Below are 111,646 nucleotides of genomic sequence, written 5' to 3'. Positions count from 1 at the left end.
TGGTCGTGCTCGTAGAGGACGACTACGGTTCCGCTGAGACTCCCGGAGAGCCCCGTCTGCTGATTGAACTCCGTGACGAACGCGCGAAGCGCGTCTCTGGTCGCCTCCGAGCGACTGTCGTACTCCCCGGCGGCGACCACGTCGTCGAGCTCGGAGAGCAGACTCGGCGGGAGCGTGACACTCATCCGGTCGACGTCCTGGCTCATAATCTCGACTTTTCCCAGCAGCCGTTTAGTCGTTGGCAGTAACGCTTTCGAATCGACACCATATCGGCCAGTAATACGATTTGGAAGAAAAGTATTATTGCTTGACCGAATCAGACGTGTGATACGAATGCACATTCCGGACGGCTTCCTCGACCCCTGGGTGGCGGGTCTCTTCTGGCTCGGCTCCGGCATCGTAATCGGTATCGCAGTCAGACGCGCCCGCGGCGAACTCGGTGACGAACGGACGCCGCTTCTCGGCGTCGTTGCAGCAGGTATCTTCGCCGCGCAGATGCTGAACTGGCCGATTCCGGGCGGGACGAGCGCTCACTTCGTCGGCGGGGCGTTCGCGGGTATCCTCCTCGGACCGTATCTCGGCGTCCTCGCGATGAGTGCCGTCGTGACGATACAGGCGCTCGTGTTCGGTGACGGCGGCATCATCGCGCTCGGTGCGAACCTCTTTGCGATGGCCGTCGTCGACGTCCTCGTCGGGTACGCCCTCTTCCGGGCGCTCCGAGGGGTTCACGAAACCGGCGCTGCGTTCGCCGCCGGGTGGGGAGCGATTACCGTCTCGGCGTTGGTCGTCGGCGTCGGCATCGGCCTCTCGTCGGCGTTCGCTTACGAGCTGAGCGTGACCGTGCTGATAATGGTCGTCGGCCACGCGCTTTTGGGGCTCGTCGAGGGCGCGATTACGGCCGCGGTCTACGGCTACGTCGCGGACGCTCGGCCGGACCTCGTGCTCGGGGGACTCGACGACGACTCGCTGTCCCCGGAGGTGGGCCTGTGAACGCGCTCGTGTCTGACTCGTGGGGTCGGCGGGCGCTCGTCGGGCTGCTCGTGCTCGTCGTCTTGGCTCCCGTGTTCGGCTGGGCGTCCGGCGCAGTCGGGTACGCCGAACCGCTCGAAAACGCCGCCGAAGAGACTGGGGCGGCCGACGCGGCCGACCCCGTCAGCCCCGGACTGCTACCGGACTACTCCGTCCCGGGGCTCAGTTCGCCGCTCGGAACGCTCGTCTCGGCGGTCGTCGGGACGGGGCTCACGCTGGCGGTCGGAGTCGGAGTCGGTCGCCTCCTCGAACAGTGACCGGCGTCGTCGGCCGCTCGGTCGAATCCATCACGGGAGCGCTTCGGTCCGTGTTCACGGCCGAGCAGGTGGCCTCGTCCGACGGGTTCCTCCAGCGACGGGACCCTCGCGTCTCCCTGTGTTCGGTCGCCGGCCTCGCGCTGGCGGTGATGATTACGCGAACCGTCGCGGTCACCCTCTGTTTCGGCGTCGTGACCGTCCTCTTGGCGCGGCTGTCGGCGGTTCCGCTCCGACAGCTGCTCGCACGCTCGGCGGTCGTGCCGCTCGTCTCCGCCGGTATCGTCGTTCCCCAAGCCGTACTGCTCCCCGGGGACGCGCTCGTGCGGGCGTTCGGGTTCGCCGTCACTGACGCCGGCGTCGCGTACGTCGTGCTGTTCACGCTCCGCGTCGGCGTCGGCGTCGCGCTGCTGTCGCTCATCGTGATGACGACGCCGTTCTCGTCGGTGGTCGCGGCCATGCGGGAACTGCGCGTCCCGGTCGCGCTCGTGTGGGTCGTCGCCGTCACCTATCGCTACCTGTTCCTGTTTTTCGACGAGTTACAGCGACTCGTTCTCGCACGGAACAGTCGCACGACCGGGCGGTCAACCCTCCGCGACGGGTGGCGCGATGCGAAACGGCTCGTCGGGACGTTCCTGTTGCGGACGCTCGACCGCGGCGAACGGGTCGGCCGCGGGATGCGGGCCCGCGGCGGGTCCCGACCGCCGTCACCGTACAGCCGGTCGCGGGCCGTCGACAAGGGCGACTACGCGCTGGTCGCGCTCGCCGTCGTGGCCGTCGCCGGCTCGGGGGTGATTCGATGGGGCCTGTAATCGAAGCCCGGGGACTGACACACGAGTACCCGGACGGAACGACGGCGCTCCGAGACGTGACGGTCACAATCGAGGCGGGAGAGCGAGTTGCCGTCATCGGTGCGAACGGGTCGGGAAAGAGCACGCTGCAACTCGTGCTCGGCGGCCTCGTCGAGCCGACGGCCGGAACGGTCGAGTACTTCGGTGAGACGGCGGATGCCGAAGCCGTCAGGGACCGCCTCGGCGTGCTCCTGCAAGACCCCGACGACTACCTGTTCAATACGACCGTCCGCGAGGACATCGAATACGGGCCGGCCCAGCTCGGGATGTCACGGCAGGCGGCGACACAGCGAGTCGCGCACCTCGCGGCCGAACTCGGGTTAGAGAGCCTGTTGGACCGCCCCCCGTTCCGTCTGTCGGGGGGCGAGAAACAGCGGGCGGCGGTCGCGAGCGTCCTCGCGTTCGAGCCGGAGGTGCTCCTGCTTGACGAGCCGTTCGGCGCTGTCGACGCCGGCTACCGAGAACGCATTTCGAAACTGGTGACCGGCCACGAGGGGACCGTGGTGTTGTTCACGCCGTCCGTGGACGCCGTGCCCGAGATTGCCGACCGAGTACTCGTCGTCGGGAAAGAGGGCTCGATAGCGGCGGACGGCCCCGTTCGAGACGTTTTGACAGACACCTCCCTGCTGAGAGACAACGGTCTCCGGCCGCCGACGACGGTGCAGTTGTTCGAGGGGATACTCGACGCTGACGACGTTCCGCTGACCGTCTCGGACGCACGAGCCCATCTGCTGGACCAAACGCGGTAGCGAACTGTCCCTCGACGCACGCGCAGCGCATCGAATTCGATATCGCAATAATCGGTTTATCACGTCAACCGCGCCCCCGGTCAGTGTCGCGTTCGGACGGCAGATTTCGCCATGTTGACTGTCGGGGTGGTGCGTGATGTCTCAGACTATCGTCGCGTTCGGACGGCAGATTTCGCCATGTGGTTGCGGATTCGTGGTGTTTTACCCCGCTTCGCCCCTCGCATTCATGCAAGATACTGAACAGACCGAGCGAACAGATACCAAAGCATTACTTATCGCAGTTCGCAGGGGCGTGTATGGGCCTTCGCAAGCCGCCGTTGTACGACGTCCACGCGGACGCCGGGGCGACGTTCACCGAGTTCGGCGGATGGGACATGCCTGTGGAGTACGACTCCATCAAGGCCGAACACGCGGCCGTCCGCGAGTCGGTCGGCATCTTCGACGTTTCGCACATGAGCGAAATCGAGGTGTCCGGCCCGGACGCGACCGCGCTGATGCAACGCCTGACGACGAACGACGTGACGGCCCTCGAACCGGGTGACTCGCAGTACTCGGCCATCGTGAACGACGAGGGCGTCATCCTCGACGACACCGTCGTCTACCGACTCCCCGACCGCGACGAGCGGGTCTATCTCTTCGTCCCGAACGCCGGCCACGACGAGGAGATGTACGACCGATGGACCTCGTTCCGCGACGACTGGGGCCTCGACGCCACCGTCGAGGACGTGACCGAGGACTGGGCGATGTTCGCGGTACAGGGCCCCGACGCCCTCGATTCTGTCACCGACGCCGCGCCCGGCGCGACCCTCGGGGACCTCTCGAAGTTTCAGGCGACGTTCGTCGACGTGGCGGGTGTCGAGTGCTGGGTGGCCCGGACGGGCTACACCGGCGAGGACGGCTTCGAACTCCTCTGTCCGTGGGCCGACGCCGAGACCGTCTGGGCGGCGCTCGAGGCGACCCCCTGCGGGCTCGGCTCCCGCGACACGCTCCGACTGGAGATGGGCTACCTGCTTTCGGGACAGGACTTCGACCCCGAGACGGAGCCCCGGACCCCCTACGAGGCCGGCATCGGCTTCGTCGTCGACCTCGACACCGAGTTCGTGGGGCGCGACGCCCTCGAACGACAGCGCGAGGCCGGCGTCGAAGAGACCTTCGTCGGCTTCGCCCTCCTCGACCGCGGCGTGCCCCGGCACGGCTACGACATCGCCGGTGCGGACGGCGAGGTCATCGGCGTCGTGACGAGCGGGACGATGAGCCCGACGCTGTCGGAGCCCATCGGTCTCGGTTACGTCCCCGTCGAGTACGCCGACGACGAGACCGAGGTTTCGGTGCTCGTCCGCGGTCGCGAGAAGCGCGCAGTAATCGTGACACCCCCCTTCATCAACTGACAATGTTCGAAATCCCTGACGACCGGAAGTATCTGGAATCGCACGAATGGACCACCACCGAGGGCGACGCCGTCAAAATCGGCATTTCCGACTTCGCGCAGGACGAACTGGGCGACGTCGTCTTCGTCGAACTCCCCGCCGAGGGCGACGAACTCGCCGCCGGCGAGGAGTTCGGCGTGGTCGAGAGCATCAAGGCCGTCTCGGACCTCTACGCCCCCGTCTCGGGCACGGTCACGGCCGTCAACGAGGAGCTGTTCGACGCCCCGGAACTCCTCAACGACGACCCCTACGGCGACGGCTGGATGCTCGAAGTCACCCCGGCCGACGAAAGCGAGTTCGACGACCTCCTCGCCCCCGAGGAGTACCGCGAGCAGACGGAGTGAGATGACGGCTGGAAACGGACGGCGGGCCGGAAGCCCGTACGCCCCACACACCGACGCCGACGAGGAAGCGATGCTGAACGCCGTCGGCGTCGACAGCGTCGAAGCGCTCTTCGACATCCCCGAAGAGGTCCGATTCGACGGCGAGTTCGGCGTCTCCGGCACCGACGAACAGGAGCTCAGGAACGCCATGGCCGACCTGTTTTCGCGCAACGAGGAGTTGACGGAGTTCCTCGGCCGCGGCCACCACGCTCACTACGTGCCGGCGCTGGTCGACGACCTCTCGCGGCGCTCTGAGTTCCTCACCTCGTACACGCAGTACCAGCCCGAAATCGCGCAGGGCTTCCTGCAGGTGCTGTTCGAGTACCAGTCGATGCTGGTCGAGCTGACCGGCCTCCCGATCGCCAACTGCTCGATGTACGACGCCGCGACGGCGCTCGCCGAGGCCGCGCTCCTCGCGAACCGCCTCCGCCGCGGCGCGAGCGGCCACCGCGTGCTCGTCCCCGAGCACCTCCACGAGGGTCGCCTCGGCGTGTTGGAGAACTACCTCGACGGCGCTGAGATGGAAATCGGCCAGTACCCGATGGCCGACGGCGCGGTCGACGTGGAAGCCCTCGCGGACCTCGTCGACGACGAGACCGTGATGGTCTACGCCGAGACCCCGACGGTCCGGGGCGTCATCGAGGAGCGACTCACCGACATCGGTGACCTCGCCCACGACAACGACGCGCTGTTCTGTCTCGGCAGCGACCTCGTGGCGCTCGCGCTGCTCGAAGAGCCCGCGAGCGTCGGCGCTGACGTGGTCGTCGGCGAGGCCGGCGCGCTCGGCCTCGGCACGGCCTACGGCATGGGTCTCGGCATCTTCGCCACCCGCGAGGAGTACCTCCGGCAGGTCCCCGGTCGCCTCGTCGGCGCCTCCGAGGACAGCGCGGATATGCGGGCGTTCACGCTGACGCTCCAGACCCGCGAACAGCACATCCGCAAGGAGCGAGCGACCTCGAACATCTGTACGAATCAGGCGTGGGTCGCGCTCCGAACCGCCATGCACATGGCGTGGCTCGGCCCCGACCGCCTCGTCGACCTCGCGACGCAGGCCGTCACCGACGCGCGCGACCTCGCCGCCCGGCTGGACGACCTCTCGGGCGTCAAAGCGCCGCTGTACGACCGCCACCACTTCCGGGAGTTCGTCGTCCGGACGGACCAGCCCGCGCCCGCCATCACGAACGACCTCGCGGGCCGCGGCTTCGCGGTCCACGCCCTCGACGACCACCACTTGCAGGTCTGTATCACCGACGCGAACGCCGACGCCGCGGACGGACTGGTCGCGGCCTTCGAGGAGGTCATCTGATGAACTTCGACCAAGCCCGATTCAGCCGCGACAACGAGTACGAACCGCTCCTGTCCGAAAAGGACAGCACCACCGTCGAGGTCGATTCCGAGGGCGTCCTCCCCGACGACCTGACCCGCGACGAACTGACGCTCCCGGCGCTGTCGGAGCCGCAACTGGCGCGGCACTACACGCGCCTGTCGCAGATGAACTACAGCGTCGAACTCGGGCCGTACCCGCTCGGGTCGTGTACGATGAAGTACAACCCTTCGTTCACTGAGGACGTGGCCGCGGACCCCAACGCCGGGGTCCACCCCGACCGCTCCGACCGGACGATTCAGGGGACGCTCGGCCTCCTGCACGGTCTGCAGGAGTATCTCGCGGATATCGGCGGGATGGACGCCGTGACGCTCCAGCCCCCGGCGGGTGCCGCGGGCGAGTTCACGGGCATCCTCGTCGCCAAGGCGTACCACGAGTCGCGCGGCGACGACCGCTCGGAGATTATCATCCCCTCGTCGGCCCACGGGACGAACTTCGCGTCGGCCGCGATGGCCGGCTACGACGTGGTCGAACTCCCCTCCGACGACGACGGCCGCGTGGACATGGAGGCGCTCGACGCCGCCATCTCCGAGGAGACGGCCGCGCTCATGCTTACCAACCCCAACACGCTGGGGCTGTTCGAGCGCGACATCGTCGATATCGCTGAGCTGGTCCACGACGCCGGCGGCCTGCTGTACTACGACGGCGCGAACCTCAACGCGCTGCTCGGCCGCGCCCGCCCCGGCGACATGGGCTTCGACATCATGCACTACAACGTCCACAAGACGTTCGCCACGCCGCACGGCGGCGGCGGCCCCGGTGCCGGCCCGGTCGGCGTGGTCGAAGAGCTCGCGGAGTTCCTCCCCAGCCCGATGGTCCGCGAGACGGCCGCCGGCTACGAACAGTACGAACCCGAGTCCTCTATCGGCAAGGTCCACGGCTTCGCCGGCAACTGGCTCGTGCTCGTGAAGGCGTACGCCTACATCGCCCGCCTCGGCGACGCGGGCCTCGCGGACGCCAGCGCGAAGGCCGTCCTCAACGCCAACTACCTCGCTTCGCAGATAGACCTCGAAGTCCCGTACGGGCCGTTCCACCACGAGTTCGCGGCGACCTCGGGCGACCGCGACGCCGCCGACGTGGCGAAGCGCATGCTCGACTACGGCGTCCACCCGCCGACGACGAAGTGGCCCGAACTCGTCTCGCAGGCGATGCTCACGGAGCCGACGGAGGTCGAGGACAAGGCGTCGCTCGACGACCTCGCGAACGCCTTCAACGCGGCGTACGCCGACTCCGACGAGGCGCTCGAAACCGCGCCCTCGAAGACCAGCGCCCGCCGCATCGACCAGGTGTCGGCCGCGCGGAACCCGCGGCTCTCGTGGCGGGCGCTCGGCGACGACGAATAACGAGAAAACCTCTTTTCGCGGTTACGCTTCCGCTTTCGCGTACGTCTCGATGTCGTCCGTGATGTGGATGTAGCCGTAGTCGCACTCCGTGCAGTGCCACTTCGTCTTCGTGCCGAGGTGAATCTCCATGCTGGCGGCGAGGTAGAACGTGTCGTTGCCGCAGGCCGGGCACTCGCGTTCGATTTCGAGGTCGCTCATGGGGTCGAATCCGTGGTAGTCGTTGTTGAAGATATTGGTTCGCGGACGCTGTGGAAGAGGAAATAAACCAAATATCGCGATAGCAAATCGGGGTTGCGGTCGAATTCCACGTCAGTCCGCGTGCGGCGACCGCCTACCGAGCGCAGACAGGAGAGAGTGCAGTCGAGTCCCGCGGCTACGCCTCGCGGGAGTCGATGCTCCCCAGTTCGGGGGTCGCGTCGTCGCCGGCGCGCGCCTGTACCTTGCCGATGGCGACGGCGACGACGTAGATGCCGACCGCGACGAGGACGATGACGCCGCCGGCAGTCGCCTCGCCGTAATAGGACGCGCCGATGCCGAGGAGCACGGCGAGTTCGGCCAGCACGACGGAGACGAGAAGCGACTCGGAGAAGCTTCGGGAGACCTGCGCCGCGCCCGCGACGGGGACGACGAGCATGGCGGCGACGAGGATGACGCCCATGATTTGCATCGCGCCGACGACGACCAGCGCGGTCAGCATGACCATCACGCGGTTGTACCACGTCACCGAGATACCCGAGACGGCGGCGGCCGTCTCGTCGAACGTCACGTAGAGCAGTTGGTTGCGCGTGAGCGCGACGGTGCCGACGATGACGGCGAACAGCACGAGCAGGATGGCCGCGTTCTCCGCCGAGACGGTCGAGAGGTTGCCGAAGAGGTACTGGTTGATGCCGACCGCGAGGCCGCCCGCGTTGAGGCTGATGAGGACCGTCCCCAGCGCGAACCCCGTCGAGAGCACGATAGCCATCGACACGTCGTTGTAGGCGTCAGTCGCCTCCGAGATGAGTTCGATGAGGAGCGCCGCGATGACCGCGACGACGACGGCGGTCAGGTACGGCGAGACGCCGAGGCTGAACACGCCGTTGAGAAAGAGGCCGACGGCGACCCCGGCGAAGGCGGTGTGGGCGAGCGCGTCGCCGATGAGCGCGAGCTGTCTGTGGACGAGAAACGTCCCGATGAGGGGGGCCATCACGCCGATACAGAGGCCGACGAGGATGGCGCGGTGCATGAACCGGTAGTCGAGGAAGCCGAGACCGGTCGCGTCGCCGACGGCGAAAAGCAGGTCTGACCACAGCGCGAGAACCCAGTAGAGCGGCGCGAGGACGGCGTCTAACGGCCCCGCCTGCAACGCGGCGACCAGTTCGACGGGTATCACGGGCGACCACCGCCCGAACCGCCCGCGAAGGAGGCCGCGGTCCCGAACGCCCGCGCGAGCGCGTCGCTGTCGACGAACTCGTCGGTCGGGCCGTCGAAGTAGACCTCGCGGTTGAGACAGACGACGCGCCGGGCGTGATCCGTGACTGCGCCGAGGTCGTGTTCGATGAGGAGAATCGTGATTCCCCCCTCGTTGAGCGATTCGAGCAGGTCGTAGAAGGCGTCGACCGACTCGGCGTCGACGCCGACGGTCGGCTCGTCCAAGACGAGCAGGTCGGCCTCGCCGGCGAGCGCGCGGGCGATGAAGGCGCGCTGGCGCTGGCCGCCCGAGAGCTTCGTCACCCGGCGGTCCGCGAAGTCGGACATCCCGACCGTGGCGAGCGCCTCGTCGACGATGCGGTGGTCTTCGGCCGAGAGCCGGCCGAAGCCGACGTGGGGGAACCGACCCATCTCCACGACCTCGCGGACCGTGATGGGCATCTCCTTGGAGGCGCTGGCGTGCTGGGCGACGTAGCCGATTCGCGCGCCGTCGTCGAAGGCGTGGGCGGGCTCGCCGAACAGCCGTGCGGTCCCCTCGTCGGGCCGGAGCAGACCGAGGATGAGCTTCATCAGCGTCGATTTCCCCGACCCGTTCGGCCCGACGATGGCGACGTACTCGCCGGGGTCGATGCGGAGCGAGATGTCCTCCACGACGGGCGTCGCGGTGTAGCCGAACTCGACGTCTGCGAGTTCGACGAGGGGGTCGGACGAGCCGCCGGCGTCTCGGCTCGCGTCGTCGGAGACGCCGGCGTCGGTGGGCTCGGCAGGCTCGGCGGATTCGCCGTTCCGAAGGGCGCTCATTCGAAGTTCCTCCACTCGTCCGCCCAGCCGTCGGGACCGACCTCCTCGGGCGACTTGTTGCCGAGGACGACCTCAAAGGTGGGCATATTGATGTTGTACGCGATTTCCTCGTAGCCCCAGTCGTTTGCGACCCAGTCCTCGCGGACGCCCGCGTACGGAGTGACGGGGAAGTACGCCTCGACGGGCGTCTCGGCGATGAGCTGTTTCGCGGGGCGGCGCGTCTCGAAGACGCCCGCGCCGATATACCGGATGTCGTTGTCCTCGATGACGCGCTTGGCCTCGGTGATGTCCGAGGGCTTCACGTCGCCGCTGGCGGCGAGGTTGACGACGAGCGGGCGCATCTCGACGCCGTAGCGGACGCCGATGTACTGGAAGGCGTTGTGGGCCGCCAACTGGACGACCTTGCGCGACGCCCGGTCGAAGATGTCCCGGTAGTCGCGGTCGATGCGGTCGAGCACGTCGGCCTTGTACGCGTCGGCGTTGTCGCGGAACGTCTCTTCGTACTCGGGGGCGAGTTCGACCAGCCCCTCGGCGATGTTGTCGACGGCGGTCTTGGCGCGCCGCGGGTCGAGCCAGAAGTGGGGGTCCCTCCCGCGACCCTCACCGACGCCCTCCTCGTCACGGTCGAGACTCGCCGCGAGTTCCACGAGTTCGACGCCCTCGCGGACGTTGATGAGCTGGGTGTCCACGCCGTCGTCTTTCAGCGTCTGGATGGCGCGGTCGGCCCACGGCTGGAAGTCCTTCCCGACGTGGACGAACGCGTCGGCCTCGATGATGTCGCGCGTGACGCTCGCGTCCGGTTCCCAGCCGTGGCCGTGGAGTCCCGTCGGGATGAGGTTCTTCAGCGTCACCGGGGTGTCGGCCGCGACCTTGCGCGCGAAGTCGTAGAAGCTGAAGAACGAGGCGACCACGACAGGGCCGTCTTCGGACTCGGACCCGCCGGAGGCGTCGTTCGAGTCGGTGTTCGAGCCGTCGCTTCCGCTTCCCGCGCCGCCACCGCCGCCGAGACAGCCCGCGAGACCGGCCGTCAACAGACCGGAACCGGCCGCGACGACCGACCGCCGAGAGAGTTTGGGGGCGGACGAATCTGCGTTCGTGTTCATCACTATGTGAAATAGATACAAGCTACCATATAGATTTGTTGCTCTAAGTTTGAATTTTGATGTATCTAAAACTGGCGGGTGACGAGCCGCGACAGCGCACGGGGCACCGACGGCACGACGGTCGAGGCGCGGCGGTCGGGCCGACCGGCGTGCAAATCTCTTTGGGTCGGCGCGTCCAACGACGGGACATGGGAATCGAACTCTACGCGCTCGACGGCTGTCCGTACTGCGAGAAAGTCCACGACGCGCTCTCGGAGGCGGGCGTCGACTACGAGACGCAGTGGGTCGACGCGCTGCACTCGGACCGCAACGAAGTCAAGCGCGTGAGCGGTCAGCGCGGCGTCCCGGTCCTCGTCGACGGCGACCGCGGCGTGACGATGTCCGAGAGCGAGAACATCCTCCGGTACGTCGACCAGACGCTGGCATGAAGATATACACCGGCCGCGGCGACGAGGGGATGACCGACCTGCGGGACATGACCCGCGTGTCGAAGACGAGCCACCGAATCGAGGCCTACGGGACGGTCGACGAGGTGAACGCCCTCATCGGGACGGTCCGTCCGACCGGCCACGACGACGTGGACGACGTACTCGAAGCCGTCCAGAACCACCTCCACATCGTGCAGGCCGACCTCGCGAACCCCGACCCCGACGAGGGCGACCCGCAGATAGCCGCCGACCACGTGGACGAACTCGAAGCGTGGATAGACGAGGCCGACGAGGAACTCGACCCGCTCACGTCGTTTATCCTTCCCGGCGGGAGCGAGACGGGGGCCAAACTCCACCACGCCCGCGCGGTGTCGCGGCGGGCCGAGCGCCGCGCCGTCTCGCTCGCGGCCGAAGAACCCGTCAACGAGGAAGTCGTCGCGTACCTCAACCGCCTCTCCGACGCGCTGTTCGTCTTCGCGCGACTGGTCAACAAGCGCGACGGGGTACCCGAGGAGTCACCGACGTACTGAGTCCGAGCGGCCGACGCACCGGCCGGTGTCGGCGCGGTCGCTCGCGAGGATAATGGGACCAGGACGGACGAATCGTGCCCACGGTATCGCCGTCCCGGAAGGGGCCAGACGCTAACTGGGATCGACCACGAAGCGTGGCCTGCGTTCCCAGTTTTAGGTATGCCTAAGAATTACTAAAGTGTATCGCTCTTTCTCAGACATATGAGATTCGGTACCGCGCGACATAACCGTTTTCTCGTCCGCGGGACTATCCGGAGGTATGAACCGACATTTCACCGACGCGCGGTACTACTTCCGACGGGGGTTCGAGCACCTGTACGCCGGACTCGACGAGGAGACGACACCGCTCCGTCGTCGCCTCATAGCGGCGCTCGGGCGCGAAGTCGAAGACGAGAAACAACCTGCGCCGCAGACGCGGCGGGAACGCGTCGAGTACGGGGCGCGCCGGGCGGCGACGCGGAGTCGGCGGGTCGCCGGGCGGGTTCGGCGTCGCGTGCGGCGACCCGAGTAGGTGTGTCTGCGCCCCGAATCGGGGCACAACGTAAGTCTTAATTGGCGGCGCGGGAAAGCGGAATCGTAGCCGGGTTGGTGGTCTAGCCAGGTTATGACGGCTCCTTCACACGGAGCAGGCCGGCGGTTCGAATCCGCCCCAACCCATTTTCTGATTCCTCGCAACGACGAGCGACAGCGAGGCGTCCGTGGAATCGAAAATTGTCACGGCGGATTCGAAGCAGGGAGCGAACGAAGCGAGCGACCGAGGTTCGAATCCGCTCCGACCATCACGCACTGTGTTCGTACCGAGTAGTTAACCCCCAGCGGCAGTATCGTGGTTGAAGTCGGCATTAACACCGTTCTCTTGTAATCCTGAACAGACTGCCGCGTCCCATTTACCGTCCCACAGAACAGACGAGATATACAATACTATCACATATTTCTATTCATTCAGCTACTGATTCAACCTCCATGCCCTCAAGATTCAATTGGAGCTGAGTCATCCGGGCAGAATACCGAAGCCCGTCATCTTCATCATACGTTTTCTCAAGAAGGTTTGCCGATACTAACGTCTCTAACGATTTGTATATCGACTCACGCCGGTACGTCTCAAACTTCTGTTGATATATTTCGTGCGCCTGCTTACTACTCATCGGCCCCCTTGCAATTACTACTGACATAAGCCGTCGTCGGGTTGGGTTGGAGAGAGCAGAACAAACGTCCTCGATGTTCACAACCGGGTGGTTGCGTTTAACGGAAAAATATGTTCGTTGCCCATATGAGAAACTAGTTTCCAAAGTTAGAAACACACCCGTTTCAACCAAGAGTGGGAACGAACAAAGGAATGTACGACCGAGATGAGCTTGGCAGTATTCTTGAGGGTATAAAAGCTGACTTTGAGTCTGCTATCGAAGATCCGGACGAGAATCCGAGCTATTCTTTGATACGGAGTGAAAAGCTTATTGGACGCATTCACTCGTACATAATTGACCAGCTGGTGGATAACGGAGTGAATCCACAATATATCCACGAAGACTCCCATCCTAGCGACACATCTGCCACGGTATATGGATTTCCGAAGACAAAAAGTCAGGATATACTAGTTCATAGCTACGAGGAGGATGGCCCTGTTCTTGGTCCGCGAATGGCAATTAACGTTCGTAGCCAACTGAGCTCAATTGGCAAAAATTTTGACACTATTTTTGAGCGAATCTATGCCGAGTCACTTAATCTCCATAACCGATTCCCTTATCTCCCCCTCGGGTACTTTTTCCTACTCCCAAAAAGGGGGTACGACTCATCAGCAAAGCAGAAAAATATTGTCGAGCGTTCAGAGAATTTTGATATTCAAAAATTCATAAGCAGTTACTCGTCTCTTAGCGGTCGTGAAACTCCAGAGGATGAAAAGTGGAAATACGAAGCTATGTGCCTACTTATTGTTGACTTCGAGCAATCTCCTCCCCGCATCATGGACGATATTGATGAGTTTGTTGAACAGGGACTTGTCACGCCGGAATTTGCTGAAATATATGGTTCTAATGTAATCTCTGTCGAGAATTTCTTCGAGAAGCTACTAAGCGATTATAAAAGACGGTACTCGCAAATTCACGACTTTGACAAGAAAGCCGATACAGACGACTCGGAATCTTCAATTACTGACTTCTAAACTCAGACCATATTTTTTGATAAGGTACTGATCAATTTCCTTTTGGTCCGATAGGGATCTCAGTTCATCTTTCTCCGATGAGGAGAATTCGGGAACAGAAAATTTCCTAATGAAATTCTTTTGATAACATTGAAAATCGCCTTGAATCTCTTTGCTCGTGTTGCGGATATAGTAATCCATCACTTTCGAATTCAGAATTCGCTCAAGTATCTCAATATCAACCGTTTTTGGGAAAACAGCATAGCCATTCGCGAACAACGAATACTCCGTCTCATGATGGAGGAATTTCGGTCCACTGCTATATGTTGGTGTATAAAGCCTCTCACCGATATACTCTAACCCCTGTTCCCGGCCATACTTATACCACGGCTCGTAATCGACACCATCGCCTTTCTCACGAGTTGCGAGTTCGTCGCGGGCTGCCTCAAGATACTCGTACGTCCCCGGAAATTCCTCTTTTAATTCATCTTCAGGGATTATAGTTGTCTCCACCTGCTTGCCGTCCCCAGTGAGTGTCCGTTGAATCTGCTTTTTATAGGGGACGATAATCCGTTTTGCGTTGTTTTTCAAGTCAGAGGAAGCCTCAATTGCAGAGATCTTCACAAGTTCTTCTGTAATCTCTTTCTCGATTCTATATGTTTCTCCTTCGTATGTTATCGTGAAATACTCATTATCGAGGTCGACCGCATCTACGATGTACACGCTATCTTTGAGCGTTGCAATTCCCGTATGGATTCCAGAGACTTCATCCAGAGGCTGGAAGGACTCTATCTTCCGAATATTGCTAAACTCATCTTCATCTAGCAACCTCCATTTTTCCGAATCAATAGAGGAATATTTTATATCGATGAAATCTCGGTCGGGGAGATTGTTGAGGTCATCAACGGAGTCAACCTTGATATAATCAAAGCTACTTTTGCTGCTTTTGGAGAATATGGAAATCGCAGTGTATGTTAATGCGTCGTCAAACAACAAGGTGTCCCCGAAATCGACTATTTCGGACACATACTTGCCATCTTGTAAATACTCTCGGAGGTCTTCTCCCGTCAGTGTTGTAAAGTAATTCAGTGGAAGTATATATCCGACTTTTCCTCCTTCATTAATCAGCTCAATGCCTAACTCGATGAAGGGAATATATGTGTTGAAATTCCCTGATTGAACTGTGTCATATTGGTCTAAAACATGTTCCTTTAGTTCTTCATCCATCGTTTGGATATTAACGTATGGTGGGTTTCCAACGATAACATCAAATCCGCCATCATTAGCAATCTCAGGGAAGGCATCATTCCAATCCTGTCGGAGCGCATCGGCTTGGATAATATTGAAGTCATTATTATCCACAAGTTCCCCGTTTTCTGCTGCTAAGAGTGATAACGCAATTTTAGTTTCTCGAACGTTATTCTCCAGAATATCGGAGCCATACACGTTCTCACGGATGATGGTTTTAATCGACTTATCGGTTATCTGGCGAAGATGAGTGGTAGCCTGAACCAAGAATGCACCTGCACCACAGGCACAATCACAGACTGTATCGTCGCCATGAATTGTTTGCTCAAGGATATAGTTTATAACCTTCTCAGGTGTGTAATACACGCCGTTAATCTCGCGTTCTTCCTCCTCAACAGCTAGTTCGAATACTCTCAATACCGAATTGAGCGAAATACTCTCGGGCGTCCTACCGAATAGAGTCTGAACGATATTGGAAATATCTTGGTCAGTAGCCAAAGATGTGACATTATTGAGGAAGTCTGAGCGGGAATAATCCACTCCAACAGTATCAAGATAAAACGTCACCAAATTTGCCTCCAGTTCCTCAAGCGCATACTGCTCCAAAACCCTCAACACAGCATCCTCATCCATCGAATTCACATTTTGAGCTTCTGCCGACATAGACAAAGGTTCCTTGGCTATGGTTTACGAAGTAATCGTATTAACCCTCTGGTCGAAAGCGGTCAGCAGACGCCAAACGCCCAGACTCGTTAGTTTCCGTTCTTTGAGTACTGTTCGACGGCGCGTTCGGGTTTCATTTGTCGGCTCATCGATTGCCTCTGAAGCGGACTCACGTCAGGAGGTGCTGCCGAGGATGGTCACGCTTCACCACTTCGTGCCGCACCGTCCTACGACCCATTGTGGGCTATAATCGCTGGACTGCGCGGGCGGGTGTATGTTCGAATCGGCCCACTGACCGTCTCACATCTCGCACGCTTAGCGAGCGAGACATCCGTGGAACTGAACGAGGTAGTCAACCTCAAAAACAAAAGAACCCGCCCGCCGACGCCTACGCGATTTCGTCGAGCGAGACGGCGCTGCCGCGGTCGACCGTAATCCACGACGTGGTCAACTCCTCGGATTTCGGGGAGAACACGGTCAGTTCGCTCGGGTTCTCCGGGTCGTCATAGATGCATTCGAGGTCGAACACGGGCGCATCCGCCAATTCGTCGGAACTGTGTGGTGCGGCCGTGCTCATCAGATGGAAACGTCCGCCTTGCAGCTCGCACACAGCGCGTCGCCGACCGCCTCCTTCGGGACCGAGGTCCCGCATCGAGGGCACCGCGAACGGGTGCGCGAGTACTCCGTGTACGGTGCAATCCGCGAATTCTCGGTGGATTCGCTCATACACAGCCCAATACGGCACAGGTACAAGAAGTTTTGGATATGGTGTGCTATTCCTCGAATGCGTACTCGAATGTAACGACAATACCGATATTAGGCCACACTACTCAACGTAACGAGTCAATAAACATCCGGTTCGGAAGTCGAACATTTCGTCTCCGGGGGATGCGGAGACAGCCAGCGATTCGACACCGTCCCGGTTTCGAAACGCTCAGTCGGCCGCGTCACTCAAACTGTCAGGACGTTCGAATAAACGAGAAGCTACCCCGTTAGCATTGGCGACAAACTCGATTTTCTGACAGTTAACGCGTAGCGTCTCGCGTGAAACATCGTGTTTGGTGAACTGTTGCAGAAAAATCGGTCGAGAGGCCACCAGTATCGGAATCAGAGACGGACTAACCGTCTACACCGTCAGGTAAGTTGACAGCCAACGCGCGAAACTATTGAAACTATCTCGTCAGCTTTTGCCGGCGGCGTCGGTAGATTGTCATCGCAGACACATGAGCACACGAACACGTATCGCCGGCGTCCTCGTCGTCGTCGCCCTCGTCGCGGCGGCGTCGGGGACCGGTCTGGCGGCGGTCGATACACAGCAGGCACAGGTACAAGAACAGACGCAGACACAGACGCAGACACAGTACTGCACGTATCCGAGCAACGGAACTTACGAGTCGTTCGGAGTGAGCAATCTCTCCGCGCCGTCCGGCGTCGAAGCCGGTGAGCCGGTGACGGTGTCGGCCGATATCACCAATCCGAACGACGTGCCGATGATTCAGTGCGTCGAGTTCCGGCTCGAAGGCGACGTGGTCGAACGGACCGGCTGGGCGCTGAACCCGAACGAGACCGAGACCATCGAGTTCGACGTCAACACGACGGACCTCGAAGACGGGACGTACATCCACGGGGTCGAGACGCGCGACTTCGGCGAGCTGGCGACGCTCACCGTGGGCGAACAGCCCGAGCCCGAACCCGAGGAGCCGACCGCGACGCTCCAGTTCGACGACCAGGAGTCCGACGGCACGAACGTGACCGTCGCGAACGCGAACCTCTCCGACGGCGGCTACATCGCCATNAGTTCGACGACCAGGAGTCCGACGGCACGAACGTGACCGTCGCGAACGCGAACCTCTCCGACGGCGGCTACATCGCCATCCTCGATGAGGACGGTTCCGTGGTCGGCGCGACCGACTACCTCGACTCCGGCCCGCAGGAGAACGTCACCGTGCCCCTCCTCGAACCGCTGAACGAGAGTGCCAACCTGACCGCGCAGGCACACCTCGACACCGACGACGACCAGACGCTCGACTTCCTCACCTCCAACGGGACCGAGGACGGTCCGTACACCATGAACGGCACGCCCGTCACCGACGACGCAGTCGTGACCGTCAGCGAGGAGCCGACGAACGGAACCGACGAGCCGACCGCGACGCTCCAGTTCGACGACCAGGAGTCCGACGGCACGAACGTGACCGTCGCGAACGCGAACCTCTCCGACGGCGGCTACATCGCCATNAGTTCGACGACCAGGAGTCCGACGGCACGAACGTGACCGTCGCGAACGCGAACCTCTCCGACGGCGGCTACATCGCCATCCTCGATGAGAACGGCTCGGTCGTCGGCGCGACCGACTACCTCGACTCCGGCCCACAGGAGAACGTCACCGTGCCGCTCCTCGAACCGCTGAGCGAGAACGAGAGCGTGAACCTCACGGCGCAGGCGCACCTCGACACCAACGACAACCAGACGCTCGACTTCCTCACCTCCAACGGAACTGAAGACGGCCCGTACACGGTCAACGGCACGCCCGTCACCGACGACGCAGTCGTGACCGTCGGTGAGGAACCGACGACGGAGGAACCAACGACCACTGACGAACCGGAGACGACGACCACTGACGAACCGGAGACGACGACCGCTGACGACGAAACGACAACCACTGACGAACCGGAGACAACAACCACTGACAACGAAACGACGACCACTGACGAACCGGAGACAACAACCACTGACGACGAAACCACGACCGCTGACGACGAAACGACAACCACTGACGACGACACGGAAACAGCACCGCCGACCGAGACACCCGTGCATAACGAAACGGAGAGCTGAACCGCCGACTACCGGCCGACTCGGACCCACCACCGGGTCGGCTCGGAGCTATCTTTTCGCGGCGAGCGCCGGCCCGACCGGCCCGACCGAAGTCAGCGACCGAGCGCCGCGAGCAGGCCGTCGGGAACGCTGAGGAACCCGAACCAGACCAACAGCACCACGAGCACGGTGTAGCCGACCGAGATGGCGAAATCTTTGGTGAACCGTCGGGCGGTGTACGGATGTGACTCGGCCGAGACTGCGTCGACCGCGCCCTTGTGAAGCAGGACGAACCCGATGACGTTCGTCAGCCAGTAGCCCGCGACGACGCCCGGAAGGAACCAGCTTCTGGAGATGAGGCTCACCGCGACGCCGAACGCGTAGGCCAGGGGGAGGTTGACCACGAGGTCGTTCCACCACGAAAGCGGAGATAGAACGAACCCGATAGCGGCCAGAATCCCGCCTTTCACGCGCCGCCGTTCCATCCGGATAGATGTGCGGCCAGCGGTAATAGTATTGTGAGCATATGCCACGCGCCGTCTCGGGCGCGGCGGGAGCCGCGAGCGTCAGTCCGCCGCGCTCGGGCCGCCGCCGGCGAGCGCCTCGACGAGCGTCGTGAGGTCGGGAACGGTGATGTCTGGCTCGGGGCCGAACGGTTCCCACGGCGACGCTTTCCGGTCGACCCAGACGCCCTGCATTCCGGCGTGTTGCGCCCCCATCACGTCGAACCAGCCGGCGGTCGCGTGGGCGATTTCGTCGATGGGCGTCCCGGTCCGGGCGGCCGCGTGGCGGTAGAGCTCCGCGTCGGGTTTGAACACTGCGACCTCGTCGGCGCTGACGACGCCGTCGAGGAGGTCGCGGATGTCGGCGTGGTCGACCATCGAATCGAGCATCTCGGGGTTCCCGTTGGAGACGACGTAGCAGTCGTAGCCGGCGTCGCGGAGGCGACCGACCGCGTCGCGCACGTCATCGAACACGTCGAGTTCGTGGTACACCGAGAGAATCTCGTCGCGCTCGCTCGCGGAGACCGACACGCCGTGGGCGTCCAGCGCGTACTGGAGCGCCGCGCGGTTGACTTCGTAGAAGGGTTCGTACTCGTCGACGTGGTTGCCGACGAACGTGTATTCGAGCGACCGCGACCGCCACAGCTTCGAGACGGGTTCGGGGTCCTCGACGCGCTCGGCGAGCGCTTTCTCGGCGGCGTCGACGTCCACGAGCGTGCTGTACGAGTCGAACGTGACCGTAGAGACGCGGTCGGGGTCGAACGACATACGCGACCCTACGGCGACACTGATGTTAACGATACGGCGGTCGCGCGGACGCGACGGAAAAAAGACCGAAGAATGGGTCGGCGCTCCTGACGAGCGCGACGGGCGGGTGGCGGCCGGCTCAGTCGCCTCCCTCCCCGTCCTCCCAGAGGGTCACGAGGATGACCACGTCCTGCATATCGAACGCGGGACTGTGCGTGTCGGTCGTTCCGAGTTCGAACAGGAAGATGGCCTGGTTGCTGTCGAGCTCCATCGTCTTCCCGTCGTCGCTGATGTAGGGTGCGACGAACTCGGCGGCGTCGTCCTGTCCGTTGTAGCCCCGTATCTTCGGGACCCGGTCGCCGTCGCGGAGGACCGCGACCTGTCGGTGGTCGACCGACGAGTCGGCGGTGACGTAGCCGTCGGTGGCGGCGATGATGGCGAGCGAGTCACCGGCGTCGCCGGCCACGCTGAACGAGTGCGACCGGCGGTCGTTCACGTTGTCCCAGTCCGCGGAGTGGTGCTGCTCGCCGTCGACGACGAAGGTGACGGAGACGGGCACGTCGTGCCACCCATCCGTGATAGCGCTGCCGAGCAGTTCGAACTCGCCCGTGAAGTCGTCCGACGGGACGACCTCGCCGTCGTCGATGTCGAAGTCGTCTTCGGGCTCCGGCGTCGGCGCGGTGGTGTTTCGGACCTCGTAGCTCTCGCCCGTCCCGCGGACTTCCAGCGGGAAGGTGACCGTCGCGCCGGGGCCGGACGCCCCGTCGAGGGTGACGGTGACGGTGTCGCCTTCGATTTCGGTCACGTCGTCGGGCGCGGTGTACGTGAAGCTCGCGCGGCCGGACTCGTCGGTGACGGCGGTCGCCCCGGCGGACGGGGCGACGGTGCCGCCGAGCGGGGTCGACGGGCTGACGGTCAGCGTCGCGCCCGCGGCGGGCGCGCCGTAGCGGTCGAACGCGCGGACAGTGAGCGTCTCGCGGCCGCCCGAGGGGACCGCGGCGTCCTCGCCTTCGACCGCGACCGCGTAGGCGGCGGGGTCGGGTTCGACGGCCTCGCCGACGCCGAGACGGGCGACGCGGAAGTCGTAGCGGACGCCCGCGTCGAGTTCGATAGTGACGACCGCGTGGTCGCCGCTGTCGGCGTAGGAGACGACCCGCGCGTGGGGTTCCTCGGCCATGAGCTCGACCCACGCGTCCTCCGAGAGGTAGGTCGGCACCGAGATGCGCACCGGGTCGGTGGCGCTGTACACCGGCAGCGACTCGGAGCGCACGGAGACGGGCGCGAGCGCCACGGTGTCGCCGGCGGTCGTGTGACCGTCGAGGTCGCCCTCGAAGAACACGAGCGTGACGGTCGTGCCGCGGACGAGCGACTGGCGGTGAACGACGGGGGTCCCGTCGGTTTCGAGGTACGAGACGCCGCTTTCGAGCACCATCCGCGCCTCGTCGCGCTCGGCGTAGTCGGCCTCGTAGACGATGGCTCCGGTCTCGTAGGTGCGGGTCGTGCCGTCCCAGAACACCGCTTCGGGACCGACCGCGGAGACGCCCGTGACCGTCACGGTGTCCGCGCCGTCGACCCGGAACGTCCCGACGCTGTCGGGCGGCGAGACCACGAGATACCGCTCGGGGTACGACACGTCCGAGTCGACCGCGACGCGGCTGCCGGCCTCGACGCCGGAGGCGCGGAACACCTGCGAGTCGAGCGACGCGAGGTCCGTCGAGACGCTGGCGCTGTGGTCGGCTTCGTCGCCGGCGGTCCAGACGGGGGTGCCCGCGAGTTGGACCACCGCGATGACCGACACGACCAGCCCGAACGCGAAGACCAGCCCGAGGATTTCCGAGACGCCGCGGGAGTCGAGAGAGAGGCGAGACACGGCTCAGACCTCCACTTCGGGCGCGTTCAGTTCTGGCGTGTCCTCGTCTTCGATGGAGGAGTCGGGCAGGTAGATGCGGACCGCCGCGGTGATGACCACGTCGTCCTCGGCGGAGATGGCGGCCTCGCGGCCGCTGACCATCCCGCCGTCGGAGGTTATCACCACGTCCGTCTTGGTCGAGGCGATGTTCGCGCCGACGACGAAGACGTTGCCCTCGGCGTCGACGGCGATGTCGCCGTCGCCGAGCATGACCACGCCGTTGAGATTGACCCCGCCGCGCGCGGAGGCGACGTCGAGCGCGCCGTTGTCCTTGACCCCCGAGAGGCCGGCCCCGGCGAGGTCGACGCCGTCCGCGCCGTCGATTCGGATGTCGCCCTTCCCGCTGATGTCGGCGCTCCGGGCGCTGACGAAGCCGTTCGTCGAGACGATGCGGAGGCTGTTGCTGTCCTGTGCGACCGTCACCCCGGCGTTGTCGAGGTCGATGTCGCCGCCGGCCTCGATGGAGAGGCTGGCTTTGCTTCCCTGCGTGACCGACGCGCCCGAGAGGTCGATTTCGTCGCCCGCGGTCACGGTGATGTCCTGGCCCGACACCGAGGTGACGCTCACGCCGACCGCGGCCAGCGAGCCGCTTCCGGCGTCGATGTCGACCCGGCTGTTCGAGCCGGTGGCGACGACGTCGACGTGGAGCGAGACGCCGTCGCCCGCGAGGGTGATGTCGCGGTCGGAGACGATGGTTCCGGTGCTCGGCGGGACGACGAGCCGGTCGGTTCCGGCGTCGTATTTCACGTCGCCGCCCGTGCCGGTGTCGTTGACGCGGTAGTCCGCGCCGTCGAACTCGCCGTTGCCGTCGACGTCGGCGTAGACGAAGCCGGGGTCGTCGACGGCGGCCACGAGCCCACGGAGCGGGTCGGTGACGCCGCCCTCCCGGAGCTGTACGTCGAAGGTCACGCGGTCGACGGTCGCGCCCGAGGCGTCCTCGACGACCACGTCGAACGCGTCGTTGACGACGCCGTCGACGCTTCCGGTCGCGGTGTAGACGAACGTCGCGCGGCCGTCCGAATCGGTGACGGTCGAGACGGTGCCGGTGTCACGTGCGACGATGCGCCCGCTCTCGGCGGTCAGGCCGGGGCTGGCCGTGACGACCGCGTTGGGGACGGGGTTGTTCTGCGCGTCGCGGACCTCGACGACGGCCCGGTGGCTCGCACCCGGCGGGACGACGGCGTCGTCGCCCTCGATGTCGACGATGTAGGCGGGTGCTTGGAGCGCGCCGGGGGTGTCGATGCCGACCCGCGAGAGCCGCAGGTCGTACGTCTTGCCGGGTTCGAGTTCGACCGTCAGCGTGTTGGAGTCGGGTCCGGTCGCGTACGAGATGGAACGGACGTTCGGCTCGTCCGCAAGCAGGTCGCGCCACGCGTCTTCGGAGAGCCGAGTGGGGACCGAGATGGTGATTGGCGCGCCCGCGTCGGTGACGGTGATGTAGTCGGTGCCGGCGCTCAGGGGGACGACGCCGAAGGTGGTCGCCTCGCTCGTCGCGGTGTCGATGTCGCCTTCGAGGAAGACGAGCGACACCTTGGTGCCGTCGACGAGCGACTGGGTCGCGCCGACCTCGCTGCCCGCGTAGGCGGTGTACTGTGCGGTCCCCTCGTGGACGAGCGACGGTTCGCTCTGGAGGTACCGGTAGTCGGGGCGGTAGACGAACTGCCGGGTGTCGAACGCGTGTTCGGAGCCGTCCCAGTAGGTTCCGGTCTCGCCGGTCGCGACCGCGCCGGAGATGCGGGCCGTCGCGGGGTCGGTCGTCCGGAGACTGCCGGAGCCGGCGGCGGGCGAGACGAACAGCGCGCGGGTCGGGTAGTCGACGCCGGCGTCGAGGGTCGCGCGGGTCTGCCGGCCGTCGACCGCCTTCGAGACGCTCTCGTCGAAGGCGGCGAAGTCGGTTTCGGCGGCCGTGAGGTGTTCGAACTCGGTCTGTTGGTTCCACGCGGGGACCGCGGAAACCTGCACCATCGCGACGAGCGAGACGACGAGCGCGAACGCGAGCATCGTGCCGAGGATGGCCGAGGCTCCGCGGCGGTCACCGCGGAGGTGCGAGCCGCGGCGGGCCGCGCCCGCGACGAACCCGCGCAGTGCGTGCCTGCGGGGCGATTCCGTGTGTTTGGGGGAAGTGTTGTGAGTCATGGCCTTACACCAGTGCGAAGGCGACGAGCGCCAGCGCGGACAGTCCGAGGGCGTACTTCAGCCCGCTGAGGGCGCTGTTGTCGGCCAGTTTGCCGGCGAGGAGCCCGCTGCCGACCGCCTGAATCAGCGCGGAGTGGAAGAACACCACGTGGAAGTTCGCCAGCGGCACCGACGAGATGCCGATGGGGAGCGACTGTCCGTTCGACGCCGTCGTGGGCACGGACATCTCGGCGAGGGGGCCGAGGTAGCTCGCGCCGAGCATCAGGATGACGAACAGGTAGACGAAGTACCCGATGACGACGATGGCGATGTACGAGCCCATCGCGCGACGGCGGGACTTCTCCAGTTTGTAGCGGTTGCGGGTGTCCTCCGCGGCGACGCTGAGGACGCGCGAGAGGTCGCCGCTGGTGCGGCCGCCGCTGGCGATGAGTCGGATGACCCGCGAGAGCTGCGGGACGTTGAGCCGGGTGGCGAACGCCATGAGCGCCGCGTGGGCGTCGTGGTTCCAGCGGATGTCGTTGCGGAGCGCGCGGAGTTCGTCCGCGAGCGCGCCGGTCGACCAGCGGGAGACGAGCGCGAGCGACTCGACCAGCGAGATACCCATCTGGTTGGCGCTCGACAGCAGGTTCAGCGTGTCGGGGAAGCGCCGTTCGAGCGTGCGCTCGCGGCGGGTCCGCAGCTCGTGGAACACCGTCAGCGGGACCGCCACGATGGCGAACGGGAGGACGACGTACCAGACCGTCGTGTTGTACGGGTTCGCGAGCATGGCGTCGAGGGTCGGCGTCGCGAGGCCGAGCGCGTAGACGGCGACGACCGACAGGAGCGCGAGGGGAACCGTGGCGACCGCCGAGAGGTACGGCTGGCGGCGCATGATGTCCAGCGGGTCGCCGATGAGCGTCCGAAGCTCGTACACCGCGTTTTCGAGGCGGTAGTCGTCGAGTCGCTCGTCGACGAAGCCGCCGTCGGAGGCGATGTCGTCGCTCCCCCAGCGGGCTTCGCGGGCGCGCTGGATTTCGCGGCGCATCGCGCCGAGGAAGTCGACCGCGACCGTCCGAATCTCTTCGAGGACGGTCACGTCGTGTTTCGTCCGGACCGTGTCCTGCGTGTACGGCGAGGAGAGCACGTCCACGAGGAGCAGGAACAGCCCCATCCCCAGCGGGAAGATGAGGTAGTTCAGCGCGTACAGTTGGACGAGCGTGTCGCCGCCGAGGAAGCTGATGACCATCAGGGTGACGATGAGTAGCAGCGGCGCGGCGACGAACGCGGCGACGAACACCTCGGAGAGCATCGACAGCGTCTCGATGAAGTCCTCCTGTTCGTCGCGGGCCTCTTCGAGGTACGTCGCGGACTCGCGGTCGAGGAAGGCGGTCACGTCGCCGCCGGAGTCGAGGACCGAAAGCAGGTCGTCGAGGAACTGCTCGAAGTTAATCGAGGGCGTCAGGTTCCGCGAGTTGCGGAGCGCCGTGAACAGGTCGTTACCGAACAGGTCCATGTCGCGGGCGATCATCTCGAACTCGCGGGACACCTCGCCGTAGTCGGGCGCGTCGGCGACGGAGCGGATGACTTCGAGGAAGCTCATCCCGCCGTGGCTGAGCGCGTACATGTAGACGATGGCGTGCGGGAGCAGGATGTCGATGCTGCGGCCGCGCATCTCGGCGCGGCTCTTGGGGAGGTAGTACCGGGCGTAGTAGGTCCCGGCGGCCGCTACCCCGCCGACGAGGGCGACCAGGGCCGCGCCGAGGATGGGCACCTTGTAGGGGGCAAGCGGGGCGACGTACCCCGCCGCGACGCCGAGGCTCACGGGGCTCGACGCGTTCGCCAGCACGCCCGTGCGCGCGAGGACGAACGTGAGCGCGAGGCCGACGAGCGAGCCGAACGCCGCGGTGACGAGCGCCAGCTTCATCGACTGGGTGAGATACAGGTCGTAGGTCGTGCCCACGCGGGTCTGGTTCAGCCAGCGCTGGAGGTCGCGGTGGCCCGCCGGGTGGCGCTTGAAGTACGTGCGGACGTAGCCGTAGCGCTGGCGGAGTCGCTCGACCTCCTCGGGCGACTCGTCGAAGTGTTCGCGCGGGAAGTACTGCTCGACCTCGTAGTCGGGCAGGGGAACCGACGCCGACGAGTCAGCGGCCATCGGTGGCCTCCCGGTCGTCGTCGGTCGCGGTCTCGTCGTCTGCGCCGGCGTCGTCGGGCGACGCGTCCGAGGCGTCCGAAGCATCCGATGCGTCCGAAGCGTCATCGGCCGGCGCGGGGCCGGCTGCCGCGATTTCGTCGAACTCGACGGCGTCCGCGACGACAGCGGAATCGGCTTCCGCGTCGTCTGCGCCGGCGTCGGCGTCGTCACCGACGACTTCCCAGTCGGTCCCGACATCGTCGGGGTCATCGGATTCGTCGGCGGCGTCAGCCACCTCATCGTCGTCGGCATCGTCGTCCGCGCCGTCGTCCAACTCGATATCGAACAGGTCCGCGAGCAGGCGTTCGGTCTCGGGCGAGACCTCGATTTCGTCGTCGAAGTCGTCGGCCGCGGCGTCGTTTCCGTCGGCTGCGGCCGCGTCATCGGCGTCGCTCTCGTCGGCCTCGTCGACGGAGACCAGCGAGGTCTCGGCGTAGACGTGCGCGAGGAGGCCTTCGCGGTCGCGCTCGAAGCGGCGAATCACCGCCGAGACGGTCCGGTAGTCGTCGACGCCCGAGGCGGCGATGTACCGGAGCACGTCGGCGCGAACGTCGAGTTCGTGTCTGAGATCGGCCTTCGTCCAGCCGCGCTCGGCGGCGATTTCGTCGAGGACGACCGAGTCGCCGACGCGCTCGTGAGCGTCGTTCTCGGGGTTGCGCTTGAACACGTCGCGGAGTTCGACCTCGCCGTCGTCGTCGACGCCGGCGATTTCGGTGACGGCGATGTTCCGGCGGGTCCGGTCGCCGTCGAGGTGAATCTGCTTTTGGACCGAGATGATGTCGAGGTCAGAGAGCATCTGGGCGGGCACGCCGAGGGGCTCGTTGCGCATGCGGTGGACCACGCCCTCCGAGGAGTCGGCGTGGAACGTCGTGTACGCGGTGTGGCCCGTGGCGATGGAGTGGAAGAACGTCAGTGCGACGCGTTCTTCCGTGCGAATCTCACCGACCAGCAGGTACTCGGGGCGCTGTCGGAGCGCGGCCTGGAGGAGCGCGTACATCGACACCTCGCCGCGGCCGTCGGCCGTGAACGTGTCGCGGGTGACGGACTGAATCCAGTTGTCGTGCGGGAGGGTGATTTCGCGCGTGTCCTCGATGGAGACGACCTTCGCGTGGCCGGGGACGAAGAAGGACACCGCGTTCATCGAGGTGGTCTTCCCGGAGCCCGTGCCGCCCGCGAAGATGAGCGAGCGGTTGTTCTCGATGGCGAGCCAGAAGTACGCCATCTGCTCGACGCTGAAGGTGTTCCAGCGCACGAGGTCGACCGGCGACAGCGGCACGTCCGAGAACTTCCGGATGGTGAAGTTCGACCCGCGGGTGGCCACGTCGGAGCCGAGGGTCAACTGGACGCGGGAGCCGTCCGGGAGGCTCGCGTCCACGAGCGGGTCGGAGACGGTCACTTGCTTGCCCGCACGTTGCGCGAGGCGGATTGTGAACGACGAGAGGTCGCCGTCGTCGAAGACGACGTTCGTCGGCACGTCCCGGTAGACGCTGTGGAAGACGTAGACGGGCACGTCGTCGCCGTCACAGGAGATGTCTTCGATGCCGGGGTCGCGCATCACGGGGTCGATGCGGCCGAAGTGGATGAAGTCGCGCAGCAGGAAGTAAAACAGCTTCCAGAGCGACCCGTCTTCGACCGTCGCGGCGTGTTCGGAGATGATGTCGCGGGCCTCGTCGTCGAACACGTCCTCGCGGTCGCCGTCGGCGTCGAGGTCGCGGTACAAGAGGCTGTTGCGCAGAATCTTCGTCAGGTCGTCGCGCACGAAGTCCTCGAAGTCGTCGAGGCGCGGCTCGCTCACGTGGTACCGGTGTTCGCGCTTCTCGTGGTCGTACAGGATGGAGACGAACGCGAAGGGCTTGTTCACCCAGTAGTGTTCGACGGTCTCGACGCCGTCGAGGAACGAGAAGTCGAAGAACTGGTCTTCGATGAACGCATCGGAGGGAGCCGGCGCGAACGCCGTCTCGTCGTCGACTTCAGCGAAGAACGCCTTCACTTCGCGGAGGACGGCCTCCCGGAGCGTCTCCGGGCGGTCGTCGTCCGCGCCGTCGTCGGCGACGGGGTCGGCGGGGCCGTATTCGATGCGGTCCGACGCGGGGACCGGGAGTTCACTCGCGCGGGCGGCCATCGCCTCCGGCCCGGTCGTGGGGACCAGTTCGGCGGTGCCGGCACCGTCTGCTCGGAACGATTCTTCGCCATCGAGGCGGTCAGTTTGGGAGTTCTTGTCAGGAGACGCCATTCTCTGGAAATACTGAACGGTAGGAACGGCTGTAAGTATGGAGCGACTAGATATCCGAATTCGGCCGGTTAGGCCGGGGCTACCGCTGAATTCGGGGAACTAACTGGTTCGCTTTCGGCGGGGGCGAGACCGGCTGTCGCCCCCGAGATGACCCGACAACGGCTGGCAATCGAATGACAGTACTGCCCCTCGCGGCCGACAGCACCGGCCGACGCGTCGGCAAGAAACGGTGATATCATCGAAATAGGAGTGTTACCAATGGTCATAGGCCGTCTGCCGTCGGAATTCGCTCCTTCAGCCCCGTCGTGGCCTTGCGATTTCGGTCCTTCCTAGCGGATGGAAACGGGACGAACCTTCAAGAGACGAGGCGTTGTATGTAAGGATGTATTATGGATATTGCTGATATCGCCACTCCTGATTTCATCGAGGTCGACGTTAACGAGCGATTAGGCAAAGTCCGCTCCATCTTCGAGCGGGAAAACCCTAAGGGAATCATCGTTCAGGACGACGGCGAGTACGCGGGCGTCATCGGTGAGAAGCAGCTCATCAACTCGCACGTCGAAGACAACACCAAAGCGGCCGCGCTGACGAAGGCCGTCCCCAAGATAGACCGCCACGAGAACGTGCGCGAGGTCGCGCGGATGCTCGTCGAGGGCGACACGAAGGTCGCACCGGTCTACGAGGGCGAAAAACAGTACGGCATCATCACGCAGGACGCCATCCTCGAAGCCGTCCTCGACAATCTCGACGCGCTGACCGTCGAGCAGATTTACACCGACGACGTGGTCACCGTCGGCGAGCGCGACCACCTCGGGCAGGCCATCAACCGTCTCCGCGAACACGGCGTCTCGCGGCTGCCGGTCGTCAACGACGAGGGCCGCCTCGAAGGTATTCTGACCACCTACGACCTCGTCGAGTTCATGGTGCGCGACGAGGGTCGGCAGGGCAAGCAGGACCGCCGCGGCGACACCGACCGGATGCTCGACCTCCCGGTCTACGACCTGATGACCAGTCCGGCGCGCACGGCGACGCCCGAAGAGAGCGTCCGCGACGCGGTCGCGCGCATGCTGGAACACGACATCGCCGGGCTGGTCGTCACGCCCGCCGACGACGACGGCGCGGTGCTCGGCGTCGTGACCAAGACCGACGTGCTCCGCGCGCTCACCTACACCGAAGAAGAGCAGATGGACGTGCAGGTCACGAACATCGGCCTCATCGAGACGCTGAGCCGCGCCGACATCAACTCGGCTATCACCGAGGTCGCGGACAAGTACCAGCGGATGAGCGTGCTCCACGCCCACGTCCGCTTCCACGAGCACAAAGAGAAGCTCCGCGGCACGCCGCTCATCCAGTGCCAGATTCGGCTCCGCACGAGCCACGGCCAACTGGCGGGCAGCGGCGAGGGCTACGGCGCGGAACACGCGTTCCACGTCGCGCTCGACAAGCTCGAACGCAACGTGCTCGAAGTCAAGGGCTTCGAGGCCGACGAGCGCTACCGCGGCCAGCTGCTCCGCAAGCTCAACGAGCTGTAAGTCGCAGCCTCGCCGGCGCTCACCGGGGCGCCCGAACGGGAACGGAAACGAGAACGGGAACGGAAATCGGAGACAGGAGCGGGAGTCGGCCGGGTCATCTCCCCGGCCGCGTCGACCCCTTTTCTACACGTCAGTCGCGGAGAGCCCGCGGTCGGTTATCTTGAACGTCGCCGTCTCGCCGGCGGGTTTCGCGCGGTGCTTTTCGAGCGTCGCCCGGCGGTTGCCGCCGCGGAAGCGGTCGAGGCGGACGACGGTCCCGGTCCAGTGTTCGAGGGTGTGGCCGCCGAGCGCGCGCGTCCGGTCGGAGTCGGGGTCGGCGTACACCTGGTTCGTCAGGACGACCGCGAGGTCGTGTTTGCGCGCGAGCGACAGCAGGTGGGTGACCTGCCGGGCGACCCGGCGCAGCGCCTCGCCGCCGTCGCCCTCGGCGGTCCGTTCGAGCCGGTAGAAGCCGGTCGCGGAGTCGAGGACGATGAGGTCGGCGCTGGCGGCGAACTCCTCGGCGTCGCGGACGGCCTGCGCTTGGTCCTCGAAGTCGTACGCCTCGCTTATCATCAGCCGCGAGGTCACAGACTCCACGTCCTCGGGGGCGACCGCCTCCGCGAGCTGTTGGAAGCGGTCGACCGACAGACCCTCGGTGTCGATGTAGACGACGGTGCCGCCCGCGGCGGCGACCCGGACCGCCGCCGAGAGCGCGACGTTGGTCTTGCCGGCCGCGGAGGGACCGTACACCTGCGTGACGGTGCCGCGTTCGAACCCGCCGTCGAGGAGGTCGTCGAGCGCGTCACAGCCGGTGGAGACTGACTCTGTCACGTCAGGAGGTGAGTGCCACCGGCCGAAAAAGACCCCGGTCCACCCCGGTCGTCGCCGGGCCGCCGCCGGCGCGCTCCGGCATCGCGCGGTCACCGAGCCGACGCCGGCTCCCGACCGCCGCGAGCGCCTCGCGCACAACGCTTTATTCGTCGCCGTCGCCAAGAGGCTCCCGTGATAGTCGTCGCCACCGCGGACTTCGACCTCTACCACGAGGCCGTGTCCGAACTCCGGAGCCGAGGTGTCACGTTTACGACCGTCGAGCCGGGCGACTCGCTTCCCGAGCGGGCGCGCGTCCTCCTCACCGGCCCGGACGACGACCTCGACGGCACGGGCTCCGACGGAACCGTGACTCGCGTGACCGCCACGGGCGACGACGTGCGTCGGGCCGTCGACGAGGCGCTCGCGAGCCTTCGCGGCGACGGCGGACAGACCGTCGTCGGCGTCGACCCCGGAACGAGGCCGGGAATCGCGGTCCTCTCGGGCGAGACGGTCGTCGCCGCGTTCCACGTCCCGCTTGCGGACGCCGTCGAGGTCATCCGAGAGGAGACCGACGACGCGGTCGACCCCGTGGTTCGCATCGGCGACGGCGCGCGCTTACAGGGCGCGAAGCTCATCAACGAACTCGACGGCGTCGCGGTCGAACTCGTCGACGAGACCGGGACGACGCCGTACCTCGGCAGCGGCGCGCGCGGCATGGGCGACGTGCTCGCCGCGGTGAACATCGCCCGCCGGGACGGCGAGCGCATCGAGTCCCGCGAGATAGAGCCGACCGAGGGCGAACTGACGCGCATCAAGGCGCGCTCCCGGGAGGCATCCGAAGACAACCGCACCATCGACGAGGACCTCGCGCGGCGCGTCGCCGGCGGCGAACTGAGCATCGACGAGGCGCTGGACGAACACCGCTCGCGCGAGGAGTGAGGCGGTTAGGAACCGAATAATCGGTCCCAGTTCCGTGTCCGTGGCTCACTCGCCGGCGTCTGACGCCACCGCGTCGACGGCGCGGCGCATGATTTCACGGACGGGAACCCCGGTCTCGTTCGCCACCGCGAGCGCGTCGTCGTACTCGGCGCTTCGGTCGTAGACGACGCCGTCGGCGTCGCTGGCGACCTTCACGCTCACTTCGTAGTCGTCGCCGTCGATGTCGAGCGTCGCCGTCTCGAACTCGCGGCGGGCGGTCCAGCGGTGGCCCGCGCCGTGCTCGCGGATGCCGAGCGTGCCGGTCTCGACCGCGAGGCGGTAAGCGACGCGCTCGGCGTCTTCCGGCTTGACGACGACCTTGACGAGGTGGCCGGGGCGGGACTTCTTCATCGTCGTCGGGACGACGGTCACGTCGCGCGCGCCGGCGTCTTTCAGGGTCGCTTGGAGGCTGCCGAGGACTTCGGGCGGCGCGTCGTCGAGGTTCGTTTCGAGGACGGTAATCTCGTCGCGGACGAGCCGCGAGCCGCCGTCGCCGACGACCGCCCGCAGGACGTTCGGGTGGTCGGGGAACTCCCAACCGCCGGCCCCGTAGCCGGACGACTCGACCGACATCGACGGGAGCGTCTCGACGCCCTCGGCGAGGTGCGCGAGGATGGCCGCGCCCGTGGGAGTGAGCAGTTCGGCCTCGACGGGGCCGCCGCGGACCGACCAGTCAGCCGCCGCGGTGATGTTGAGCACGGCGGGCGCGGGGACCGGGTAGGTTCCGTGGCTCATCTCGGCCTCGCCGCCGCCGACGGCGACCGGGCCGGTGACGACGCGGTCCACGTCGAGGTCGTCGAGGAGGAGACAGACCCCGACCACGTCGGCGATGGCGTCGTCCGCGCCGACCTCGTGGAAGTGCGTCGCGTCGAGGTCCGTGCCGTGGACCTCGGCCTCGGCCTCGCCGAGCACGCGGAAAATGGCCGTCGCGTCCGCGACGACGCCCGACGGGAGGCTCATCGACTCGACGAGGTCGACGACCTCGGGGTAGGTCCGGTGCGGACCGTGACCCTCGGCGTGGGTGTGGTCGTCGTGGGAGTGCGAGTGACCGTGGTCGTGGCCGTGCGAATGTTCGTGGCTGTCGTCGCCGTCGTGGTGAATCTGCTCCTCGTCGTGAGCGTGGTCGTGGTGGTGGTACTGGTGCTGATGGCTGTGTTCGGCGTCGTCGGAGTCTGCTCCGTCGTCGCCGTCGGCGCGCAGGCGACGGTGGTCGTCGCCGTGACCCTCGCCGCGGGGGTCGCCGCCGTCGGCCTCCGCGAGGAGCACGTCCACCTTGGTCGCGAGGATGCCGTTTTTGTCGACCTCGTGGACGCGGTAGGTCACGTCGAGGGCGTCTTCGACGGGCGAGAGGACCGACGGGTCAGCGCCGGCGGCGACGAGCGCGCCGAGGAGCATATCGCCGCTGGCACCCATCCGGCCGTCGAACGCGAGGAGTCGCATGCGTAAACCGTGGTGTTCGAGCGTAAAAACGCCAGCCATCGACGCGCCGTTCCCTGTCCAGTCGGCAGGGATTAGTAGCCGCCCGCCCTACGGTGTGCTAGGCTGTAACCACGAGAGGACGGTGCCTCGGGCCGACCGGGGAAGGACTTATCCGATGGCCTCTCACAGGTATCAGCATCCCCGCGAGGTAATCATGAACGAAGTCCAACTCGAAGTGGCGAAAGCGTACCCGAACGACTCGGGGCGCGGTATCGCCCGTCTTGATCCGGACACCTTGCTCCATCTCAAGCTCTCGCCGGGAGACATCATCGAGATCGAGGGAGGAAAAACGACCGCCGCGAAGGTGTGGCGGGCAGACCGGCAGGACTGGAACACGGATACGGTCCGAATCGACGGGTTCACGCGGCAGAACGCCGACGTGGGCATCGGAGAGCGGGTCACCATCCGCAAAGCAGAGGCCACGAAGGCCGACAAACTCGTGCTTGCGCCGCCGGAGGAGGCGAGCGTGCAGTTCGGGTCCGACGCGGCCGGCATGGTCAAACGGCAGATTCTCAAACGGCCCGTGGTCGAACGCGACATCGTCCCGGTGATGTCGAGTACGAACCATCCGTTTATGCGGTCGCCCGGACAGGCGATTCCGCTCATCGCCGTCGAGACGAAGCCCGAGGGCGTCGTCCTCGTCACCGAGGACACCGACGTGGAACTCCGCGAGGAGCCAATCTCGGGCTTCGAAAAGGCCGGCGGCGGCATCACCTACGAGGACATCGGCGGCCTGACCAACGAGATTCAGCGCGTCCGCGAGATGGTCGAACTGCCGATGAAGCACCCCCAGATATTCAAGAAGCTGGGCATCGAGCCCCCGCAGGGGGTGTTGCTCCACGGGCCGCCGGGCACCGGGAAGACGCTGCTCGCCCGCGCGGTCGCCAACGAGACCTCGGCGAGTTTCTTCTCTATCGCAGGGCCGGAAATCATCTCGAAGTACTACGGCGAGTCCGAACAACAGCTCCGCGAGATATTCGAGGACGCCAAAGAGGAGTCCCCGAGCATCATCTTCATCGACGAACTCGACTCCATCGCGCCCAAGCGCGAGGACGTGACCGGCGAGGTCGAACGCCGGGTCGTCGCCCAGCTCTTGACGATGATGGACGGGCTGGAAGCCCGCGGTCAGGTCATCGTCATCGCGGCGACGAACCGCGTCGATTCGGTGGACCCCGCGCTCCGCCGGCCCGGTCGGTTCGACCGCGAAATCGAAATCGGCGTGCCGGACGAGGAGGGCCGCAAGGAAATCCTCCAGATTCACACCCGCGGGATGCCGCTTTCGGACGACGTGGACCTCGACGACCTCGCTGACGACACCCACGGCTTCGTCGGCGCGGACATCGAGGCGCTGACCAAGGAGGCCGCGATGAAGGCGCTGCGGCGCTACCTCCCCGAAATCGACCTCGACAGGGAGGACATCCCGCCGAGCCTCATCGACCGCATGGTCGTCAAGAACGACGACTTCGGCGGCGCGCTCGGCGAGGTCGAACCCTCGGCGATGCGCGAGGTGCTCGTCGAGATTCCGAAGGTGACGTGGAACGACGTGGGCGGGCTCGAAGGGCCCAAACAGAAGGTCCAAGAGAGCGTCGAGTGGCCGCTGACGACCCCCGAGAAGTTCCAGCGGATGGGCATCGAGGCTCCGAAGGGCGTGCTCCTCTACGGGCCGCCCGGGACGGGGAAGACGCTCATTGCGAAGGCCGTCGCCAACGAGACGAACGCGAACTTCATCTCGGTGCGCGGCCCGCAGCTGCTGTCGAAGTGGGTCGGTGAGTCGGAGAAGGCGATTCGGCAGACGTTCCGCAAGGCGCGGCAGGTCTCCCCGACCATCATCTTCTTCGACGAGTTGGACGCGCTCGCCCCCGCCCGCGGCAACGACATGGGCAACAACGTCTCCGAGCGCGTCGTCAACCAGCTCCTGACGGAGTTAGACGGCCTCGAAGACGCGGGCAACGTCATGGTCATCGCGGCGACCAACCGCCCGGACATGATAGACCCCGCGCTCATCCGCTCGGGCCGGTTCGACCGCCTCGTACTCATCGGCCAGCCCGAAGAGGAGGGCCGCGAGCAGATTCTCGACATCCACACGCAGCAGAGCCCGCTCGCGCCGGACGTGAGCCTCCGCGAAATCGCGGAGATAACCGACGGCTACGTCGGCTCCGACCTCGAATCCATCTGCCGCGAGGCGGCCATCGAGGCGCTCCGCGAGGACTCCGACGCCGAAGAGATAGAGATGCGCCACTTCCGCAAGGCGATGGAGTCGGTCCGCCCGACCATCACCGAGGAACTGATGCGCTACTACGAGGACATCCAAGACCAGTTCAAAGGCGGCTCCCGCGAGGGGCTGTCGCCCGACACCCGCGACGGCGGCCGAATCGGCTTCCAGTAAGTCGGGCGGCGGTCGACGGGGCCGTTTTTTCTTTGTTTCCAGTCCGCAAAAACAGGGAGCGACGCGTCGGCGTGAGACGCCCGCTCAGAACAGCAGCGAGTCGTCGTTGTCTATCATGTAGAGCGTCCGCGCGGCGACGTTGACGGCGTGGTCGCCGATGCGTTCGAGGTCGCGCACGGTGAGCAGGAGCCGGCGCACGTCGACGAGGGCGCTTTCGGGGTCGAGGTCGCCGTCGCCCTCGAAGTCGTCGCCGCTCATGAGGTCGCGGACGATGCTCTGGGAGGCGGTGTCGCACATCGCGTCGAGGTCGTCGTCGCGCTCCGCCACGGACTGACAGAGGTCGGTGTCCTCGGTCTCGTAGGCGTCCATCGCCTGGTCGACCATGTCGAGGGCGGCGTCACCGATGCGGCGGATGTCGACTTCCGCGTACACGTCGTTTTCGGCGTCGATGGCGTACTGCGCGAGGTTGGTCGCGAGGTCCCCGATGCGTTCGAGGTCGGTGATGATTTTGAACGACGCCGCGATGAACCGCAGGTCGCCCGCGACGGGCTGTTGGAGCGCGAGCAGGTCGATGCAGTCCTGTTCCAAGTCGAGGTAGATGCGGTTGATTTCGTGGTCGCCCTCGATGACTTCCTGTGCCTTCCGCTCGTCTTTGTCTTCGAGCGCGTCGAGGGCGTACCGGACCCGTTCGGCGGCGAGTTCGCTGAGGTACAACACGTCCTCTTCGAGCTGATTGAGGCGAGATTGGTACGTGTTTCTGGCCATACGTGACGTTCCGACAGGCGAAGTGAAATTCCTTGTGATGGTTTCGGTGGCCGCGCCGCCGATACCACCCGAACGACCGTGTCGGATGCGCGACGGCGGGACGCGGCCGTCGCTCCGCGGGTGCGAATCGAACGTCGCACGGAAGCGACCCGAGGGTCGGGCGAGCGCCGGTGAGCGCGGGCGGCGGAGTTATCCGAACTTGCCGGTGATGTAGTCTTCGACGCGCTGGCTCTCGGGGTTCTCGAAGATTTTCTGGGTGTCGTCGAACTCGACGAGTTCGCCGCCGGTGAGGAAGACGGCGGTCTTGTCGGAGATGCGCGCCGCCTGCTGCATGTTGTGGGTGACGATGACGACCGTGTAGTCCTCGGCGAGCTCCTCCACGAGGTCTTCGATTTGCGAGGTCGCCACGGGGTCGAGCGCCGACGCGGGCTCGTCCATGAGCAGCACCTCGGGGTCGGTCGCGATGGCGCGGGCGATACAGAGGCGCTGTTGTTGGCCGCCGGAGAGGTCGAGCCCGGACTCGTGGAGGCGGTCTTTCACCTCGTCCCAGAGGGCGGCGCGCTTGAGCGACTCCTCGACGACCGCGTCGTAGTCGGCGTCGATGCCCTGAATCTTCAGGCCGTAGACGACGTTCTCGTAGATGCTCTTGGGGAACGGGTTCGGCGTCTGGAACACCATGCCGACGCGGCGGCGGAGGGCGACGGGGTCGACGTCGTCGTCGTAGACGTTCTTCCCGCGGAGCGTGAGTCGGCCCTCGACGCGGGCGACGTCGATGAGGTCGTTCATGCGGTTGATACAGCGGAGGAACGTGGACTTCCCGCAGCCGGAGGGCCCGATCATGGCGGTCACGCTGTTTTCGGGGATGTCCATCGTGATGTCGGTGAGCGCGTGGTCGTCGCCGTACCAGACGTTGATGTCCTCGGAGCTGATGACCGTCTCGACCCCTTGGCTCACCGAGTTCCCCGACGCAGAGAGCCCGTCGCTCACGTCGGTTTCGACGAGCATCTCGTCGTTCGTCGGGTCCTCTGTTCCGTTCATGGCTTGCTGTTCTCCCTCGGGTGCTTTGTCTCTTTGGCTCATTGGTGATGTTCAGGATTCACTTTCGAACTTGTTGCGCAGGACGATGGCGATGGAGTTCATGGCGAGGAGGACCGCCAGGAGGACCACGACGCCCGCCGGGACGGCTTTCGTGTAGAAGTCCTCGCTGGCGAACAGGCTGGACCACGCGTACACCTGCAGGGGCATCGCGCTCACCTTCGAGGTGAGCTCCGTCGGCAGGTTGAAAAGCACGTTCGGCGCGCCGATCATGATGAGCGGCGCGGTCTCGCCGATGGCTCGGCCGAGCGCGAGGATGGTCCCGGTCAGGATGCCGGGGAACGCCTCCGGGAGGACGACGTTCTTCACGGTCTGCCAGCGCGTCGCGCCCATGCCGTAGGACGCCTGCCGCATATCGCTGGGGACCGCGCGAATCGCCTCGCGCGAGGAGATGATGACGATGGGCAGGATGAGGAGCGCGAGCGTCGCGCCGCCGATGAGGACCGTCCCCGTCGGCTGGCCGAGGTAGGTGACGAACACGCCGAGCCCGAGCAGGCCGTAGACGACCGAGGGGACGCCGGCGAGGTTCGAGATGTTCACGTCGATGAATCGGGTGAAGGCGTTGTCGGGGGCGTACTCTTCGAGGTACACCGCCGCGCCGACGCCGAGCGGGAACGAGAGGGCGGCGACCGTCGCCATCAACAGGATGGAGCCGCCGATGGCCGGGTAGAGACCGGCGTTCTCGGCGGTTCCGCTGTGGGCGCTCGTGAGGAACTGCCAGTCGACCCACGACTGCGGGCCGGCGAAGCCGAGCACGTCGACCGCGACCGCGCCGACGAGCGAGCCGCCGATGACGACGGCCGCGAGCAGGAGGCCGATTCGCTCCCGTTCTCGGGTGACCGCCGCGCCGCCGGCGTACGCCAGCGTGGGAACGAACGCGACCGACGTGACGACGGCGGCGGCGTTGGCGTCGACGCCGAGCGTCGGGCCGACGACGGCCGCGAGGCCGGTCAAGAGGAGCGCGGACGCGCCCGCGGCGAGGCCCGCGGTGGTGTCCTCACGGATGCGGGCGACGTACTGGCCGACGGCGACCGCGGCCACGCCGCCGAGGACGAGCGTCAGAATCACCCAGTCGGCGGGGACCACGGGAAGTTGGCGGACGATTTCGGGAATACTGTGGAAGTAGCCCGGCACGCCGACGAGCGAGAGGACGAACGCGGCCCCGGTCGCGGCGACGCGGAGGGTGAAGGAAATCCGCTGTTCGTACTTCGTCAGGACGACGACGAGCGCCGCCGGGACGAGGAGGCCGACGACGTACGAGAGGCCGGTCAGCGGCGGAACGATGTCGACGAAGACGATGGCGACGCCCCCGCTGAACAGCAGGAACACCGCGAGCATCCCGACGACCATGCCGCCGAGTTTGAGCGCCGGCACGTTCCGGCGCGCGAGATAGCCGCCGACGACCGCGGCGGGGACGACGAGCGTCAGGAAGAAGGTGAGATGCCAGCCGGGGTCGGCGGTGAGCGGGCGAATCGCGTCGTTGGCGACGTAGACGAGGAGGACCGCGAGCGTGACGATGCCGAACATCGTCGCGGCCAACAGCAGATACCGGAAGACGGTCCCGGTGGTTCGGCTAACCTGTCCGAAGCCGTCGATGTAGCCGGAGTCGGTGTCGGTCGCCATCTCAGTACGCCTCCCGGTAGCGCCGCGAGACGTAGTCGCTGATGACGTTCATGACGAGCGTGATGACGAACAGCACGAGGCCGATGGCGAACAGGCTGCGGTAGGCCAGCCCGCCGCCGGTGATGTCACCGGTGAGAAGCTGGACCATGGCGGCGGTCATCGGCAGCGCGCCTTCGAGGTACGACGCGGGGTTGAGCGGGTTGAGGAACTTCGCCTGCGCGCCCGCGGCGACGGTGACGGCCATCGTCTCGCCGATGGCGCGAGAGAGCGCGAGGATGAACGAGGAGAAGATGCCGGACAGCGCGGCGGGGACGACGATGCCGGTGGACACGTCGAACTTCGTCGCGCCCATGCCGTAGCCCGCCTGCCGGAGTTCGTCGGGGACGGCGGACATCGCGTCCTCGCTGATAGAGGCGACCATCGGGATAATCATGATGCCGACGACGATGCTCGCAGACAGCATGTTGAACGTCCCGATGCTGGGGAAGACGACTTCCAGCGCCGGGGTGATGTAGATGAGCGCGAAGAAGCCGTAGACGACGGTCGGGACGCCGGCGAGGATTTCCAGCGCGGGCTTGAGAACCGACCGAGCCTGCGCGCTCGCGTACTCGCTGAGGTAGATGGCGGTGGCGACGCCGAGCGGGAGCGCGATGATGGCCGACCCGATAGTGACCATCAGCGTCGAAGACACGAGCGCCAGCACGCCGAACTCTTGGCTGTGTATCTGCCACGTGGTTCCGGTGAGGAAGTCGACGATAGAGGCCGTCTCCCCCGCGACACCCATCAGCGGGGCCGTCAGCGTGAAGAACTTGGCCGCCTCCGTGATGAGGAGTCCGACGATACTGAGGGTCGTCACGACGGACAACGCCGCGCACAGGAAGAAGAACGACCGCGTCAGTAGCTCACGCGGCGCGTTCTCCGTGTTCCGCGTGAGGTCGGTTTCGAGGTCATCTGTGCTCATTGGTTGGATTGAATCGTGGTGTATGAAAAAGCGCTTCGTTAGCTGATTCTGTCGAGAAAGCGGTTAGTTGGCTTCCTCGATGGCCGCGTTGAGGGTGTCGAGCATCTCCTGTTGCTCGTCTTCGCCCAGCGGGACGTAGCCGACCTCGTCGGCGACGATTTCGCGGCTGGTGGAGTTCTCCATCCAGTAGCGGGCGAACGCCGCGACGTGGTCCTCCGCGAGCGACTCGCGGGCGGGGTAGGTAAACAGCGGGCGGGAAAGCGGGTTGTACTCGCCGGACAGCGCGGTGTCGAGCGACGGTTCGACGAACTCGCCGGCGTCGTTCTCGATGGCGACCGCCTGCACGGCGTCGGTGTTCTCGCTGTAATACGCGAAGCCGAGGTAGCCAATCGCGTATTCGGAGCCTTCGACGCCCTGGATGATAGTGCGGTCCTGCTCGGTCGCGGAGTAGTCCTGACGGTGGCCCGGGCCCTCCTCCCCGATGATGGCCTCGATGAAGTAGTCGTAGGTACCGGAGGCGTCGGTGGGACCGTAAATATCGATTTCCTCGTCGGGCCACTCGGAGTTGACGTCCGACCACGTCGTCGGAGTCGACTCGGCCGAGAAGATGGTCCGGAGCTGTTCGACGGTGAGCCCCTCGCCGATAAAGTCGTTGTCGTTGTTGACGATGACGGTCAGCGCGTCGGTTGCGACCTTGAGTTCGACGGGCGTCACGTCGTTGTCCTCGCACTGCGTCTCTTCTTCGCCCTTGATGGGGCGCGAGGCGTTGTTGAAGTCGGTCTGCCCCGTACAGAAGTAGTTCGCGAAGCCGCCACCGGAGCCGGTGGACTGGAGGTTGATGTTGACCTCCGAATGCTCACTCTGGAAGCGCTCGCCCACCGCGGTTGCGAGCGGGAACACCGTCGAGGAACCGGCGATGTCGATGGTTCCCGAAAGCTCGTTGCTCCCGTCGCCCGACGAGTCCGTTCCCTCGGAGTCGCCGCCGGAGCTCCCGCCCTCGCCGCCGGTGTTGTTCTCGGTACACCCGGCGAGTCCCGCGAGACCGGTCGCGCCCGAGGCAATCAGGAACTTACGCCGCGAAAGAACGCTGTCCGAGTTACGCGTCATCGATTTTGAGGAGCCGATTTTTCCGTAAATACTCTGCTATGACGACTATATAGTGATACATTCCGGTATGTCCCCAAGGGATGCTAGCGTGTAACAAGAGCGGAGTAAAATCGACGAAAACAGCCGATTACCCCATTCATGGCCGTCTAGTGCGCGAACTTTCTCCGACGTGTCAGAAAACGCGGGGCGCTCGGGGCGACGGACGCGGCGCAAAATGACTACTGAGTGGGCGGCAGTTCGCGCTCGAATCGGCACGAGTCACGTTCGGTCGCGCTTATCACATAAAAACGAACCCCAATATATAGACATAGACAGTTTTATTGTGGATTGAGAACCACCCACGGACATGGTCGAAACCCGAAAGGTGCAGGTGACGGGCGGTTCCACCTACACCGTCTCGATTCCCAAAGACTGGGCGACGGACAACGGCGTCTCGGCGGGGAGCGAAGTCGAGTTCTATCCGGAGGGCGACTCGCTGTTCTTGACGCCCCGTTCCGAGGAGGAACGCACCGAGGGCACCCTCGACATCGCGACCCTCGAAGGCGACGAACTCACGCGCGCCGTCATGACGATGTACGTGAGCGGGTTCGACATCATCGCGCTGGAGAGTTCGCGCATCACGACCGACCAGCGCCGGACCATCCGCGAGGCGACCCAGAGTCTCGTCGGTCTCGAAGTGCTCGAAGAGACGCGCGACCGGGTCGTCATCCGCGACCTGCTCGACTCCTCCGAGCTCTCCATCCACAACGCGGTCACTCGGATGCGACTCATCGCGCTTTCGATGCTCGAAGACGCCATCGCGGCCATCGCCGAGCAGGACGACGACATGGCCCGCGATGTCATCCAGCGCGACGACGACGTCGACCGCCTCTGGATGGTCGTCTCCCGCATCTTCCGGGCGACGCTCCGGACCCCGAAGGCCGCAGAAGAGCTCGGCCTCCCCCGCGAAATCTGCTTCGACTACCAGTCCGCCGCCCGGCAATTGGAGCGCATCGGCGACCACGCGACCAAGATTGCCCACCTCTCGTTGAACTTCGAGGAGCCCGTCGACGGCGAAATCGTCGAGGCGATTCAGGAGCTGTTCAAGGAAACCGAAAGCGTCGTCAACGGCGGGATGGACGCGCTGTTCGCCGAGGAAAGCGACGAGGCGAGCCGCCTCGCCAACGAGTCTCGCGAGGCCGTTCAGGCCATCGACGCCAGCGCCCGCGGCATCGACGAACTCCTCCGGGACCTCGACCCGGCGCGCGCGCAACTGCTCGGTCTCATCGTCGACTCCGTCTCGCGGAGCGCCGACTACGGCGGCAACATCGCCGAAACGGCGCTCCAGAAGGCCGCGCCGACGCCCTGACCGGCCGACCCGCCGCGTCGGGTCGCACGATTCGATTCAGCACCGTCCAGTTCCGTTTTCGACTTCGACCAATCGCGCCCGTGAGCGACGGCCGCGCGGCTCGCGGGAGTAAAACAGTCGAGCCGCGCCGAAACGACGACGCGGGGAGAGAGAGTTACTCGTCGTCGACGACGACGGCGTTGACCTGTCCGTCCTGACCGGGGCGGGAGGTGACGCGGGCGCGACCGGCGCTCGTGTCGATGATGGAGCCCTTCGTGATGATGTTCCGGCGGGCGTAGTTGACGTTCGACGGGTTGTCGACGACGCCTTCGATGTCGGCCTGCGTCACGTCGGCACCGTCTGCGACCTGCGCGACGTTCGTCGAGAGGGCGCGGAGCTTCTCGTTGTTGCCGCGGGAGTCGATAATCTGGAACCGGGGCTCGCCGACCGTCGTGGCGGCGGGTTCGCGGCCCAGCTGGTATCGCTTCTTGTTTCGGGACGGCTTGCGCCGACCGCCGGTCCGCTTCCGCTTGGAGCGTCCTTGGTCCTTCATACGGGGTAAAAACCTCGGTGACTACTTGAATCGCTCGAATCGGTGCTCGGCGGAGACGGGTGCCACCACGTCGCTCGGAGGCGGAGGCAACACAAACCGTTTAGTTCGCCCGCGCCCGCCGTCGAAGCGATGAGTCTCGACGTCACCGTCGCCGTCCCCTTCCGGCAACACGGCTCGACCCGCCTCGGCGAGGGCGAGTTCGTCGTCGCCCTGTCGCTCGACCGCGACTGGTTCTCCCCGGACCAGGCCAAGCGCCTCATCGACCTCGCGGCGGGTCGCGGCCTCGTCGAGCGCGACGACGGCGAGGTCGTCGCGACGTTCGACCCCGCCGACGTACAGATTCCCGAGGAGTTCGAACCCGACGCCGCCGTCCTCCGCGAGCAGTCGGCGTTCGAGCGGGTTCTCGACGCCTGCGTCGCCGCCGGCGTCGAAAAGCAGGCCGCCGTCGCCGGCATCAACGAGCGACAGTCGCGCCTCGGCGTCACCGCCGAGGCCGCCGCGGTGCTGTTCGCGCGCGCGAACGACGTGAACGTGGACGACGCGGCCGAGAAAGCAAAGCGGTCGCTGGCCGAGTAGCGCCGGCCAGTCGTTCCCTTCTCTCCGCCCGCCGCGAAGCGATACCCCGAAACCGTCCGGGCGCGAACGACCGGCATGGTCGTCGATTCGCTCTCCGACGGGACACGCATCGCCCAACTGCTCGCCTCGGAGGCCACGGGCCACGAGGACGCCTTTTCGGTTCTCTCCGTCGTCGATTCCGACCCCGACGTGGAACCGACCGACGACGGCGCGCTCGCCTACGCGGTGGCCGCCGAGGGCGAACGCGTCGCCGAGGTGTACGTCCAACCGGACCGCGCCCGCGTCGAGTTCCTCGCCCATCCCGACGTGACCGCCGAGGCCGCCTCCGAGGCGGGGCTTCGCGTTCGCCCGAAGGCGGTCCGCCCGCCGCGGACGCTCGTGTTCGTCGAGGACGGCGCGCAGGTGAAGTGGGCGCTCCCGGCGTTCCGTGCGCTGGTCACGGCGCTCGGAGCCGAGGAGCGAGAGGAAGACCGAGAATAGACGCTCTCGCGCGACCGGTTCAGAGGTCCGCGAGGAGCTTCGGAAGCTCGGCCGGCAAGTCGTCGTGGTGGATATGTGCGATTGCTCGCGGGTCGGGGTCGTCACAGCCGTCGCCGAGCACCTGCACCGGAAGCAGCCCGGCGTCGTGCGCGCCGGCGATGTCGTGGTGGACGCTGTCACCGACGTAGACGGTCTCTTCGGGGGCGGTTCCGAGGTCGTCGAGCAGGGCGTCGAACGCCCGCCCGTCCGGCTTGCCGGCGGGGAGCGCGCCCGTCACGAGGGCCGTATCGAAGTGGTCGCGCCACCCGAGTTTGTCGATTTTCGCCTCCTGTGCCACGACCGGGCCGTTGGTGAGGAGACCGACGCGGTAGGTCGTCCGCAGGCCGGCGAGCATCGCCTCGACGCCCTCGACGGGGACGACCGCGTCGGTGATTCGCTCTCGGTACGCCGTCGCGACTCGTTCCGGGTCGACTGGAGAGCCGTGCTCGTCGAGGAGCGCCTCGAAGATGGGCTCGCGCGTCTCGCGCGTGAGGTTCTCCTGGTGTGCCCGGAGGTACGCCTCTCGGGTCAGCGGGGGCGCGCCGGCCGCCGCCGCCGCCTCCGAGAGGATCGTCTCGCGGTCCCGCGTCGGAACCGCGAGTGTGTAGTCGAGGTCGAACCCGACCGCGCTGACAGACATCGTCGGTGAAGCGTTGGCAACGGAGCGGTATGAGCGTGCCGGGACCTGTCGAGGGGGCGACCCGTCGCACGCCGGTTCTCCCGGTCCCGTCGGGGTGACTCCCGCCGCCGACGACAACCACTATACTCGTCGGCGACGACGCCGAGATATGACCCTCGACCCCGTCCATGTGGACGACATCGCGTCCATGGCGAGCTCCATCGCTGACTCGGTCGACGACGCCGACTACGACGACCTCGCGCGGACGGTCTGGGAATCGTGGCTCGACCCTCTCGAATCGCCCGACGGAGGACTCCCAATCGTCGAGCCGCTCGGCGAAAAACGGCTCCACGCCGCGGATATCGACGACGTGGCGCTCACGGAGTCGCCGTTTCCGACCGTCCACGGCCTCGACTCGGGAACCATCAACCCGACGACGTTCAAAAACGGACTCGTCCTCGACGTGGCCCACGCCGCGATGGCCGCCGAGCCGTCGGACCTCGACCTCCACCGCCACCGCTCTATCGTCATGGCGGCGCACACCCACGACCCGGTCCAGTTTTTCGACACCGACGAGTGGCTCCACTCCGACGAGGGCTACGGCCGACGGCGCGTGCTGAGCGTCCCGCGGGTCAACCGCTACGCCGAGGGCGTCGTCCACGCGCTCGCGCTCTACCTCGCCGAGAGCGCCCACGCGCTCGAACACGCCGACGCCGTCTCCGACCTGCTCATCCTCGACGGGCCGGTGTATCCGAAGGAACTCCTGAACTGGCGCGACCGCGACGCCGAACTGAAGGACCTCGCGCGCGACGCGAAGCCGAAGGCCGTCGTAGAGAACTACGTCCGACTCGTCGAGCGCTTCGTCGAGCGGGACGTGCCCCTCGCCGGCTTCGTGAAGAACCCCGGCGCGAAACACGTCGTCCGCACGGTCAGAACACAGCTCGACGGAAGCGACGCCGGCAGGCGGCCGTGGGTGGACGACGCCGCCTTCTTTGTCAGCCTGCTCGAACGCCGCGAGGGAGCCGACGGCGACGAGCGTCGCACCGACGAACTCACGTTCACGAGCTGGTTCGTCTCGCGCGGCGGGTCGGACCGCCAACTGAGCGCCGAGGGCGAGGCGTTCGGCATCGAGCGGAAGCTCGACCCCGAGGCGTACACGGTGACGTTCTTCGTGCTGTACGACCCCCGAACCGACGTGTGCTACCGAGTCGAAGCGCCCTACGCGTTCACGAAGGACCCCGACCGCCGCGCCGACCTGATGCACCACGTCGTCCGCGACGTGGCCGCCACGCGCGGGCCGCCGCTGGCGGTCGAGAAGGCCGACGAACTCGCGCGGGTGAGCGTCGGTGAGAAGGCGGCGCTCAGGCGCAAACTCTCCGATAAGCTCGATTCGGACCAGATGAAAAGCTACGACAACATCCGCTGGGTCGACGCCGACGAGTGAGGCCGTCCCGCTGGAGGGCGCAAAGCGAGCCGACTACCCGCCTCAGAGCGACGTGTCTCCCTCGGGAGAGCCCTCGTCGGCGGAGCGGCCCGCCGCGTCGGGCTGTTCGTCCTCCGGCGTTCCCTCCTCTTCGGGCCTGACGACCTCGACCCGCACGTCGTCGGCGGGGACGCCGACTCGGGCGAACTGCGTCTTGACGTGTTCTTTCGCCGCCGACAGCGCCTGCTCGCGGGTGTCGAAGCCGCGGGGGAGCGGCGTGTCGAAGGCGACGCGAATCGTCCGCCCGTCGATTTCGGTCTCCGAGCCGCCGCTTTCGACCTCGTAGAACTCGTCGCAGACCCAGACGTAGGGGGCGTCCTCGTCCGGCGCGCCGCGGTAGGTCGGCGCTTGCTCCCCCCGCTCGAATATCGTGCCGGTGAGTGCCGTGCCGCCGCCGTGACCGCGGACCAATAACATAGCCGGGCTAGGTGCGCGACACGGAAAAGTCGTACGCGACGCCCCGAGACCGCGGGATACGGGACCATCAGACACGGGACTGAGAGCCGCCGCCGACGCGTGGCTTTTTACTCGCCGCCCGCAAGCGTTTGAACATGACCGACCTGGGGGATTTTAGCGACTTCGCCGGCGACGACCCCGACGACACGTCCGACCCGAGTCAAGCGGACCGAGGAGCGGAAGCCGCCGGAAACGGGCGCTCCGAACCCGCCTCGGAGGGCGGGAACGCGGCCGACGGGGACGGCGTCGGTGGCGACGGCGTCGAAACCGACCCCGGCCACCGCGACGACGACGGCTCGACAGGCGCGACCGCTTCGGCAGGCGCGACCGACGACGCGGACGACCTGCGGTTCGACGACTACGACGCCGACCCCGTCGGCGACGAGCGGGGCGTCGGCGCGATTGCGGTCTCGCAGGGCCTGCGCGTGTCGGAGGACCCCGAGCGGACGGCGCTCCGGGCGTTCGTGACCGCGGGCAACCGCGAGCGCGTCCGCCTCGGGAAGTACCTCGTCGTCCCCTACCCCGACGACGAACTGCTGTTCTGCCGCATCGTCGGCCTGGAGTACGCCCAGGAGTTCCAGGCCGACGACGCGACGGAGATTCACGCCCGCCGGGCGATGCGCCGCCCCGCCGACGAGTTCGAGGAGCGCGATTTCAAGTTCATGGCCGAACTCGAACCCATCGCCGTCCTGTTTTCCGACGGCGGCGACCTCAAGCGCCGGATGGTCGACCGCGTGCCGAAACCGCAGGCGACGGTCGGTGAGGCCACCGACGCGACCCAGATTAAGACCGGCCTGAAGATTCCCGAGGCGGGCGTCTTCCTCGGCCACCTCTCGGTCGGCGGCGAGAAGGTCCGGACCGCGGCCCGGCCGCCGACTATCGACTACCGGCTGAACGACGACTACACCGACGGCGACCCGCTCGTGTTCCGCCACACGCTCGTCGCCGGCGGCACCGGGTCGGGAAAGACCCACGCCTCGAAGAACATCCTGCGGCAGTACCTCTCGGAGGAACGGAGCTACGAGATGGACGACGGCCGCGAGGTCCAGACCGCGGTCGTCCAGTTCGACCCGCAGGACGAGTACGCCCAGATGCACGACGACAACCCCGACATGGACGCCGAGACGGCCCGGCGCTACGAGCGCGAGGGCGTCGCTCACGGCGGCCACGAGGATACGGTCGCGCTCGTCCCCAAGATGGCCGGGTCGTCGTACCCCGGCGAGAACCACCGCGCCGAGCAGTTGGAGTTCACCATCCCCTTCTCGATGGCTCGGGACCTCCCGTGGCTCGTCGCCGGCAGCAGCCTCAACGACAACCAGTATCCGGCGCTCACCGAACTCCTGAACCGCTTCTTCCGGAACTACGGCGATTCGGGGACGTACAAGGAGTTCCTGACGTTCCTCGACGACCCGGCGCTGAAAGAGGAGCTTCACGAGTCGGGGCGGGTCCACGAGGCCACCTTCGACGCGGTGAAACGCCGAGTTCGCGGCGTGCCGAGCGGCGTCTTCGACCAAGATGCCCGGCCGATAACCGACCTCGACCACCAGCTCGTCCGCCCCGGCGGGCTGACGGTCGTGCCGACCTACCACCTCTCGTCGAGTCGGGCGAAGGAGCTGTTCGTCCTCGCGGTGTCGGCGCTGCTCATCGACGACAAGCTCTCGAACGACCCGTCGAGCGACCGCATCAAGGAGACGCCGGTCGTCCTCGGGATGGACGAGGCGCACAACTTCCTCACCGACGCCGACTCGGTGCAGGCGCGGAAGGTCATCCAGAAGTTCACCGAGGCGGCCAAGCAGGGCCGCAAGGAGCGACTCGGGCTGTTCCTCATCACGCAGGACCCGCAGGACATCGCCGACCCGGTGTTCAAGCAGGTGAACACGAAAATCGTGCTCAACCTCGGCGACGAGGACGCCATCAAGAGCGTCAACATCCCGCCGAACCTCGAAGACAAGGTGCCGTACATGGAGAAAGGCCAGATGGTCGTCTACTCGCCCGACAACTCCGAACCCGTCGAACTGACGGGGCTTTCGACCTGCGTGACGCGACACGGCGACTGAGCGCCCCAACGCGGCGCGGCGGGCGGATTTTTAGCCCGCGACCGAGTAGGCCGCGACATGGCCGAACACGTGCTCGTCCCAATCGACGGGTCGCCGCAGTCAGTCGCCGCGGTCCGCTTTGCCGCCTCGGAGTGGCCCGACGCCGAACTCACGCTGTTGAACGTCATCAACCCCGCCGACGCCGATTACAAAGAGCGGGCGCTCAGCGGCTCCGAGGAGTGGTTCCAAGCGGAGAAACGAAAGGCGAGAGAGACGTTCGCCGAGGTGAAAGCCGAAGTGGGACTCGTCGACGCCGACAGGCCGGTCACCGACCGCATCGAGGTCGGCAGCCCCCAGAAGCTCATCGTCGAGGTGCTCGACGACGACGCCGGCTACGACCACGTCGTGATGGGCAGCCACGGTCGGACGGGGGTCTCGCGCATCCTGCTCGGCAGCGTCGCCGAGGAGGTCCTCCGGCGGTCGCCGGTGCCCGTGACTATCGTGCGGTGAGTCCGAACGGGACCGCGTATCCGACCCCTCGGTAACACCGGCGTCACCTAGTGAGGCGATGATATGAGTCCTGCGAGCACACCGGAATCGGCCGGTTCGACCGGATTGCAACGCCCTATTTCCGTGCCGTCCCTGGGCGGCAACCGATGGAATTCACAGAGGTCGTGACGACCCGCCGCTCTATCCACGAGTACGCCGACGAGTCGCTCGATGACGAGACGCTCCGGACGATATTCGAAAACGCCGTGCAGGCCCCGTCGAGCTACAACCTCCAGCCGTGGGAGTTCGTCGTGCTGCGCGAAGACGAGACACAGCAGCTGCTCCGCGAGGCGGCCTACGACCAAGACCACGTCACCGGTGCCGCCGCGTCGGTCATCGTGCTCGGCAACAAGGACCCCGAAGCGCACGCCGAGACCGTCACCGACGACATGCTGGAGAAAGGCTATCTGCCGAGCGAGGAGGTCCGCGACGGCATCCTCGACAACATCGCCGGCATGGCCGACCTCCCCGAACAGGAGCGCCGCGTCTGGACCGTCCGCTCGACGTCGCTCGTCGCGATGTCGCTCATGTACGCCGCGTGGGACGAGGGCGTCGCCTCCTGTCCCGTCGGCGGCTTCGACGCCGACGCCGTCCTCGACGCGTTCGACATCGACGGCGAGCGGTACGAACCCGTGATGCTCCTGACGATGGGGTACCCCGCCGAGGACGCCGACGAACTGCAAGCGGAACGCAAGTACCGCCGCCCGGTCGACGAGGTCGTCCACTTCGAGAGCTTCGAGTCCGAACAGTCGGCTGACCCTGCGACCGCCGACGACTGAGGTCTCGACGCCGCCGCTCCCGGCGACGCTTTTGTGCCGCGGAGCGCGCTTCCGAGGCCGACGCCGCCGAAACGTAGATGAAACACGAAACGCGGAACGCCGACCGCGGACCTAGAAAATATTTGCCTGCTGGTAGACGCTGATGCCCTCGTTCGTGAGTTCGTAGGGCTTGGTCTCCCGGGAGTGGTTGGCGTCGCGTATCTTCTGAATCTCGATTGCGAGTCGTGTCTCCCGGAAGTCGTCGCCGCGGACGTACTGGAGGACGAACACGGCGTCCGAGAGGTACTCGACGATACCGTGGCGGGAGACGTACGGCGTCGATTGGTCCGCCTCGGAGGTGAGCATCGTCGTCACGCCGGCGTCCTTCAGCGACCGCGTGAAGTTGAACACCTCGCTGCGGCGCTTCGAGGGGTGGTCGTACATCATCTCCAGAAGCGAGACGGAGTCGAGGACGAGTCGGTCTGCGCCGAACTCCTCGACCAGCCGCGGGAGGTCGTTGCGGATGCTCGACAGGCTGTTGGCCATCTCCACGGGGTCGAGGTCGACGACGGCCAGTCGGCCGTCGCCCTCGTACGTCGAGAACTCCCAGCCCTTCTCGTCGGCCGTATCGAGGATGCGCTCGCGGCTCTCTTCGAGCGTGATGTAGACGCCGCTACCGCCGTCTTCGAGGGCTTTCCGGAGGAATTGTAGCCCGAACGTCGTCTTGCCGGTCCCGGCGCTCCCGATGGCCACCATCAGCGACCGTTTGGGGACGCCGCCGAGAATCATGTCGTCGAGCCCCTCGATGCCGATATCGATGCGGTCGATGTCGGAGTCGAGCTCCTCGTCGTCGAACGTCGGGGAGTCAGACCCCTCGGGACCGGAGCCGGGAACGGGACCGAATCCGAAATCGTCGTCGGACGAGTCGCCGCCGAACCCGCCGCCGGCGTCGGGCATCGGCGCGTTGTTGAACGCCGTGGCGAAGTCGGTCGAAAACGGGTCGTCGTCGCCGTCGAGTGGGTCGTCGTCGCGTGAGTCGTCGCCCGTACTGTCCCCGAACGGGCCGTCACCGGACGACAGCGGCTCGTCGCGCTCGTCGGCGGCGTCGACCCCTTCGCTTTCGGTCCCGAACTCGGCTCCCCCCGTCACCGACGAGTCCGGCGCGTCCGACTCCGCGGCCGAACCGCTGTCCGCGTCGCCTGCGTCGGTCTCGCCGTCGTCGGGTTTGCCGTCGTCACGCTGCTCGCTTTCCTCGGGGTCCGCGTCGTCTGCGTCGGTCTCGCCGTCGTCGGTCTCGCGGAGTGCCCGTTCGAACCAGTCGTCGTCGTCACTCACGGGAGCCACCACCGAACGACAGCGCGGCCGGCGTCCGTGCCTGCCATCACCACATGGTGTGTCGGCGTCGTGATGAACGTTTCCCGTGCGCGGAGCTACCACGCAGCGTCACCGGGGGCGGCGAGCCGAGAGGCGTCGGGACGAACCGAGCGAGCCGAGACCGGACGACGTGACGGTGGGCTTTTGCCCGGGGGCGTCAAACCGCGGGGCATGAAGGTCGGCATCGTCGCACAGAAGGGCAACAGCCGGGCCGCGTACCTCGCCGCGGAGACGAGCGAGGCGCTCGCCGAGGTCGACGCCGAGGCCGTCGTCGACGCGGCGACCGCCGAGGAGTTGGGCGTCGAGGGCACGCCCGTCGAGTCGTTCGACGACTGCGACCTCGTGGTGAGCATCGGCGGCGACGGAACGTTTCTCTACGCCGCCCGCGGTGCCGACGGCGTTCCCATTCTCGGCGTCAACCTCGGCGAGGTCGGCTTCCTGAACGCCGTCTCGCCCGCCGACGCCATCGACGAGGTGCTGGCCGAAGTCGCCGCGTTCCGTGAGGGGGGCCAGTCGGTTCGAGAGGTCCCTCGCATCGTCGCCAGCGGCGACGGCTGGGAGATGGACCCGTCGATGAACGAGGTCGTCGTCCACGGCCCTCGGCGGGGTCACGGCGGCGGCGCGGACCTGGAAGTCCGCGTGGACGGCTCGCTGTACTCCGGGAGCCACGCCGACGGCGTGCTCGTCACGACGCCCGCGGGGAGTTCCGCCTACAACCTCAGCGAGGGCGGCCCGCTCGTCCACCCCGGCGTCGAGGGACTCGTCGTCACCGAGATGGCGGCCGACGAGGGGATGCCGCCGCTGGTCGTCCCTCAGGGAGCCGCCGTGAGCGTCACCGTCACCGGCGCGGCGTCGGCGGTCGTCGTCGGCGACGGGCGGACCCGGCGGACGGTATCGCCGCCGACGGAGGTTCGCATCGAGCGGTCCGACTCGCCGGTTCGACTCGCCGGGCCGACCTCCGACTTCTTCGAAGCGCTCGGCAAGCTCGACTGACTGCGCCGCCGCCGACTACTCCGCGAGTTCTCGCTCCCGCTCTCGTTCTCGTTCGCTCTCGTCGCCCGCCGCCTCGGCCCGGGGCAGCGGCGTCCAATCGATATCGACCACGTTGTCGGCCCGCTTGCGGAGTCCGGGGCGGGAGACGACCTCGAACGTCCGGTTTTCCGTCTCGCGGGTGAAAAGCGAGTGCGCGAGGACGTTCGCCACGTCGGCGCGGGGGATGCTCCCGCGGACGGAGTCGCCGCCCTCCCCGACGACCACGTCGCCGGTCGCGGGGCCGTCGGTGAGCGCGCCGGGCCTGACAATCGTGTGGTCGAGCGGCGCGTCTCGGAGCCGGTTCTCGCTTCGTTCCTTCGCCGAGAGGACGCCCGCCGCCGTGAGAAGCGCGCGGAGCGACAGCGGGAGGCCGCCCTTCGAGTCGCCGACGCCGATGGAGGACGTGAGAACGAAGCGCTGTGCGCCGGAGGCGGTCGCGGCGTCCACGAGGTTCACCACGCCCGCGCCGTCGACGAGGTCGCCGCGGATGGTTTCGAGCCCCGCCGAGACGCCGACCGCGGAGACGACGGCGTCGGCGTCGAGGACCGCCTGACGGGCGTCGTCGGGGTCGAGCAGGTCTCCGACGACGACTTCGTCCGCGCCGCGCGCTCTGAGCTCCGACTCGGCGTCGGCGTCGCGGGTCAGCGCCCTGACGACGAGGGGCGTCTCGGCCAGCGCGTCGAGGACGTGTCGGCCCGTCCGACCCGTCGCACCGGCGAGGAGGACGCGACCGCGATTGCGTGCCATACCCGCGCATGGTGGCGCGGCTCAATAACCTTCGGGAACGCGTCAAAAGTCCGGGTCGGCGGTGAATCGAAACGTCGCGTCGGAGGGTTCGCGCGCCCTGTCGGCTCCTTACTGGCCCCAGTTGGCGACGACGCGCGGGCGCTCACCGACCGGGAGCACGTCGATGTCCTCGTCGGCCGCGCCGCGCGCTTCGAGGGCCGCCTTCGCGGAGGCGTACGTCGAGAAGTAGCTGACCTCCTCTTCGACGCAGTCGATGAGCGTGTCGCGGTCGCGGGAGACGACGAAGTCGAAGTCGCCCTCGCGGAGCATCGTCAGGAAGTCGTCGACGTCCCCGGGCGTGAGCACCTCGTAGTACTCGTCGAAGGCGTCGAGCAGTTCCTGTCCGGCCTCGCTGTCGGCGTCGGGGAACTCGGGGTCAGCGAGGTCGACGTAGACGGTGCCGTCGGACGGAATCGGGTCGTTAGCCGCCGACTGGGCCTTCTCGTAGGCCTTACCGAACGAGGTGGCGGTGCCCATGACCTCGCCCGTGGACTTCATCTCCGGGCCGAGACGCGGGTCCGAACCCGGCAGGCGGTCGAACGGGAGGACGACCTCCTTAACCGACACCTGCTCGGGAATCTGCTCGCTCACGTCGAGGTCGGCAATCGAGTTGCCGGCCATGACCTTCGCCGCGAGCTTTGCAATCGGGACGCCCGTCGCCTTCGAGACGAACGGGACGGTGCGCGAGGAACGGGGGTTGGCTTCGAGGACGTACACGTCGTTCGAGCCGTCCTCGTTCTGCTTGACCGCGAGTTGGACGTTCATCAGGCCGACCGTGTCGAGCGCGCTGGCGATGTCTTCGGTGACCTCGCGGACGCGGGCCATCGTCTCGTCGTCGAGCGAGCGCGGCGGAATCATACACGCGGAGTCGCCGGAGTGGACGCCGGCGGCCTCGACGTGTTCCATCACGCCGCCGATGAGGACGTCTTCGCCGTCGGAGACGGCGTCCACGTCGAGTTCGACGCCGTCGGCGAGGAACTCGTCGATGAGGATGGGCTTGTCGGGGGAGACGCGAACGGCCTCCTCGATGTACTCCTTGAGGTCCGCGTCGGAGTGGACGATTTCCATCGCGCGGCCGCCGAGGACGTACGACGGGCGAACGAGCACGGGGTAGCCGAGGTCGTTGGCGAGGTCGAGCGCCTCCTCCTCGCTGGTCGCGGAGCCGCCTTCGGGCTGGAGGATGCCGAGGTCGTCCATCAGGCGGTTGAAGCGGTCGCGGTCCTCGGCGAGGTCCATCGCGTCGATGGTCGTGCCGAGAATCTCGCAGTCGACGCCGCGGCGGTCGAGTTCGGATTCGAGCGGGTGGCCGATGTTGACCGAGGTCTGCCCGCCGAACTGGAGCATGACGCCGTCGGCGTCGATGGCCTCGATGACGTCGGCGACCTCCTCGGCCGTGATGGGCTCGAAGAACAGCCCGTCGGAGGTGTCGTAGTCCGTCGACACCGTCTCGGGGTTGTTGTTGACGACGTGCGCGTCGATGCCCATGTCGCGGAGCGCCTGCACCGCGTGGACCGAACAGTAGTCGAACTCGACGCCCTGCCCGATGCGGATGGGGCCGCCGCCGACGACGACGACGCTCTCCATGTCGCGGTCGACGCGGAGTTCGTTGCCCGCCGAGTCGCCCTCGAAGGGCCCGCGGAAGAACTCGGGCTTGCGCGCGGAGTAGTAGTACGGCGTCTGCGCGGCGAACTCGCCGGCGCAGGTGTCGACCTGCTTGTAGGTGCGGCCGGGGACGTTCTGTTCGACCTCTCCGACGCTCGTGCCGGTCGCCGCGGCGATGCTGGCGTTGGTGTGGCCGGCGGAGGCGGCGGCGGCGAAGTCGCCCTCGGCGGCGGCCTCGACCGCCTCGACGACGCGGCCGAAGCGCTCGACGTACCACTCGTGGATGTCGGTCAGTTCGACCACGTCTTCGGTGGTGTAGCCGCGCTCGAACGCCTCGAAGATGGCGTACGGGCGGTCGGGCGTCGGCGTTTCGAGGTAGTCGGCTTCGAGTTCCTCGTCGGACACCTCGTCCCAGTCGGCGGCGGGGTCGTACTCGGACGACCGCAGCGCCTTCAAAAGCGACTCCTCGAAGGTGCGCCCGATGGACATCGCCTCGCCGGTGGACTTCATGGCCGTCGAGAGCTCGAAGTCCACGTCGGTGAACTTGTCCTTGGGCCACCGGGGGACCTTCGTGACCACGTAGTCGATTGCGGGCTCGAAGGCGGCGGTGGTCTCGCCGGTGATTTCGTTGGTAATCTCGTGGAGGCGCTTGCCGAGGGCGACCTTCGCCGTGACGCGGGCGATGGGGTAGCCGGTCGCCTTCGAGGCGAGCGCGGAGGAGCGCGAGACGCGCGGGTTCACCTCGACGACGCGGTACTCGCCGCCGGGGGTGCCGTCGTCGTGCCACGCGAACTGGATGTTACAGCCGCCCTGAATCCCGAGTTCGCGGATGACGCCGAGCGCGGCGTCGCGCATCTCCTGGTGGCCCTCGTCGGGGATGACCTGCGAGGGCGTGACGACGGTGGACTCGCCGGTGTGAATCCCCATCGGGTCGATGTTCTCCATGTTGCAGATGATGATACACGAGTCGTCGGCGTCGCGCATCACCTCGTATTCGAGTTCGACCCACCCGGAGATGGACTCCGTGATGAGGACTTCGCTGTTGCGCGAGAGGCGGAGGCCCTTGCGGACCCGGGAGACGAGTTCGTCCATCTCGTGGACGACGCCCGACCCGGAGCCGCCGAGCGTGTAGGTCGTCCGCGAGATGACCGGGAGGCCGCCGACGGCATCGACGGAGGCTTCGACGCGCTCTTCGAGGGCTTCCTCGGTGATGTTCTCGACCGCCTCGTCTTCCTCCAGCGAGATGGTCGTCGACTTCGGGACGGGCTGGCCGATTTTCTCCATGCGCTGGCGGAACAGGTCGCGGTCCTCCGTCGCGTAGATGGTGTCGAGCGGCGTGCCCATGATGTCCACGTCGAACTCCTCTAAGACGCCTTCCTCCGCGAGTTCGGCCGTGACGTTGAGTCCGGTCTGCCCGCCGAGTCCGGCGATGACGCCGTCGGGGCGCTCGCGTTCGATAATCTCGGAGATGGCCTCGGTCGTGATGGGTTCGATGTAGACCTTGTCGGCCATCTCGGGGTCGGTCATGATGGTCGCGGGGTTCGAGTTGACGAGGACAACTCGCGCGCCTTCCTCTCGGAGCGCGCGGCAGGCCTGCGCGCCGGAGTAGTCGAATTCCGCCGCCTGTCCGATCTGGATTGGGCCGCTTCCGATGAGCAAAATCGTCCGGTCCTCCGTGCCTTCCTGAGGGCCGGTCGAGGTGTCCTCGTCAGTCATCGTCGGAATCCAATCCGCACATCGTAATAAGTCCGGCGAAAAATTACGAGGTCCGAAACTCGATTGCGAATTTCGAAAAGCTCGTCGAACGACCGTATCGCGGCCGGGGAAGGCTTTTGAGGGGAATCCGAGTAGCGGCTACGCATGCCCGCGGTATTCACGACGCCGCCGCCGCTCGACGCCGGAGACCGGGTCGCGGTCGTCGCGCCGTCGCGCCCCATCGACGAGTCACAGCTGGACCGTGCGTGCGCGCGACTCCGCGACGTGTTCTCGCTCGACCCCGTCGTCTTCGAGTCGGCCCGACGCGACTGGGAGTGGCTCCGGGACAACCCGGCGGGGCGCGCAGAGGACGTGATGGCGGCCTTCGAGGACCCGTCGATACGCGGCGTCATCGCGGTCACCGGCGGCGACGACCAGCTTCGAATCCTCCCGCATCTCGACCCGAGCAGACTGACCGCGTCGCCGACGCGGTTTTTCGGCTTCAGCGACAACGACAATCTCCGGCTGTTCCTCTGGACCCACGGCGTCGTGAGCTACGGCGCGACGCTCCACCCGACGCTCACCGTGGACCCCGAGCTACACCCATACGTCGAACGCTACCTGCGGCGCGCGTTCTTCGAGCGCTCCATCGGCGTCGTCGAGCCCGCCCCGGAGTGGACCGACGACTGGTTCGACTTCGACACCGAAGAACCGCGGGAGTGGCGCGACAACCCGGGTCGGACGTGGCGGGGCGACGAACGCGTGACCGGTCGGCTCTGGGGCGGGAACTTCAGCGTCCTGAAGTGGCATCTCCAGACCGACCGCTACCTCCCGGACCCCGACGAACTCGACGGGGCGGTGCTCGCGCTCGAAACCTCGGAGGACGTGCCGCTCCCCCGCGAGGTCCGGTACACGTTGCGGTCGATGGGCGAACGCGGCTTGTTAGAACGATTCGACGGCGTCGTGGTCGGTCGGCCGCGGACGTACTCGCCCGAACTGGAGTGGGAGCCGCCGGCCGACTACGGCGCGCAACTCCGCGCGGAGCTGCTGTCGGTCCTCGACGCGTACAACCCCGACGCCACGGCGGTGTTCGACGTGGAGTTCGGCCACGCCGACCCGACGGTGCCGCTCCCGCTCGGCGCGAAGGCGACGCTGGACCCGGCGGTCGAGCGGCTTCGAATCGACTGAAAAGCGGGGCGTCCCCGCCCGAGCGCTACACGTACGGCTCGGGGTCGAGGTCGCGCTGGGCGCGGTACTGGTCGACGAACTCGCCCACGTCGAACTGGAGCATCTTCGACTCGAACTCCGAGACGACCTCGTCGTCGTCGGCGTGGCTGACGGCGTGTTCCATCAGTTCCACGACGAGTTCGACGATGATCTCGTGGAGCCTTCGAGAATCGAAATCGGTTACCCAGACGATGCCCGCGCCGAGTTCGCCGTCCTCGGACACGTCCTCGGAGACGACGGCCTCGGGGAACTCCTCTAAGACGATACCCATGAGGTGGGCCGTCCCGAACTCGGGCATGTCGTCGCTCGTGGTCTCGATGGTCTCCTGGAGGATGTCGACGAGGAACTCCGGGAGGAAGCGGTCGGGCGGGTGGACGTCCATGACGACGGCGTGGCTGTCGCCGCACGGACAGTCGAACTCCCGTTTGCCCAAGTCGAGTTCCCGGACGCGCTTCGTCTCGCCGCAGGGGAGGTCCAAGACGGCCCCGCGGCCGCCGGGAACGCTCGGTTCAGACATACCCGTGGGTTGCGGTTCTCGCCGTTTAAACGTCGCGTTCTTCGGAATCGGCGCGAGCGAAAAACGAGTCGCGGACCGTCGGTTGCGGTCGGTCGGTCCGTCGGACTGTCGCGAAAAACGGCGGTGAGTCGGGCGAAACCGCCCGTCGGCATCCCCTCAGCGACGGCCCGAGACGTAGACGATGGGGCCGACGACGAGGAGCGTGATGCCGAGGAACATGTAGTGGGGCTTGGCCAGCGTCACCGGGGTCAGAAGGAAGATGAGCCCGAACAGCGTGGCGTTGATGCCGAGGACGTGCCGGGACTTCAGCGGCAGCGTTCCGACCGTCGACAGGACGAACACGAGCAACAGCGCCTGCCCGATGTTGTAGTCGAGCAGGAAGGTGTCTACGAGCTGAAGGGGAAGCATTCTTGTTTTCTCGGTCGGTTCGAATCGACTATCAAAGTTCCGTTATTCTCGTTGGAAACCGGCGGTCGAACCCCCGATATTGGGGCGACCGGGCGGTCGGTGCGGCCCCGGGAGTCGGTGAACGCCGCTGTCGGTGCGGGTGACGCCCGACGGACGGGGGCGCGCTACTCGGCCGGACCGGTGATGTCGAGCGGGCGAATCCACCCGTACCAGACGATAACGACCATGCCCGCGTAGCCGAGCGTGAACACGACCATCCCGAGGTCGTTGTAGCCGGCCTCGCCGAGGAGGCGTCGCGCCACGCCCGGGAGGACGATGCCGAGCGTCACGACCGCCGCGAGGAGGAGGTTCCCCCGCGACAGAAACGACTGCTTCATCTCGCTCATGAGCGGGACTCGGGACCGAGGCGACGTGAATCGCACGGTTCCGAGAGCGACCCCGAACCCCCGTCCCGACGCGTCCGAATCGCTCGACTGCGCGCCCACGGCACCGAAAACCTATATCGTCCCCCGACGCACCGCGGGTATGCACCTCCGTCCCCTCCCCGAGGAGCACCGCGAGACGTACCGCGAGTTCCTCAACTACGCCTTCCGGCCCGAGAACGGCCCCGACTGGTCGGACGAGCGACTGCCCGACCCGGAGAGCTACCGCCCGCGGGGGTTCTACGACGCCTCGCCCGACGCGCCCGTCGAGGACCTCGACGCGGCCGACCTGCGGACGGTGTGCGCCTTCTACGACTTCACGGCCCGCGTCCGCGGCGAGTGGCACCCGCTCCCCGGTATCTCGGCGGTCGCGTCACCCCCGGAGGCGCGCCGACGGGGCCACGTCGCCGCGATGCTCGACGCCCTCCTCGCGGAGTTCCGCGACACCGACCGATATCTCTCGGCGCTCTGGCCGTTCGAGTACGCCTTCTACCGTCGGTTCGGCTGGGCGACGGCGAACAACTACGCGAAGACGACGGTGCCGCCCGACGAGCTCGGGGCGGTCGCCGCCGACCCGGTCGGGAAGTTCGTCCGACTCGACGCCGACGACTGGGAGCGAGTCAAAGCCGTGTCCGCGGCCGCGGCGACCGAAGACCTCGCGGTGGACCGAAGCGAGGGCTGGATTCGCCACCGGCTGTTCCGCGGGTGGGGCGACGACCCGTTCGTCTACGGCTGGGAGCGAGACGGCGACCTCCGCGGCTACGTCGTCTACGACGTGACCGGCGACTGGGAGTCGCGGACGCTGTCCGTGGACGAACTCGTCGCCGCCGACGCCGAGGCCCGCGCGCAGCTGTTTCGGTTCCTCCGGGACCACGACTCACAGGTCGACGAGGTCGTCCTCTCGTCGGAACACGAATCGACCCGGCTCATCGACGACCTGACCGACCCGCGGGCGGCGACGGTCGAACTCAAGCCCGGCCCGATGGTCCGCATCGTGGACGTGCCGGCCGCCCTCGAAGCCGTCTCGTTCCCCGCCGACGCCGCCTGCGACCTCGTCCTCGCGGTCGAAGACGGCCGGTGCGACTGGAACGACGGCTCGTTCAGCCTCATCGTCGCCGACGGCGCGGCGAGCGTCGAATCGGTTGGCCGCGACGCCGACCCCGACGCGACCGTCGAAATCGGGGCGCTCTCGCAACTCCTCGTCGGCGCGCGGGCCGTCGAGGCGCTCGCTCGCACCGACCGCCTCTCGGTCGCTGATGCGGAGGCGGTCGACGCCCTCGCCTCGGTGTTCACAGAGCGGGACCGCTACCTGCGCGAGGGGTTCTGAGCGAGCGGAGCGTCGAATCCGACACCCGGCCGGGTCGGGTTTTTTCTCACCGGCCGCCGAAGTCCGGGCGTGGCATCAGTTCCGATTCTCGTCGGGTTCACAGTCGTCGGGGCGATTCTCGCGTGGAAGGGTGGCGACATGCTCGTGCAGGCCTCGGACCGGTTGGGCGCGTACTACGGACTCCCCGCCATCGTGCAGGGAGCTATCATCGCCGCCGTGGGGTCGAGCTTTCCCGAGCTATCGAGTATCGTCATCGCCACGCTCCGGTACCAGTCGTTCGACATCGGGGTCGGTGCGGTCGTCGGGTCGGCCGTCTACAACATCCTCATCATTCCGGCCGTGTCGGCGCTGGTCGGTGAGGGCCAGCGGCTCGCCTCGAACCGCGACTTAGTCTACAAGGAAGCGCAGTTCTACCTGCTTTCTATCGCCGTCCTCGTGCTCACGTTCTCGCTTGCGGTCATCTACCGCCCCGCCGCCGACACCGCGGGCCTCGACGGGTTCGTCACGCGCCCGCTGGCGTGCATCCCGCTCGGGCTGTACGGGCTGTATCTGTTCATGCAGTACCACGACACGCTGGAGCACCGCGCCGGGCTCACCGCCGTCGTCAACGGCGTGAACCCGAAACGCGAGTGGCTCGCGCTCGGCGGGTCGCTCGCGGTCATCCTCGTCGGAGCCGAACTGCTCGTCCGCGCGGCGGTCGGCCTCGGCGACGCCTTCGGCACGTCGCCGTTCCTCTGGGGGCTGACGGTCGTCGCCGCCGGCACGAGCCTGCCGGACACCTTCGTCAGCGTCGGAGCCGCTCGGCAGGGCAACGCGCCGATGAGCCTCGCCAACGTCTTCGGGAGCAACGTCTTCGCGCTCCTCGTCGCCCTCCCCGTCGGTATCCTCGTCGCCGGGGGCGCGGTCATCGCGTTCGAGGAGGTCGTTCCGATGATGAGCTTCCTCACGGGCGCGTCGGTCGTCTTCTTCGCCGTCCTCCGGACCGAGATGGCGCTGACGCGCGGCGAGGCGTACGTCCTCCTCGGAACCTACGCGCTGTTCGTCGCGTGGCTGGTCGCAGAGAGCCTCGGCGTGACGGGCGTTCTCGGCTGAGGCGACGCTCGGGAGTACTCACTCAGAAAACGGAAAACGGACTCGCCGCGGGAAGGGCAGTCGCGGCGAGCGAGGTTGATGATGACTGCACGCGCAGTCGGGGGTCGAGGGTCGGTCCGAATCCTGTTAGTCGCCGGGCGTGTTACCGCGCTGGTACCGGCCGACCATCTTCCACATCGCCGCGTCGAGGTCCTCGCCGTCGGCGGCGGACTCAATCTGGCGGTACAGGTGTTCGGAGACGTCGATGGTTGGCATCACCAACACGTATGGCGTGTACGGATTTAATACTACTGGGATACAGAACTGAGTAAATTTGCTCGGGAGGGACGGATGCGTAGCCACGGAACCGGGCGACAGCGCCGCCGCTCGGAGGTGTGAAACGGTTGGTGCCGAGCGAAACTCGGAGTGGAAGACGTGACAGAAGTCAGAGTGTTCGCTACTGCCGCGCCTGCCGGAGCGACGCACCGTCGAAGCGCTTCAACGCGAGTTCGCCCGCTTCGAGCGGGTCGACGGGCGTGTCGTGTTCGTCGTCCATGTGTTCCATCGCGAGAACACCGACGCTCTCGCGGGAGTCGGCCGTGGAGGTGTGGCCGCACCCGTACAGACAGGTGAGTTCGTATTCCATGTTATTCAGTACCACAATCTATTGCGTCATATAGCTTTCTCTGTATTCGTCCGTTCGACCAACTATGTGCCGGTGAATGCGGACAGACCTGTGTCAATAGACGCCTATTTGTGCGAAATAATTGAATAGTTGCGTCAGACATTTGTGATTCTATGTATTTGAATGGTCGTCGTTCGGGGGAGCCGAGGCTTCGTCGCTGATTCGTCCCGACGGCACGAACGACGGACCGAGCGTTCTCTCGGTCGGTGATATTCGCAGAAGTTGGGTGGCCGGGGAGTTTCAGCCCCTGACTCGCATCGGCAACGAAACGTTATCGATGGGAGTGGGCCAACGCGGATTTGAACCGCGGGCCTCCCGGTTATCAGCCGAGCGCTCAACCTGACTGAGCTATTGGCCCAGGTAAGCGCATTCACTCGTTGTGCGCTGTTGATTTTAAGACTTTCTTTTCGGAGGCGCGTTGGTGCGTGTTAGTGAATGTCGTCGCCGTCGGTCGATTGCGGGACTCGAAACGCGAGCCAATCGCGTGGCTACGCGCATGCGACCCGCAGACGAGAACGGATACGAGAGGAGAGCCGACCGTTACGTGGAGTCGTTGCCGTCGCGGTCGAACCGGTAGGAGTCGGGGTCGGCGTCGTAGACGCCGTCACCGCCGCTACTGCCGCTTCCGTCGGAACCGTTCCCCCCGCTCGGGCCGGGCGAGCCACCGGGGGCCCCGGGTCCGCCGGGGCCGAAGTCGCCCTGCGGGAAGCCGGTCGTCCAGACGTTGCCGGTGACGAAGCCGTCGGCGCGCTTGTCGAGGTAGGGCTTGACGACGAAGCGCTTGAGCACCTCGCGGATGGGGTACCGGGTCACCGGGATGGCGAGCAGGAAGCCGATGGTGTCGGTGACGAGCCCCGGCGTGAGGAGGAACGCGCCCGCGGCGATGAGCAGGCCGCCGTCCATGACCTCGTTCGTCGGGAGGTCGCCGCCGGCGAACTTCGACTGGAGGCTTCTGAGGGTGTGTCGCCCCTCGGCGCGGACGATGAGCATCCCGACGAGCCCGGTCAGGACGACGAGCGCGACGGTCGGCACGAGGTCGATGTACTGCGCGACGACCACGAGCAGCAACGCGTCGGAGAGGGGGATGAGGAGCAAGAGCGCCATCAGCGTGCGCGTTCGCATGGGCGACACTACCGGGTCGCGGCCCATAGCCCTTTTGTCCCGCCCGCGACGCGCCGGGTTCTCGAATCCGTCCGCGACGGTCGTCGAGGGGTTCGCGCGACCCGCGGACGGCGACCGGTCGTGCCACGAGGCCTCGAAGCGCTTACCCGCGTCCATCGCGGATGGGAGGACATGACCGACGAGACGCGCGTCGAATGGCGAGAGTGGGGTCCCGACGCGTTCGCCGAGGCGCGAGCGGCGGACAAGCCGATCTTGCTTTCGCTGTCGGCGACGTGGTGCGAGGACTGTCACGAGATGGACGCCGAGACGTACGCCGAACCGCGCATCGCGGCGAACCTCAACGACGGCTTCGTCCCGATTCGGGTGAACGTGGACCGTCAGCCGCGAATCCGCGAGCGGTACAACATGGGCGGCTTCCCCTCGACCGTCTTCCTCGCGCCCGACGGCCACCCCATCACGGGCGCGACGTTCATCGGCCCCGACGGCATGCGGCAGGTCATCGACCGCGTGCGCGAGGTGTGGGACAAGAAGGGCGCAGAGGCCGGGCGGCTCCCGCGGGCGCTGAGGGGCGACCTCCCGCCCGCGGGCGAGGTCTCGCCGCAAATCGAATCGCACCTCGCCGGACAGTTGGAAGTCGCCTTCGACGAGGCCCACGGCGGCTGGGGCGACGCCGCGAAGTTCCCGCTCCCGCGGACCGTCGAGTTCGCGCTGAAGCGCGACCGAAGCCGGGCGCTCCGGTCGCTCGACGCGATTCGAGACGGCCTGTACGACCCCGTCGAGGGCGGCTTCTTCCGCTACGCCGACGACGCCGCGTGGTCGAAGCCGAACCGCGAGAAGACGCTCGAATCGAACGCCGCGCTCCTGCGGGCGTTCGCCAACGGCTACCGCTACACCGGCGAGGACGCCTACCTCGACCCCGCTTCGGGGACCGCCGACTTCCTCGTCGACTCGCTGTGGACGGGCACCGGCTTCGCGGGGAGCATGGGCCCCGCCGCGGGGACGGACTACTACCTTCTCGGGGAGGAGGGCCGCGACAACGCCCCCGGCCCGCGGACAGACCTCACGGTGTACGCCGGCGGCAACGCCCTCGCCGCGGACGCGCTGTTGGTGCTGGCGGGGCTCACCGACGACGAGCGGGCCCGCGAGTTCGGCTCGCGCGCGCTCTCGCGGGTCGCAGGGGACCTCGTCGGCGACGGCGTCGTGACGCACTTCCGGTCCGGCGGCGACGCGGGCGAGGACCTCCTGCTCGAAGACCAAGCGCGGGTGGTCGCCGCGGCCTGCCGCGCCCGGCAGGTGCTCGGCGACGAAACGGTGGCGGGCGAACCGTTCCTCGACTTCGCCGCCGAGGTTGCCGACGCCGCCATCGACGAACTGTTCGACGAGGGGTCGTTCCTCGACGGCCCCGCGAGCGGCGAGGCGCTCCTGTCGTCGCCGCTGCGCCCGCTCGACGGGAACGTGGAGATGGCGAACGCGCTCGTCGACCTCGCGGCGCTCACGGACGACGAGCGCTACCGCGAGGTGGCACAGGAGACCATCGCCGCGTTCGCGGGCGCGTGGGACCGCATCGGCGTGCAGGTCGCCGCCTACGGAACCGCGGCGGCGCGGCTGCTCCGCGACCCGCTCGTGGTCGAACTCAACGACGGCGTCGGCTCCGACCTCCACCGGGCGGCGCTCCGCGTCGCGGACCACGAGGCGCTCGTGGTCCCGGATGCCGGTGCCGACGGTCTCTCGGCGGGGACCGCGCGCGTCAGCGCCGGCGAGACGGCGGTGGAGGCAACCACTCCCGAGGAGTTGATGGAGGCGGTCTCCACGGTGACGCCCGACGCCTGACCGCGACCCGCGGCAACCGCAGACGGGTGTAAACATCCGGTTTGTTTATCAAGGAGAAACGTGACGGACGGTGCATGACCAGTCTGCGAGACCTCGGGCTGTCCGAGTACGAGGCCCGAGCCTATCGCGCCCTCCTGCGGACGGGCGCGACGACGGCCAAGGAGTTATCCCGCGCCAGCGACGTGCCGATGGGCCGCGTCTACGACGTGCTGAACAGCCTCGAACAGTACCACCTCATCCGGAGTCAGGCGGCCAGCCGGCCGAAGAAGTACGTCGCCGTCGAACCCGACACGGCGCTCGACCGCCTGCTCGAATCGAAGCGCCAAGAGCTGGCCGAGAAGGCCGAGCAGTACGAGAACGTCGTCGCCGAGCTGACCGACGAACTCGACGCCGCCGAGCCGGTTCACGACCAGTTCTGGACGGCCGCGGTCGGTGCGGACGAGACAATCGACCTGCTCGTGGAGCGACTCGCGGCGGCCGACGACTCGCTCGTGATGGTCGCCGGGACGCCCTCGCCGCAGTTCGACCTCGACGCCGTCGGCGACCTCGTCGTGGACGAACTGGAGGCCGCGCTCGACCGCGGGGTCGACGTGTCGATGCTCATGTCGCCGGGGCTCGTCGACAGCCTGCCCGAGAGCGTCGGCCAGAGCTACATGGACCGGCTGTCGAGCAGGTCGAACTTCCGCGCGCGCACCGCGGAGAACGTCACGGGCGTGTTCAACCTCATCGACGACGTGGAGGTCTGTATCGAGGTGCCGAATCCCCTCAACCCCGGACAGGCGTTCGCGATGATAGACCTGAAAGACCCCGAGTTCGCCGCCGACCTCCGAGCGACGTTCGACCCGCGCTGGGAGGAAGCGGCACCGCTCCCGTTGTAGCGGCTCGCGGCGGTACAGAATCGAGGCTCGAAAAGCGGGCGTCTCGGGCGTCGAGGGCGTTCAGGCGTCGAGTTCGTCGCGGAGCTGTCCCAGCGTCACCTCGCGCTCGGCGTGGGCGTTGTGCTGGTGAATCGACTCGTCGTTCGACTGTTTCATGTGGACCACCGCGTCGTCCCCGAGGTGGTCGAGCGCGTCGATGGACAGCTCGGCCATCGAGCGGACGCAGTCCTCGACGAACTTCGCGTTGGCGTGGGCGTGGTAGGTCATGTGGTCCTCGTCGGGGCGCTTTGCGAGGTTGTAGATACGCGCCGACATCGAGTCGCGGGCGATGTCGATGAGGTCCATGAGGTCGACCTCCGGCGAGCCCTCGGTCTCGACGGTGAGCGTGGCGTGGCCGCGCTGGGAGTGACCCGGCTGGGGGACCTTGTCGAGGAACTCCTCGATGGTGTCGTCGTCGACGGCGAGGTCCTGCAACACGTCGCGGGCGCGGGAGGCGGACATGCCCTGCGAGCAGGGACAGACGGTCATGCCGACCACTTCCGCGCCGATTTCCTCGCGGGTTCCCTCGTCGGTCGCGGTGGCGCTGGCGATAATCTGTGCGGTGCTCTGGGTGGAGAGGCCGCTGGCGGGGGTGTCCTCGCGGACGACGAGTTCGGCGGTCATGCTGACCTCGGCGGTCGTCGTGTACTCGTGTTTGGCGAGGAGGCGCTCGGCGGCGTCGCCGCACATGTCCTCGACGCGGTAGGCCGGCTCGGAGACGGCGGCTTCGAGGACCTCGTCGATGACCTGCATATTTCGGCTCATGTCGATGCCCTTGCGGCCGCCGGGGAGGTCGACGAACACTTCGAACTCCGCCATCAAGACGAGGGGTCGCTTCCCGTCGCGGGCGATCTTGACGAGCTTCTCGACGCCCGTGACGCCGACCTGGCTCAGCCCGACGGTCACGTCCGGCTGGGAGGCCTGTACGTCAGGCAACTGGTGACTCATCGAGGAGTAAAAAGTGCCGTTGCTGATTAGTGCTTTCGATAGGGGAACGGAATCGCGGCCGAACGCGCCGCTGTGTTCCGACTAGGGCCAGTCGTCGCGCCCCTCGGCCTCGAAGGGGTCGGCGGGGGCGTCGTCGTCGCCGGCGAGCACCCACTCGGCGGCCTCGGCGGCGTCCTCGACCGGGAGGTACTCCCAGCCGGTTTCTTCGGCCACCGCGCGGTCCTCGTCGGACGTGCCGATGAAGACGTGCCGGTCGGTGTCGAACTGGCGCATCACGTTTTCGAGGCTCTCTTCGACGCCGCGCGGTCCGGAGAAGAAGTCCTGCCGGATGCGCTCTTTCCGGGTGAAGTTCGTCACGACGTAGGTCGGCTTCTCGCTCACCACGCCGATGTACTTCGTCCACGTTCGCGCGTCCGAAAACGCCGCGTTCGGGTCGCCGAGCTGTTTGAGCGCGGAGAGTTCGAACGCGAGCGTCATCGTTCCTTGGCCGCCACCTGTTGCCATACCCGGCGATAGGCGGCGACGCGTGGAAAACGACTTCGGTCCCGGCCGTCCGCGAGCGGGGGACCGCCGGCTCGGCGGCGACCGGGACGGGGGGCGAACGCGAGCAACGGGGCGGCGCAGAGAACTTACTTGACGCGAACGTAGTCGGTGAACACCACGATGTCGCCCCGCGAGAGCCGCGAGGTGGTCGTGTCGATGTCGAGCGTGCCGGCGGGGGTCGCGGTCGCGAGCGCGCGCTGGGTCCGCTCGCTCAGCTCGTCGAAGTGATGGACGCGCACGCCGGGCGGTACGTCAGAGACGGGTGCGACGGTCGGCGGTGCGGTGGCGTCTGGAGAAGACGGCGGCTGTCCGTCTTTAGATGACATATGGTAACACACATCATACGCGGAGATAAATGTTTGGCCGTTGGGGCGTCGGACGACGAGGGACGGGACGAGACGGGACAAGACGAGACAAGACGAGACGAACTGGCGGCGGTGAGTGCGCCGGACGAAAGAGAGCCAAAGCGGGAGCGAGCGAACCGCGAGCCGCGGGCGGCGCGCGAGCCCGGACCGGCGGGACACGCGCAGACGCGGCTGGCCGGGTGAAAACAGCGGGAGCGATGTCCCGGGTTACTGTTCGGCCGCCGCGCCTTCGAGGTCGTCGAGCTGGAACTCCTGTTTCACGAGGATTTCCTTTTGGCCGCTCACGTCGACCTGTTCGCGCATGAGCTTCTTGTACTTCGTCTGCGGCGAGAGGTCGCCGATGAGGACGCCGCCGACGATTTTGCCGTCCTTGATGGCGAGCCGCCGCCACTCGGTGTCGGAGTACTTGGCCTCGACGTGGTCGTCGCCGAGCGTCGGGTGGCCGAAGGAGAGGAACGGGAAGTCGAAGTGGGTGATGGAGTACGACGAGACCCAGCGGAACTCCTCGGAGCCGTAGTCGACCATGTTCTTGGCCGCGATGGTGCCCTGCTCTTTGGCGGAGCCCCACGCACCGTTCTGGGCGCGGTCACCGAGGATGAGGTCGTGGAACTCGGTGATGTCACCGGCCGCGAAGATGTCCTCGTCGTTCGTCCGCATGAACTCGTCCGTGTAGATGCCGTTGTCGTACTCGATGTCGGTGCCGCCGAGAATCTCCGTGTTGAAGTTCAGGCCGATGGCGATGCCGACGAAGTCGGCGTCGTAGCGGTCGCCGTTGGGGTCGACGGCGGTCGTGACGCGGTCGTTCTCGTCGACCTCGAAGTGGTCGACGCCGGAGTCGAAGACGGGTTCGACGTTGCGCTCGCGGAGCGCCTCGTGGATGATTTCCGCGCCCTCCTCGGAGAGCGCGTAGCGCCACCACGCCTTGCCGCGCATGAGGTACTTGCCCTCGACCTCCTGGGCGGCCGTGATGGCCGCGAGGTCGATGCCGAGCAGGCCCGCGCCGATGACGACGGAGTTGTCCGCGCCCTCGATGTGCTCTTTGATGTCCCGGGCGTCCTGGAACGTCCAGAAGTGGTGGATGCCCTCGGCGTCGGAGTTCTCGACGGGCAGTTGGGTCGGGGTGCCGCCGACGGCGAGGAGGAGTTTGTCGTAGTCGTACTCGGTGCCGTCGTGGGCGGTGACGGTGTGGCCCTCGGGGTCGATGTCCGTGACGAGCGTGTCGAGTTCGAGGTCCACGTCGCGGTCGTCGTACCACGACTCGTCGTGGATGGAGATGGGGGCCTCGGGCAGTTTGCCCTTGGCGAATTCCTTGATGAGAATGCGGTTGTACAGCGGTTCGCCCTCGTCCGTGATGATGGTGATGTCGGCGTCGGGTTCCTCTTCGCGGAGTGTCTCAGCCGCTGAGGCCCCGGCGATACCGTCGCCGACGATCACGTACGATTGGCTCATGACCCGACGTTTGTATTCGGGGTTAATGTGGATTGCTATCTCCCTCATGATTGTTTTGCAGGCGGAACTCGGGGCGAGATGGCGAGACGGGAGCCGAATCGCGGGCGTTGCTTCGACTCACCGAGTCACTCGGTGAAGCCGCCGTCGGCGGCAGCGGGGCACTCCGACGGTCCCGACGCCGCGTCCTCTGATAGTCCCGACGCCGCGTCGTCGTCGCCACGAGCGAGTGCGTCGCGGGCGAGGCCGCGAACGCCGCTGGCAGCGACGACGCCGACGGCCCCGCGAACGACGGCGATGCCGACTGCGAAGCCGAGCGGCCAGCCCAAGAACAGCGCCACGAGACCGAGACCGGGCGCGAGCGGGGCGACGAGCGTCGCGACTGCGGTGGCCGCGACGACGCCGAGGACCGCCGCGACCGCGACGAGCGCCGTCTCTGAGAGCGTTCTGAGCCGGCTCGAGACCGTCTCTCGTACGTCGCCGCGGCCGAGATGAGTATCGTCGAACACGGTCGTTCTCCTCGTGTGGAGAGACGACCGTCGACACCAGAATAGTAATCTTAATTACAGTTCTGTAAGCGGGTTTACCGTAGCGCACTTATGAAATTCGCTCGACAGGTTCGACCGCGGAGTCGACGACCGACAGGTCGCCGTCGAGCTCGACGACGAGCGCCTCGTCGTCCGCGTCGATGCGGACGCGGATGCGCCACGGCTCCTCGGAGACGACGGTGAGCGCCTCGTCTCCGACGACCCACGGGAACCGCCAGAACGGCGTCCCGCACACGTCTCTGCCCCGCGAGGAGAGGAAGCCGAGGACCGCCGATTCGTCGAGTAGGACCAGTCCCACGGGCGAGACGGCCTCGTAGCCGCACTGGGCGCAGCGGTGAGTGACGACCACCTCGAGGTCGAACGGGTCGGCGTCGCGGGACAGCGCGGTGCTCGTCGTTCCGCCGCACTCCGGACAGACGCCGTCGGCGGCGAGACAGTGGAGGTGTCGCACGCGCTGGTCGAACGCCGACAGGAGCGCCTCCGACGAGCGGCCTTCGAGACCGCCGGGCGGGAACTCCTCGTGAGCGTGGACCCGAGCGCAGTCGGCACAGGAGATGGTGAGTTTCTCGTCGCCGTAGTCGGCTTCGAGCGAGCCGCCGCAGGCGACACAGGAGCCGGGGGCCGGAAAGGCGGGGAGGACGGGGTCCTCGTTGAACGTCCCCGCGAGCACGGCGCGGACGACCTTCTCGCCGGCGTGCCGGAAGTCGTAGCCGTCGTCGGTCTTGCGGACGAACTGGCCCCGGAGCTTTCCGAGGTGGTAGTTGAAGCGCGCGCTGTCGTCGACGCCGACCCGTCGGCGGAGCTCGGAGAAGGTGATGGGGCGGTCGGGTGACTCCCAGAGCGCTTCGAGGATGGTGAGTCGAGTCTCGTCGGCGACGATGCCGAACGCTTCGGCCGGCGAGATGCAGTCGTCGCAGTCGAGGACCGAGTCCTCGCGGGCGGATACGGAGTCGCTCATACCACCCTCATTCGGGCGAGTCGCATTAAATCACCTCGTCAAATCTCGTTCGGGAGCTTCGCGGGCCGCGACGGGGTCGGTCCGTCTCGCTCGGGGCGAACGCGCCGTCGTCCCCGGAGACGTGGTCTTTACGTGTATTCGACCCGAAGCGAACGACGAAATGAAGATTCGCCAGAACATCCGCCACTTCGCGACGAAAAAGGCGCTCACCATGCCGGTCATCGGCGACATCGCCACCGAGAAGATGGTGGACCTCCACGTTCGCATCTTCAGCGAGCGCGCGGACCCCGACCGCCGAGACGAGCGCGAGGACCACATGGCGGCGTTCTTCGAGTGCACCTTCGACACCTACCTCGCGGCGCTCGACGCCGGCTTCCCCGAGGCCGAGGCCCGCGAGATAACCCACGTCCAGGCCAACTTCGACTTCTACAACCACGGCTGGACCGAGATGATGGAGATTCCGGTCGACGAAATCGAGGCACACTACGAGCGCTACGAGGAGTTCTTCGAGCGCCACGGCATCGACATCGCAGAGCCGCTCGGCGAGTTCCGCACCATCGATATCCCCGACGCGCCCGCGACGCTGGACAAACTCGACGACCCGGACCACCCCCACGCGGAGGGCGGCTTCGCCGACGACGTGTACGTCGAAGACGACTCCGGCGAGGTTGGCGTCGGCGGGGCCGACGAACCAGAGGACGTGGACGTGTCGGCCGCGCCGGGGATGCAGGACGTCGACCGCACGGACGAGAAGACCGCCTAACAGAGGCCGCGCGAAGTCGGGTCCGGCTCAGTCGTCGGTCGGCACGGCGGGGCCGACATCGACGACGCTGTTTTTCCACGTCCCGCGGGTGAACCACGCGAAGGCGAGCAGCGCCACCCCGACGTTCGAGAAGGCGATGCCGTACCAGATGCCGGTCGGGCCCATCGAGAAGAACTCCACGAGCACGAACGCCGCGGGGATGCGAAGCACCCACAGCGAGATGAGCGAGAACACCATCGCCGTCCGGGTCGAGCCGCTGCCGCGGAACCCGCCGTTGACGACGTTGAACGCCCCGAGGAACAGGAACGTCGGGCCGATGATGCGGAGGTAGTCGACGCCGATGGCGATGACCGCCGGCTCGCCGGGGATGAACACCGCGACGATGGGTTCGGCGAACAGGTAGGCGGCGGCGGAGACGAACACCAGCGCGGTGACGATGATGCCGACGCCCCAGAACACGGCGTGTTCGGCGCGCTCGGCCTGGTCAGCGCCGAGGTTCTGGCCGACGACCGTCGAGGTCCCCTGCGCGAGGCCGATGGCCGGCAGGAACACCAGCGAGTTGAGGCGGTTGCCGATACCGAACGCGGCGACCGCGGTCTCGGTGCTGGCTCCGCCGGCGTTGACGGCGGCGTAGGCGACGAGCGCCGTGAGGGCGGTCACGCCGAGCGCGCGGGTCGATTGCTCGATGCTCGACGGCGCGCCGATGCGGACGATGCGCTCGACCATCTCGCGCTCCGGAATCAGGTCGCGCGGCGAGAGGCTGATGCCGACCCGGCCCGACAGCAGGAGCCAGAAGCCGACGAGCGCGCCGACGCCGCGGGAGAACACCGTGGCGATGGCCGCGCCCTGCACGCCGAAGCCCGTGAATCCGGTGGCGGCGAACAGCGACTGGCCGAGGCCTTCGAGGCCGAGGAGGCCGAATATCGGGTTCGCGTTGAACCCGAGGATGAGGAACGGGTCGAGAAAGACGTTGATGACGACGCCGAGCCCCATCAGGTACATCGGCGTCTTGGTGTCGCCCCACCCGCGGAGCAGCGCCTGGAAGATGAAGAAGCCGAACATGAACGCGACGCCGAGGAAGATGGTGCGCGTGTACTCGACCGCCAACTGGTGGACTTCGGTGCCGGGCGTCGTCCCGATGAGCGGGAGCAGTATCGGCGTCAACAGATAGCCGATGACCGCGAACCCGGCCGAGAGCAGGATGACGAACCCGAGGGTCTGGCCGGCGGCGTGGTCGACTTCGTCGTGGTTGCCCGCGCCCTTGTTCTGGGCGACGAGGACCGTCCCCGCGACGGTGAACCCGCCGCCGAACGAAATCATGAGGAAGACGAGCGGCCACGAAAACGACAGCGCCGAGACGGCCTCGGAGCCGACGCGCCCGACCCAGAAGGTGTCGGCGAGGTTGTACGCGACCTGCATAATCTGCGAGAAGACGAGCGGGAGCGACAGCACCAACATCGGCTTGACGAGGTCGCCGTCGACGAGGTTGACGTCCTTGGCCTTCGCGCTCATTCGTCACCCCCCTCGCGAACGAGGTTCTCGACGACGAACTCGTCGAGCGCGGCGCGGACCTCGGTCGGCGCATCGAAGGCGGACTGACTCGCCGTCTCGGTTCCCGAGGGGTCGGTCACGGCGACGCGCTGGAGGCGCGCACCGTCGAGCGCGGCGAAGAGAAGCGACGCGGTTCGGTCGGCGTCGACCTCGCGGAAATCCCCCTTCTCGACGCCCTCGCGGATGATGTCGGCGAGGCGGCGGCGGATGACCGCCTCGTTGCGGGCGACCCGCTCGCGGTAGGGCTCGACGTAGGGGGCCTGCGTCCGCAGTTCGTTGAGGGCCAGTCCGAAGCGGTCGTAGTCGCCGTCGTAGTCGCCGTCCGGGACCATCTTATCGAGGAGGACCCGGAGCCGCGTCTCGGGGGCGTCGCCCTCCGTCGCGGCGACCCGCGCCTCGAAGCGGTCGAACAGGTAGTCGAGAAAGGCGACGAGCAGTTCCTGTTTCGTCCCGTAGTGGTAGTGGAGGAGGGACTTGCTTTTTCCGGCCTCGTCTGCGATTCGTTGCATCGTCAGGTCCGCGTAGCCGTGGGCGCACAGCGCCCGGTAGGTCGCGGCCATCAGTTCCTCGTGGACCTCGTCGGGGACCGACTGGTCCGGCGTTTCGTCTGCACTCACTAACTGACTAGTCAGTCAGCGGCTTAAAAAGCAGTTGCGAACGGGAAACGGATTGCCGGTAAGCGTGCGACTAAGCGGCACGAGATACCGTCGCACGTCACGGCGACAAACCGCGCTGAAACGGCTTCGAAAACGGCGCTGTGACGGCTACTGGCTGCGGTCGATTCGGTCCGCGACCTCGTAGCCGGCGACGATACCGCCGTTCAGCGACCGCTCGGGGTACTGTGCCTCCGACGCCATCCCCGCGTAGTAGACGCCCTCGGCCACGTCGCCGCCGAGGTCGTACGGGACCACGAGGTCGAGATAGCCGCGTTCGTACACCGGGCCGGCGCGGGGGTTACGAGCGATTTTGAACTCCTCGACCGCCGACCGGTCGAAGTCGGGGAACATCTCCTCGATTTCGTCGAACCACGCGTCTTCGACCTCCTCGTCGCTCATCTGCCAGAGCTCTTCGTGCGGTCCCTGTACGTAGCTCGCGACGTACAGCAGGTGGTCGCCGCCGTAGCGCTCTTTCGGCACGAAGTTCGTGTGCTCGATGAGCGACCCGAACGGCGCGTCGTGGGCGATGTTGAGCCAGTAGGTGTCCATCAGCGACTCCGACATGGTCGCCAGCCCGCAGACCGCCCCTTGGAAGTCGATATCACAGGGGAAGCCCGTGAGCTCTTCGAGCACGTTCGGCATCGTCGCCACGACGACCGACTCGACCTCGTGGGTCTCGGTCCCGTCGTCCGTCTCGACGGTCAGCGTCGAGACCGCCTCGCCGTCGGTGTCGAGTTCCGTCACGCGCGCGCCGGTCTCGATGTGCTCGCGGCCGACCGCCTCGACCAGCGCGTCGATGAAGGGCGAAAAGCCGCCGTCGAAGTAGCCGAGTTTCTCGCCGCGCAGTAGGTCGCGCTCGCCGCGGAAGCGCACGCGCCCGAGGAACCACGACGCCGACACGTCGTGTTTGCGCTCACCGAACTTGCCGTCCAAAAGCGGGTCGACGAAGTTGTCGTAGACGCCGCGGGTCGTGTGCTCGACGACGAACTCCTCGATTGGGGTGTGCTCGTACTCCGCGAGCTCCTCGTAGGCGTCGAAGTCGGGGATACCCCCGCGCACGTCGACGCCGAGGGTGAGCATGCCGAGGCGGAACTTGTCGTAGAGGCTCATGTGGGGGTACGCGGCGATTTGCCACGCGGTGTCCAGCGGGTGGACGACGCCGTCGACGTAGTAGGCGTTCTTGCCGATGCGCCACTCCAAGTCGTCTTCGAGGCCGAGTTCCGCGGCGAGTTCGACGATGGTTTCTTCGGACTTCGAGAGGTGGTGGTAGAACTTCTCGATGTCGTCGCCGTTCGTCTCGTAGGTCGCTGCGAGGCCGCCGAGGGAGTCGGCCGCCTCGAAGACTCGAACGTCGTGACCCCGATTCTGGAGTCGGTACGCCGCGGCGAGGCCCGCGATGCCGCCGCCGACGATGCCTATCATGCCCCGAGGTTCGGCGTGGGGTGGAAAGTCCTTTCTGATTGGCCGGTTCCGGGGCCGACGGTGGGAGTTTTAACCCCTGTCGATAGAAAGCGGGGCATGCACGGCGCTCCGTACTGGCAAACGACGCCGTACACGATTCCCATCGGAATCGGTGCGCTCCTCTTTGTCGTTCTCGCCGCCTACCTCTTCCGCCGCCGGACGGAGCGCCGCCTCGTTCCCGGCGCGACCCTCGGCGCGCTCCTGTTGGTCGCGTCCGGGCTCTGGATGGGGACGTACGCGCTCGAACTCTCCGTGACCGACTTCTCGACGAAGGTGCTGTTGAACCAGCTCGGCTACGTCGGCATCGCGCCGCTGCCCCTCCTGTGGTTCGCGTACGTGACGCGCCACGCCGGCGTGGACCTGCGCTCGCGGGTCGCGTGGGCCGCACTCGGGTCCGTGCCGGTCGCCGTCGTCGCGCTCGTGCTGACGAACCCGTGGCACGGGCTCATCTGGACCGACCTCTGGGTCGACGCCGACCACGGCTACGCCGTCCTCGTCAACGAACACGGCGTCGCGTTCGACGGCTTCATCGCCTACGCCTACGCGCTCATCCTGCTCGGGTGCGGCGTCCTCGGCCGAACGCTCCTGCGGGCCGACGGCATCTACCGGAAGCAGACGCTCGCGCTCCTCGGCGGCGGTCTGGTCCCGGCCGTCGGCGGCGTCGTCTGCGTCGCCGGACTGAGTCCGGCCCCCGGTCTCGACCTCACCGTGTTGGCCTTCTCCGTCACTTCGGCCGCCGTCGCGTGGAGCGTCTTCCACCACCGGCTGTTCACACTCGTCCCCGTCGCGTGGGAATCGGCCGTCGAGTCGATGCACGACGCCGCGCTCGTCCTCGACGGCGCGGGGCGCGTCATCGACGTCAACCCCGCGGGCGAGCGGTTCCTCTCGCTCCCCCTCTCGGACGCCTACGGGCAGTCCGTCGCGCGCGTCCTCCCCACGGAACTGGTCGACGCGTTGGGCGGCGTTCCGACCGCTGGGTCGGAGGCGGAGGCGACCCTCACGACGGAGGACGGCGAGCGCACCCTCCTCGTCGAGACGACGCCGCTGGGCGACGAGTCCGACATGTCGGGGTCGCTCGTGCTCGTCCGCGACGTGACCGAACGGGTCGAACGCGAGCGACGGCTCGAACGCCAGAACGAGCGGCTCGACGAGTTCGCGTCGGTCGTCTCCCACGACCTGCGGAACCCGCTTACCGTCGCCCGCGGCTATCTCGAACTGGCGGCCGAGACCGGCGACGCGGAGTACTTCGAGCGAATCGAAAACGCCCACGACCGGATGGAGACCATCATCGAGGACCTCCTCACGCTGGCGCGGCAGGGCGAGACGCTCACGAACGTGACGCCGGTCGCCCTCCGAACGGTCGCACAGGAGGCGTGGGACGGCACGGTCGTCGGCGACGCGACCCTCGACGTTCGGGTCGACCGGACTATCGCGGCCGACCGCGGCCGCCTCCGACAACTGCTCGAAAACCTGTTTCGGAACGCTGTCGAACACGGTTCTCCGGGCAACCAGACTGCGTCTGGTGACGCTGTCGAACACGGTTCCACAGGCAGTCGGGATACTCCCGACGACGCCGTCGAACACGCCTCCGACGGCGGCTCGCTCACTGTCGTCGTCGCGGGAGTCGACGACGGCTTCACCGTCGAAGACGACGGCTCCGGCATCCCCGAGGCGGAGCGCGCCGACGTGTTCGAGCGGGGGTACACGACCCACGAAAACGGGACGGGCTTCGGCCTGCCCATCGTCAAGACGGTCGCGGACGCCCACGGCTGGTCGGTCGAACTCACCGAGTCCGACGCCGGCGGGGCGCGGTTCGAGTTCACCGGCGTCGAGACCGAACCCGAGCCCGCGAACGCGGAACAGTCGACAAACGACTGAGGGGTCGGTTGCGACGTTCGCCACATTTTTATCTGCGATAAGGCAACAGCGGGGCATGGTTACGGTCCGCGCACCCGCCACGAGCGCCAACCTCGGAAGTGGGTTCGATGTCTTCGGCGTGGCTCTCGACCGCCCCGCCGACATCGTGCACGTCGAACGGGCGGACCGGACAACAATCGAAGTGACCGGCGTCGGCAGCCAGTACATCCCGACCGACCCCGACCGGAACGTCGTCGGCGCGGTCGCGGAGGCGCTCGACGCCCCCGCGCACATCCGCATCGACAAGGGCGTCCGCCCGTCGTCCGGCCTCGGGTCGTCGGCGGCGAGCTCGGCCGCCGCCGCGGTCGCGCTGAACGAACTGTACGACCGCGGCCTCTCCCGGGAGGAACTCGTCCCCGTCGCCGCCGAGGGCGAGGCCGTCGTCTCCGGCGAGGCCCACGCCGACAACGTCGCGCCCGCGCTCCTCGGCGGCTTCACCGTCGCGACCGACGAGGGCGTCACGACCGTCGACGCCGACATCCCGCTCGTCGCCTGCCTCCCCGAAATCGCCGTCTCGACCCGCGACGCCCGCCGCGTCGTCCCGAGCGACGCCAGCATCGAGGACATGGTCCACACGGTCGGCCGGGCGGCGACCCTCGCGGTCGGGATGTGCCGCCGCGACGCCGACCTCGTCGGCGCGGGGATGGACGACCGCGTCGTCACGCCCGCGCGGGCGGAACTCATCAACGGCTACCACGAAGTCCGCGAGGCCGCCCTCGACGCGGGCGCGTCCGGCGTCACCGTCTCCGGTGCCGGCCCGTCGGTCCTCGGCGTCTGCCAAGCCGCCGACCGCACCCGCGTCGCCGGCGCGATGCTCGAAGCGTTCGACGAGGCCGACGTGGCCGCCCGCGCCTACAAGACGCGGGTCGGTCGCGGGGCCGAAGTATTCGAATACTGAGTGGTACAGAGAGAACCACTCGCACACTCGTATCTCGCCTTTTCTCGCGTCTGAGTCACTGTAACGCGTTGTCGCGGCCGGTGGTAACACGATTCCGAGAAGACTTTTCTCACTATCGCGATATATTTGAATATGGACCGAGCACTCGTCGTCGTCTCCCCCGAAGAACGGTCGCAGCGAATCCTCCGCGAGGCAGGCGAACTCGCCGCCGGCAGCGGCGCTGAACTCGTCGTCCTCACGGTTCTCCCGGACGAGGAGTTCGAGCGGACCCGCTCGGCGCTCGCCAGCGTCGGCTCCTCGGACGTGGTGTACGGCATCGACCAGGCTATCGAATCGGCCACCCGCCGCGCCAAGGGCGTCGCCCGCGAGGCGTTCGAGGGGCTGGACCTCGACTACCGCATCGTCGCGGACATCGGCCCCGAGGCCGACACCATCTTAGAGACGGCCCGCTGGGAAGGCTGTGACCACCTCTTTATCGCCGGTCGCCGCCGCTCGCCCGCCGGAAAGCTCATCTCCCGGGACATGACGCAGTCGGTCATGCTCAACTTCGACGGCCCGGTCACCGTCCTCCTCGGCGAGGCGTCGTCCGACGACGCGAAGGGGAACGAAAAGGGGAAGTCGAGACTCCTCGCCTGAAGCAGGCGGCGTACCGAGACAAAAGTCGAATCGAAAACCGAGGCGGTGAGTCAGTCGGCGGCCGCCGGATATCGCCGCGTTAGACGCCGCGGCCCTGAAGTTTGTCCTCGTCGGCCATGCCGACGTTCGCCTCGCCCTTCATGCCCTTGCCGATGCCGGCGGCGATGTCGGCGAGCGTGTCCGGGTCGTCCCAGTTGTTGACGGCCTCGACGATGGCCTCGCCCATCTGTTCGGGGTCCTCCGCGCCGAAGATGCCGGAGCCGACGAAGATGCCGTCGCACTCGTGGTACATCATGAGCGCGGCGTCGGCGGGCGTGGCGATGCCGCCGGCCGCGAAGTTGACGACCGGCAGGCGACCCATCTCCGCCGTCTCGTGGACGAGTTCGGCGGGCGCTTCGTGCTCGCGGGCCCACTTCTCGCGCTCGTCGAAGTTGAGGCCGGTCAGCGACCGAATCTGGTGTTTGATGGTGCGCTGGTGGGTGACGGCCTGGTTCACGTCGCCCGTGCCGGCCTCGCCCTTGGTGCGAATCATCGCCGCGCCCTCGTTGATGCGACGGAGCGCCTCGGGGAGGTTACGCGCGCCGCAGACGAACGGCGAGGTGAACTCGCGCTTGTCGATGTGGTAGTCGTTGTCCGCGGGGGTGAGAACCTCGCTTTCGTCTATCATGTCGACGCCGATGGACTCGAGAATCTGCGCCTCGGTGTAGTGGCCGATGCGGGCCTTGCCCATCACCGGGATGGAGACGGCGTCGATAATCTCCGTGACCGTCTCGGGGTCGGCCATCCGGGAGACCCCGCCGCGCTTGCGGATGTCCGCCGGGACGGCTTCGAGCGCCATGACGGCGACCGCGCCGGCCTCTTCCGCGATTTTCGCTTGCTCTGCGTTTACGACGTCCATGATGACGCCGCCCTTCTGCATCTGGGCGAACCCGCGCTTGACGAGTTCGGTCCCGCGCCGAAGCTCCTCCAGGTCGGTCTCCTCTGGCATATCGGTCGCTTGCGACTGGGTTCACTTAAGCGGTCGCTTCCGCCCGCCAACCGTTCGCATTCCGCACAGGTCGTGTTTCGCGGTGGGCGGGTCGGGGTGTCGTGATTCTGTTGAACTACTCAGCTTTTGACAGATGTTGCGTGCAACACTCAGAGGGGTGAATTTATCAGCATGTTTTTGTCAACTGGGTTTAAAGAGTGAGAGAATGAACTCTGAAGATTTTCTGAACACCGTTTCTGAGACTGGGTCGATGGCGGTGATTATCTATACTATTGCGTTCCTGTTGGCTGTTACTGCGAGCATTGTTGGTGTCAGCATAAACCCAGTCCTACTCATCGTGGGTGCGCTGATGCTCGTCTTTGTTGGAATTGCGTACCAATCATATCGAGGATCTTCTGAGTGATGCGCGCCCTGTATTCAGCACGGACTCAACCAACTATCAGCGACTGAGGACTTCAACAGCGCCGCGGGCGTAATCCCCGCCCGCCGACACCGGCCGCAGTCACCGAGACCGGCATCACTTTTGCATCCCCCCGCTTCGGCGTGGGTATGGACGCGGTGACCCGACTGCGCCGACTGTTCGACGACGACGGCCTCCCGACGGGGACCGACCTGCCGCGGTGGCTCGCACCCCTGCCGGAGTGGCTGGAGAACTTCGGTCTCAACGTCGCGTGGCTCGTGGTCGTCATCAACCTCGTCGGGACCGCCTTCGGCTTCTGGTACTACGGCTACCAGTTCAGCATCGAACCGGTCGTGATGTGGCCGCTCGTCCCCGACAGCCCCGTCGCCACGCTGTTCATCGCGCTGTCGCTCGCGCTCTGGAAACTCGGGCGCTCGAACGAGTACGTCAACGCCCTCGCCTTCTTCGGTTGTCTCAAACTCGGCCTGTGGACGCCGTACGTCCTCCTCGCCTTCAAAAGCGACTTCTCGTACCTCCACTGGCCGATGTACAACTTCCTCTTTTGGAGTCACCTCGCCATGGTCGTCGAGGCCTTCCTCATCCAGCGGTACGCCGAGTTCCCGTCTCTCGCCGTCCTCGTCGCGGTCGGCTGGTACGCCCTCAACGACCTCGTGGACTACTTCGTTCCCATCGTGGGCACGCCGCACCACACGCTCATCCCGGCCGAGCCGGTCGTCGACGGCGTCGTCCAGCACGTCTCGCCCGCCCACGAGTACGCCGCGGCGGGCGCGGTCCTCCTAACCGTCGCGGCGACGTTCCTCGCGCTCGCGACGCGTGTCGCAAAGCTCGAACGGGGCGGCATCGACTGACCGGGAACCGACGCGCTACCGACTGACTCGGACGTAGCCTTTTGTCCCGCCGCCCCTAACCGACGAGCTATGCGCCTCTTCGACCGCGTGGCCGACCTGCCGGTGACCGTCGAGTCCGTCTCCCGCGACCGCTTCGAGAGCGACACGTCGAGCGGCTTTCTCCGCAAGACGACGGTGTTCTCGCTCGCCGGCGACGGCGCGGTCGGCCGCGGCGAGGACGTGACCTACGACACGGAAGACCACGACGCTCTCGCGGACGCCCCCGAAGACGCTTTCGACCTCGTCGGGAGCTACGATTCCTTCGCCGCCTTCTCCGCGGCGCTCGACGGCGTGGACCTGTTTCCGACGAAAGCCCCCGAGCGCGAGACGGCCGAACACTACCGGCGCTGGGCGCTCGAATCCGCCGGCCTCGACCTCGCGCTCCGGCAGGCCGACACCGACCTCGCGTCCGCCGTCGACCGCGAGCGCGACCCGGTTCGGTTCGTGGCGAGCACCCGCCTCGGCAACCCGCCGTCGGCCGACCGCGTCGAACTGCTCCTCGACCGCGACCCCGACTGCGAGTTCAAACTCGACCCGACAACTGACTGGGACGATGAGCTCGTGGCATCGCTCGCCGCCCACGACCGCGTCCGCATCCTCGACCTCAAAGGCTTCTACGAGGGGACCGACGTGGACCAAGCCCCAGACCCGGAACTGTACGAGCGCATCCTGTCGGGGTTCCCCGATGCGGTCGTCGAGGACCCGGCGTTCACCGACGAGACGCGCCCGCTGTTCGACGGCCACGAGGGTCGCGTCTCGTGGGACGCCCCGATTACCGGCGTCGAATCCGTCGAGCGCCTCCCGTTCGAGCCGTCGTGGCTGAACGTCAAGCCCTCGCGGTTCGGCACGGTCGAGTCGCTGTTCGACACCATCGAGTACGCCGACGAGCGCGGGATGTCGCTGTACGGCGGCGGCCAGTTCGAACTCGACGCGGGCCGCGACCACATCCAACTGCTCGCATCGGTGTTCTATCCCGACGGCCCGAACGACGTGGCCCCCCGCGAGTACAACCTCCCCGACCCGCCGGCGGACCTGCCGACGAGTCCGCTCGTACCGTCGGCTGACCCGTCCGGGCTGGAGTTCTGACACCGCGACTCGGCCGGAGAAAAAACGACGACCGCCCGCCGCCTACTCGTCGCTGTCGGCGTGGGCGCGGACCCACAGTTCACCGATGCGGGAGAGGCGCGTCCGGTAGGACTTCCCGCGTTCTTCCTGTTCGATGTAGCCCTTGCCGCCGGGGCCGAGGCGGTCGACGTTGTAGATGACCTTCGACCGGAAGGAGTCGGTGTACTCCTCGTTCATCTCGCGGGCGAGCGCCTCCGCGAGTTCGGAGACCGAGCCGAACTCGCCGTGTTCACCGAGTTTGAACAGGATGACCTCCTCGAACGGCTTGACGTTGGAGAAGGAGGCCACCGGGAGTTCGACGATGTGGCGGCCGTCTATCTGCTTCGCGCCGATGGTCGTCCCGCGCTCGTCGAACTCCGACAGCAGGTCGGAGGTGGCGTCGAGGCGCTCGCGGATGCGGTCGGCGTCGATTTCGCCCGATTCGAGGAGGTCCTGGAGAAGGGCGCGCTCGGTCCGCAGCTCCTCTGCGAGTTCGGTTTCGAGGTACTTCTCGGGGGCCGTGTAGTACGTGTGGATGCGCTCGCGATCGGCCTGTCGCTCGACCATGATGGAGTGGGCGGCGGTGGCGAAGGCAAAGGAGACCGGCCGGGGCATCGCGCTCACGTTGACCCACACCTCGCCGGGTTCGTCGTCGTCGCCGCGGAGTTCGTCGTCGGCGTCGAGTTCGGCGTTGATGAGGTCGTACGCCTGCTCGAACGCCGCGTCGTAGTCGTACACGTCGTCGACGATGACGCGTTCGGTCTCCGCGCCGAGGAGGTTCTCGAAGTCCTGTTCGAGCTTTCCCGAGAGGTTCCGCGAGTACTCGACGTTCGCCTCGCTCCCGACGGCCCCTTCGAGGAGGATGACGCGGTCCACGTCCAACTGATCGCGGATGAGCGGCGCGATGAGTCGGTCGTAGTCGAAGCCGACGGGAACGATGTGGGTCTGCATACGTGGTACGTGTGCGGGGTTGGTTATGAATCCGACCAACTGACCCGACCGTCACGCACCGTCCCACACCGCGCGACCCCACCGCTCCCACGCCAGCCACGCGACCACGCCGCCGACGAACGCGACGCCGAGGTTCACCGCGACGCCGACGACGCCGATGGCGACCACGAGGGGGTAGCCGTCCGCGCGGGAGAGACTGGTCAGACTCGTCCGCGCCAGTTGCAGGCCGATAATCGCGAGGATGACGCCGAGCATGGCGACCGGGTAGGCGGCGACCACGTCCGCGGCGAACAGGGCGACGACGACGTAGCCGACGCCGAGAATCACGTTCGCGCCGGCGGTCCGCGCGCCGAAGGCGTACTTGCCGGCGACGCCGCCGCTGCCGTGGCACATCGGAAACCCGCCGAGAGGGACCGCAAGAAGGTTCATCGCGCCCATGCTGGTGGCGAGTTCGTCGGCCGAAACGTCGCGGTCGAAGTAGTCCGCGAGCAGGACCGACGTGGCGAGCGCGGCGTTGCCGACGGTCATCGCCAACTGGGCGACCGCGGCCTCAGCGACGGCAAACGAGAGGTTGTCGAGCGAGAACAAACCGGCGTCGCGGACCGACGGGACGGCGAGCGACAGCTGGCCCACGTCGGAAAAAGCGACCGCGCCGCCGACCGCGAGGACGGCGAGGGCGCTCACGTTCGAGCGTCTGGTGAGGAGGGCGACGACGGCGACGGCGACCGCGAGGCCGGCGAGCGGGAGGTCGCCCGCGCCGAGTTCGAGGCCGGTCGAGAGGAGGACGAGCGCGACGCCGAACTGGACGCCGCGGACGACCGGTGCGCCGATGTAGCGACTCACGCGCCCGAGCGAGCGGGTGCGACCGATGGCGAGGAGAACGACGCCGAGGCCGAACCCGGCGAGGAGCGCTTCGCCGGTCGTGACCGTCTCCGCGAGGACGAGCGCGGCCAGCGCCTTCATCGGTTCGACCGACAGCGGGGCCGCGTAGTACAGTCCCCAGACGACCTGAAACACGCCGAACCAGACGAGCACGACGGCCAGCGAGAGGTCGGTCAGGTGGGCGACGGCGACGACGATGGGGAGGACCGTAACCGAATCTCCGACCGCGCCGGTGAACTCGTGCCACTCGAAGTCCACCGCGAGTTCGTCGCCGTACGGGAAGGAAACGCCCATCGAGATGGGGATTCCGCGTCGACGGGGAAATGCATTTGCGTAATCGCCAGCCCAAACTGTCGTCGGTGGAAGAAACCGAATTAGGTTACGCACATCCGCGGCCGAATCCTGCGCTCACTCGAACGTCGAGAGGTCGAAGTGGACGCCGCCGCGGAGGTAATCGACGCCCATGAACAGCATCACGGGGGCGAGCAAGAGTGCGGACACTCCACCGAAGAGGGCGTCGCCGCGGGCGTCGAGGACGGACGAGAGGCCGTTCACGAGTATTGCCAACCCGAAGCAGACGTAACCCGCGCCCGCGACGACGTGCCATCCGAGGGTCGTCGACCCAAGAGCGACCGATTCGCGGAGTCCCGAGACGACCAATAGCACGCCGGCGGCCGCGAACAGCGCGACCCGGGCGAACGAAAGCGGGTGCGCGAGCACGCCGAGAAGCGCGAGGCCGCCCGCGATGAGTAGGTCGAACACCCCGACGACGGCGAGGAATCGGCGGTCCATGTGCGCCGGTCTCGGCGCGGAGATGTAAAACTAGCCACAGCTCTGCGGCCGACCGGCGGCAAGCCCGCCGGAGCCGCCAGCCGCTCACCGCGTCGTCGACAGGTCGGTCGAATCGACGACTGTCGCGAACTCCCGGTTCAGGTGCGCCAGCGCGGTGCGGTGCATCTCGTCGGCCGAAAAGCGCTCGCCGTCGTGGCCCTCGCGGTCGAACGTCGCGGTCGCGTCCGCGAGGAGGTACACGTCGAAGCCGAGGTTCTCGGCCATCCGGGTCGTCGTCGAGACGCAGTGGTCGGTCGTGAGACCGCAGACGACGAGCGTCGAGTGGTCGCGCTCGCGGAGCCACGCTTCGAGGTCGGTCCCGATGAAGCCGCTGTTGACGCGCTTCGTGAACGCCGGTTCGCCGTCGGCGGGTTCGGCCTCGGGCTTCCACGCGAACCCCTCGCCGTCGCTCCGGAGCGGCGAGTCGGGTTCGGCGGAGTCGTGGCGGACGTGGACGACAGGGCGGTCGGCCGTGCGCCACGACGCCAGCAGGTCGGCGACGCGCGCCTCCATCTCGGGGTTGTTGCGGTCGCCCCAGGCGGGGTCGTCGAAGCCGACCTGCATGTCGATGCAGACGAGGACGGCGTCGTCGGGGAGGTCGGAAGCGGTCATCGGCCGGCCCTCGGAGCGGTCCCCGCCATCAGTCGTCCGCCGGGGCCGTCGGCACCTTCGGGTGCTCGCGGGTGATGCGAATCGGGCACTCGTCGGGGGCTTGCGACTCGTCGGCGGAGAACATGTACTGCGGCCACTCGCGGTCGCCCTCGACGCCCCAGTCGCCGAGGTCGGCGTGGGGGCAGACGCCGTCGTACTCCTCGATGCGGTTCTGGATGACCGCGCGGGCCTGCTGGCCGGCCTCGGTGTCGGCGGTGATGCCGTCGAACAGCGCGCGGGGCTGGAAGGTGATTTCGAGGCCCCACGGGCAGTAGCGACTGATTCGCTCGTCGTAGAACGGCGCGCGGGTGGTCGGGAACATCGGCTCGCCGCCGAAGGAGAACTCCCACGTCGGGTCGTCGGGGTCGGTCGGGATGTCCGCGGGCCACGGCTCCGGGTCGTTGACGTGGAGGAACTGGAGGACGTGCCAGAGGCGCTCGTGGTAGTCGGCCTCGGTGAGGTCCGCCGCCGGCGGCTTGAAGAACGTGACGAGCGAGCACGCCTCGGAGTAGTCCGGGTACACGTCGAGGTATTCGAGGAGCGTGTCGCGGAGCGCCAACAGCGCGTCCTTGTCGGTCATCGAATCCACGAAGGTGTAGAGGGCGTCGCCGTTTCGCTCCGACTCGATGCCGAAGTAACACGGGAACGGCGCGCCGTCGCGGTCGCCGAGCATCGTCTCGCGGAACGTCTCGTAGTGCTTTCTCGCCCAGTCGGGGAGGTCGCCGTCGTCGAGGCGGCGGCGGAGCACGTCCTGCTCCATGAGCACTTGGTGACCCGACTCGTTCATGCGCGCTAATTGGATTCGGCGGCTTTGAGGGTTCGGGTTCGCGGGGCGAACACGACCCTCGGAGCGGCGGGTGACGACCCGCCGCTCCGCTCGCGGCGCGGCCGTCAGTCCCGCCCTCACAGCGTGCGGTCGAGTTTCAGGTACCGCGTCTCGTACCCCATCGACTCGTAACACGACCGGGCGGCGTCGTTGTCGGCGTGGACGCTCAGCGCGGCCCGCTCGCACCCGCGGTCGCGGCCCCACTCGTGGGCCCGTTCGAGGAGTTCCGTGCCGACGCCCTCGCCCCGCGCCGGGGGCGCGACGTAGAGGTCTTTCACCTTGGCGACCGACCCGCGGGCGAACACCGGCGGCGACTCGGACGCGGTGACGGTGACGTAGCCACGGAGGTCGTCGATGGCGTCGGCCTTCGCACCCGCGTCCGCGACGGCGACGAACGTCTGAACGCCCTCGTCATCCACCTGCTCGGCCCGGTAGTCGAGCGCCTCGGCGCGGGCGTCAACGTCCTCGGCCAGCGCGTCGTAGTCGTCGACCTCGCCCATCTCCGCGGCGAACGGGAGCCACAGGTCGTCCACCAGCGCGTCCACCTCGTCGGCCTGAAGCGGTCGAATTCCCATGGGTCACCGACGACTCGCGGCGGTGTCAAAAGAGTAACTATATTTGGCGGTTGCCGGGGGCGGGTGTCGACCGCCTCACTCGATTTCGAGGCCGCCCACGTCGGCGTCGTCGCTCGCGCCCTCGTCCCACTCCAGTTCGAACTCGATGCTCAGTTCGTAGGGGCCGCCGGCGGGGCCCTCGCGTTCGGCTTTCACCTCGAACGTCGGTGACGCGGGCGGTTCCATCGTGACCGTCTGGTCGCCGGCTTTCAGCGTAATCGGCTCGCCCGCGTCGAGTTTGTCGGCGACGGTGCGGAGGTACGACGCGATTTCGGCGCGGGCCTGTCGGTTCTCGGACTCGAACAGCACTTCTTCGGGCATGGAGTGGAGGTTACTCGCGCAGGAAGATAAGGTTCGTTGCGGAGCAGCGCGGACCGGCGCGACCCGGCGTCAGTCGGCCCGGAGGCCGTCGGTGAATCGGGACTGGTTCTCCTCGGGCGCGGCGGCGGTCATCGCGGAGACGCCGACGGTCAGAAGCGCCGACAGCGCCATCCCCCAGAGGGCGTAGTCCCACGTCAGGTAGGTCGCGCCGAACAGCGTCACGGAGCCGACTTCGACCGCGGGGACGAACACGTGCGCGAGGTAGAACGCCTGCGAGCCGAGGATGCCGGCGAACATGCCCGTCCGGGTCGTCTTCGCCCAGTAGAGCGCGACGATGACTGGCAGGGCCATCTGGGCGAACCCGCCGAAGGCGGTGTCACCGACGGAGACGAGCGTGCCGGGCCGGAACAGGCTGGCGACGAAGGTGAGCGTAGCGAACAGGGCGACGCCGATGCGGGCCAGCCACGCCTCGCGGGCGTCGCTCGCGTCGGGGTTGACGAACGGCCGGTAGAGGTCGCGGGTGAAGTACGACGACCCCGAGAGGAGCATCGAGTCCGACGACGACATCATCGCGGCCATCGCGCCGGCGACGACGAGCGCGGCGAACCACACCGGCGTGTACTCGTTGAGGAGCACCGGGAGGACGTTCGCGCCCTCGGGGACGGCGACGCCGAGGCCGGCGGCCCACGTACCGAGGATGAACGCGGGCACGAACAGCAGGACGACGAGGACGGGCCATAGGGCGAACGAGCGCTTGAGGACCGCGCCCGACTTGGCGACGAAGAAGCGCTGGTTTATCTGCGGGAACATCGCCACGCCGAAGGCGATGGTGACGGCCGACGAGACGATGTACTGCGGCGAGTAGAGGCCGCCACCGAGGGCGAGGAACTCGGGTTTGTTGGTCGCGAGGGCGTTCGACAGCGCCGTGGGGCCGCCGGCCGCGGCGGCGACCCAGCCGACCGCAATCCAGACGACGCCGAGCATGAACAGCCCTTGGAGGGTGTCGGTCCACGCGACCCCGCGGAGGCCCGCGATGACGACGTAGGCAATCATGAACACGGTGATACCGGCCGCGCCGGCCCAGTAGGGAACCATCCCGTTCGTCAGGCCGACGATGGCCTCGCCCGCGCCCATCTGCTGGAGCATCACGTACGGGAACAGCCAAAACAGGCTGATGCCGGCGACGACGGCGCGCAGGCGGGTCGAGCCGAAGCGGTCACCGAGCATCTCGCCGAGGGTGACGTAGCCGTGGGCGCGGCCGACGAGCCACTGCTTGTAGCCGATGACGTACCAGAGGATGGCGAACAGCACGCCGTCCATAGCACCCATCACGAGAATCCATTCGGGGCCGGCGCGGTAGGCGAGGTCGGGGCCGCCGAAGAACGTGAAGGCCGAGAGCAGCGTCGCAAACGTCGTAAACAGGAGGACGACGGTCCCGATGGAGCGACCGGCGAGGTAGTAGTCCTCCGCGTCGCGGCTGGTCAGGCGGTAGGCGAGGAGGCCGACCGCGAGCGCGACCACGAGGTACGCGCCGACGACGCCGAGTTGGATACCGAGCGCCGAGACCATCAGCGACCCTCCCCGACGATGCCGCGGTCCCACGCCGTCCGGGTGAACAGGTGGAAGACGACGGCGGTCAGCCCCATCCAGCCGATGTGCCACCAGAGCCACAGCGGCAGACCGGCAAAGACCCGGCTGTCGCCCCAGAGGAACCACGGAACGGCGAACGTCACGAGGATTGCGAAGACGGCAACCCAGCGGTAGTCGATACGCACTCGCGTCATTCGTAGGAACGATAATCGATAATGATGCGTAAATCTTACTCTATCGACCTACGTTGCCCCTGATTGAAGAACTATTTTCTTCAACGCCGGGTGTCGAACGACAGTGTTCTCTCCGTGTCGCGGTCGCGTCGCGGGTGGCGGAGCGGCGGTCCCGGCGGTCGGCCACGACGGACCGAGCGCCGAAACAGTTTCCAGCGGCGCGGACGAGCGAACGCACATGAACTTCGGCATCCAGCTCTACTCGCTTCGAGACCTCGACGAGTCGACCGCGGCGCTCGTGCGCCGGGCCGCGGACGCCGGCTTCGACGGCGTGGAGTTCGCGGGCGTCGACGACGCGGCGGCGGTCCGCGCGGCCCTCGACGACACCGGGGTCGGCGCACCCGCCGCCCACGTCCCCATCGAAGACCTCGAAACCGACCTCGACGCCGTCTGCGAGCGCTACGGCGCGCTCGGCGTCGAGACGCTCGTGGTGCCGTACCTGCCGCCCGAGGCGTTCGCCGACGCCGACGCGGTCGACGAGACCGCACACCGGCTGGACGACCTGACCGCGAAGTGCGACGACCGAGGCGTCAGACTGCTCTACCACAACCACGACCACGAACTCGTCACGGTCGAGGGCGAACCCGCGCTCGACCGGCTCGCCGAGGAGTCGGGAATCGGCTTCGAACTCGACCTCGCGTGGATTCTCGCCGCCGGCTACGACCCCGTCGCGTACATCGACCGCTACGCCGACCGAACCCCGGTCGTCCACCTGAAAGACGTGGTACTCGACGCCGACGCGAAACGCGGCGGGCGACCCGTATCGCTCGGCGAGGGCGAACTGGACATCGACCGCTGTCTCGCGGCCGCCGGCGACACCCCCGTCGAGTGGGCCGTCGTCGAACACGACTTCCCCGACGAGCCCGCGGCGTTCTGCCGGGACGCCGGCGAGTTCGTCGCGGCGCGCCGAACCGACGAGGAGGCGTAACGAATCGGGCGGTCGGCGGCGGCGGACGGAACGCGGGGATTCGCCGGCGAGAGAGCGGATTTCGGGGACGAGACGAACGACTAACTGACGTTCGAACCGTCGGCCACGATAGATATTTCCCTCGGGCGCAACTTATATAATGACGTTCGTGGGTTCCGCCCATGACGCCATCACAATCATCACAGCACCACCCCCAGCGGGGTGACTTCACCAATGGACGACACTTCAAAATATCTCATTCACGCTTCCATCTCCGCCGACGGGGTCGTCGAACGGAGCGACGTCGTCGGGGCCGTCTTCGGGCAGACCGAGGGCCTCCTCGGCGACGAACTCGACCTCCGCGACCTCCAACAGTCCTCCAAGGTCGGTCGGATAGACGTACAGATAGACTCGGAAAACGGCCACTCGTTCGGCCAGATGACCATCGCCAGCAGCCTCGACAAGGCCGAGACGGCCATCCTCGCGGCCTCGCTGGAGACGCTGACCCGCGTCGGTCCCTGCCAGGCCGTCATCGAGGTCACGAACATCGAGGACGTGCGCGAGGCCAAGCGCCGGATGGTCGTCGAGCGCGCCAAGGAACTGCTCGCGGAGTCGTTCGACGACACCGTGATGTCTTCGACGGAAATCCTCGAAGCGGTCAAAGAGAGCGTCCGCGTCGAGGATATCACCGAGTACCAGGGCCTCCCGGCGGGCCCCCGCGTCGACGATTCCGACGCCATCATCGTCGTCGAGGGGCGCGCCGACGTGCTCACCCTCCTCCGCTACGGCATCAAAAACGCCGTCGCCGTCGAGGGGACGAACGTCCCCGACGCGGTCGCCGGCCTCACCCAAGAGCGGACCGTCACGGCGTTCCTCGACGGCGACCGCGGCGGCGAACTCATCCTGCGGGAACTCTCGCAGGTCGGCGACGTTGATTACGTCGCGTTCGCGCCCGACGGCCGGTCGGTCGAGGACCTCGACCGCGCGTCGGTCGTCCGCGCCCTCCGGAACAAGGTCGCGCTCTCGTCGCTTCCGGACGACGGCGACGGGGACTTCCGGGCCGCCGTCGCCGCCGCCAACGGGACGGGGGCGGGGGAGGCCCCGACGGACCCTCACACGGAGTCGCCGACGACTGAGGCGTCGTCGACTCCACCCGCAGACGGCCCCATCAACGGGTCGGCCGACGCAGTCACCGACCCCACCGCCGAGGGCGGTAACGGTGGCGCTGTCGCGGTCGAGCGGCCCGCGGACGCCGCGAGCGAGAACGCGGCGGCCGACGGCGACGCCGCCGACTCGGAGACGCACACCGGCTCCGAGGTCGAAGCCGTCGCCGAGGCGGTCGGCCCCGCCGACGAGCGACCCTCGCTCACCGACCACGTACAGGCGGTCATCGCCGACGAGAGCGGCATGGCACGCCTCCTGAACGACGGCCTCGACATCGACGACGAGGTCGCGGTCGAGAAGGTCTACGACGCCGTCGAGTACGCCGACCCCGCCCCGGCAATCGTCGTCGTCGACGGCGAGGCGAGTCAGAAACTCGTCGACATCGCAGCCCAGCGCGGCATCGGGCACGTCGTGGCGCGCTCGGCCGGCGAGTACGTCAAAAAGCCCGTCAGCGTCCGCGTCAGAACCGCGGACCAGCTCCTCGACTGAGGACGGAACGCGGCCCGACGCCGCCCGAGACGGCCGACCCCGGTCAATCGAGGACGAGCCGAAGCCCGTCGTCGCCGTCGAACGCGTCGGGAATCCGGGCGTCCCGCCGGAACCCGAGTGCTTCGTAGCAGGCGCGCGCGCCGTCGTTCTCCGGATGGACCAGCAACGTGAGCGGCGCGTCAGCCGCGTCAGCGCCCGAGCGGTGCGCGTCGCGGAAGGCTTCCACGAGCGCGGTGGCGCGGCCTTCGCGCCGGTGGTCCGGCGAGACGGCGAGTTCGGTCAGATGCGCGCCGACGCCGAGCAGGTAGCCGACCGGCCGGTCGTCGGCGTCGACGGCGACGAGCAGCGTGCCGACGGCGGGCCATGCGTCCAAGAGGTCGGGCGACGGATGGGAGACGAGTCGCTGGAGCGACTCGACGGCCGGCAGGTCGGTGTCGCGGGCGGGTCGAACGCCCGTCACGTCGGCGCCGCCCCCGTCACGGCCGAGTCCCCCGTCACAGCGGAATCCAGACGATGACCGCGCCCAGCGCGCCGGCGAACGTGGCGAGGAAGTTGACCGCCTGATTGCCGAGGCCGGCCCCTTCGACCGTCGCGCCGAGGAGGCTATCGACGGTCATGCCGACGAGGCCGCCGGCGAGAATCGCGATGGCGGCCGTCTGAGCCGGGATGGGGAGCACCAGCACACTCACGCCGGCCACGAAGGCAGCGCCCACCGCGCCGGCGACCTCGCCCTGCCACGTCACCGCGCCGTCGGTCCCCGCCGGGACGGGCTTGAGCGAGGTGATGAGCCGCGGCTGGTCGAACAGCCCGCCGATTTCGCTGGAGAGGGTATCGCTCATCGCGGCGGCGGCCGACCCGGCGAACGCGAGGACGAGCAGGTCGCTGACGAAGGGGTAGCCGAGGGTTTGCGCCGCGGCGTAGCCGACGACGGAGACGAGCGAGACGCCCGAGTTGCCGAGGACGTTGCCGGTGCCGCGAGCGCCGTCGTTGCCCTCGGCGACGCCGCGTTCGGCCTTGCTGTCGTACCGGAACTTGGTGGCGAGCGCGCCGACGCCGAAGAAGGAGACGAGCACGAGCGCCCAGCCGAAACCGCCGAAGACGACCGCGAAGAGGAGGAGGAGCACGCCGGTTATCATGCCGGCGACGGAGGCCGTCCCGAGGGCGTAGGCCGCGTAGCCGAGCGCGACCGTGAGGCCGAGCGCGACCGCGGTCTGCGTCGGTGACACCGGCCCCGCGAGCACCTCGACGCCCCAGAGGACGAGGCCGATAGAGAGCATGACGAGCGGGTCGTCGCGCTCGTAGAGGACCGTCCGGAGCACCGCGCCGACGAGGCCGCCGACGGCCGCGAGCAGGATGAATCGGGCGAAGAGCACCGCGTCCCCCGTCAGCGACGCGATGGCCGCCTGTCCCGCCGTGCCGGCGAGGACCGCGGCCGCGACGAAGCCCGCCGCGCGAAGCGACTCGTCGGACGTTCTCGAATCCACCAGTCGCGCGCCGAGGTTGCCGTAGGCGAGTAGCAACACCGCGGCGGCGAACACCGAAAGCGGCATCGTGACGCGCGGGACCGTCGCCAAGAGGGCGAGGCCGGTCGCGGCCAGCGCGAACCCGGCGAGCCCGTTGAGCCGGCCGTCCTGCCGGTCGCCGGGGCGCGCGAACAGCTCGAACAGCGGGCCGTCGTCGACGACGAACGCCGCCAAGAGCGCGACTGCGGCGAAGGGCGCGAACGCGGCCGCGCCGAGACCGGGGGCCGCGAGGGCCAACGTCCCGACAACCGCGAACCCGCCCGCTCGCCGTACCGTGGAAGTCACACCATTCGGTATCCCCGACGCGCACTTAACCCTCCCGACATCACCGACGACCGCCCAACCGCGGGTCTGCGAGCCGGCGTCGGCCGGGTCGAATCTCGGGTCGACACCGAACCCGAAGCGTTAGGAGAATCCCCGCGAGAACGACTCCCGTGGGACTGTACGACTCCTATCTCGCCCTCCGGTTCCGCCTCGACGACGCCGACGCCCCCGAGCACGTCGCGCTCGTCATCACCGAGCGCGACCTGCTGGAACAGGGCGCGTACGAGACGCTCGAAGCGTTCGTCGGCTGGGCGTTCGAGTTCGGCAGCGACCGCGTCACCATCTCCGTGAGCGTCCTCGACGAGGCGGTCGTCCCGACGCTCGCCCGCGAACTCCGCGACCTCGACGTTCCGCACCGGGTCGAGCTCCGCGAACCGGGCGACACCGAGCGCGCCGACGCCCCCGTGCAGGTCAGTATCGGCCTCGGCGGGAAACGCGAGTTCGCGTCGGTCGTCCGGTCGCTGGCCGGGGAGGTCGACGAGGGCGCGCTCGACCCCGACGACATCGACGCCGCGGACATCGAACGGCGACTCGTGTTCCCCGACGAACCCGACTTCGTGGTCAAGACGGGCGCGGAGCGCCTGTCGGACTTCATGATTTGGCAGTCCGTCTACGCCGAACTCTACTTCACCGACGTGAACTGGCGGGACTTCAGGAAGCGGGACTACCTGCGGGCGCTGCGGGACTATCAGGACCGCCAGCGGAGGTTTGGCCGGTAGGCCAAACGCTGTCGTGCTCGAAGAGTACGACAGAAGTTCGGCCGGTAGGCCGAATCCCGTGGCGGCGGTGCCGACCGCTCTGGCACGCAGCCACATCGCCGACACACCCTCCTCAACCGCACAGATATAGTGACTGAATATCAACACGAACCCAATGCCCTCCACCTCACCTGAGCGAACCGACCTCCTCCCGCCGCCACCGCCGCCCAGCGAGTGGCTCGAAGACGGGCACGTCCTCTTCGCGCTCTCGCTGTTGCTCATTCTCTGGCTCAATCGACCCGCCCCGCCGGACTGGGCGTGGGCGCTCGTCGGCGTCGCTATGGTTCCGCCGTGGCTGTTCCTCGAATCGCGCTACGACGACTGGCGCTCGTGGGTTCCGACCGTCGCCTACATCGGGATGATGCTGGTGTTGTGGCCCCGGCAGGAAGCCGAGTTCGTCGCCATCGTGCTCGGGCAGAGCGCCACGCTACTGGCGTGGTTCTGCTGGCGGACGTTCCGACGGCGGGTTCGACCGCCGGCGTGACCCCTGCGGTCTCTCAAACCGCTGTTTGTGCTTACAGAAGACATATTGTTAGACCGCTGAACCTTCCGGCATGAACCGCCGCGAGGTGCTGGCGTTGTCGGGCGCGCTCGCCGCCGCGACGATAGCCGGCTGTACGGGCGATGGGCAGCCACCCGCCGAGACCGAGACCGAGACGACGGCCACCGCGACCGCGACCACGGACACGCCGACAGAGACCCCGAACGACGAACCGCCGACCGGCGAACCGAGCGTGGACGACGAGCGACTCGCCGCGCTCGCGGCCGGCAACGCCGAGTTCGCCCTCGACCTGCACAGACAGGTCGCGTCCGAACAGGGGGGCAACCAGTTCCTCTCGCCGTACAGCATCTCCGTCGCGCTGGCGATGACCTACGCGGGCGCTCGCGGAACGACCCGCGAACAGATGGAAGCGACGCTCCACTACACGCTCGGGGAGGACGTTCACCCGGCGTTCGCGGACCTACGGGCGGCGCTCGAAGCGCGGGAGACCGCTCAGGACCCGGTCGACGGCGACGAAGCCGACGCCTTCCGATTGGCCGTGGCGAACGCCCTGTGGGGGCGCGAAGGGTTCGCGTTCTCGGAAGCATTCCTCGACCGCCTCGACTCGAACTACGGGGGCGGGGTCCGGCGGGCCGACTTCGCCGGCGACCCGGACGGCGAGCGAGCGCGAATCAACGGGTGGGTGGCCGACCGGACGGAGGGCCGAATCGAGGACCTGCTTCCGGCGGGCTCCGTCACGCCCGACACGTCGCTCGTCCTCACCAACGCCATCTACTTCATGGCGCAGTGGGCGCACACGTTCGACCCCGAGGACACCGAAGACGGGACGTTCACCGCGCTGGACGGCTCCGAGTCGACGGTGCCACTCATGCGGCAGGAACTCAAGGCGAACTACGTCGACCTCCCGAACGCGCAGGCCGTCGAACTGCCGTACGTCGGGCGAGACGTGTCGATGGTGTTGCTGCTCCCGGACGAAGGCGAGTTCGAGTCGTTCGAGCAAAGTCTGACCGCAAGCCGGCTGTTCGGCGTCTTCGAGGCGATGCGAGAGCGAATCGGGGACGTCGTGCTCCCGCGGTTCGAGTTCGAGACCGAGGTCCGACTCTCCGAGGCGCTGTCGAACCTCGGGATGTCCGCCGCGTTCGGTTCGGACGCCGACTTCGGCGGAATGACCGAGGGCGACGGCTCGGGCCTCGCAATCGACGAGGTGTTCCACAAATCGTTCGTCTCCGTGGACGAGGAGGGGACTGAGGCCGCGGTGGCGACGGGCGTCGTCGTCGAGTCGTCGCTCCCGCCGAGTTGGGGCGAACTCCGGTTCGACCGGCCGTTCCTGTTTTGCATCCGCGACAGGCCGACGGACGCGATACTGTTCTACGGCCGCGTCGTCGACGCCGGGGCCGCGCAGGGCGACGAATAACTGTGAAAACAGCCCGAGCCGACCGACTCAGTCGGCAGTCTCGTCGGTCCGCTTCGCCAACTCGGCGGACACCTCGTCGGCCCCCGACGAGGGGAGTTGCTCGCGGAGGCGACCGGCGACCGTGCGGGCGTCCTCTAACTCCACTTCCGCGACGGCCCGGACGAGCGTGACGGCGCGCTCGGTTCGGGTGCGCTGCCACGACTGCTCTCTGGACTCGTAGGTGCGGATGCCGCGCAGGAAGTCGACCTTCGAGAACTCCGGCCAGTAGGGCGCACAGAAGTAGACGGCGGCCTCGTTGCCGTTGGCGTGCCACGGCAGGAAGTTCGAGGTGCGCTCGTCGCCGCCGGGGCGGATGATGAGGTCCACGTCGCGGACGGGCTTTCTGGACAGGCGGCGGTCGACCGCCGACACGTCCACCTCGTCGGGCGAGAGGTCGCCGCGCTCGACCGCCCGGCAGACGTCGCGGGCGGCCCCGAGGAGTTCCGCCCGGCCGCCGTACGCGAGGGCGATGTTGAGTGTAAAGCCGTCGTAGTCGGCGGTCCGGGACTCCGCGTACTCGACGGCGTCGCGGACGCGGTCGGGGAGCAGGTGGACCTCACCGATGGCGCGGACGGCGACCTCGCGGTCGTGGACACGCTCGGAGTCGGCGAACTCGTAGAGTTTGTCCTCGATGAGGTCGAAGAGGGGTTCGCGCTCGTGTTCCGGGCGGTCGAAGTTCTCGGTCGAGAAGGTGTACAGCGTCAGCTCCTCGATGCCGAGTTCCTCGCACCACGTCAACACGTCCTCGGTCGTCTGCGCGCCGGCCTTGTGGCCGTCGGGGGCGTCGTCGCCGTTCTTCCGGGCGTACCGGCGGTTGCCGTCCTGAATGATGGCGACGTGGGTCGGTCCGTCGTCTATCTCCCGGTCGAGCACCCGCTCGTAGGCGCGTCGAAAGCCGCGTCGGACCCACCCGAACATATACCGCCGGTCGTCTCCCGGGGCAATGTGTCTTGTGGGTTACACCGTCGCACGGTGCGGCGGGCGACGAATCGCCACCCGTTTGTACCTCCCCGAGAAGACTCGGACATGAGCGAGACCATCGACGAGGACCTCTACCAGCGGACCCTCGCGCTGCTCGAACCCGGCGATATCGAACTCGTCGGGGCCATCGTCCACACCGACCTCACAAGTCGCGAGGACCTGGAGATGCAGGAGCTGACCGTCGAAATCAACGATGTCATCGCGGAGCACGCGGGGAAGGGCGACGCGTGGATTTACGCCGGCAACGACGACACCGACTTCTCGTCGAACCAGTTCCAGGGCCTCTCGGTCGAGGACGACGAGTTCGTCTGGGAGTGCCAACAGCTCGTCCGCGACGGCACGTTCGACCTCGTGTTCTACTACGAGGCCATCGCCGACCAGGACGCCATCGTCGAGGGCCTCGAAGCGCTCGACGACATCGACCGCGTCACGCCGGTTCCCTAAGTCGGCCCCCTGAGGCGGGCCGCGACCCCTCGACGCTCGAACATCCTTTTTTTTACTTCACGGGCCGGGCGCTCGCGCCGCCCGCGTCGAGCGTTCACGGACGGATCGCCGGGCGTTCGGGTCTGTTCGCCGCGGTGAGAACAAGCGAGGCGTTTATCCGCCTCGCATCCCGAGTGACGCCCATGATACAGGCGGACGCGGACCTCTCTCGTCTCGACCGCGCCATCGTCAACGCCTTCCAGGGCGGCTTCCCCGTCGTCGAACGTCCCTTCGAGCCAGCGGCGGCCGCGCTCCGCGAGCGCGGGGTGGACGTGGCGGCGACCGACCTCTGCGAGCGGGTGCGGACGCTCGACGAGGAGGGCGTTCTCTCGCGGTTCGGCGCGCTCGTCAACGCCGAGGAAATCGGCGGCACGGCGACGCTCGTCGCCATGCACGCGCCGCCCGAGCGATTCGACGAGGTGGCCGAGCAGGTGAACGCCCACCGCGAGGTCGCGCACAACTACGAGCGCGAGCATCCCCACCTGAACATGTGGTTCGTCGTCTCGGTCGCCGACGAGTCGCGGGTCGCGGAGGTGCTCGGTGACATCGAAGACGAGACGGGCCAGACGACGTACAACATGCCCAAGCGCCGCGAGTTCCACGTCGGCGCGAAGTTCCTGCTCGACGGTCCAATCTCGGACGGCGACCTCGACCTCTCGGACCTCGGCCCCGACGCGGAGCCGACGGACGCCCGAACGCTGACGCCCGACGAGCGCGACCTCGTCATGGAGATTCAGGGCGGCCTCCCGATTACGGAGACGCCCTACGCCGACGTGGCGGCGGCCATCGGACAGGAGCCGTCGTGGGTGGTCGAGACCATCAAGCGGTTCAATCTGGAGGGGAAGGTCCGCCGCGTCGGCGTCATCCCGAACCACTACGCGCTCGGCTACTCGGAAAACGGGATGACCGTCTGGAACGTCCCCGACGACCTCGTGATGGAGGTCGGCCCCGAAATCGCCGCGCTGGACTTCGTCACCCACTGCTACCGCCGGCCGCGACACGAGGGCGTCTGGCCGTACAACTTCTTCGCCATGACCCACGGCCGCTCCGAGGAGGAAAGCGAGGCCCGCATCGAGCAGGTGCGCGAGGTCATGAGCGACTACTGGGACGTGGGCGACGACGACTGGGACACCCTGTTTTCGACGCGCATCCTGAAGAAGACGGGAATCAGACTGGACGAACGAGCCGAGGCGAACACGGAGTGAGATGATTCCACTCGTCCACGACCTCTCCGACGAGACGGTCGTCGTCTTCGGCGGGGGGCCCGTCGGCGCGCGGAAGGCCCGCCGGTTCGCCCGCGAGGCGCGGACCGTCGTCGTCAGCCCCGCGTTCGCTGACCGCGACTTCGGCGACGCGGAACTCGTTCGGGCGGCCCCCGCGCCCGACGAGGTTGCCGACTGGGTCGAACGGTTCGCCCCGGCGCTCGTCGTCGCGGCGACCGACGACGACGACGTGAACGACGCGGTCGTCGCGGCCGCCCGAGACGCTGGCGCACTCGTCAACCGGGCCGACCGGAGCGGCGAGCGCGACGCGGGGAGCGTGGTCGTCCCGGCCACCGTCGAGGACGGCGACGTGTCGGTCGCGGTTACGACCGGCGGGGCGAGCCCGGCGCTCTCGAAGCACCTCCGAGAGCGCGTCGAAGCCGAGTTGGCGGGAGCCGGCGAGATGGCCGCGTTGACCGCGGAGCTCCGGGCGGATCTCAAGGCGTCCGACCGGTCGCCGGCCGAGCGCCGTGATGCGATTCGCGCGGTCGTGCGAGACCCGTCGGTTTGGAAGGCTTTACGTACCGGCGATGCAAATCCCCGCCAAGAGGCAGCGCGCGTGATACGAGACACACAGCGAGGTGATTCATGAGAGATTCGGGCGTCATCTCCGGTGTGAGCGTCGCCCACGACCGGGCCAGCGTTCGCGAGATAGAAGCCGCGTCGAGCGACGACGTTCAGACCGTCGTCGAGCGACTCCTCGCCCGCGACGGCGTCTCCGAGGCGTTTTCGCTCCAGACGTGTAACCGCGCCGAGGCGTACGTCGTCACCGACGACGCGGCCGACGGCCGCCGCGCGCTCGACGATTTCGCTCCCGACGTTCGAGACGGGAGCGTCCGCCACATGGACCACGAAGAGACCCTGCGCCACCTCATGCGCGTGGCGTCGGGGCTCGAATCGCTCGTCCTCGGCGAGGACCAGATTCTCGGACAGGTCAAAGCCGGCATCGAGGCCGCCCGCGAGCGGGACGCCATCGGCCCGATGCTCGAAGACGCGCTCATGAAGGCCGTTCACGTCGGCGAGCGCGCCCGCAACGAAACGGCAATCAACGACGGGGCCGTCTCCCTCGGGAGCGCCGCCGTCCGGCTCGCGCGGGCCGAACTCGACGCACCCATCGGCGAGGTGGACGCCCTCGTCGTCGGGGCCGGCGAGATGGGCACGCTGGCGACCAAGGCGCTCGCGTCGGTCGACGTGGGCGACCTCGTCGTCGCGAACCGGACGGTCGCCAACGCCCGCCACCTCGCCCGCGAGGTTCCGGGCGTCTCGAAGGCCGCCGGACTGGGCGACCTCCGCGGTCGCCTCCGCGACGCCGACCTCGTCATCACGGCCACGAGCAGCCCCGACTACGTCGTCACGTCCGAGCAGTTGGGCGACGCCGGCGAGACGATGCTCATCGACATCGCCCAGCCGCGGGACATCGACCCCGACGCCAGCGACCTCGCCGGCGTCCGCGTCCGCGACATCGACGATTTGGAGACGGTGACCGACCGGACCGCGGAGCGCCGCGAGCGCGCCGCCAGCGAGGTCGAGGCGATGATAGACGAGGAGTTCGACCGCCTGCTCGCCGCCTACAAGCGCAAGCGCGCCGACGAGGCCATCAGTTCGATGTACGAGGCCGCAGAGCACGTCAAGCGCCGCGAGGTGTCGACGGCGCTGTCGAAGCTCGAATCGCAGGGCGACCTCACCGACGAGCAACGCGAGACGGTCGAGTCGCTCGCGGACGCGCTCGTCGGCCAAATCCTCGCCGCGCCGACCAAGAGCCTCCGCGACGCCGCCGGCGACGACGACTGGACGACCATCCAGACCGCCATGCAGCTGTTCAATCCCGACTTCGGCGACCTCGGGGCGTCGGAGTCGGCCGGGCCGTCCGAGCCGTCCGGACCGTCCATCGAGTTTTCGGGTGAGCCGCCGGAGGACCTCGACCGCGAGGCGCTCGAAGGCGAGGTCCCGCGGCGCGTTCTCGAACAGCTCTCCGACGACTGACGGCGGCCGAAGCGGCCGACGACCGAACCTTCTTATCCGAACGCGGGACCACTCCGCGACGATGTTACCACGCCGACCGAAAGCGACGAGCCTCGTGTGTGGCTCCCGTTTCGACGCCGACCACCGAGGAGCCGCGGCCAGCGCGTTCCCAGCCGTCGGCCGGCGTCTCGTGAACCGCCTCCGGGCGCGAGCGCGTCGCCGCCTCGTCGGGGCGACCCCGGAACGACGAGTTCACGACCTCGACGGCGTCGCTCGGGCGACCGTCGTCGGCACGGTCGCGGGCGTCGCGGGCGACGGGCCGGCGGTCGAGGTCTGGCGGGGCAAGGCGAGCGCCGGCGACGGCCGACGAGGGGACGGCGGTCGGCCGGTCGTCGGCCGTGCGACGCGCCCGTTCGTCCTCCGCGACGCGACCGGCGAGGTTCGGGTTCGCGTCCCGCCGGGCGGGCACGTCGCGTTCGGCGGCGAGGAAGTGACGGGGGTCGTCGCCCGCGGCGACGAGGTCTCGGTGACGGGACGCGTCGTCCGCGGCCGCGACCGCGAGCGACGACGGCTCCTGACGGGGCCGCGGTTCGTCGTCCGCGCGGGCGACACCTGACAATCCGGCAGAATCCTTATCGGGGTGCCACCCGACGGGTTCGGCATGGCAGAGCTGCTCTCGGACGACGAAATCGACGCACAGCTCGGGTCGGATTGGGAACGCGACGGCGACGAAATCGTCCGCGTCTACGAGTTCGACGACTACCTCGACGGCGTGGCGTTCGCCGCCAGCGTGGGCGAGGTGGCCGAAGAGGAGTTCCACCACCCCGAGATAACGATTCGGTACCAGGAGGTCGAAGTCCGCCTCACGAGCCACGAGGAAGGCGGCATCACGGATAAGGACCTCCGACTCGCTGACCTGTTCGACGACGAGCTGTGAGCGACGGGGAGACCGCGGAACTCACCTACGTCTTCCGGGTTCGCTTCCGCCTCGACGCCGCCGCCGGTGTCGAGACCGACCCGCGGGAGTTCGAGACGACGGTCCGCATCACGCCGCCGCCGCCCGGCGAGGAGGGCTGGCTGTTGTTCCGCGACGCGCTGTGGCGCGGCGAGGTGAACGACGAGCGGCACGCCCGCGACCTCGCGTCGTCGTGGCTCGACGCCCCCGTCGTCTCGTGTTCGTTCTCCGAGGTCCGGGCCGACGAGGCGTCGCTGGACGCGTTCCGCGAGGCCGTCGCCGCGGACCTCGACGCGTTCAACGCCGACTCGGTCCGCGAGGTGCTCCACAAGTACTTCGGGAGCGCGATTCGCGTCGAATCGAGCGATTCGTGACGCGGGGCAAGACATTTATCCACGCCTGACGTACTGTGTTGTCCGAATGGTCGCCGATGACTACGATTTCTGGCTGTTCGACCTCGACGGAACCCTCGTCGACGCCGAGTGGTCGTACACGCGCGACGTGTTCGACCGCGTCGGTGACCGACTGGGTCGTCAGTTCACGGACCGCGAAGCCGAGACCATCTGGCACGGACTCGGCGGCGCGCGCGACCCGATGCTCCGCGAGTGGGGCATCGACCCCGCCGAGTTCTGGCCCGCGTTCCACCGCGAGGAAGACCCCGTAAAGCGAGCCGAAGTGACGTACCTCCACGACGACGCCGAGCGCCTCATCGAGGAGATTCACGCCGCCGGCCGGCCGGTCGGCATCGTCACGCACTGTCAGCAGTTCCTGACCGACCCCGTGTTGGACCATCTCGACGTGCGCGACTGGTTCGACACCGTCGTCTGCTGCACCGAGGAGACGGGGTGGAAACCCGACGCCGCGCCGGTGCGGCGGGCTATCGGCGGGCTGGGGTTGGACGACCGGCTCCTGACCGACGGCGGCACCGCGGGCGTGCTCGCCGGCGACGGCGAAAGCGACATCGGGGCCGCGTGGAACGCCGGTTTGGACGGCATCCACGTCGAGCGCCACGGTCCGGAACACCGCGGGCGCTGCGTGCTCGGGGAGTACCGCGTCGAGAGCTTCGACGACCTCGTTCGCTCCGGATAGGTCGGCCGATTCCGCTCACAGAGACAGAGTCCACGGGAATCGCGGGGGCAGCGGCCGAGAAGAGTCGACGCTCAGGACAGCGTGTGTTCGGGCGTCGGGCGGGCGAAGATGTCGCCGGTGCTCGTGACGGCGACCTGAACGTCTTCGTACGGGAACCGGACCTCGATGCCGGGGCGCTCTTCGTCCTCGACGACGGGTCGGAGCAGTTCTTCGAGCGCGTCGGTGTCGATGTACTCGTACAGCGGCGTCTCGATGGCCGAGAGTCCGCCGTAAGACTCGACGGCTTCCACGATGACGATGCCGAGTTCCTCGTCACCGAACCATTGCCCGACGAGTTCCCAGTTATCGTCGAGGCCGAACGTGGCCTCGGCGGCCGCGTCGGCGTGGTCTTCGAGGGCCTGCGTGACCGCGGAGGCGCCGACGGCGAGCGCGGAGTCGGCGCTGTCGTCGTCGACGATGCCGCGCACGCGCTGGAGGACCGTCGCGAGGTCGCCGGGGCCGGCCTTCTGGACGTACTCGGTGACGCCGGCGGTCGAGGCGACATCGGCAACCTCTGGCCATTCTTTCGCCGTGAACAGGAGGATGGGGATGTCCGCGTGCTCCTGTCGGACGGCCTTGACGAGCGGCACTCCGTTGGGGAGGACGAGCGAGTCGCTCACGACGCAGTCGACCGACTCGGCGGCGATGACGTCGAGCGCCTCCGTCGCCGTCTCGGCGGTGAGAAAGGAGACGGCGTCGAGTTGGCGGAACGCGGCGGCCGAGAGGGCGAGCATCTCGGGGTCGTCGTCGACGTGTAGGACCTTTAGCGGGCGGTTCATATACCAGTTATACACGCTACGTGGATAAAAACGTTCCACTTAGTTTATACTTCAGCGGAACGCGACTATCTGAACCGCTCGCGGCGACTTCCTAAAGGGTTACCGGGGTGTTTGGCCCCTCTCGAACCCTGCGAGGTCGGCAAAGGCATCGTCGCTCGCCGCGAGCGCGTCGCGGAGCGAGTCGACGCCGGGTTTCTCGATCCGGGCCGGATTCGCGAGGACGGCGACCGGCTGTGTCCCGAGCGAGACGAAGTCGAGTCCGAGCGAGTCGGCGGTCGCGCGGAGGCCGAGTCCCGCGTCGGCGCGGCCGGCGGCGACCGTCCGCGCCGGGCTCTCGAACGCCTTCGTCCCGCGGTCGAACCCTTCGATTGACTCCACGAGTTCGTGGCGGGTCGTCCCGCGCTCGTCGGCGAGGGCGGCGACCGCGTTGCCGAGGTCGGTCCGCAGGCCGGAGTTCGAATCCCGGTTGATAAAGCGGAGGTCGTCGTCCACGAGGTCCGCGAGGCCGGACACGCCGTCGGGGTTGCCGGCGGGGACGACGAGGCCCCACTCGCGGGTCCACGAGCCGAGTTCGACCGCGTCGATGTCGTCGATGGCGTCGCCCCGGTCGCCCGCGACGACGGCCACGTCCGAGATACCGTCTCGGAGCCGTCGCAGGCCCTCGCGGGAGCCGAACGGGAGATACCGCGGCGACGACACGCGGTCGAGGACGCGCGAGAGCGCGGGGTCGTCCTCGCCGACGCCGAGCAGGTCCGGCGCGCGAACGTCGGGCGAGAACAGGTGGACCGTCACCGACTCGCCTTCCGCGAGGTACTCCACGTCGGCCGGGACCTCGACGACGCCGTCGGCCTCGACGAGGCTCGTCGTCGCGCCGGACCCCTTGTCGACGGGGTAGACGAGCGTGTTGCCGTCGCCGTCGGCGACGAGTCCGACGGGCATGAGCCGCGTCCGGCCCTCTGCGTACCGCTCGCGGGCGGCCATCGTCCCCTCGACCGTCGCGGTCCGGGGTTCCGGAAGGCCCGCGGCGTCGCGGACCGCCGGCGCGACGAACGTCCGGAAGATGGTGAGCGCCGACACCGGGTAGCCCGGCAGGCCGATGTAGGCGCTCCCCTCCCCGAGCGTGCCGACGAGCATGGGTTTGCCGGGCTTGACGGAGACGCCGTGCAGCAGGAGTTCGCCGCGCTCTTCGACCACGCGGTAGATGACGTCGACCGCGCTCGCGGACGTGGAGCCAGACGAGAGCACGAGGTCGCACTCGTCGGCCGCCCGCCGAAGCAGGCGCTCCATCTCCTCGTAGTCGTCGCCCGCGTGGGGGTAGAGCTTCGGCACGCCGCCGGCCTCATCGACCCCCGCGGCGATGGTGTAGGAGTTCACGTCGTAGATTTCGCCCGCCTCGGGGCGTAGTTCGTCGCCCGGCCGGACGAGTTCGTCGCCGGTCGAGACGATGCCCACGGTGGGCTTCCCGCGAACCGGCACCTCGTCGACGCCGAGCGCCGACAGCAGGCCGATTTCGCGGGGCGTCAGGCGCGTCCCGGGGCCGAGGGCGCGCGCACCGGCGGCGATGTCGGTCCCGGCGGGCATCACGCTGTCGCCGGGGGCGACCGACGAGTAGACGACGAGCGAGCCGTCTCGCTCCTCGGTTCGTTCCACGATGACGACGGCGTCAGCGCCCGGCGGCATCACCGCGCCGGTGGAGATTTCGACCGCGGTCCCGGCTTCGACGGTCACGTCCGGTTCGGTGCCGGCGTGGACCGCTCCGGCGAGGTCGAGTTCGACCGGGTCGGCCTCGTCCGCGCCGAAGGTGTCGCGGGCGCGGACCGCGTAGCCGTCCATGCTCGCGCGGTCGAAGCCGGGCACGTCGAGTTCGGCGTCGATGCGCTCGGCGAGGACGCGGCCGCGGGCGTCGTCGAGCGCCACGCTCTCCGCGCCGGGCGTCAGGTCGAGCGACGCGATGGCCTCGCGGGCGTCCTCGGGTGAGGCGAGGTCGCGGAACTGCTTTCTCATGCGGACCACTCCCAGCCCTCGACGGCGACCGTGTCGCCCTCGTCGTAGCCCTCTATCTCCTCGGGGACGACGACCCAGCCGTCCGCGAGCGCGACGCTGGAGAGGATGCCCGACCCGCTCGTCCGGGTCGGCTCGGCGGTCGCCTCGTCGCCCGACGCGTCGAGTTTGACGCGGGCGAACGTCCGCGTGCCGGGCGAACTCGGGAGTTTTCTGGTGAGCGTCGCCTCCTGCGTCGGCAGGGGGCGCTCGGGGAGCGAGCCGACGCGCTTCAGCACCGGCCGGAGGAACTGGAAGGCGTTGACGACGCAGGCGACCGGGTAGCCGGGAAGCATGACGACCGGCGTGTCCTCGACGACGCCGACCGCGACCGGGTGGCCGGGTTTGAGTGCGACGCCGTGAACGAGTACCTCACCGATATCGTCGATGACCTCGGGGATGAGGTCGCGTTCACCGACCGACGACCCGCCGGTGGTGACGACAACGTCGTGGTCGAGGTCGGACTCGACGGCCTCGCGGAGCAGGTCGGCGTCGTCGACGACGATGTCGCGGTAGCTCGCTTCGCCGCCCCAGCGTTCGACCAGCCGGGAGACGGTCAGGCCGTTGGTCTCGATGACCTCTCCGGGGCCGGGATCGGACTCGACGAGTTCCTCGCCGGTCGGGATGACGGAGACGCGGGGGCGCTCGAACACCGTCACCTCCTCGACGCCGACGGAGCGAAGCAGGCCGATATCCGACGGGCGAAGCTCGTGACCGGCCTCGAACAGCGGGGTTCCCTCGCGGACGTCTTCGCCGCGCTCCCCGACGTTCTCGCCCTCCGCGAGCGCGTCGAACACTTCGAGTTCGTCGCCGAGGCGCTCGGTGTGTTCGACCATCACGACGGCGTCGGCCCCGTCGGGCACGTCGCTGCCGGTGTGGACGCGGGCGGCGGTCCCCGGTTCGACCGGGCCGTCGACGATGCGGAGGACGTTCGGCGACCGGCCGCTCGCGCCGAAAGTGTCCGACGCGCGAACGGCGTAGCCGTCCATGGCGGCGCGGTCGTAGCCGGGCACGTCGGCGGGCGCGACCGCGTCCTCGGCCAGCGGCCGGCCGTCGGCCTCGGCGAGCGGTCGGCGCACGGTTCGGTCGTGCGGCGTCGCCGCCGCGAGAAGTTCCTCGCGGGCGTCCGACAGCCGCGTTCGTTGCTTGAACCCGGCCGTGCGTCGGTCGTCGTGGTTCATACCGACCCTTCGGTTCGGGGGGCAAAAAGCGTCGGCCTCGGGCGCGGCGGCTGGCGATTCCAGAACCGAGCTGGTGTCTCGCGCTCGCGCGAGCGCGCGAGACCGCCGGGTTTTTCGACCCCGGCTCCCTATGAGCGTTCATGTCAGCACTGCGCGACGCGCTGTCCGACCTCCCGGACGCGGTGTTCGCCGACCTGTTGGAGTCCGAGACGTCCTACCTCTTGGTCCTCGACCTCCCGGGCGTGACCGCCGAGACGGCGGAGCTTCGGGTCGAGAAAGGCCGATTGGTCGTCGAAGCGCGACGCGACAAACAGCTTCCCGCCGAGTTCGACTACGTCCGCGAGGAACGACCGCTGTTCCTCGACGCCGAAGTCCCCCTCCCGCCTGACGCCGTGGCCGACGAGGCCGAGGCGTCGATGGAACGCGGGACGCTGGAAATCCGGCTCCCCAAGCGCGAGGCCGCCTCCGAGCGGACCATCCCCATTACCACCGGCGACGAAGACGCCTGACGAGGCGGGTGGTCACGCTGGTCAACCTCCGCGCCTACTGGCGGTTCCTCGTCGTCCTGTATCAGTTCTTTCCGCTCATCGTCGCGTACACCCGTGACAAGCGGAAGTACCTCCTGTTCGGCGGCGGCCGACGCGTCACGACCGAGATGCGCGTCGAGCGCGCCGACGTCCTCTTGGAGTCGCTACTGACGCTCGGGCCGACGTTCATCAAGCTCGGACAGCTCCTGTCGACGCGCCCCGACATCCTCCCGCCGGAGTACATCGAGGTGCTCGGCAGCCTCCAAGACGACGTGCCGGCCGCGCCGTGGGACGAGTCGAAGGCCGTCCTCGAAGCCGAACTCGGCCCCGTCGAAGAAGCGTTCGACGCGTTCGACAGCGACCCGATAAGCGGCGCGAGCCTCGGTCAGGTGTACGTCGCGGAGTACGAGGGCGAGAAGGTCGCCGTCAAGGTCCGCCGCCCCGGCATCGAAGACCTCGTCGAGGCCGACCTCCGAGTGATTCGGTGGTCGATGCCGCTTCTCATGCGCTTTATCGGTGAGGGGCGGGCGTTCTCGCTTGAGAACCTCGCCGACGAGTTCGCCAAGACCATCCGCGAGGAGATGGACTACGCCGAGGAGGCCGAGACGCTCGTCGAGATTCAGGAGAACTTCGCGGACGACGACACGCTCGTCATCCCCGAGCCGGTTCCCGAGCGCTCCGGCGACCGGGTGCTCACGATGGAGTACCTCCCCGGGACCAAGATAAACGACATCGACGCGCTGGACGACCGCGGCATCGACCGGACCGAACTGGCGACGAACCTCCAGCGAATCTACCTCCAGATGATCGTCGAGGACGGCGTGTTCCACGCCGACCCCCACCCGGGGAACCTCTCCGTGACCGACGACGGCCGCATCATCTTCTACGACTTCGGGATGCACGGCGAGGTCGACCCGTTCGTCCAGGACAAAATCGTGGAGTTCTACATCGCCGTCGCCAACCAGGACGTCGACGGCATCCTCGACACGCTCATCGAGATGGGGACGCTCAGCCCGAACGTCGACCGGCAGGTGATGGGCGACGTGATGGAACTCGCCATCGCCGACGCCCGCGGCGACGACATCGAGCAGTACCGCGTCAACCAAATCCTCGAACAGGTCGAATCGACCATCTACGAGTTCCCGCTGCGACTCCCGCGGAACCTCGCGCTCGTGCTCCGGGTCGCCGGCGTCGTCGAGGGCGTCTGCGTCACGCTCGACCCCGAGTTCGACTTCATCTCGGTGGCGACCGACTACCTGACCGAGGAGGGCTACCGCGAGGAGAGCGTCCAGAAAATCATCGAGGGCGTCGGCCAGCAGGGCCAGAAAACCGCCCAGTCGCTGTTCCGCGTGCCGCCCAAGCTCGAACGCGTCCTCGACCGGGCGGACCGCGACAACCTGACGCTCAACGTCCGGCTGGAGGACAACCGGGGCGTCCTCGACAAGCTGGCGAAGCGACTCATCTACGGCATCTTCCTGTCGTTCGGCTTCGTCTCGACGGTCATCATCTACGCGCTGAACCCGGAGAACCTCGTCGCGGTCGGCGCGGCGGGCGTCCCGACGGGCGTCGTCGCCCTGCTCCTGTGGCGGTCGTTCCGCTCGCGGAAGGGCATCCGGACGACGCCGCAGTTCACCCGGCAGAACCTCAAAGAGCGTCGCAGAGAGTAATCAACACTGAGAATCGGGCGCGTAATTTTATCGGCTCTCGCGGACACGCTCTTCAGCATGACGGAGTGGCGACCGGTGTTCGTGGGGGTGTGTCTCGCCGCGTGCACCGAATCGCTCGTCTACGCGATGACGGGGCAGTTCACGCTCGTCGGCGGCGTCACGGGGAGCGCGCTCGCCGGCTACGTCGTCGGCACGGACCCCGCCGACGGCGGGTGGCACGGCCTCATGGCGGGCGTCGCCTGGGGCTGTCTGCTCATGCCGCTGTCGGTGCTTTTGACGTTTCTCGAACGGACGCCGATTCTCTTTCCGTTCCAGTACGTCATCCCGCTTGTCGAGACGCCCGGCGAGCTGACGACCGCCATCATGCTCGCGCTCGCGCTGCCGAACGTCGCGTCCGGGGCGCTCGGGAGCCGCGCCAGACGCGACGCGACGGGGACGTGGTTCGACCCGGAGATGGCCGAGGTCGACGCGGTCGAAGACGCCTGACCGAACCGGCCGACGGCCGCGCATTCCACGGCAGAGATTCGCGTGCGAAGACGGTTCCAAACCGTTTATACCCTCCATCCGATAACGGAGAGACATGGCGAAAGAGCAGAAGCAGGTGCGCGAGCTCCAAGAAGGAAGCTACGTCATGATGGAAGAAAAGCCGTGCAAAATCAACGCTTACAGTACCGCCAAGCCGGGCAAGCACGGCAGCGCGAAGGCGCGCGTCGAAGCCCGCGGCGTCTTCGACAGCAAGAAGCGCTCGCTCTCCCAGCCTGTCGACGCGAAGGTGTGGGTGCCCATCATCGAGCGGAAGCAGGGCCAGGTCGTCTCCGTCACCGGTGAGGACGCCCAGATCATGGACCTCGAAACGTATCAGACGTTCACGATGCGCATCCCCGAGGAAGAAGACCTCAACCCCGAAGACGAGATCGAGTACCTCGAGTACGAAGGCCAGCGAAAGATCGTCTAAACGGGGGGCCACAGAGATGTTCCCCGGAGCAACCGCAGACCGCGAGGTCGCTGACTACGTCCTTCTCGGCGCTCCGCTCGACATCTCGACGTCCTTCGAACCCGGAACCCGTTTCGGACCGAATCGAATCCGTCGGTTCGCCGAGTCGTTCGACGACTACGACCGGCGTACCGACCAGTTTTTCACCGACTTGCGCGTCCACGACGCGGGCGACATCCGCGCGTGGGACGACGCACCTGAGTACGTCGAGTGGCTCGCCGGGAGCGTCCGCGACGCCGTTTGGGACGACGCCGTCCCCGTCGTCCTCGGCGGCGAACACACCGTCACCGCCGCGGGCGTCACCGGCGTCGAACCCGACGTGCTGTCTCTTATACACATCTNGTGGAGCCACGCCACCGTCACCCGCCGCGTCCTCGACGAACTCGGCGTCGACGAGGCCGTGATTCTCGGCGCGCGAACCGGCTCGCCAGACGAGTGGGAGCGCGCCGCGGCCGACGACGTGACCGTGATCGAACCCGAGGCCGTCCCCGACTGGGAGCCGGAGTTCGACGGCGACCAGTCCGTCTATCTGAGCGTCGATATCGACGCCGCGGACCCGGCGTTCGCGCCCGGCACGGGCACCAAAGAGCCGTTCGGCCTCACCTCCCGGGAGATGCGAGACGTGGTCCGAGCGGTCGCACCTCACGCCGACGGCTTCGACGTGGTGGAGGTCAACGACCGCGACGACGGACAGGCCGCGTCGCTGGCGGCGAAGCTCCTCCGGGAGTTCGTCTTCTCGCACGCCGCCGGGCGGTCGTAAGCGACTGACGGTCGGGCGGAGCGCCGACCGCTTGACGGTCGCCACGAACCGCCGAGTCGCGCGCGCCGCCGCCGACATAGCGAACCACCGAACCGCGCACCGTCCCGTTCCTTACAAGTCCCCGAGTCACCACTCCCCGGTATGCAGCTCTCCGACATCGTCGCCCGACTCGACGAGACGCTCGCGACCGACGACTTCGCCGACGTGGACGCCAGCGCCAACGGCTTGCAGGTCGGTCCCGACGAGAAATCGGTCGAGAACGTCGCCTTCGCGGTCGACGCCGCGGAGGCGACCATCGACGCCGCGCTCGACGCCGACGCCGACCTGCTCGTCGTCCACCACGGCCTCGTCTGGGGCGGCCTCGACCGGCTGACCGGCCGCGACTTCGACCGCATCGAGCCGCTGGTTCGCGGCGACCTCGCGCTCTACGTCTCGCACCTCCCGCTCGACGGCCATCAGGAACTCGGCAACGCCGCCGGCGTCGCGGACCACCTCGGCCTCGGGGACACCGAGCCGTTCGGCTCGCTCGGCCCGATTCACATCGGGCAGGCGGGGACCTTCGAGTCGCCGCAGACGGCCGACGAGATTCGGGCGGCGCTCGACGAACTCGACGGGAGCGCGGGCACGACCGTCCTCGACTTCGGCCCCGACGAGATTTCGTCGGTCGGGGTCGTCACCGGCTCCGGCGTCGATTGGCTGGACGAGGCCATCGACCGCGGCGTCGACGCGCTCGTCACCGGCGAGGGCAAACAGAAGGTGTACCACGAGGCGCGGGAGGCCGGCGTCTCGGTGTTCCTCGCGGGCCACTACGCGACCGAGACGTTCGGGGTGCGGAGCCTGCGCGACCTCGCAGACGAGTGGGGGCTCGAAACCGAGTACGTCAGCCATCCGACCGGGTTGTAGGGGCGACCGAGCGCCTGCCAACCCGCGGCACGGCCTGTCTCTTATACACATCTC

Annotated in this window: 115 protein-coding genes and 2 tRNA genes (1 of these 117 cut by a window edge); 57 read left to right on the top strand and 60 right to left on the bottom strand. The window is 67.2% G+C overall.

Annotated features, from left to right (window positions below):
* Nucleotides 1–206: the start of a CopG family ribbon-helix-helix protein gene (locus C458_RS10645; RefSeq protein WP_008575606.1), read on the bottom strand. It extends 211 nt beyond the left edge of the window; only the first 206 of its 417 coding nucleotides appear in the window; its start codon is at nt 204–206; its stop codon lies beyond the left edge, outside the window.
* A 127-nt stretch (nt 207–333) separates the two neighbouring features.
* Here C458_RS10645 and C458_RS10640 point away from each other — a divergent pair, with 127 nt between their 5' ends.
* The 8 genes from C458_RS10640 (at nt 334) to gcvPB (ending at nt 7,420) form a co-directional block, all read left to right on the top strand.
* Nucleotides 334–990, top strand: a complete 657-nt coding sequence (locus tag C458_RS10640) for an energy-coupling factor ABC transporter permease (RefSeq protein ID WP_008575605.1) — start codon at nt 334–336, stop codon at nt 988–990.
* The gene (locus C458_RS10635; RefSeq protein WP_008575604.1) at nt 987–1,286 is read left to right on the top strand and encodes a PDGLE domain-containing protein; all 300 of its coding nucleotides are present in this window, start codon (nt 987–989) and stop codon (nt 1,284–1,286) included. The genes C458_RS10640 and C458_RS10635 overlap by 4 nt, the downstream gene beginning before the upstream one ends.
* Nucleotides 1,283–2,095 (top strand): cobalt ECF transporter T component CbiQ, encoded by an 813-nt coding sequence (gene cbiQ, locus C458_RS10630; RefSeq protein WP_008575602.1) that lies wholly within the window; start codon nt 1,283–1,285, stop codon nt 2,093–2,095. Before C458_RS10635 ends, cbiQ begins: the two co-directional genes overlap by 4 nt.
* Complete coding sequence (locus tag C458_RS10625) at nt 2,083–2,883, top strand: energy-coupling factor ABC transporter ATP-binding protein (protein ID WP_008575599.1); 801 nt, start codon at nt 2,083–2,085, stop codon at nt 2,881–2,883. The genes cbiQ and C458_RS10625 overlap by 13 nt, the downstream gene beginning before the upstream one ends.
* 296 nt (nt 2,884–3,179) lie before the next feature.
* The gene (gene gcvT, locus C458_RS10620) at nt 3,180–4,271 is read left to right on the top strand and encodes a glycine cleavage system aminomethyltransferase GcvT (protein WP_008575597.1); all 1,092 of its coding nucleotides are present in this window, start codon (nt 3,180–3,182) and stop codon (nt 4,269–4,271) included.
* Nucleotides 4,272–4,273: 2 nt separating this feature from the next.
* On the top strand, nt 4,274–4,654 hold the full coding sequence (gene gcvH, locus C458_RS10615) for a glycine cleavage system protein GcvH (protein WP_008575595.1): 381 nt from the start codon (nt 4,274–4,276) through the stop codon (nt 4,652–4,654).
* A gap of 1 nt (nt 4,655) precedes the next feature.
* The gene (gene gcvPA, locus C458_RS10610; RefSeq protein ID WP_049896773.1) at nt 4,656–5,999 is read left to right on the top strand and encodes an aminomethyl-transferring glycine dehydrogenase subunit GcvPA; all 1,344 of its coding nucleotides are present in this window, start codon (nt 4,656–4,658) and stop codon (nt 5,997–5,999) included.
* A complete protein-coding gene (gene gcvPB, locus C458_RS10605) occupies nt 5,999–7,420 on the top strand; it encodes an aminomethyl-transferring glycine dehydrogenase subunit GcvPB (protein WP_008575592.1) in 1,422 nt (473 codons plus the stop codon). The genes gcvPA and gcvPB overlap by 1 nt, the downstream gene beginning before the upstream one ends.
* A 21-nt stretch (nt 7,421–7,441) precedes the next feature.
* Here the strand turns inward: gcvPB and C458_RS18475 are convergent, their stop codons facing one another.
* The 4 genes from C458_RS18475 to C458_RS10590 all read right to left on the bottom strand — a co-directional run bounded on the left by C458_RS18475 (nt 7,442) and on the right by C458_RS10590 (nt 10,734).
* Nucleotides 7,442–7,618, bottom strand: coding sequence for a hypothetical protein (locus C458_RS18475; protein ID WP_004042289.1), 177 nt, complete (start codon nt 7,616–7,618; stop codon nt 7,442–7,444).
* A 175-nt stretch (nt 7,619–7,793) separates the two neighbouring features.
* Complete coding sequence (locus C458_RS10600; RefSeq protein ID WP_008575587.1) at nt 7,794–8,792, bottom strand: metal ABC transporter permease; 999 nt, start codon at nt 8,790–8,792, stop codon at nt 7,794–7,796.
* Nucleotides 8,789–9,631, bottom strand: coding sequence for a metal ABC transporter ATP-binding protein (locus C458_RS10595; RefSeq protein WP_008580210.1), 843 nt, complete (start codon nt 9,629–9,631; stop codon nt 8,789–8,791). The genes C458_RS10600 and C458_RS10595 overlap by 4 nt, the downstream gene beginning before the upstream one ends.
* Nucleotides 9,628–10,734, bottom strand: coding sequence for a metal ABC transporter substrate-binding protein (locus C458_RS10590; protein ID WP_008575581.1), 1,107 nt, complete (start codon nt 10,732–10,734; stop codon nt 9,628–9,630). Before C458_RS10590 ends, C458_RS10595 begins: the two co-directional genes overlap by 4 nt.
* Nucleotides 10,735–10,922: 188 nt before the next feature.
* On the opposite strand from C458_RS10590, the gene C458_RS10585 reads away from it, so the two are divergent.
* The 4 genes from C458_RS10585 to C458_RS10570 all read left to right on the top strand — a co-directional run bounded on the left by C458_RS10585 (nt 10,923) and on the right by C458_RS10570 (nt 12,349).
* Complete coding sequence (locus C458_RS10585) at nt 10,923–11,162, top strand: glutathione S-transferase N-terminal domain-containing protein (protein WP_004969721.1); 240 nt, start codon at nt 10,923–10,925, stop codon at nt 11,160–11,162.
* Nucleotides 11,159–11,692 (top strand): cob(I)yrinic acid a,c-diamide adenosyltransferase, encoded by a 534-nt coding sequence (locus C458_RS10580; RefSeq protein WP_004062575.1) that lies wholly within the window; start codon nt 11,159–11,161, stop codon nt 11,690–11,692. The genes C458_RS10585 and C458_RS10580 overlap by 4 nt, the downstream gene beginning before the upstream one ends.
* 259 nt (nt 11,693–11,951) lie before the next feature.
* Complete coding sequence (locus tag C458_RS10575; protein WP_008575578.1) at nt 11,952–12,203, top strand: hypothetical protein; 252 nt, start codon at nt 11,952–11,954, stop codon at nt 12,201–12,203.
* Between the two features lie 71 nt (nt 12,204–12,274).
* A tRNA-Val gene (locus C458_RS10570) sits at nt 12,275–12,349 on the top strand.
* 281 nt (nt 12,350–12,630) lie between these two features.
* Here the strand turns inward: C458_RS10570 and C458_RS10565 are convergent.
* A complete protein-coding gene (locus C458_RS10565) occupies nt 12,631–12,918 on the bottom strand; it encodes a helix-turn-helix domain-containing protein (RefSeq protein WP_152418135.1) in 288 nt (95 codons plus the stop codon).
* A 110-nt stretch (nt 12,919–13,028) separates the two neighbouring features.
* Between C458_RS10565 and C458_RS18145 the strand changes: the two genes are divergently transcribed.
* Nucleotides 13,029–13,850 carry a hypothetical protein gene (locus C458_RS18145; RefSeq protein WP_152418134.1) on the top strand — a complete coding sequence of 274 codons (822 nt, stop codon included), beginning with the start codon at nt 13,029–13,031 and terminating at the stop codon, nt 13,848–13,850.
* Here the strand turns inward: C458_RS18145 and C458_RS17905 are convergent.
* The 3 genes from C458_RS17905 to C458_RS18470 all read right to left on the bottom strand — a co-directional run bounded on the left by C458_RS17905 (nt 13,833) and on the right by C458_RS18470 (nt 16,466).
* Complete coding sequence (locus tag C458_RS17905; protein WP_152418133.1) at nt 13,833–15,740, bottom strand: Eco57I restriction-modification methylase domain-containing protein; 1,908 nt, start codon at nt 15,738–15,740, stop codon at nt 13,833–13,835. The two genes, C458_RS18145 and C458_RS17905, sit on opposite strands and share 18 nt — an antisense overlap.
* Nucleotides 15,741–16,128: 388 nt before the next feature.
* On the bottom strand, nt 16,129–16,317 hold the full coding sequence (locus tag C458_RS10555) for a hypothetical protein (protein ID WP_049896763.1): 189 nt from the start codon (nt 16,315–16,317) through the stop codon (nt 16,129–16,131).
* Complete coding sequence (locus tag C458_RS18470) at nt 16,317–16,466, bottom strand: hypothetical protein (protein WP_192815237.1); 150 nt, start codon at nt 16,464–16,466, stop codon at nt 16,317–16,319. Before C458_RS18470 ends, C458_RS10555 begins: the two co-directional genes overlap by 1 nt.
* 497 nt (nt 16,467–16,963) lie before the next feature.
* Between C458_RS18470 and C458_RS18940 the strand changes: the two genes are divergently transcribed.
* Nucleotides 16,964–17,572, top strand: coding sequence for a hypothetical protein (locus C458_RS18940; RefSeq protein ID WP_008575570.1), 609 nt, complete (start codon nt 16,964–16,966; stop codon nt 17,570–17,572).
* Between the two features lie 436 nt (nt 17,573–18,008).
* Nucleotides 18,009–18,575 (top strand): hypothetical protein, encoded by a 567-nt coding sequence (locus C458_RS17890; RefSeq protein ID WP_008575566.1) that lies wholly within the window; start codon nt 18,009–18,011, stop codon nt 18,573–18,575.
* 92 nt (nt 18,576–18,667) lie between these two features.
* Here the strand turns inward: C458_RS17890 and C458_RS10545 are convergent, their stop codons facing one another.
* From C458_RS10545 to C458_RS10520, 6 genes are all read right to left on the bottom strand, one after another.
* Complete coding sequence (locus C458_RS10545) at nt 18,668–19,039, bottom strand: hypothetical protein (RefSeq protein WP_008575563.1); 372 nt, start codon at nt 19,037–19,039, stop codon at nt 18,668–18,670.
* 81 nt (nt 19,040–19,120) lie between these two features.
* On the bottom strand, nt 19,121–19,825 hold the full coding sequence (locus tag C458_RS10540) for a haloacid dehalogenase type II (RefSeq protein WP_008575561.1): 705 nt from the start codon (nt 19,823–19,825) through the stop codon (nt 19,121–19,123).
* A gap of 118 nt (nt 19,826–19,943) precedes the next feature.
* Nucleotides 19,944–21,674, bottom strand: a complete 1,731-nt coding sequence (locus C458_RS10535) for an Ig-like domain-containing protein (RefSeq protein WP_008575560.1) — start codon at nt 21,672–21,674, stop codon at nt 19,944–19,946.
* 3 nt (nt 21,675–21,677) lie between these two features.
* On the bottom strand, nt 21,678–23,849 hold the full coding sequence (locus tag C458_RS10530; protein ID WP_008575557.1) for a hypothetical protein: 2,172 nt from the start codon (nt 23,847–23,849) through the stop codon (nt 21,678–21,680).
* 4 nt (nt 23,850–23,853) lie between these two features.
* Nucleotides 23,854–25,980 carry a type II secretion system F family protein gene (locus C458_RS10525; RefSeq protein WP_008575555.1) on the bottom strand — a complete coding sequence of 709 codons (2,127 nt, stop codon included), beginning with the start codon at nt 25,978–25,980 and terminating at the stop codon, nt 23,854–23,856.
* Nucleotides 25,970–28,252 carry a type II/IV secretion system ATPase subunit gene (locus tag C458_RS10520; RefSeq protein ID WP_008575553.1) on the bottom strand — a complete coding sequence of 761 codons (2,283 nt, stop codon included), beginning with the start codon at nt 28,250–28,252 and terminating at the stop codon, nt 25,970–25,972. Before C458_RS10520 ends, C458_RS10525 begins: the two co-directional genes overlap by 11 nt.
* Nucleotides 28,253–28,641: 389 nt before the next feature.
* Between C458_RS10520 and C458_RS10515 the strand changes: the two genes are divergently transcribed.
* A complete protein-coding gene (locus C458_RS10515; protein WP_008575551.1) occupies nt 28,642–29,784 on the top strand; it encodes a CBS domain-containing protein in 1,143 nt (380 codons plus the stop codon).
* Nucleotides 29,785–29,907: 123 nt separating this feature from the next.
* On the opposite strand, the gene radB is transcribed toward C458_RS10515, so the two are convergent.
* Nucleotides 29,908–30,597: a DNA repair and recombination protein RadB gene (gene radB, locus C458_RS10510; RefSeq protein ID WP_008575550.1), complete on the bottom strand. Its 690-nt coding sequence runs from the start codon at nt 30,595–30,597 to the stop codon at nt 29,908–29,910.
* Between the two features lie 171 nt (nt 30,598–30,768).
* On the opposite strand from radB, the gene C458_RS10505 reads away from it, so the two are divergent.
* On the top strand, nt 30,769–31,515 hold the full coding sequence (locus C458_RS10505; RefSeq protein WP_008575548.1) for a hypothetical protein: 747 nt from the start codon (nt 30,769–30,771) through the stop codon (nt 31,513–31,515).
* Nucleotides 31,516–31,560: 45 nt separating this feature from the next.
* Here the strand turns inward: C458_RS10505 and larC are convergent, their stop codons facing one another.
* On the bottom strand, nt 31,561–32,994 hold the full coding sequence (gene larC, locus C458_RS10500; RefSeq protein ID WP_008575547.1) for a nickel pincer cofactor biosynthesis protein LarC: 1,434 nt from the start codon (nt 32,992–32,994) through the stop codon (nt 31,561–31,563).
* A 193-nt stretch (nt 32,995–33,187) separates the two neighbouring features.
* Here larC and C458_RS10495 point away from each other — a divergent pair, with 193 nt between their 5' ends.
* Nucleotides 33,188–35,419 carry a CDC48 family AAA ATPase gene (locus C458_RS10495; RefSeq protein WP_004042269.1) on the top strand — a complete coding sequence of 744 codons (2,232 nt, stop codon included), beginning with the start codon at nt 33,188–33,190 and terminating at the stop codon, nt 35,417–35,419.
* A gap of 84 nt (nt 35,420–35,503) precedes the next feature.
* On the opposite strand, the gene phoU is transcribed toward C458_RS10495, so the two are convergent.
* From phoU to C458_RS10470, 5 genes are all read right to left on the bottom strand, one after another.
* Complete coding sequence (gene phoU / locus C458_RS10490) at nt 35,504–36,184, bottom strand: phosphate signaling complex protein PhoU (RefSeq protein ID WP_008575545.1); 681 nt, start codon at nt 36,182–36,184, stop codon at nt 35,504–35,506.
* Nucleotides 36,185–36,373: 189 nt separating this feature from the next.
* The gene (gene pstB, locus C458_RS10485) at nt 36,374–37,222 is read right to left on the bottom strand and encodes a phosphate ABC transporter ATP-binding protein PstB (protein ID WP_008575542.1); all 849 of its coding nucleotides are present in this window, start codon (nt 37,220–37,222) and stop codon (nt 36,374–36,376) included.
* A gap of 51 nt (nt 37,223–37,273) precedes the next feature.
* On the bottom strand, nt 37,274–38,902 hold the full coding sequence (pstA, locus tag C458_RS10480; RefSeq protein WP_008575540.1) for a phosphate ABC transporter permease PstA: 1,629 nt from the start codon (nt 38,900–38,902) through the stop codon (nt 37,274–37,276).
* Between the two features lies 1 nt (nt 38,903).
* Nucleotides 38,904–39,863, bottom strand: a complete 960-nt coding sequence (pstC, locus tag C458_RS10475; RefSeq protein ID WP_004062589.1) for a phosphate ABC transporter permease subunit PstC — start codon at nt 39,861–39,863, stop codon at nt 38,904–38,906.
* A gap of 63 nt (nt 39,864–39,926) precedes the next feature.
* Nucleotides 39,927–40,970, bottom strand: a complete 1,044-nt coding sequence (locus tag C458_RS10470; RefSeq protein ID WP_008575537.1) for a PstS family phosphate ABC transporter substrate-binding protein — start codon at nt 40,968–40,970, stop codon at nt 39,927–39,929.
* Nucleotides 40,971–41,316: 346 nt separating this feature from the next.
* Here C458_RS10470 and C458_RS10465 point away from each other — a divergent pair, with 346 nt between their 5' ends.
* A complete protein-coding gene (locus C458_RS10465) occupies nt 41,317–42,318 on the top strand; it encodes a phosphate uptake regulator PhoU (RefSeq protein ID WP_008575534.1) in 1,002 nt (333 codons plus the stop codon).
* Nucleotides 42,319–42,472: 154 nt separating this feature from the next.
* On the opposite strand, the gene C458_RS10460 is transcribed toward C458_RS10465, so the two are convergent.
* Nucleotides 42,473–42,850: a 30S ribosomal protein S8e gene (locus tag C458_RS10460; protein WP_004042262.1), complete on the bottom strand. Its 378-nt coding sequence runs from the start codon at nt 42,848–42,850 to the stop codon at nt 42,473–42,475.
* Between the two features lie 129 nt (nt 42,851–42,979).
* On the opposite strand from C458_RS10460, the gene C458_RS10455 reads away from it, so the two are divergent.
* Together C458_RS10455 and C458_RS10450 are read left to right on the top strand one after the other, a co-directional pair.
* A complete protein-coding gene (locus tag C458_RS10455) occupies nt 42,980–43,426 on the top strand; it encodes a DUF2240 family protein (protein ID WP_008575532.1) in 447 nt (148 codons plus the stop codon).
* A gap of 75 nt (nt 43,427–43,501) precedes the next feature.
* Entirely contained in the window at nt 43,502–43,906 is a 405-nt protein-coding gene (locus C458_RS10450) for a hypothetical protein (protein WP_008575530.1), read from the top strand.
* A gap of 19 nt (nt 43,907–43,925) precedes the next feature.
* On the opposite strand, the gene C458_RS10445 is transcribed toward C458_RS10450, so the two are convergent.
* On the bottom strand, nt 43,926–44,585 hold the full coding sequence (locus C458_RS10445; protein ID WP_008575528.1) for an HAD family hydrolase: 660 nt from the start codon (nt 44,583–44,585) through the stop codon (nt 43,926–43,928).
* A gap of 148 nt (nt 44,586–44,733) precedes the next feature.
* Between C458_RS10445 and C458_RS10440 the strand changes: the two genes are divergently transcribed.
* Nucleotides 44,734–46,008 carry a DNA double-strand break repair nuclease NurA gene (locus tag C458_RS10440; RefSeq protein WP_008575526.1) on the top strand — a complete coding sequence of 425 codons (1,275 nt, stop codon included), beginning with the start codon at nt 44,734–44,736 and terminating at the stop codon, nt 46,006–46,008.
* A 42-nt stretch (nt 46,009–46,050) separates the two neighbouring features.
* On the opposite strand, the gene C458_RS10435 is transcribed toward C458_RS10440, so the two are convergent.
* Nucleotides 46,051–46,464: a hypothetical protein gene (locus tag C458_RS10435; protein WP_008575525.1), complete on the bottom strand. Its 414-nt coding sequence runs from the start codon at nt 46,462–46,464 to the stop codon at nt 46,051–46,053.
* Between the two features lie 134 nt (nt 46,465–46,598).
* On the opposite strand from C458_RS10435, the gene C458_RS10430 reads away from it, so the two are divergent.
* The 3 genes from C458_RS10430 to C458_RS10420 all read left to right on the top strand — a co-directional run bounded on the left by C458_RS10430 (nt 46,599) and on the right by C458_RS10420 (nt 49,867).
* Nucleotides 46,599–48,560, top strand: a complete 1,962-nt coding sequence (locus C458_RS10430; protein ID WP_008575522.1) for an ATP-binding protein — start codon at nt 46,599–46,601, stop codon at nt 48,558–48,560.
* A 57-nt stretch (nt 48,561–48,617) separates the two neighbouring features.
* A complete protein-coding gene (locus tag C458_RS10425) occupies nt 48,618–49,049 on the top strand; it encodes a universal stress protein (protein WP_008575518.1) in 432 nt (143 codons plus the stop codon).
* Nucleotides 49,050–49,195: 146 nt separating this feature from the next.
* Nucleotides 49,196–49,867, top strand: a complete 672-nt coding sequence (locus C458_RS10420; RefSeq protein ID WP_006601371.1) for a nitroreductase family protein — start codon at nt 49,196–49,198, stop codon at nt 49,865–49,867.
* A 111-nt stretch (nt 49,868–49,978) separates the two neighbouring features.
* On the opposite strand, the gene C458_RS10415 is transcribed toward C458_RS10420, so the two are convergent.
* Nucleotides 49,979–51,181: a KaiC domain-containing protein gene (locus C458_RS10415; RefSeq protein WP_008575514.1), complete on the bottom strand. Its 1,203-nt coding sequence runs from the start codon at nt 51,179–51,181 to the stop codon at nt 49,979–49,981.
* Nucleotides 51,182–51,391: 210 nt separating this feature from the next.
* Between C458_RS10415 and C458_RS10410 the strand changes: the two genes are divergently transcribed.
* Complete coding sequence (locus C458_RS10410) at nt 51,392–52,213, top strand: NAD(+)/NADH kinase (RefSeq protein ID WP_008575512.1); 822 nt, start codon at nt 51,392–51,394, stop codon at nt 52,211–52,213.
* A gap of 15 nt (nt 52,214–52,228) precedes the next feature.
* Here the strand turns inward: C458_RS10410 and C458_RS10405 are convergent, their stop codons facing one another.
* Nucleotides 52,229–52,999 carry an SDR family oxidoreductase gene (locus C458_RS10405; RefSeq protein WP_008575511.1) on the bottom strand — a complete coding sequence of 257 codons (771 nt, stop codon included), beginning with the start codon at nt 52,997–52,999 and terminating at the stop codon, nt 52,229–52,231.
* 108 nt (nt 53,000–53,107) lie between these two features.
* Nucleotides 53,108–56,356 carry a carbamoyl-phosphate synthase large subunit gene (gene carB, locus C458_RS10400; protein ID WP_008575509.1) on the bottom strand — a complete coding sequence of 1,083 codons (3,249 nt, stop codon included), beginning with the start codon at nt 56,354–56,356 and terminating at the stop codon, nt 53,108–53,110.
* 144 nt (nt 56,357–56,500) lie between these two features.
* Between carB and C458_RS10395 the strand changes: the two genes are divergently transcribed.
* Nucleotides 56,501–57,523 (top strand): S66 peptidase family protein, encoded by a 1,023-nt coding sequence (locus tag C458_RS10395; RefSeq protein ID WP_008575507.1) that lies wholly within the window; start codon nt 56,501–56,503, stop codon nt 57,521–57,523.
* 25 nt (nt 57,524–57,548) lie between these two features.
* Here the strand turns inward: C458_RS10395 and C458_RS10390 are convergent, their stop codons facing one another.
* From C458_RS10390 to C458_RS10380, 3 genes are all read right to left on the bottom strand, one after another.
* The gene (locus C458_RS10390; protein ID WP_008575505.1) at nt 57,549–58,079 is read right to left on the bottom strand and encodes a DUF5815 family protein; all 531 of its coding nucleotides are present in this window, start codon (nt 58,077–58,079) and stop codon (nt 57,549–57,551) included.
* 156 nt (nt 58,080–58,235) lie between these two features.
* The gene (locus C458_RS10385) at nt 58,236–58,487 is read right to left on the bottom strand and encodes a hypothetical protein (protein WP_008575502.1); all 252 of its coding nucleotides are present in this window, start codon (nt 58,485–58,487) and stop codon (nt 58,236–58,238) included.
* A 164-nt stretch (nt 58,488–58,651) separates the two neighbouring features.
* Nucleotides 58,652–58,873 (bottom strand): hypothetical protein, encoded by a 222-nt coding sequence (locus C458_RS10380; protein ID WP_008575500.1) that lies wholly within the window; start codon nt 58,871–58,873, stop codon nt 58,652–58,654.
* Nucleotides 58,874–59,012: 139 nt separating this feature from the next.
* On the opposite strand from C458_RS10380, the gene eis reads away from it, so the two are divergent.
* A complete protein-coding gene (gene eis / locus C458_RS10375; protein ID WP_008575498.1) occupies nt 59,013–60,236 on the top strand; it encodes an enhanced intracellular survival protein Eis in 1,224 nt (407 codons plus the stop codon).
* Nucleotides 60,237–60,305: 69 nt separating this feature from the next.
* Nucleotides 60,306–61,328 carry a sodium:calcium antiporter gene (locus C458_RS10370; protein ID WP_008575496.1) on the top strand — a complete coding sequence of 341 codons (1,023 nt, stop codon included), beginning with the start codon at nt 60,306–60,308 and terminating at the stop codon, nt 61,326–61,328.
* 126 nt (nt 61,329–61,454) lie between these two features.
* On the opposite strand, the gene C458_RS18805 is transcribed toward C458_RS10370, so the two are convergent.
* From C458_RS18805 to C458_RS10355, 4 genes are all read right to left on the bottom strand, one after another.
* On the bottom strand, nt 61,455–61,583 hold the full coding sequence (locus C458_RS18805; RefSeq protein WP_004042243.1) for a hypothetical protein: 129 nt from the start codon (nt 61,581–61,583) through the stop codon (nt 61,455–61,457).
* 181 nt (nt 61,584–61,764) lie between these two features.
* Nucleotides 61,765–61,953, bottom strand: a complete 189-nt coding sequence (locus C458_RS10365) for a hypothetical protein (protein ID WP_004042242.1) — start codon at nt 61,951–61,953, stop codon at nt 61,765–61,767.
* A 323-nt stretch (nt 61,954–62,276) separates the two neighbouring features.
* Nucleotides 62,277–62,350 (bottom strand) — tRNA-Ile (locus tag C458_RS10360).
* A gap of 182 nt (nt 62,351–62,532) precedes the next feature.
* The gene (locus tag C458_RS10355) at nt 62,533–63,114 is read right to left on the bottom strand and encodes an FxsA family protein (RefSeq protein ID WP_192815236.1); all 582 of its coding nucleotides are present in this window, start codon (nt 63,112–63,114) and stop codon (nt 62,533–62,535) included.
* Between the two features lie 171 nt (nt 63,115–63,285).
* Between C458_RS10355 and C458_RS10350 the strand changes: the two genes are divergently transcribed.
* Both C458_RS10350 and C458_RS10345 read left to right on the top strand, forming a co-directional pair.
* Nucleotides 63,286–64,944, top strand: coding sequence for a DUF255 domain-containing protein (locus tag C458_RS10350; RefSeq protein ID WP_008575492.1), 1,659 nt, complete (start codon nt 63,286–63,288; stop codon nt 64,942–64,944).
* A gap of 74 nt (nt 64,945–65,018) precedes the next feature.
* Nucleotides 65,019–65,822: a TrmB family transcriptional regulator gene (locus C458_RS10345; protein ID WP_004062611.1), complete on the top strand. Its 804-nt coding sequence runs from the start codon at nt 65,019–65,021 to the stop codon at nt 65,820–65,822.
* Between the two features lie 60 nt (nt 65,823–65,882).
* Here the strand turns inward: C458_RS10345 and mptA are convergent, their stop codons facing one another.
* The 6 genes from mptA to C458_RS10320 all read right to left on the bottom strand — a co-directional run bounded on the left by mptA (nt 65,883) and on the right by C458_RS10320 (nt 70,669).
* Entirely contained in the window at nt 65,883–66,809 is a 927-nt protein-coding gene (gene mptA / locus C458_RS10340) for a GTP cyclohydrolase MptA (RefSeq protein ID WP_008575490.1), read from the bottom strand.
* Between the two features lie 81 nt (nt 66,810–66,890).
* Nucleotides 66,891–67,286, bottom strand: coding sequence for a hypothetical protein (locus C458_RS10335; RefSeq protein ID WP_004042237.1), 396 nt, complete (start codon nt 67,284–67,286; stop codon nt 66,891–66,893).
* A 152-nt stretch (nt 67,287–67,438) separates the two neighbouring features.
* Nucleotides 67,439–67,678, bottom strand: coding sequence for a hypothetical protein (locus C458_RS18135; RefSeq protein ID WP_144858646.1), 240 nt, complete (start codon nt 67,676–67,678; stop codon nt 67,439–67,441).
* Nucleotides 67,679–67,924: 246 nt separating this feature from the next.
* On the bottom strand, nt 67,925–69,166 hold the full coding sequence (locus tag C458_RS10330) for an NAD(P)/FAD-dependent oxidoreductase (protein ID WP_008575487.1): 1,242 nt from the start codon (nt 69,164–69,166) through the stop codon (nt 67,925–67,927).
* 125 nt (nt 69,167–69,291) lie between these two features.
* Nucleotides 69,292–69,672, bottom strand: a complete 381-nt coding sequence (locus C458_RS10325) for a hypothetical protein (RefSeq protein WP_008575485.1) — start codon at nt 69,670–69,672, stop codon at nt 69,292–69,294.
* An 88-nt stretch (nt 69,673–69,760) separates the two neighbouring features.
* Nucleotides 69,761–70,669 (bottom strand): winged helix-turn-helix domain-containing protein, encoded by a 909-nt coding sequence (locus tag C458_RS10320; protein WP_008575483.1) that lies wholly within the window; start codon nt 70,667–70,669, stop codon nt 69,761–69,763.
* Nucleotides 70,670–70,790: 121 nt separating this feature from the next.
* Here C458_RS10320 and C458_RS10315 point away from each other — a divergent pair, with 121 nt between their 5' ends.
* Entirely contained in the window at nt 70,791–71,432 is a 642-nt protein-coding gene (locus C458_RS10315) for a DUF6149 family protein (RefSeq protein WP_008575482.1), read from the top strand.
* A 27-nt stretch (nt 71,433–71,459) separates the two neighbouring features.
* Here C458_RS10315 and C458_RS10310 read toward each other — a convergent pair whose 3' ends face one another.
* The 3 genes from C458_RS10310 to C458_RS10300 form a co-directional block, all read right to left on the bottom strand.
* Entirely contained in the window at nt 71,460–72,944 is a 1,485-nt protein-coding gene (locus C458_RS10310) for an MATE family efflux transporter (protein ID WP_008575480.1), read from the bottom strand.
* Nucleotides 72,941–73,600, bottom strand: a complete 660-nt coding sequence (locus tag C458_RS10305) for a TetR/AcrR family transcriptional regulator (RefSeq protein WP_008575478.1) — start codon at nt 73,598–73,600, stop codon at nt 72,941–72,943. The genes C458_RS10310 and C458_RS10305 overlap by 4 nt, the downstream gene beginning before the upstream one ends.
* 147 nt (nt 73,601–73,747) lie before the next feature.
* Complete coding sequence (locus C458_RS10300; protein ID WP_008575472.1) at nt 73,748–75,061, bottom strand: NAD(P)/FAD-dependent oxidoreductase; 1,314 nt, start codon at nt 75,059–75,061, stop codon at nt 73,748–73,750.
* A gap of 96 nt (nt 75,062–75,157) precedes the next feature.
* On the opposite strand from C458_RS10300, the gene C458_RS10295 reads away from it, so the two are divergent.
* The 3 genes from C458_RS10295 to C458_RS10285 all read left to right on the top strand — a co-directional run bounded on the left by C458_RS10295 (nt 75,158) and on the right by C458_RS10285 (nt 78,551).
* On the top strand, nt 75,158–76,978 hold the full coding sequence (locus C458_RS10295; RefSeq protein ID WP_008575471.1) for a histidine kinase N-terminal 7TM domain-containing protein: 1,821 nt from the start codon (nt 75,158–75,160) through the stop codon (nt 76,976–76,978).
* Nucleotides 76,979–77,033: 55 nt separating this feature from the next.
* Nucleotides 77,034–77,915, top strand: a complete 882-nt coding sequence (locus tag C458_RS10290) for a homoserine kinase (RefSeq protein WP_008575470.1) — start codon at nt 77,034–77,036, stop codon at nt 77,913–77,915.
* A 132-nt stretch (nt 77,916–78,047) separates the two neighbouring features.
* The gene (locus C458_RS10285) at nt 78,048–78,551 is read left to right on the top strand and encodes a universal stress protein (protein WP_008575469.1); all 504 of its coding nucleotides are present in this window, start codon (nt 78,048–78,050) and stop codon (nt 78,549–78,551) included.
* Nucleotides 78,552–78,630: 79 nt separating this feature from the next.
* Here C458_RS10285 and pdxS read toward each other — a convergent pair whose 3' ends face one another.
* Nucleotides 78,631–79,539 carry a pyridoxal 5'-phosphate synthase lyase subunit PdxS gene (pdxS, locus tag C458_RS10280; protein ID WP_008575467.1) on the bottom strand — a complete coding sequence of 303 codons (909 nt, stop codon included), beginning with the start codon at nt 79,537–79,539 and terminating at the stop codon, nt 78,631–78,633.
* 205 nt (nt 79,540–79,744) lie between these two features.
* Here pdxS and C458_RS10275 point away from each other — a divergent pair, with 205 nt between their 5' ends.
* From C458_RS10275 to C458_RS10265, 3 genes are all read left to right on the top strand, one after another.
* Nucleotides 79,745–79,942, top strand: coding sequence for a hypothetical protein (locus C458_RS10275; RefSeq protein WP_049896749.1), 198 nt, complete (start codon nt 79,745–79,747; stop codon nt 79,940–79,942).
* 146 nt (nt 79,943–80,088) lie between these two features.
* On the top strand, nt 80,089–80,808 hold the full coding sequence (locus tag C458_RS10270) for a DUF1405 domain-containing protein (protein WP_008575465.1): 720 nt from the start codon (nt 80,089–80,091) through the stop codon (nt 80,806–80,808).
* Nucleotides 80,809–80,877: 69 nt separating this feature from the next.
* Nucleotides 80,878–81,933 carry a hypothetical protein gene (locus tag C458_RS10265; RefSeq protein WP_008575463.1) on the top strand — a complete coding sequence of 352 codons (1,056 nt, stop codon included), beginning with the start codon at nt 80,878–80,880 and terminating at the stop codon, nt 81,931–81,933.
* A 42-nt stretch (nt 81,934–81,975) separates the two neighbouring features.
* On the opposite strand, the gene C458_RS10260 is transcribed toward C458_RS10265, so the two are convergent.
* The 9 genes from C458_RS10260 to C458_RS10220 form a co-directional block, all read right to left on the bottom strand.
* Complete coding sequence (locus tag C458_RS10260; RefSeq protein ID WP_008575460.1) at nt 81,976–82,902, bottom strand: DUF6293 family protein; 927 nt, start codon at nt 82,900–82,902, stop codon at nt 81,976–81,978.
* Between the two features lie 51 nt (nt 82,903–82,953).
* On the bottom strand, nt 82,954–84,078 hold the full coding sequence (locus C458_RS10255; protein ID WP_008575458.1) for a putative sulfate/molybdate transporter: 1,125 nt from the start codon (nt 84,076–84,078) through the stop codon (nt 82,954–82,956).
* Between the two features lie 114 nt (nt 84,079–84,192).
* Nucleotides 84,193–84,576, bottom strand: a complete 384-nt coding sequence (locus C458_RS10250; RefSeq protein ID WP_008575456.1) for a hypothetical protein — start codon at nt 84,574–84,576, stop codon at nt 84,193–84,195.
* An 84-nt stretch (nt 84,577–84,660) separates the two neighbouring features.
* Complete coding sequence (locus tag C458_RS10245) at nt 84,661–85,227, bottom strand: cysteine hydrolase family protein (RefSeq protein WP_008575453.1); 567 nt, start codon at nt 85,225–85,227, stop codon at nt 84,661–84,663.
* A 28-nt stretch (nt 85,228–85,255) separates the two neighbouring features.
* Entirely contained in the window at nt 85,256–86,053 is a 798-nt protein-coding gene (locus tag C458_RS10240) for a YqcI/YcgG family protein (RefSeq protein ID WP_008575452.1), read from the bottom strand.
* 116 nt (nt 86,054–86,169) lie between these two features.
* The gene (locus C458_RS10235; protein ID WP_008575451.1) at nt 86,170–86,667 is read right to left on the bottom strand and encodes a GNAT family N-acetyltransferase; all 498 of its coding nucleotides are present in this window, start codon (nt 86,665–86,667) and stop codon (nt 86,170–86,172) included.
* 75 nt (nt 86,668–86,742) lie between these two features.
* Nucleotides 86,743–87,027, bottom strand: coding sequence for an amphi-Trp domain-containing protein (locus tag C458_RS10230; protein WP_008575447.1), 285 nt, complete (start codon nt 87,025–87,027; stop codon nt 86,743–86,745).
* Nucleotides 87,028–87,096: 69 nt separating this feature from the next.
* Nucleotides 87,097–88,596: a sodium:solute symporter gene (locus C458_RS10225; protein WP_008575444.1), complete on the bottom strand. Its 1,500-nt coding sequence runs from the start codon at nt 88,594–88,596 to the stop codon at nt 87,097–87,099.
* The gene (locus C458_RS10220) at nt 88,596–88,811 is read right to left on the bottom strand and encodes a DUF3311 domain-containing protein (protein ID WP_004042215.1); all 216 of its coding nucleotides are present in this window, start codon (nt 88,809–88,811) and stop codon (nt 88,596–88,598) included. Before C458_RS10220 ends, C458_RS10225 begins: the two co-directional genes overlap by 1 nt.
* A 217-nt stretch (nt 88,812–89,028) precedes the next feature.
* Between C458_RS10220 and C458_RS10215 the strand changes: the two genes are divergently transcribed.
* Nucleotides 89,029–89,778, top strand: coding sequence for a sugar phosphate isomerase/epimerase (locus C458_RS10215; RefSeq protein ID WP_049896804.1), 750 nt, complete (start codon nt 89,029–89,031; stop codon nt 89,776–89,778).
* A gap of 213 nt (nt 89,779–89,991) precedes the next feature.
* Nucleotides 89,992–91,410, top strand: coding sequence for a DNA primase DnaG (gene dnaG / locus C458_RS10210; protein ID WP_008575441.1), 1,419 nt, complete (start codon nt 89,992–89,994; stop codon nt 91,408–91,410).
* 43 nt (nt 91,411–91,453) lie between these two features.
* Here the strand turns inward: dnaG and C458_RS10205 are convergent, their stop codons facing one another.
* Complete coding sequence (locus tag C458_RS10205) at nt 91,454–91,870, bottom strand: GNAT family N-acetyltransferase (protein ID WP_008575440.1); 417 nt, start codon at nt 91,868–91,870, stop codon at nt 91,454–91,456.
* Between the two features lie 34 nt (nt 91,871–91,904).
* Entirely contained in the window at nt 91,905–93,218 is a 1,314-nt protein-coding gene (locus C458_RS10200; RefSeq protein ID WP_049896747.1) for a DUF92 domain-containing protein, read from the bottom strand.
* 149 nt (nt 93,219–93,367) lie between these two features.
* On the opposite strand from C458_RS10200, the gene C458_RS10195 reads away from it, so the two are divergent.
* The 3 genes from C458_RS10195 (at nt 93,368) to C458_RS10185 (ending at nt 95,931) form a co-directional block, all read left to right on the top strand.
* Nucleotides 93,368–93,976, top strand: a complete 609-nt coding sequence (locus C458_RS10195; protein ID WP_008575438.1) for an undecaprenyl diphosphate synthase family protein — start codon at nt 93,368–93,370, stop codon at nt 93,974–93,976.
* Between the two features lie 154 nt (nt 93,977–94,130).
* Nucleotides 94,131–94,499, top strand: a complete 369-nt coding sequence (locus C458_RS10190; protein WP_008575437.1) for a hypothetical protein — start codon at nt 94,131–94,133, stop codon at nt 94,497–94,499.
* Between the two features lie 70 nt (nt 94,500–94,569).
* Nucleotides 94,570–95,931 (top strand): serpin family protein, encoded by a 1,362-nt coding sequence (locus tag C458_RS10185; RefSeq protein ID WP_008575436.1) that lies wholly within the window; start codon nt 94,570–94,572, stop codon nt 95,929–95,931.
* 27 nt (nt 95,932–95,958) lie between these two features.
* Here the strand turns inward: C458_RS10185 and uppS are convergent, their stop codons facing one another.
* Nucleotides 95,959–96,888, bottom strand: coding sequence for a polyprenyl diphosphate synthase (gene uppS / locus C458_RS10180; protein ID WP_004062639.1), 930 nt, complete (start codon nt 96,886–96,888; stop codon nt 95,959–95,961).
* 108 nt (nt 96,889–96,996) lie between these two features.
* Here uppS and C458_RS10175 point away from each other — a divergent pair, with 108 nt between their 5' ends.
* From C458_RS10175 to C458_RS10140, 8 genes are all read left to right on the top strand, one after another.
* Nucleotides 96,997–97,395 (top strand): DUF5778 family protein, encoded by a 399-nt coding sequence (locus C458_RS10175; protein ID WP_008575434.1) that lies wholly within the window; start codon nt 96,997–96,999, stop codon nt 97,393–97,395.
* A 182-nt stretch (nt 97,396–97,577) separates the two neighbouring features.
* The gene (locus tag C458_RS10170; protein WP_008575431.1) at nt 97,578–98,639 is read left to right on the top strand and encodes an Lrp/AsnC family transcriptional regulator; all 1,062 of its coding nucleotides are present in this window, start codon (nt 97,578–97,580) and stop codon (nt 98,637–98,639) included.
* A gap of 1 nt (nt 98,640) precedes the next feature.
* Nucleotides 98,641–99,288, top strand: a complete 648-nt coding sequence (locus C458_RS10165) for a bifunctional precorrin-2 dehydrogenase/sirohydrochlorin ferrochelatase (protein ID WP_008575429.1) — start codon at nt 98,641–98,643, stop codon at nt 99,286–99,288.
* Nucleotides 99,285–100,679, top strand: coding sequence for a glutamyl-tRNA reductase (hemA, locus tag C458_RS10160; RefSeq protein WP_008575428.1), 1,395 nt, complete (start codon nt 99,285–99,287; stop codon nt 100,677–100,679). Before C458_RS10165 ends, hemA begins: the two co-directional genes overlap by 4 nt.
* Nucleotides 100,680–100,740: 61 nt before the next feature.
* The gene (locus C458_RS10155; protein ID WP_223173929.1) at nt 100,741–101,274 is read left to right on the top strand and encodes a hypothetical protein; all 534 of its coding nucleotides are present in this window, start codon (nt 100,741–100,743) and stop codon (nt 101,272–101,274) included.
* Between the two features lie 45 nt (nt 101,275–101,319).
* Nucleotides 101,320–101,595, top strand: a complete 276-nt coding sequence (locus tag C458_RS10150; protein WP_004042202.1) for a 4a-hydroxytetrahydrobiopterin dehydratase — start codon at nt 101,320–101,322, stop codon at nt 101,593–101,595.
* Complete coding sequence (gene lwrS, locus C458_RS10145) at nt 101,592–101,987, top strand: LWR-salt protein (protein WP_008575420.1); 396 nt, start codon at nt 101,592–101,594, stop codon at nt 101,985–101,987. Before C458_RS10150 ends, lwrS begins: the two co-directional genes overlap by 4 nt.
* Before the next feature lie 46 nt (nt 101,988–102,033).
* Complete coding sequence (locus C458_RS10140) at nt 102,034–102,702, top strand: HAD family hydrolase (protein WP_004062646.1); 669 nt, start codon at nt 102,034–102,036, stop codon at nt 102,700–102,702.
* Nucleotides 102,703–102,773: 71 nt separating this feature from the next.
* Here the strand turns inward: C458_RS10140 and C458_RS10135 are convergent, their stop codons facing one another.
* The 3 genes from C458_RS10135 to glp form a co-directional block, all read right to left on the bottom strand.
* Entirely contained in the window at nt 102,774–103,520 is a 747-nt protein-coding gene (locus C458_RS10135; protein ID WP_008575417.1) for a response regulator, read from the bottom strand.
* Nucleotides 103,521–103,619: 99 nt separating this feature from the next.
* Nucleotides 103,620–105,524 carry a molybdopterin biosynthesis protein gene (locus tag C458_RS10130; protein WP_049896744.1) on the bottom strand — a complete coding sequence of 635 codons (1,905 nt, stop codon included), beginning with the start codon at nt 105,522–105,524 and terminating at the stop codon, nt 103,620–103,622.
* Complete coding sequence (gene glp / locus C458_RS10125) at nt 105,521–106,741, bottom strand: gephyrin-like molybdotransferase Glp (RefSeq protein ID WP_008575413.1); 1,221 nt, start codon at nt 106,739–106,741, stop codon at nt 105,521–105,523. The genes C458_RS10130 and glp overlap by 4 nt, the downstream gene beginning before the upstream one ends.
* 140 nt (nt 106,742–106,881) lie before the next feature.
* Between glp and C458_RS10120 the strand changes: the two genes are divergently transcribed.
* The 6 genes from C458_RS10120 to C458_RS10095 all read left to right on the top strand — a co-directional run bounded on the left by C458_RS10120 (nt 106,882) and on the right by C458_RS10095 (nt 111,592).
* Nucleotides 106,882–107,250, top strand: coding sequence for an Hsp20/alpha crystallin family protein (locus C458_RS10120; RefSeq protein ID WP_004062650.1), 369 nt, complete (start codon nt 106,882–106,884; stop codon nt 107,248–107,250).
* An 8-nt stretch (nt 107,251–107,258) separates the two neighbouring features.
* Nucleotides 107,259–108,935: an AarF/ABC1/UbiB kinase family protein gene (locus tag C458_RS10115; protein WP_008575412.1), complete on the top strand. Its 1,677-nt coding sequence runs from the start codon at nt 107,259–107,261 to the stop codon at nt 108,933–108,935.
* Between the two features lie 57 nt (nt 108,936–108,992).
* A complete protein-coding gene (locus tag C458_RS10110) occupies nt 108,993–109,421 on the top strand; it encodes a DUF5518 domain-containing protein (RefSeq protein ID WP_008575411.1) in 429 nt (142 codons plus the stop codon).
* 94 nt (nt 109,422–109,515) lie between these two features.
* On the top strand, nt 109,516–109,890 hold the full coding sequence (locus tag C458_RS10105; protein WP_004062652.1) for a translation initiation factor IF-5A: 375 nt from the start codon (nt 109,516–109,518) through the stop codon (nt 109,888–109,890).
* Nucleotides 109,891–109,906: 16 nt separating this feature from the next.
* Entirely contained in the window at nt 109,907–110,689 is a 783-nt protein-coding gene (locus C458_RS10100; RefSeq protein WP_008575410.1) for an arginase family protein, read from the top strand.
* Nucleotides 110,690–110,830: 141 nt separating this feature from the next.
* Nucleotides 110,831–111,592 (top strand): Nif3-like dinuclear metal center hexameric protein, encoded by a 762-nt coding sequence (locus tag C458_RS10095; RefSeq protein ID WP_008575409.1) that lies wholly within the window; start codon nt 110,831–110,833, stop codon nt 111,590–111,592.
* Nucleotides 111,593–111,646: the final 54 nt, after the last annotated feature.

Origin of the sequence: Haloferax sp. ATCC BAA-644 (genome assembly GCF_000336975.1) — an archaeon.
In the GTDB taxonomy this organism is placed as follows: Archaea; Halobacteriota; Halobacteria; order Halobacteriales; family Haloferacaceae; genus Haloferax; species Haloferax volcanii.
The sequence above is the reverse complement of the archived record's forward strand: the minus strand, read 5'-3'. Positions and strand labels throughout refer to the sequence as shown.

Excerpts from the sequence above, each read along its gene's own strand:
- C458_RS10435 (WP_008575525.1), bottom strand. The coding sequence starts at position 46,464 with ATGTTATTGGTCCGCGGTCACGGCGGCGGCACGGCACTCACCGGCACG.
- C458_RS10555 (WP_049896763.1), bottom strand. The coding sequence starts at position 16,317 with ATGAGCACGGCCGCACCACACAGTTCCGACGAATTGGCGGATGCGCCC.
- C458_RS10525 (WP_008575555.1), bottom strand. The coding sequence starts at position 25,980 with ATGGCCGCTGACTCGTCGGCGTCGGTTCCCCTGCCCGACTACGAGGTC.
- C458_RS10255 (WP_008575458.1), bottom strand. The coding sequence starts at position 84,078 with ATGGGCGTTTCCTTCCCGTACGGCGACGAACTCGCGGTGGACTTCGAG.
- pstA (WP_008575540.1), bottom strand. The coding sequence starts at position 38,902 with ATGGCGACCGACACCGACTCCGGCTACATCGACGGCTTCGGACAGGTT.
- C458_RS10175 (WP_008575434.1), top strand. The coding sequence starts at position 96,997 with ATGAGCGAGACCATCGACGAGGACCTCTACCAGCGGACCCTCGCGCTG.
- C458_RS18475 (WP_004042289.1), bottom strand. The coding sequence starts at position 7,618 with ATGAGCGACCTCGAAATCGAACGCGAGTGCCCGGCCTGCGGCAACGAC.
- C458_RS10585 (WP_004969721.1), top strand. The coding sequence starts at position 10,923 with ATGGGAATCGAACTCTACGCGCTCGACGGCTGTCCGTACTGCGAGAAA.
- C458_RS10240 (WP_008575452.1), bottom strand. The coding sequence starts at position 86,053 with ATGAACGAGTCGGGTCACCAAGTGCTCATGGAGCAGGACGTGCTCCGC.
- C458_RS10355 (WP_192815236.1), bottom strand. The coding sequence starts at position 63,114 with ATGCGAACGCGCACGCTGATGGCGCTCTTGCTCCTCATCCCCCTCTCC.
- C458_RS10445 (WP_008575528.1), bottom strand. The coding sequence starts at position 44,585 with ATGTCTGTCAGCGCGGTCGGGTTCGACCTCGACTACACACTCGCGGTT.
- C458_RS10590 (WP_008575581.1), bottom strand. The coding sequence starts at position 10,734 with ATGAACACGAACGCAGATTCGTCCGCCCCCAAACTCTCTCGGCGGTCG.
- C458_RS10155 (WP_223173929.1), top strand. The coding sequence starts at position 100,741 with ATGTTACCACGCCGACCGAAAGCGACGAGCCTCGTGTGTGGCTCCCGT.
- C458_RS10150 (WP_004042202.1), top strand. The coding sequence starts at position 101,320 with ATGGCAGAGCTGCTCTCGGACGACGAAATCGACGCACAGCTCGGGTCG.
- gcvT (WP_008575597.1), top strand. The coding sequence starts at position 3,180 with ATGGGCCTTCGCAAGCCGCCGTTGTACGACGTCCACGCGGACGCCGGG.
- C458_RS18145 (WP_152418134.1), top strand. The coding sequence starts at position 13,029 with ATGTACGACCGAGATGAGCTTGGCAGTATTCTTGAGGGTATAAAAGCT.
- C458_RS10625 (WP_008575599.1), top strand. The coding sequence starts at position 2,083 with ATGGGGCCTGTAATCGAAGCCCGGGGACTGACACACGAGTACCCGGAC.
- C458_RS10135 (WP_008575417.1), bottom strand. The coding sequence starts at position 103,520 with ATGAACCGCCCGCTAAAGGTCCTACACGTCGACGACGACCCCGAGATG.
- C458_RS10545 (WP_008575563.1), bottom strand. The coding sequence starts at position 19,039 with ATGGAACGGCGGCGCGTGAAAGGCGGGATTCTGGCCGCTATCGGGTTC.
- C458_RS18135 (WP_144858646.1), bottom strand. The coding sequence starts at position 67,678 with ATGTCATCTAAAGACGGACAGCCGCCGTCTTCTCCAGACGCCACCGCA.
- C458_RS10460 (WP_004042262.1), bottom strand. The coding sequence starts at position 42,850 with ATGAAGGACCAAGGACGCTCCAAGCGGAAGCGGACCGGCGGTCGGCGC.
- C458_RS10330 (WP_008575487.1), bottom strand. The coding sequence starts at position 69,166 with ATGAGCCAATCGTACGTGATCGTCGGCGACGGTATCGCCGGGGCCTCA.
- pdxS (WP_008575467.1), bottom strand. The coding sequence starts at position 79,539 with ATGCCAGAGGAGACCGACCTGGAGGAGCTTCGGCGCGGGACCGAACTC.
- C458_RS10365 (WP_004042242.1), bottom strand. The coding sequence starts at position 61,953 with ATGGAATACGAACTCACCTGTCTGTACGGGTGCGGCCACACCTCCACG.
- pstC (WP_004062589.1), bottom strand. The coding sequence starts at position 39,863 with ATGAGCACAGATGACCTCGAAACCGACCTCACGCGGAACACGGAGAAC.
- C458_RS10295 (WP_008575471.1), top strand. The coding sequence starts at position 75,158 with ATGCACGGCGCTCCGTACTGGCAAACGACGCCGTACACGATTCCCATC.
- C458_RS10260 (WP_008575460.1), bottom strand. The coding sequence starts at position 82,902 with ATGCAGACCCACATCGTTCCCGTCGGCTTCGACTACGACCGACTCATC.
- C458_RS10455 (WP_008575532.1), top strand. The coding sequence starts at position 42,980 with ATGAGTCTCGACGTCACCGTCGCCGTCCCCTTCCGGCAACACGGCTCG.
- pstB (WP_008575542.1), bottom strand. The coding sequence starts at position 37,222 with ATGAACGGAACAGAGGACCCGACGAACGACGAGATGCTCGTCGAAACC.
- C458_RS10335 (WP_004042237.1), bottom strand. The coding sequence starts at position 67,286 with ATGACGCTCGCGTTCGAACTCTCCGCGCTCAAACAGCTCGGCGACCCG.
- glp (WP_008575413.1), bottom strand. The coding sequence starts at position 106,741 with ATGAACCACGACGACCGACGCACGGCCGGGTTCAAGCAACGAACGCGG.
- C458_RS10120 (WP_004062650.1), top strand. The coding sequence starts at position 106,882 with ATGTCAGCACTGCGCGACGCGCTGTCCGACCTCCCGGACGCGGTGTTC.
- C458_RS10595 (WP_008580210.1), bottom strand. The coding sequence starts at position 9,631 with ATGAGCGCCCTTCGGAACGGCGAATCCGCCGAGCCTGCCGAGCCCACC.
- C458_RS10285 (WP_008575469.1), top strand. The coding sequence starts at position 78,048 with ATGGACCGAGCACTCGTCGTCGTCTCCCCCGAAGAACGGTCGCAGCGA.
- C458_RS17905 (WP_152418133.1), bottom strand. The coding sequence starts at position 15,740 with ATGTCGGCAGAAGCTCAAAATGTGAATTCGATGGATGAGGATGCTGTG.
- C458_RS10465 (WP_008575534.1), top strand. The coding sequence starts at position 41,317 with ATGGTCGAAACCCGAAAGGTGCAGGTGACGGGCGGTTCCACCTACACC.
- C458_RS10190 (WP_008575437.1), top strand. The coding sequence starts at position 94,131 with ATGCCCTCCACCTCACCTGAGCGAACCGACCTCCTCCCGCCGCCACCG.
- C458_RS10185 (WP_008575436.1), top strand. The coding sequence starts at position 94,570 with ATGAACCGCCGCGAGGTGCTGGCGTTGTCGGGCGCGCTCGCCGCCGCG.
- C458_RS10220 (WP_004042215.1), bottom strand. The coding sequence starts at position 88,811 with ATGACGCGAGTGCGTATCGACTACCGCTGGGTTGCCGTCTTCGCAATC.
- larC (WP_008575547.1), bottom strand. The coding sequence starts at position 32,994 with ATGCGACTCCTCGCGTTCGACGGCCGGATGGGTGCCAGCGGCGATATG.
- uppS (WP_004062639.1), bottom strand. The coding sequence starts at position 96,888 with ATGTTCGGGTGGGTCCGACGCGGCTTTCGACGCGCCTACGAGCGGGTG.
- C458_RS18470 (WP_192815237.1), bottom strand. The coding sequence starts at position 16,466 with ATGAGCGAATCCACCGAGAATTCGCGGATTGCACCGTACACGGAGTAC.
- C458_RS10390 (WP_008575505.1), bottom strand. The coding sequence starts at position 58,079 with ATGTCTGAACCGAGCGTTCCCGGCGGCCGCGGGGCCGTCTTGGACCTC.
- C458_RS10270 (WP_008575465.1), top strand. The coding sequence starts at position 80,089 with ATGGACGCGGTGACCCGACTGCGCCGACTGTTCGACGACGACGGCCTC.
- C458_RS10235 (WP_008575451.1), bottom strand. The coding sequence starts at position 86,667 with ATGGGAATTCGACCGCTTCAGGCCGACGAGGTGGACGCGCTGGTGGAC.
- C458_RS10470 (WP_008575537.1), bottom strand. The coding sequence starts at position 40,970 with ATGACGCGTAACTCGGACAGCGTTCTTTCGCGGCGTAAGTTCCTGATT.
- C458_RS10580 (WP_004062575.1), top strand. The coding sequence starts at position 11,159 with ATGAAGATATACACCGGCCGCGGCGACGAGGGGATGACCGACCTGCGG.
- C458_RS10520 (WP_008575553.1), bottom strand. The coding sequence starts at position 28,252 with ATGGCGTCTCCTGACAAGAACTCCCAAACTGACCGCCTCGATGGCGAA.
- eis (WP_008575498.1), top strand. The coding sequence starts at position 59,013 with ATGCACCTCCGTCCCCTCCCCGAGGAGCACCGCGAGACGTACCGCGAG.
- C458_RS10215 (WP_049896804.1), top strand. The coding sequence starts at position 89,029 with ATGAACTTCGGCATCCAGCTCTACTCGCTTCGAGACCTCGACGAGTCG.
- phoU (WP_008575545.1), bottom strand. The coding sequence starts at position 36,184 with ATGGCCAGAAACACGTACCAATCTCGCCTCAATCAGCTCGAAGAGGAC.
- C458_RS10540 (WP_008575561.1), bottom strand. The coding sequence starts at position 19,825 with ATGTCGTTCGACCCCGACCGCGTCTCTACGGTCACGTTCGACTCGTAC.
- hemA (WP_008575428.1), top strand. The coding sequence starts at position 99,285 with ATGAGAGATTCGGGCGTCATCTCCGGTGTGAGCGTCGCCCACGACCGG.
- C458_RS10405 (WP_008575511.1), bottom strand. The coding sequence starts at position 52,999 with ATGGCACGCAATCGCGGTCGCGTCCTCCTCGCCGGTGCGACGGGTCGG.
- C458_RS10515 (WP_008575551.1), top strand. The coding sequence starts at position 28,642 with ATGGATATTGCTGATATCGCCACTCCTGATTTCATCGAGGTCGACGTT.
- C458_RS10300 (WP_008575472.1), bottom strand. The coding sequence starts at position 75,061 with ATGATAGGCATCGTCGGCGGCGGCATCGCGGGCCTCGCCGCGGCGTAC.
- C458_RS10275 (WP_049896749.1), top strand. The coding sequence starts at position 79,745 with ATGAACTCTGAAGATTTTCTGAACACCGTTTCTGAGACTGGGTCGATG.
- C458_RS10495 (WP_004042269.1), top strand. The coding sequence starts at position 33,188 with ATGAACGAAGTCCAACTCGAAGTGGCGAAAGCGTACCCGAACGACTCG.
- C458_RS10345 (WP_004062611.1), top strand. The coding sequence starts at position 65,019 with ATGACCAGTCTGCGAGACCTCGGGCTGTCCGAGTACGAGGCCCGAGCC.
- C458_RS10110 (WP_008575411.1), top strand. The coding sequence starts at position 108,993 with ATGACGGAGTGGCGACCGGTGTTCGTGGGGGTGTGTCTCGCCGCGTGC.
- mptA (WP_008575490.1), bottom strand. The coding sequence starts at position 66,809 with ATGAGTCACCAGTTGCCTGACGTACAGGCCTCCCAGCCGGACGTGACC.
- C458_RS10225 (WP_008575444.1), bottom strand. The coding sequence starts at position 88,596 with ATGGTCTCGGCGCTCGGTATCCAACTCGGCGTCGTCGGCGCGTACCTC.
- C458_RS10165 (WP_008575429.1), top strand. The coding sequence starts at position 98,641 with ATGATTCCACTCGTCCACGACCTCTCCGACGAGACGGTCGTCGTCTTC.
- C458_RS10250 (WP_008575456.1), bottom strand. The coding sequence starts at position 84,576 with ATGGACCGCCGATTCCTCGCCGTCGTCGGGGTGTTCGACCTACTCATC.
- C458_RS10420 (WP_006601371.1), top strand. The coding sequence starts at position 49,196 with ATGGAATTCACAGAGGTCGTGACGACCCGCCGCTCTATCCACGAGTAC.
- C458_RS10575 (WP_008575578.1), top strand. The coding sequence starts at position 11,952 with ATGAACCGACATTTCACCGACGCGCGGTACTACTTCCGACGGGGGTTC.
- gcvPA (WP_049896773.1), top strand. The coding sequence starts at position 4,656 with ATGACGGCTGGAAACGGACGGCGGGCCGGAAGCCCGTACGCCCCACAC.
- gcvH (WP_008575595.1), top strand. The coding sequence starts at position 4,274 with ATGTTCGAAATCCCTGACGACCGGAAGTATCTGGAATCGCACGAATGG.
- C458_RS10425 (WP_008575518.1), top strand. The coding sequence starts at position 48,618 with ATGGCCGAACACGTGCTCGTCCCAATCGACGGGTCGCCGCAGTCAGTC.
- C458_RS10105 (WP_004062652.1), top strand. The coding sequence starts at position 109,516 with ATGGCGAAAGAGCAGAAGCAGGTGCGCGAGCTCCAAGAAGGAAGCTAC.
- C458_RS10430 (WP_008575522.1), top strand. The coding sequence starts at position 46,599 with ATGACCGACCTGGGGGATTTTAGCGACTTCGCCGGCGACGACCCCGAC.
- C458_RS10095 (WP_008575409.1), top strand. The coding sequence starts at position 110,831 with ATGCAGCTCTCCGACATCGTCGCCCGACTCGACGAGACGCTCGCGACC.
- C458_RS10380 (WP_008575500.1), bottom strand. The coding sequence starts at position 58,873 with ATGAGCGAGATGAAGCAGTCGTTTCTGTCGCGGGGGAACCTCCTCCTC.
- C458_RS10130 (WP_049896744.1), bottom strand. The coding sequence starts at position 105,524 with ATGAGAAAGCAGTTCCGCGACCTCGCCTCACCCGAGGACGCCCGCGAG.
- C458_RS10410 (WP_008575512.1), top strand. The coding sequence starts at position 51,392 with ATGAAGGTCGGCATCGTCGCACAGAAGGGCAACAGCCGGGCCGCGTAC.
- C458_RS10350 (WP_008575492.1), top strand. The coding sequence starts at position 63,286 with ATGACCGACGAGACGCGCGTCGAATGGCGAGAGTGGGGTCCCGACGCG.
- C458_RS10170 (WP_008575431.1), top strand. The coding sequence starts at position 97,578 with ATGATACAGGCGGACGCGGACCTCTCTCGTCTCGACCGCGCCATCGTC.
- gcvPB (WP_008575592.1), top strand. The coding sequence starts at position 5,999 with ATGAACTTCGACCAAGCCCGATTCAGCCGCGACAACGAGTACGAACCG.
- C458_RS10310 (WP_008575480.1), bottom strand. The coding sequence starts at position 72,944 with ATGAGCGCGAAGGCCAAGGACGTCAACCTCGTCGACGGCGACCTCGTC.
- carB (WP_008575509.1), bottom strand. The coding sequence starts at position 56,356 with ATGACTGACGAGGACACCTCGACCGGCCCTCAGGAAGGCACGGAGGAC.
- C458_RS10265 (WP_008575463.1), top strand. The coding sequence starts at position 80,878 with ATGCGCCTCTTCGACCGCGTGGCCGACCTGCCGGTGACCGTCGAGTCC.
- C458_RS10450 (WP_008575530.1), top strand. The coding sequence starts at position 43,502 with ATGGTCGTCGATTCGCTCTCCGACGGGACACGCATCGCCCAACTGCTC.
- dnaG (WP_008575441.1), top strand. The coding sequence starts at position 89,992 with ATGGACGACACTTCAAAATATCTCATTCACGCTTCCATCTCCGCCGAC.
- C458_RS10320 (WP_008575483.1), bottom strand. The coding sequence starts at position 70,669 with ATGAGCGACTCCGTATCCGCCCGCGAGGACTCGGTCCTCGACTGCGAC.
- C458_RS10230 (WP_008575447.1), bottom strand. The coding sequence starts at position 87,027 with ATGCCCGAAGAAGTGCTGTTCGAGTCCGAGAACCGACAGGCCCGCGCC.
- C458_RS10530 (WP_008575557.1), bottom strand. The coding sequence starts at position 23,849 with ATGACTCACAACACTTCCCCCAAACACACGGAATCGCCCCGCAGGCAC.
- C458_RS10385 (WP_008575502.1), bottom strand. The coding sequence starts at position 58,487 with ATGCTTCCCCTTCAGCTCGTAGACACCTTCCTGCTCGACTACAACATC.
- C458_RS18805 (WP_004042243.1), bottom strand. The coding sequence starts at position 61,583 with ATGCCAACCATCGACGTCTCCGAACACCTGTACCGCCAGATTGAGTCC.
- C458_RS10140 (WP_004062646.1), top strand. The coding sequence starts at position 102,034 with ATGGTCGCCGATGACTACGATTTCTGGCTGTTCGACCTCGACGGAACC.
- C458_RS10640 (WP_008575605.1), top strand. The coding sequence starts at position 334 with ATGCACATTCCGGACGGCTTCCTCGACCCCTGGGTGGCGGGTCTCTTC.
- C458_RS10245 (WP_008575453.1), bottom strand. The coding sequence starts at position 85,227 with ATGACCGCTTCCGACCTCCCCGACGACGCCGTCCTCGTCTGCATCGAC.
- C458_RS10395 (WP_008575507.1), top strand. The coding sequence starts at position 56,501 with ATGCCCGCGGTATTCACGACGCCGCCGCCGCTCGACGCCGGAGACCGG.
- C458_RS10440 (WP_008575526.1), top strand. The coding sequence starts at position 44,734 with ATGACCCTCGACCCCGTCCATGTGGACGACATCGCGTCCATGGCGAGC.
- C458_RS10290 (WP_008575470.1), top strand. The coding sequence starts at position 77,034 with ATGGTTACGGTCCGCGCACCCGCCACGAGCGCCAACCTCGGAAGTGGG.